Genomic DNA, 95,321 nt, shown 5'->3' with positions numbered 1-95,321 from the left:
ATTGTCTGATAAATTGTTAAAGAGCAGTGCCGCTTCGTTTTCGCTGCGGCGCGGGGTGTGCATATTACGCTTTCCCGCTTCAGAGTCAAGCCTTTATTTTGGTTTTCTCTGCTGACCCGGCGGCTTGCGTGCCGTTGTTCCGTGTCAGTGGAGGCGCATTATAGGGCGTTATTCTTAAGTGACAAGAGGAAATTCAAAAAAAGTTTCTGACCGTGTTTTTTTTCACCAACAGAGGTGATATCAAGCTACAAATTGTTCTATTTGATGTATCTGCAACCACAATCACATTCGAGGTGGCATAATTAACAGCATGAAACATTAAGGAATAAAAGCGATGCCATTAAGCGCACAACAGCTGGCCGCCCAAAAAAATCTGTCCTATGTGCTGGCAGAAAAGCTGGCGCAGCGGATTTTAGCGGGTAAATATGCCCCGGGGAGCATCCTGCCGGGTGAATTGGAGCTGGGTGAGCAGTTTGGAGTAAGCCGTACCGCGGTTCGCGAGGCGGTGAAAACCCTGACGGCAAAAGGCATGGTGCTTCCACGCCCTCGTATTGGCACGCGCGTGATGCCACAGAATAACTGGAATTTTCTCGATCAGGAGCTGCTCTCCTGGTGGATGACCGAAGACAACTTCCATCAGGTCGTCGATCACTTTCTTGTAATGCGCAGCAGCCTTGAACCTCAGGCATGCCTGCTTGCCGCCACGCTCGGGACAGCAGAGCAGAAAGCGCAGCTTAACGCACTCATGGAAGAGATGGTGTTCCTGAAAAAACACTTCAACCGGGAACGATGGATTGAGGTCGATATGGCCTGGCATGAACATATCTATATGATGAGCGCCAATCCGTTCCTCACTTCCTTTGCTTCGTTATTCCATTCGGTGTACCACACCTACTTTACCTCTATTACACAAGACGAAGTGGTAAAGCTGGATTTGCATCAGGCGATAGTAGATGCCATTCAGGAGAGCGACGGGCAGCGAGCCCTGACTGCATGTCAGGCATTGCTGACCGCACCAACCCACCAGCAGGTAAATAAATGACAGAGAAAAAAGCGCGCAGCATGGCCGGATTGCCGTGGATTGCAGCCATGGCGTTCTTTATGCAGGCACTGGATGCCACCATCCTCAATACGGCGCTTCCCGCCATTGCGCAAAGCCTTAACCGCTCCCCGCTGGCAATGCAGTCCGCCATCATCAGCTACACCCTCACGGTGGCGATGTTGATCCCGGTAAGTGGCTGGCTGGCCGATCGCTTCGGTACCCGAAGAGTTTTCATGCTGGCCGTAACGCTGTTTACGCTCGGTTCACTGGCCTGCGCGCTCTCCACTTCATTAACGGAGCTGGTTATCTTTCGCGTACTGCAGGGAATAGGTGGCGCGATGATGATGCCGGTGGCGCGCCTCGCTTTGCTGCGTGCCTACCCACGCAGCGAACTGCTCCCCGTACTCAACTTTGTCACCATGCCAGGGTTGGTCGGCCCAATACTTGGCCCGGTCCTCGGGGGTGTGCTGGTTACCTGGGCAAGCTGGCACTGGATTTTCCTGATTAATATTCCGATTGGCGTGGCAGGGCTAATCTATGCCCGCAAATATATGCCGAACTTCACCACGCCAAGGCGCAGCTTCGATATGGGCGGCTTTTTCCTGTTTGGACTGAGCCTGGTGCTGTTCTCCAGTGGCATGGAGCTCATTGGCGAGAAGCTCGTTGAAACGTGGCTGGCGCTCGCCGTCATCCTCAGTGGTATTCTGCTGTTCCTTCTTTATATACGCCATGCGCGTCGTCACCCGACACCGCTTATCTCTTTATCTCTCTTTAACACCCGAACCTTTTCCGTCGGGATCGCGGGCAATATTGCCTCACGTCTGGGCACGGGCTGCGTACCGTTCCTGATGCCATTGATGCTGCAGGTCGGTTTCGGCTATCCGGCCCTGATTGCCGGCTGCATGATGGCGCCCACGGCAATGGGTTCCATTCTGGCGAAATCGACGGTCACACAAGTACTGCGCTGGTTTGGCTATCGTAAAACGCTGGTTGGCGTGACGGTCTTTATCGGTCTGATGATTGCGCAGTTCTCGCTGCAATCCGCGGCGTTACCGGTCTGGATGTTGATCCTGCCGCTATTTGTGCTGGGAATGGCGATGTCAACGCAGTTCACGTCGATGAACACCATCACCCTTGCGGACCTGACCGACGAGAACGCGAGCAGCGGCAACAGCGTACTGGCGGTGACCCAACAGCTGTCGATCAGCCTCGGGGTAGCCGTGAGCGCGGCGGTGCTGCGGTTTTATGAAGGGTTTGACGGCACGAATACCGTCGAGCAGTTCCACTATACCTTTATCACCATGGGCGCGCTTACCGTGGTGTCGGCGCTGGTCTTTATGTTGTTAAAACCGAAAGATGGGCGGAACCTGATTAAAGAGCGTCACAAAGAGAAAGCTAAACCGAACCGCGTTCCATCAGAACAGGAGTAAGCTGCAAACGTTGCTGTTGCAGCGTGGGCTGAGCCATACGGTGGATCAACACGTCGATGGCCAGCTCACCCAGTTCATCCTTCGGCTGATGGATCGTGGTCAACGGCGGCGTCATATAGCGCGCCAGTTCGATATCATCGTAGCCCACGATCGCCATATCGTCCGGAACGCGTAACCCTGCCTGATACAGCGCCTGATAGGCACCAAACGCCATCGCATCGTTACCGATAAACACCGCCTGCGGGCGAGGCTCTTGCGCCAGCAGCGTCTGCATTGCCTCGAAACCGCCGTTAAACTCGAAATCGCCGGTGATGCGATAGCCATCAGGAATGGCAAGCCCTGCCCGCTCCATTGCCGAAAGATAGCCTTCCAGACGCAAGCGCGCCGGGGTTTTATCCAGCGGGCCGGTAATACAGGCAATGCGGGTATAACCTTTATCGATCAGATGCTGCGTCGCCATATCGCCGCCCAGCAGCGAGTTATCCTGAATCAGATCGCTGGTCCCGTCGAACGGCGCCCAGTCCATCATTACCGTGGGAATAGAAGGATAGCGCTGAATGATCTCTTTTGAAGGTTGATGCGTTTCGGTACAGAGCAGCAGCAGCCCGTCGACGCGTTTTTGCATCAGCGTTTCCAGGTTGCGGTTCATGCGCTGCTCGTCGCCTTCAGTATTGCACAGCACCAGACTGTAGCCACGCTCGAAGCAGCTGCGCTCTACGCCACGAACAAGTTCAGAATAGAAAGGATTGGTACTGGCCGTGATCAGCATGCCGATGGTGCGCGTCTGGTTAAGCTTCAGACTGCGCGCCAGCGCCGACGGCGCATAGTTGAGATCTTTTACTGCGGCTTCGACTTTCTCCCGAATCGCCTCGCTGACGAAGCGGTCGTTATTAATAACGTGAGAGACGGTCGAAGTAGAAACGCCCGCCATGCGGGCGACATCTTTCATCGTAGCCAAGCGTTACCCCTGCTGACTTAAGAATTCATCGATCTCTTTACGCCACGGAACGGAAGGCTGTGCGCCTTTGCGCGTCACCGCAATCGCGGCGGCGGCATGCGCAAAGCGGATCGCGTCATCCATCGCTTTTCCTTCCAGCAATGCCGTCGCCAGCGCACCGTTGAAGGTGTCTCCAGCGGCGATGGTATCAATGGCTTTGACCTTAAAGCCCGGCACGCGACGGCCTTCGCCATTGACGCTAGCCCATACCCCGCGGCTACCAAGAGTAATGATAACGGTCCCGATGCCTTTTGCATGCAGCACTTTCGCCGCACGCGCGGCATCATTGTCATTTTCAACGCGAATGCCCGTCAGCTTTTCCGCTTCGGTTTCGTTCGGGGTGATGATATCCACCAGCGCCAGCAGTTCGTCTGATAATACACGGGCAGGCGCAGGGTTAAGTACGACAGTGGTATGATTTTCATGCGCAATTTTCGCGGCGGTCAGCACGCTTTCAACCGGGGACTCCAGCTGCATCAGCAGGGCTTCCGCTCCGGCGATGATCCCACGCTGCGCTTCGACGCGTTCAGTCGTTAACGCGGCGTTAGCCCCCGCATGAATACCGATGACATTCTCACCTTCCGCATTGACGAAGATCAGCGCCACACCGGTAGATTCCCCTTCAACAACGCTGACGGGTGCAGTATCGATGTTGTCACTTGCCAGCTGCTTGCGTACGCGCTCGCCGGTATCGTCATCACCCGTACAGGCGATAAACGCGATATTCGCCCCGCTGCGCCCGGCGGCAACTGCCTGGTTTGCGCCCTTACCGCCGAACGCGACCTGATACTGATTGCCGGTGACGGTTTCGCCCGGAGTGGGGAACGTTTCAAGGTTAAGAATGTGATCGGCATTGATACTGCCAAGGACGACGAGGTTGCCTGCGGTTTTCATGTATTGAGGTGTCCATCTGAGAGCGCCACCGGTATTACCCGGTGGCGTATGCCACACTTTTCTTTTATTTGGTGTCCCTCAGGCAGCCAGCGACTGCCTGAATCGCCTTTACTGCTTAATGACCAGCTTCAGGTCAACAGGGTATTTGGCCTGAACTTTTTCGCCCTTCAGCACTTTGTCGGCAGTTTCAACGCCAGTCGCGCCAATCTGCTCAGGCAGCTGAGCGATGGTCGCAGCCAGTTTGCCATCATTTACTGCTTTTTCACCATCCGGCGTGCCGTCAAATCCGACAACCATCACATCTGATTTACCTGCGGTCTGGAGCGCACGCAGCGCACCGAGCGCCATCTCATCGTTCTGTGCAAATACCGCCTGCACATCTGGATGCGCGGTCAGCAGGTTCTGCATGACGTTCAGACCCTTAGTACGGTCGAAGTCTGCCGGCTGGCTGGCCAGCACGTTGAATTTGTGTGCAGCCACGGCCTGCTGGAAGCCTTCACCACGTTCACGGGCCGCGGAAGTCCCGGCAATGCCCTGCAGTTCGATAACTTTCGCGCCTTCACCGGCTTTCTTCGCGATGTAGTCACCAGCAATTTTACCGCCCAGCACGTTATCAGACGCAATGTGGCTCACAACTTCGCCTTTCGTTGCCTGACGGTCCAGAGTGATCACCGGAATTTTCGCCTGGTTTGCCATCTTCACGGCGTTGCCTACGGCATCAGAATCGGTTGGGTTGATCAGCAGAATTTTGGTGCCACGAACGGTTAAGTCCTGAACGTTAGCCAGCTCTTTCGCCGGGTTGTTCTGTGAATCCAGCACCACCAGGTTGTAGCCCAGTTTGTCCGCTTCTTTCTGCGCACCGTCCTTCAGGGAGACGAAGAACGGGTTGTTCAGGGTAGAGACAACCAGCGCGATGGTATCTTTCGCCATGGCGTTAGCACTTACGGTTGCGCTCAGCGCGACAGCAGAAACCAGGGTAGCCAGTTTTTTCATGTTCATATCTAAGATGTCCTGTAGTGTCGTCAGTTACTGTTTTTTGTTGTCTACCAGTACCGCCAGCAAAATCACCACTGCCTTAACGATCATCTGGTAATAGGAGGAAACACCTAACAAATTCAAACCATTATTCAGGAAACCGAGGATCAGTGCGCCGATCAATGTCCCAACAATGCGACCTTTACCGCCCGCAAGGCTCGTACCGCCCAGAACCACCGCCGCGATGGCATCCAGCTCGTACCCCGTCCCCGCCGTCGGCTGCGCGGAAGAGAGGCGCGCCACTTCGATGATGCCCGCCAGTGACGCCAGCAGGCCGCACAGGGAGTACACGATAATTTTGACTTTATTAACGCTGATACCGGACAGGCGCGTGGCCGCTTCGTTACCACCCAGCGCATAGATATAACGGCCCAGGCGGGTATGGTGCAGCATGTACCACGCCGCCAGGAAGACGATAGCCATGATCCAGACCGGGGTCGGGACACCCAGCGGGCGACCGATACCGAACCAGCCAAACAGATCCGCGTTATCCGTAAACCCGGTATTCACCGGGCTACCGTTGGTGTAAACCATGGTCACACCGCGCAGCAGCAGCATCATCACCAGCGTGGCGATAAACGCCTGAACGCGGCCTTTTGCCACAATCACACCGGTAACGGCACCAATCGCCGCGCCAGCCGCCAGTGCAGCCGCAACGGCCACCAGCGCGTTGACCTCAATTCCCACAATTGAAGCGGCGATCGCACCGGTGAGCGCCAGCAGGGAACCGACGGACAGATCGATACCCGAGGTCAAAATCACCAGCGTCATGCCGACCGCCATAATGGCGTTCACCGACGTCTGCTGCAGAATGTTGAACAGGTTATTCACGGTGAAGAAATTCGGGCTCATGGTCGAGACAATCGCGATAAGCACCAGCAGGGCAATCAGCGATTTTTGTTCCATCAGCCATGCCTTTGTGAAATAGCGGCGACCAGAAACAGCCTGGGTAGTCATCTTCTTACTCCTGATTCACGCGATTAAGCTTGCCCACAGCGGCAGCCATCAGAACTTCCTGGGTGGCCTGCTCGCGAGTGAATTCACCGCCGAGATGCCCTTCATGCATGACGATAATGCGATCGCTCATGCCTAATACCTCTGGCATCTCGGAAGAGACCAGAATGATGCTCAGACCGTCGGCCTTAAACTGGTTAATCAGCTGATAGATCTCTTTCTTCGCCCCCACGTCTACGCCGCGGGTTGGCTCATCGAGGATCAACACTTTCGGGCGCGTCATCAGCCCGCGCGCAATCGCCACTTTCTGCTGATTCCCGCCGGACAACAGGCCAATCGCCTGCTCCATCGACGGCGTTTTAACATTAAAGAGACGGATAAAATCGCTGACCGCCTGCTGTTCATCTTTGTGTTTCAGGCTGCCGCCGCTATGGCTGAAATAGCGCAGCGCGGTGAGGGACATATTCTCTTTCACCGACATGCCCAGCACTAAGCCGTCGCGCTTGCGGTCTTCGGAGATATAGACAATGCCGTTCGCCAGCCCGTCCTGCGGCGAGCGGGTCACCACTTCATGGCCGTCAAGAGTAACGTAACCGCTGGTGCGCGGCAGTGCGCCGTACAGCACTTTCATCAGCTCGGTACGGCCCGCGCCCATCAGGCCCGCCACGCCCAGGATCTCGCCCTGACGCAGGGTAAAGGTCACATCGTTTACGCCTGGGCCGCAAAGGTTATCTACCTTCAGACGGATCTCGCCCGGCGCTTTGTCCAGATGCGGATATTGGTCTTCGAGCTTACGTCCCACCATCATTTCGATCAGCGTATCTTCGGTCAGCGTTGCCACTTCGCGCTCGGCGATAAACTGGCCGTCGCGGAAGACGGTAACGTCGTCGCAAATTTCGAAGATCTCTTTCATGCGGTGAGAGATATAGACAATGCCGCGTCCCTGCGCTTTCAGCTCGCGGATCACGCGGAACAGGGATTCGGTTTCGGTATCGGTCAGGGCGTCGGTCGGTTCATCCATAATGATGACCTTCGACTCGAAGCTCAGCACCTTCGCGATTTCCACCATCTGCTGATCGCCGATGGAGAGGTCGCCCACCAGGCGGTCGCTCTTAAAGCGCAGGTTCAGCTTCGCCAGCAGCTTGTCCGCTTCGGCGTACATGGTTTTCCAGTCGATTTTGCCGAACCGGTTCACGAACTCGCGGCCCAGGAAGATGTTCTCCGCAATGGTCAGCTGCGGGATCAGGTTCAGCTCCTGGTGAATAATGCCGATGCCCGCTTCCTGAGAGGATTTCGGGCCGTTAAAGGTGGTTTCTTTACCCAGCCAAACGAGTGAACCGGCATCGCGCTGGTAGATCCCGGTCAGCACTTTCATCATGGTGGATTTGCCGGCACCGTTTTCGCCCACCAGCGCCATCACGCGTCCTGGGTAGACGTTAAGCGCCGCACTGGAGAGGGCTTTTACGCCCGGGAACGACTTATCGATCCCTTTGAGTTGCAGTAATGCGTCCATGATGGCCTCAGAAGGTGACGCCAGCACAGAGAATGATATTCGCATACGGGGAACACTCCCCGCTGCGAATCACCGCCTGACTGTCTGCGGTTTGTTGTTTGAACTGTTCGTGCGTTGTGTAACGAATTTCTATGGTGTTTCCCTGGTGTTGTTGCAGTTGCTCAATGTGGCTGAGCAACGTTTCGTGGAGTTGCGGATTATGTTGTTTGATTTCCGCCGCGAGAATGGCCGCCTCAACCTGCATCTCCGCCGTCACCACCTCCAGTACCTGCATAAACGAGGGCACGCCCTGCGTTAACGCCATATCGATACGGGTTGTGCTGCGCGGAACCGGTAAGCCTGCATCGCAAACCACCAGCGTATCGGTATGCCCAAGACGGGAAATAACCGATGAGATTTCTGAGTTGAGAACCGTGCCTTTCTTCATTTTCTTGCTCCACTAGCGAAACGTTTCGCTAAAAATAGTGTAGCCGCATAAATGTTCAGAAAACCATCATGACGTAACGGATTTGTGATCAACGTCGAAACGTTTCGCTAAGTGAAATGGAAGGGGAGGTAAATGCAAAACGGTAACCGTCAGGTTACCGTTTTAGATGTTTGCGCCCTCTCCCTGTGGGAGAGGGACGGGGTGAGGGCATCAGGCCGCACGGAGACTTAAATCTCGACCTGCGTCCCCAGCTCAATGACGCGGTTAGGCGGGATCTCAAACTGGTCAGGCGCGCGCAGGGCGTTACGCTGCAGGATCAGATACAGCTTGCCGCGCAGACGCAGGTACCATGGGCGCTTGCCGATGATCAGCGACTCGTGGGACATAAAGAACGACGTTTCCATCATCCGGCAGCTTAACCCTTCCAGACCGCAGCGGTGGAACACCTCTTCCACGTTCGGCGTTTCGCGCCAGCCGTAGCTCGCCACCACGCGCCAGAAGGTCGGGGACAGCTGCTCAATCTGTACGCGGCGCACGTTGTGAACGTACGGCGCATCTTCGGTGCGCAGCGTCAGCAGGATCACGCGCTCGTGCAGCACTTTGTTGTGCTTAAGGTTATGCATCAGCGCAAACGGGATTACATTCAGGGCACGAGACATGTAAACCGCGGTACCCGGCACGCGCACCGGCGGGGATTTCTCAAGCGACGCGATCATCGCCTCCAGAGAATTACCGTGCTCATGCATGCGGCGCAGCAGGCGGAAGCGCTCGCTTTTCCATGTGGTCATGACAATGAACATCAACAGGCCCAGCGTCAGCGGCAGCCAGCCACCGGAGACAATTTTGTCGAGGTTCGCAGAGAACAGCGGAACGTCAATACACAGGAAGCCCACCAGAATCATCCCCACGAGGAACTTATTCCAGTGCCAGTTGCGGTACGCCACCGTGGTGGAGAGAAGCGATGTCAGCACCATCGTACCGGTCACGGCAATACCGTAGGCCGCCGCCAGATTACTGGAGTGTTCGAAGCTAACAATCACGATCACAACAGCAAAATAGAGCAGCCAGTTAACGAACGGGATGTAGATCTGGCCCGACTCCATCTCTGAGGTATGGATGATGCGCATTGGCGAGAGATATCCCAGACGAACGGCCTGACGGGTCAGAGAGAACACCCCGGAAATCACCGCCTGAGAGGCAATCACGGTCGCCAGCGTTGCGAGGATCAGCATAGGCACCAGCGCCCAGTCAGGTGCCAGCAGGAAGAATGGGTTCTTAATCGCTTCCGGGTTCTTGAGCAACAGCGCGCCCTGACCGAAGTAGTTCAGCACCAGCGACGGGAGCACCACAATAAACCATGCCACGCGGATAGGCAGCTTCCCGAAATGCCCCATGTCAGCATAGAGCGCCTCCACACCGGTGATGGAGAGCACGACCGCACCCAGCGCCACGAAGGAAACCACTTTGTATTCAAGGAAGAAATGCACCGCCCAGTAAGGGTTCAGCGCATGCAGCACGTCCGGGTTCGCAATAATGCTGCGCAAACCGAGCGCCGCCAGGATCAGGAACCAGGCCAGCATAATCGGCGCAAACAGTTTGCCCACCAGCCCGGTACCGTGTTTCTGGATCATGAACAGCAGCGTCAACACGATGATTGCCAGCGGGACAACCCAGGCATCAAGCTGCGGGGCAATAATCTCCAGCCCTTCAATCGCCGAGAGCACCGAGATAGCCGGTGTTATCACCACTTCCCCGTAGAAGAAGCTGCCACCTATCAGGCCGATAATCACCAGCACAGACGTCATTCTGGCCGAGGTATTACGACCGGCAAGGGACATCAGGGTCAGGATCCCGCCTTCGCCCGCATTGTCTGCACGCATAACGAAGGAGAGATATTTAACGGAAACGACCAGGATCAGCAGCCAGAAGATGAGGGACAGGAAGCCAAACACGGCATCGCGCTCAACACCAAAGCCAAACTGGCCGGACAAACATTCACGAAGCGTATAAAGTGGGCTGGTGCCGATATCACCGTAGACAACCCCGATCGCCGCAAGCGTTATTGCGGGTAATGATTGCTTATTATCAGTGCTCATAGACTAGTCTTTTCGTTTAAATAACAAATGTGTTCCTGTCCCTTGGTCCACAAAAAGCGCACAGTATGCACGATTCATTGCAAAATCGTACCCCTAAATGCAACCGCATTAATGTAGCGCAAAGAAAATTGCGCCGCACTTCAGCCTATTACCAGCCCTGACTGAAACGTCTATACTCGCTTCAATTGGCCGCCACAACGGCGAAAGGATGCAAAACTATTATGGCTCACTCACATTTATTAGCAGAAAGAATTTCCCGCCTCAGCAGCGCGCTGGAGAAAGGCCTTTACGAGCGTAGCCACGCCATTCGCCTTTGCCTGCTGGCGGCATTGAGCGGTGAAAGCGTATTTCTGCTGGGACCGCCGGGCATTGCCAAAAGTTTGATTGCACGCCGCCTAAAGTTCGCTTTCCAGAACGCTCGCGCATTTGAATATTTGATGACGCGCTTCTCCACGCCAGAAGAAGTTTTCGGCCCGCTTTCTATTCAGGCCCTGAAAGATGAAGGGCGCTATGAGCGTCTGACGGCGGGCTATCTCCCGGAAGCGGAAATCGTCTTTCTTGATGAGATCTGGAAAGCCGGCCCGGCCATTCTGAATACCCTGCTGACGGCAATCAACGAACGCCGCTTCCGCAACGGCGCGAGCGAAGAGAAGATCCCCATGCGCCTGCTGGTGGCCGCGTCAAACGAACTGCCCGAAGCCGACAGCAGCCTGGAAGCGCTGTATGACCGCATGCTGATCCGCCTGTGGCTGGATAAAGTCCAGGATAAATCAAACTTCCGTTCAATGCTGGTGAGCCAGCAGGACGAAAACGAAAACCCGGTGGCACCTTCACTGCAGGTGACGGACGAGGAGTACCATCAGTGGCAGGATGAGATCGGTAAAATTAAGTTGCCCGACGCCGTCTTTGAGCTGATCTTCATGCTGCGCCAGCAGCTTGATTCCCTGCCTTCCGCCCCGTACGTCTCGGATCGTCGCTGGAAAAAAGCGATCCGTCTGCTCCAGGCCAGCGCGCTGTTCAGCGGTCGCGACGCGGTCGCCCCTATCGATCTGATCCTGCTAAAAGACTGCCTCTGGCACGACGCAGAAGGCATGAACCTGATGCAGCAGCAGCTGGACGTTTTGATGACCGGGCACGCCTGGGGGCAGCAGGCGATGCTCAACCAGCTGGGGGCGATTGCCCAACGGCGCATTCAGCTCCAGCAGCAGCAAAGCGATAAAACCGCGCTAAAAGTGAACCGACTGGGCGGCATGTTCGCCCGCAAACCGCATTACGAGCTACCTGCCGATCTGACCGGCACGACGCTGACACTGCTGCTCCAGCAGCCCCTCAAGCTGCATGATATGCAGGTGGTGCACATTACGATTGAGCGCGAGCCGCTGGCGCAGTGGCTGGATAAGGGCGGGGAGATCCGCGGAAAGCTCAACGGCATCGGTTTCGCGCAGCCGCTGAATATGGAAGTGGACAGCAGTCAGCACCTTGTGATCCGCGACGTGAGCCTTCAGGGATCGCGTCTTGCGCTTCCCGGCACCGCCTCGGACAGCGTGCCGGAAGAGATTAAACAGCAGCTGGAAGCGCTGGATACCGAATGGCATCAGCAGCACACCCGCTTCAGCGAGCAGCAAAAATGCCTCTTTATTCATAGCGACTGGCTAGGTCGCATTGAAGCCAGCCTGCAGGACGTCAGCGCGCAGATCAAACAGGCGCGTCAATGCTAACGCTGGACACGCTCAATATGATGCTGGCCGTCAGCGAGGAAGGGTTGATCGAGGAGGTGGTGATTACCCTTCTGGCATCGCCGCAGCTGGCGGCCTTCTTTGAAAAATTCCCGAAACTCAAAAAAGCGATGACGGACGATCTCCCGCGCTGGCGCGACAATCTGCGGCAGCGGTTTAAGGAGACTGAAGTCCCGCCCGAACTGACGGAGGAAGTCGCGGCCTATCAGCAGTGTCAGCGGCTATCGACGCCACAGTTTATCGTCCAGATCCCGCAAACCCTTACCCTGCTCGATAAAGTCCACTCTCCGTTTGCCAGCCAGGCCAGAACGCTGGTCACAGAAAACGCCACCTTTACCCCGGCGCTGCACACGCTCTTTTTACAGCGCTGGCGCCTGAGCCTGGTCGTCCAGGCTACCACGCTGAACCAACAGCTTCTGGATGAAGAGCGGGAACAGCTGCTCAGCGAAGTCCAGGAACGCATGACGCTGAGTGGTCAGCTCGAAGAGGTGCTGGTAGAAAATGAAAACGCCGCTGGTCGCCTCTGGGATATGAGCGCCGGGCAGCTGCGGCGCGGGGATTATCAACTGATCGTGAAGTACGGCGACTTTCTTACCCAGCAGCCGGAGTTGATGAAGCTCGCGGAACAGCTCGGCCGCTCGCGAGAGGCCAAATCGGTCCCAAAGAAGGATGCCCCGATGGAAACCTTCCGCACCCTTGTACGCGAACCGGCTACCGTGCCGGAGCAGGTCGACGGACTCCAGCAAAGCGATGACATCCTGCGCCTGCTGCCGACCGAGCTAAGCACGCTGGGGATGACCGAACTGGAGTATGAGTTTTACCGTCGGCTGGTGGAAAAACAGCTTCTCACCTATCGGCTGCACGGCGAAGCCTGGCGAGAGAAGCTCAGCCAGCGCCCGGTCGTGCATCAGGACTTTGATGAGCAGCCGCGCGGGCCGTTTATTGTCTGCGTGGATACGTCCGGCTCAATGGGCGGCTTTAACGAGCAGTGTGCGAAGGCGTTCTGTCTGGCGCTGATGCGCGTGGCGCTCGCTGACCGCCGTCGCTGCTTTATCATGCTCTTCTCCAGTGAAGTCGTGGGCTACGAGCTGACGAACCAGCAGGGCATTGAGCAGGCCATCCGCTTTTTAAGCCAACGTTTTCGCGGCGGCACCGATCTGGCCAGCTGTTTTCGCAGCATTGTAGAACGGATGCAGGGCGGCGACTGGTACGACGCTGACGCGGTGGTGATTTCCGATTTCATTGCCCAGCGGCTGCCGGAAGATGTGGTAAATAAAGTGAAGGAGCTGCAACGCGTGCACCAGCACCGTTTTCATGCCGTGGCGATGTCCGCACATGGAAAACCCGGCATCATGCGCATCTTCGATCATATCTGGCGCTTTGATACCGGGTTGCGTAGCCGCCTGCTCAGACGCTGGCGGCGTTAATTAAAGAAGAGAATCGACGCTTTCACGTACCTGCTGCGGCCAGACCCCACACTGCACCTGACCAATGTGAGACAGTTGCAGCAGCAGCATGGTCAGACGGGACTGCCCGATACCGCCGCCGATGGTCTGCGGCATTTCACCGCGCAGCAGCGCCTGATGCCACTCTAATTTAAGGCGATCTTCATCACCGGTCACCGCCAGCTGGCGCTTCAGCGCCTCTGCATCCACGCGGATCCCCATCGAAGAGAGCTCAAACGCATCTTCCAGAACCGGGTTCCAGACCAGAATATCGCCGTTCAGACCGGCATATTCGCTTTCGCCCGCGGTGCTCCAGTCATCATAATCCGGCGCACGAACGTCGTGACGTTTGCCATCAGACAGTTTGCCGCCGATGCCAATCAGAAATACCGCGCCCAGCTCTTTGGCGATCGCCCGCTCGCGGCCTTTGGCATCAAGATCCGGGAAGCGGCTCAGCAGTTCCTGGCTGTGGACAAAGTGGATCGTATCCGGCAGGAACGGTACCAGACCAAACTCTTTGCTCACGGCAGCTTCGGTCGCTTTGATCCCCGCGTAGATCGCCTCAACGGTGGATTTCAGCGTACCGACATGACGCTCGCCGTCACCCATTACGCGCTCCCAGTCCCACTGGTCAACGTAGACAGAGTGAATCGGGGAGAGGCGGTCTTCATCGGGGCGAAGGGCTTTCATGTGCGTGTAGAGCCCTTCGCCCGCGCTGAAGTCGTGTTGTCCCAGGGTTTGACGCTTCCACTTCGCCAGGGAATGCACCACTTCGAACTGGGCGTCTGGCAGTGTTTTCACTTTTACCTGTACCGCTTTTTCGCAACCAGACAGGTTATCCTGCGTCCCGTCACCCACGCGGCTCAGAATCGGCGCCTGAACTTCAATAAGACCAAGCTTCTCTTCAAGCTGGCGGGAAAAATGGGATTTTACGAAACTGATCTGGCGTTGTTTTGCGATGTAAGCGGTTTTCATTATTTATACTCCTGCGTCCTGTTGATAATGATTAAGCAACAGAACCGACACTTAATTCAATAACCCATCAACAAAAAGCCACCTTCACTTTTGATTCGTTAAAATAAGACGCTAGAATAGACGTATTCATTAATCTTCATAAGAAAAAGCTATGGAAAATTATCAGATCGACAATCTGGACCGCGGCATCCTTGAGGCCTTAATGGCCAATGCCCGTACAGCCTACGCCGAACTGGCGAAACAGTTTGGCGTCAGCCCGGGAACCATTCACGTTCGCGTAGAGAAGATGAAGCAGGCAGGGATCATTACCGGTGCGCGCATCGACGTCAGCCCGAAGCAGCTGGGTTACGACGTCTGCTGCTTCATCGGCATTATTCTTAAAAGCGCAAAAGACTACCCCTCCGCGCTGGCAAAGCTGAACGCGCTCGATGAAGTCACCGAGGCGTACTACACCACCGGGCACTACAGCATCTTTATTAAGGTGATGTGCCGATCCATCGATGCCCTCCAGCAGGTACTTATCAACAAGATCCAAACAATCGATGAAATTCAGTCCACCGAGACACTGATCTCCCTGCAAAACCCGATCATGCGTACCATCCGCCCGTGATCGGGCAAATTCATTCCCACATTTTCCACAGGTAGATCCCAGCTCGTTCACAGCGTACAATGATCCCCTCTTTATCTGAGCGAGCGATCAATGGCGGACATTACCCTTATCAGCGGCAGCACTCTTGGCGGTGCGGAATACGTAGCGGAACATCTGGCTGAGAAGCTGGAAGATGCAGGCTTTTCTACACAAACGCTGCACGGGCCGCTGCTTGAAGATCTCCCGGCTGACGGGGTCTGGCTGCTGATCACCTCCACGCACGGCGCGGGCGATCTGCCGGATAACCTGCAACCTTTATATGACGAACTGCTGGAACAGCAGCCCGACCTGTCAAACGTCCGTTTTGGCGCAGTGGGGATCGGCAGTCGTGAATATGACACCTTTTGCGGGGCAATAGAGAAGGTCGAAGCCGCTGTTACCGCTTGCGGAGCAAAACAGCTGGGTGAAACGCTCAAGATCAACATCCTCGATCATGACATTCCGGAAGATCCAGCCGAGATCTGGCTCGCGGAATGGAAAAATTTACTCAAAAACGATTAAAGATCGCGCGAACAGATGTGGATAACTCTGGTTAAAAGCTCGTATTAACCCGTAGTTATCCAAAGAACAACCCTAGCGTCGTTTTTGGCCTGTGTATAAAGTCGCGATCTGATCCCAGCTTATACGGTCCTGGATCACCGATCATTCACAGCAAACGATCCTTCCTAACTGCATGATCTTATTTGCAGGATCGGACTTATCCACACGTGTCCGCGATCCTAATAAGAGATCACAATAGAACAGATCTCTAAATAAAAAGATCTTCTTTTTAATAGCCCAGGATCCCAATGCTTTCTCGAAAGACTAAAGTTGAGTAGAATCCACGGCCCGGGCTTCAATCCATTTTCATACCGCTTTACGCGAGGCAGACCACCATGTTTTATCAGGATCCTTTTGACGTCATCATCATTGGCGGGGGTCATGCAGGCACTGAGGCCGCAATGGCCGCAGCGCGAATGGGTCAGCAGACCCTGCTTTTGACACACAATATCGACACGCTGGGACAAATGTCCTGTAATCCGGCGATTGGCGGCATTGGGAAAGGACACCTGGTAAAAGAAGTGGATGCACTTGGCGGCCTGATGGCGAAAGCGATCGATCATGCGGGCATTCAGTTTAGGATACTAAACGCGAGTAAAGGCCCTGCTGTTCGCGCCACTCGTGCGCAGGCAGACCGCGTGCTTTACCGCCAGGCCGTGCGCACCGCGCTGGAGAACCAGCCGAACCTGATGATCTTCCAGCAGGCGGTAGAAGATCTTATCGTTGAGAACGATCGCGTCGTGGGCGCCGTGACCCAGATGGGCCTCAAGTTCCGCGCCAAAGCCGTGGTGCTGACGGTCGGGACATTCCTGGACGGCAAAATCCATATTGGTCTGGACAACTACAGCGGTGGCCGTGCTGGCGATCCGCCGTCCATTCCGCTGTCTCGTCGTCTGCGTGAACTGCCGCTGCGCGTCAGCCGTCTGAAAACCGGCACGCCGCCGCGTATCGATGCGCGCACCATTGATTTCAGCGTACTGGCCCAACAGCACGGCGATAACCCGATGCCGGTTTTCTCGTTCATGGGCAACGCGGCGCAACACCCGCAGCAGGTACCGTGCTACATCACGCATACCAACGAAAAAACCCATGACGTGATCCGCAATAACCTCGATCGCAGCCCAATGTACGCTGGCGTGATCGAAGGGATCGGCCCACGTTACTGCCCGTCGATCGAAGACAAAGTGATGCGCTTTGCCGATCGTAACCAGCACCAGATCTTCCTGGAGCCGGAAGGGCTGACCTCGAACGAAATTTACCCGAACGGCATCTCCACCAGCCTGCCATTCGACGTGCAGATGCAAATTGTTCGCTCAATGCAGGGGATGGAGAATGCGAAAATCGTTCGTCCTGGCTACGCTATTGAGTACGATTTCTTCGACCCACGTGACCTGAAGCCGACGCTGGAGAGCAAATTCATCCACGGTCTGTTCTTCGCGGGGCAGATTAACGGCACCACCGGCTACGAAGAAGCGGCTGCACAGGGCCTGCTTGCCGGTCTGAACGCCGCCCGCTTCTCTGCCGAGAAAGAGGGCTGGGCGCCGGCGCGTTCTCAGGCCTATCTGGGCGTTTTGGTCGACGATCTCTGCACGCTGGGCACCAAAGAACCGTACCGTATGTTTACCTCTCGCGCGGAATATCGTCTGATGCTGCGCGAGGACAACGCCGACCTGCGTCTGACCGAGATAGGCCGCGAGCTGGGTCTGGTGGATGACGAACGCTGGGCGCGCTTCAACGAGAAGCTGGAACGTATTGAACAGGAACGTCAGCGCCTGAAAACCACGTGGGTAAACCCACAGGCGGATACCGCTGCCGAAGTGAACGCTCACTTAACAGCGCCGCTGTCGCGTGAAGCCAGCGGCGAAGATCTGCTGCGTCGCCCTGAAGTGACCTACGAGAATCTGGTCAAACTGACCGCGTTCGCGCCGGGCCTTGAAGACGCTGAAGCTGCCGAGCAGGTCGAAATTCAGGTGAAGTACGAAGGCTACATCGCGCGTCAGCAGGATGAGATCGAAAAACAGCAGCGCAACGAAAACACGCTGCTGCCGGAAATGCTGGACTACCGTCAGGTGACGGGCCTTTCCAACGAAGTGATCGCTAAGCTGAACGATCACAAACCGGTATCGATTGGCCAGGCCTCCCGTATCTCGGGCGTTACGCCGGCAGCGATTTCGATCCTGCTGGTGTGGCTGAAAAAGCAAGGCATGCTGCGCCGTAGCGCGTAATTGACATTGCTTTTGGCGGGTGGCGCTTCGCTGACCCGCCCTACTTATTCGTAGGCCCGGTAAGCGGCAGAGCCACCGGGCAAAAAAACTCTCAACAGGTATTCACCGTGCTCAACAAACTCTCTCGTCTGCTGGATCAGGCAGGTATTTCGCTCACCGATCACCAGAAAAACCAGCTGGTGGCGTATGTCGATATGCTGAACAAATGGAATAAAGCGTACAACCTGACGTCTGTGCGCGATCCCAACGAGATGCTGGTTCGCCATATTCTCGATAGTATCGTGGTGGCGCCGTACCTGAAAGGTGGACGTTTTATCGACGTGGGGACGGGGCCGGGTTTGCCGGGCGTTCCGCTGTCGATTGTCCGACCCGAGAGCCATTTCACGCTGCTGGACAGCCTGGGCAAGCGCGTGCGCTTTTTACGCCAGGTTCAGCATGAACTGAAGCTCGATAACATCACGCCCGTACAGAGCAGGGTAGAAGAGTTTCCGGCAGAGCCGCCGTTTGACGGCGTTATCAGCCGTGCGTTTGCTTCGCTCAATGACATGGTGAGCTGGTGTAAGCATCTGCCGGCAGAAGATGGCCGTTTTTTTGCGCTGAAAGGACAGCTGCCCGGTGATGAAATTGAACAGCTTCCGGACGGTTTTAGCGTTGAAACCATCGAGAAATTAAACGTTCCGCAGCTCGACGGTGAACGTCATCTGGTGATAATTAAGCCAAACAATTTTTAAAAAAATAATAAAAAATGTGGAATTTGTGCTGTTCTGAGTATGTTAAAAAACAGCACAACTACCCGGGATTTACCAGAGAGCGTTTAACCGCTTTTTTACCAGGGATTTTCTTGCGGTTAACCTCACGTCGATTATTCATCGCGAAGATAGTCAACTATGAAAATATCAGCCTGCTAAAAGTGGAAGGCTGTAACCAGAACGCAATGTTAATTATTTATTAAGAATGTCAATAAAAGGTTTTTATTGTGTACGGGGCTGTTTTGAAAATAGTTGCGATATTTTGTGTTTAATTTCAGAAAGATAATCCTGGGCGATTTACGGCTTTGATAAATACAACCTTATCGCAAATGTGTGTTTTGTGATCTCGTGCACGCTTTGTAGTCAACGTTTTCGCGCTGTTTGCAGTTTTGCTCGAAGGTCGGTGCTTTCTACGAAAGTTAAAAAATAGCGCTGGGGAAAAATATTTAAACATTTATTCACCTTTTCGCTACTTAATGTTTGAAATCACGGGTACGCACCGTATAATTTGTCCGCTTTTTGATGCTTGACTCTGAGCCTTAAAGGACGTTTTATACGACACGCGGCATACCTCGAAGGGAGCAGGAGTAAAAACGTGATGTCTGTGTCGCTCTTGAGTAGAAACGTTGCTCGTAAGCTTCTGTTCATTCAGTTTCTGGCTGTGATAGCAAGTGGACTGCTGTTTAGCCTCAAAGACCCCTTCTGGGGCATTTCCGCCGTGTGCGGGGGTTTGGCGGTCGTGCTGCCAAACGTGTTGTTTATGATTTTTGCCTGGCGTCATCAGGCGCATACACCCGCCAAAGGCCGCGTGGCCTGGTCCTTCGCTCTCGGCGAAGTGTGTAAGGTGTTGCTGACCTTTGCTCTACTGGTGATGGCGCTGGCGGTTTTGAAAGTGGTATTCATGCCGCTGATAGCAACGTGGGTTTTGGTGCTGGTGGTACAAGTTCTGGCTCCAGCTGTAATCAATAACAAAGGGTAAAAGGCATCATGGCTTCAGAAAATATGACGCCGCAGGATTACATAGGTCACCATCTGAATAACCTTCAGCTGGACCTGCGTACATTCTCGCTGGTGGATCCACATAACCCCCCGGCCACCTTCTGGACGATCAACATCGACTCCATGTTCTTCTCGGTGGTTTTGGGTCTTCTGTTCCTGGCCATGTTCCGCAGCGTTGCTAAAAAAGCGACCAGCGGTGTTCCAGGGAAATTCCAGACGTTCGTTGAGATGATCATCGGCTTCGTCCATGGCAGCGTGAAAGACATGTACCATGGTAAGAGCAAGCTGATTGCTCCGCTGGCCCTGACCGTGTTCGTTTGGGTCTTCCTGATGAACCTGATGGACCTGCTGCCAATTGACCTGCTGCCGTTCATCGGCGAGCACATCTTCGGCCTGCCTGCGCTGCGTGTTGTACCGTCTGCGGACGTGAACATCACCCTGTCGATGGCGCTGGGCGTGTTTATCCTGATTCTTTTCTACAGCATCAAAATGAAAGGCGTAAGCGGCTTTGTGAAAGAGCTTACCTTGCAGCCGTTCAACCACTGGGCGTTTATTCCGGTCAACCTGATCCTGGAAGGCGTTAGCCTGCTGTCCAAACCTGTTTCACTGGGTCTGCGACTGTTCGGCAACATGTATGCGGGTGAGCTGATTTTCATTCTGATCGCGGGTCTTCTGCCGTGGTGGTCACAGTGGGTTCTGAATGTGCCATGGGCCATTTTCCACATCCTGATCATTACGCTGCAAGCCTTTATCTTCATGGTTCTGACGATCGTCTATCTGTCGATGGCGTCTGAAGAGCACTGATTTTTTACCAACACTACTACGTTTTAATTGAAACAAACTGGAGACTGTCATGGAAAACCTGAATATGGATCTGCTGTACATGGCTGCCGCTGTGATGATGGGTCTGGCGGCTATCGGTGCTGCGATCGGTATCGGCATCCTCGGAGGTAAATTCCTGGAAGGCGCAGCGCGTCAACCTGATCTGATTCCTCTGCTGCGTACTCAGTTCTTTATCGTTATGGGTCTGGTGGATGCTATCCCAATGATCGCTGTAGGTCTGGGTCTGTACGTGATGTTTGCTGTCGCGTAGTAGTTGTTTTAAAACCCCAAGCCACAGAAATTTAAGAGGTATTGTGCTGTGAACATGAACGCAACAATCCTCGGCCAGGCCATCGCGTTTATTCTCTTTGTCTGGTTCTGCATGAAGTATGTATGGCCGCCTTTAATGGCTGCCATCGAAAAACGTCAGAAAGAAATTGCTGACGGTCTGGCTTCCGCAGAACGCGCTAAGAAAGATTTGGACCTTGCACAGGCCAACGCGACAGACCAGCTGAAAAAAGCGAAAGCTGAAGCTCAGGTAATCATTGAACAGGCTAACAAGCGCCGTTCTCAGATCCTGGACGAAGCCAAAGCTGAAGCAGAACAGGAACGTACTAAGATCGTGACACAGGCTCAGGCTGAAATTGAAGCTGAGCGTAAACGTGCTCGTGAAGAACTGCGTAAGCAGGTTGCGATTCTGGCTGTTGCTGGCGCCGAGAAGATCATCGAACGTTCCGTGGATGAAGCTGCTAACAGCGACATCGTGGACAAACTTGTCGCTGAACTGTAAGGAGGGAGGGGCTGATGTCTGAATTTGTTACGGTAGCTCGCCCCTACGCCAAAGCAGCTTTTGACTTTGCTGTCGAACACCAAAATGTCGATCGCTGGCAGAATATGCTGGCGTTTGCCGCTGAGGTGACGAAAAACGAACAAATGGCCGAGTTGCTTTCCGGTGCGTTAGCGCCTGAAACCCTCGCCGCGTCGTTTATCGCCGTGTGCGGAGAGCAACTGGATGCCAACGGCCAGAACCTGATTAAGGTCATGGCAGAAAATGGTCGTCTCCGTGTGCTCCCGGATGTTCTCGAGCAGTTTGAGCACTTACGTGCCCTTAGTGAAGCAACTGCAGAAGTCGAAGTGACTTCCGCGACTGAACTGAGTGACGAACAGCTTGCGAAAATCACCGCCGCGATGGAAAAACGTCTGTCACGCAAAGTTAAGCTGAATTGCAAAATCGATAAGTCTGTAATGGCAGGCGTAATCATCCGCTCGGGTGATATGGTCATTGATGGCAGCGTACGCGGCCGTCTTGAGCGCCTTGCAGACGTCTTGCAGTCTTAAGGGGACTGGAGCATGCAACTGAATTCCACCGAAATCAGCGAACTGATCAAGCAGCGCATTGCTCAGTTCAATGTTGTGAGTGAAGCTCACAACGAAGGTACTATTGTTTCTGTAAGTGACGGTGTTATCCGCATCCACGGCCTGGCCGATTGTATGCAGGGTGAGATGATTTCCCTGCCGGGTAACCGTTACGCTATCGCACTGAACCTGGAGCGCGACTCCGTAGGTGCAGTTGTGATGGGTCCATACGCTGACCTCGCCGAAGGCATGAAGGTTAAGTGTACTGGCCGTATTCTGGAAGTGCCGGTTGGCCGTGGCCTGCTGGGTCGCGTTGTTAACACCCTGGGTGCGCCAATCGACGGTAAAGGTCCGGTTGAGCACGATGGCTTCTCCCCAATCGAAGTTATCGCACCAGGCGTTATCGACCGTCAGTCCGTTGATCAGCCAGTGCAGACTGGTTATAAGTCCGTTGACGCCATGATCCCAATCGGTCGTGGTCAGCGTGAACTGATCATCGGTGACCGTCAGACCGGTAAAACCGCGATGGCAATCGACGCCATCATCAACCAGCGTGACTCCGGCATCAAATGTGTGTACGTGGCTATCGGCCAGAAAGCGTCCACCATTTCTAACGTGGTTCGTAAACTGGAAGAGCACGGCGCACTGTCTAACACCATCGTTGTGGTAGCAACCGCGTCTGAATCTGCTGCACTGCAATACCTGGCGCCATACGCCGGTTGCGCAATGGGCGAATACTTCCGTGACCGCGGTGAAGATGCGCTGATCGTATACGATGACCTGTCTAAACAGGCTGTTGCTTATCGTCAGGTTTCCCTGCTGCTCCGTCGTCCACCAGGACGTGAAGCATTCCCGGGCGACGTATTCTACCTCCACTCTCGTCTGCTGGAGCGTGCTTCCCGCGTTAACGCGGAATACGTCGAGAACTTCACCAAAGGTGAAGTGAAGGGCAAAACAGGTTCTCTGACCGCGCTGCCGATCATTGAAACCCAGGCGGGTGACGTTTCTGCGTTCGTTCCGACCAACGTAATCTCCATTACCGATGGTCAGATCTTCCTGGAAACCAACCTGTTTAACTCCGGTATTCGTCCGGCGGTTAACCCGGGTATCTCTGTATCCCGTGTGGGTGGTGCTGCTCAGACCAAGATCATAAAGAAACTGTCCGGTGGTATCCGTACCGCGCTGGCACAGTATCGTGAACTGGCTGCGTTCTCTCAGTTCGCATCCGATCTGGACGAAGCAACCCGTAAACAGCTGAGCCACGGTCAGAAAGTGACCGAGCTGCTGAAGCAGAAACAGTACGCTCCAATGTCTGTTGCTCAGCAGGGCCTGGTACTGTTCGCGGCTGAACGCGGTTACCTCGAAGATGTGGAACTGGCGAAAATCGGTAGCTTTGAAGCCGCTCTGCTGGCTTACGTCGACCGTGATCACGCTCCGCTGATGCAAGAGATCAACCAGACCGGTGGCTATAACGACGAAATCGAAGGCAAGCTGAAAGCTATCCTCGATTCCTTCAAAGCAACCCAATCCTGGTAATCGTCCGGCGGCTTGTCTCAGGGCAAGCCGCCTGGCATTGAGGAGAAGCTCATGGCCGGCGCAAAAGAGATACGTAGTAAGATCGCAAGCGTCCAGAACACGCAAAAGATCACTAAAGCGATGGAGATGGTCGCCGCTTCCAAAATGCGTAAATCGCAGGATCGCATGGCGGCCAGCCGTCCTTATGCAGAGACCATGCGCAAAGTGATTGGTCACCTTGCAAACGGTAATCTGGAATATAAGCACCCTTACCTGGAAGAACGCGACGTTAAGCGTGTGGGCTACCTGGTGGTGTCGACTGACCGTGGTCTGTGTGGCGGCTTGAACATTAACCTGTTCAAAAAACTGCTGGCGGATATGAAAGGCTGGTCTGATAAAGGCGTTCAGTGCGATCTGGCACTGATTGGCTCTAAAGGCGTCTCTTTCTTTAACTCCGTTGGTGGCAACATTGTCGCTCAGGTGACCGGTATGGGTGATAACCCGTCCCTGTCCGAACTGATCGGCCCGGTTAAAGTGATGTTGCAGGCCTACGATGAAGGCCGTCTGGACAGACTGTACGTTGTCAGCAACAAATTCATTAACACCATGTCTCAGGTTCCAACGCTCACTCAGATGCTGCCGTTACCGGCATCAGAAGATGACGAGCTGAAGCAGAAAGCCTGGGATTACCTGTATGAACCCGATCCGAAACCGCTGCTGGATACCCTGCTGCGTCGTTACGTTGAATCTCAGGTTTATCAGGGCGTTGTAGAAAACCTGGCCAGCGAGCAGGCCGCACGAATGGTGGCGATGAAAGCCGCGACCGATAATGGCGGCAGCCTGATTAAAGAGCTGCAGTTGGTTTACAACAAAGCTCGTCAGGCCAGCATTACTCAGGAACTCACCGAGATCGTCTCGGGGGCCGCCGCGGTTTAACCAGGTTTACGAATTACGTAGAGGATTCAAGATGGCTACTGGAAAGATTGTCCAGGTAATCGGCGCCGTGGTGGACGTCGAGTTCCCTCAGGACGCCGTACCACGCGTGTACGACGCGCTTGAGGTACAGAATGGTAACGAGAGCCTGGTGCTGGAAGTTCAGCAGCAGCTCGGCGGCGGTATCGTGCGTACCATCGCCATGGGTTCTTCCGACGGTCTGCGTCGTGGTCTGGAAGTCAAAGACCTTGAGCACCCGATCGAAGTCCCGGTAGGTAAAGCAACGCTGGGTCGTATCATGAACGTATTGGGTCAGCCAATCGACATGAAAGGCGACATCGGTGAAGAAGAGCGTTGGGCTATCCACCGCGCGGCACCTTCCTACGAAGAGCTGTCCAGCTCTCAGGAACTGCTGGAAACCGGCATCAAAGTTATCGACCTGATGTGTCCGTTTGCGAAGGGCGGTAAAGTTGGTCTGTTCGGTGGTGCGGGTGTAGGTAAAACCGTAAACATGATGGAGCTGATCCGTAACATCGCGATCGAGCACTCCGGTTACTCCGTGTTTGCGGGCGTAGGTGAACGTACTCGTGAGGGTAACGACTTCTACCACGAAATGACCGACTCCAACGTTCTGGACAAAGTATCCCTGGTTTACGGCCAGATGAACGAGCCACCAGGAAACCGTCTGCGCGTTGCGCTGACCGGCTTGACAATGGCTGAGAAATTCCGTGACGAAGGTCGTGACGTTCTGCTGTTCGTTGATAACATCTACCGTTACACCCTGGCCGGTACTGAAGTATCTGCACTGCTGGGTCGTATGCCTTCAGCGGTAGGTTATCAGCCTACGCTTGCGGAAGAGATGGGTGTTCTTCAGGAACGTATCACCTCTACCAAAACCGGTTCTATCACCTCCGTTCAGGCGGTATACGTACCTGCGGATGACTTGACTGACCCATCTCCAGCAACCACCTTTGCGCACTTAGACGCAACCGTGGTACTGAGCCGTCAGATCGCGTCTCTGGGTATCTACCCGGCTGTTGACCCGCTGGACTCCACCAGCCGTCAGCTGGATCCACTGGTTGTTGGTCAGGAACACTACGACACCGCGCGTGGCGTACAGTCCCTGCTGCAGCGTTACCAGGAACTGAAAGACATCATCGCCATCCTGGGTATGGATGAACTGTCTGAAGAAGACAAACTGGTGGTAGCACGTGCGCGTAAGATCCAGCGCTTCCTGTCCCAGCCGTTCTTCGTTGCGGAAGTATTCACCGGTTCTCCGGGTAAATACGTTTCCCTGAAAGACACCATCCGTGGCTTTAAAGGCATCATGGAAGGCGAATACGATCACCTGCCAGAGCAGGCGTTCTACATGGTTGGTTCCATCGAAGAAGCCGTGGAAAAAGCCAAAAAACTTTAACGCCTTAATCGGAGGGTGATATGGCAATGACTTACCACCTGGACGTCGTCAGCGCAGAGCAACAAATGTTCTCTGGTCTGGTCGAGAAAATCCAGGTAACGGGCAGTGAAGGTGAACTGGGTATTTTCCCGGGTCACGCACCGCTGCTCACCGCCATTAAGCCTGGTATGATCCGCATCGTTAAACAGTTCGGTCACGAAGAGTTTATCTATCTGTCCGGCGGCATTCTTGAAGTGCAGCCTGGCAGTGTGACCGTTCTGGCCGATACCGCTATTCGTGGCCAGGATCTCGACGAAGCGCGAGCCCTGGAATCGAAGCGTAAGGCTGAAGAGCACATTAGCAGCTCTCATGGTGACGTGGATTACGCTCAGGCGTCTGCGGAGCTGGCCAAAGCGATCGCGAAACTGCGCGTTATCGAGTTGACCAAAAAAGCGATGTAACACCGGCTTGAAAAGCACAAAAGCCAGTCTGGATACCAGGCTGGCTTTTTTTTTCATCCTTAATTCATGATGAAAAAGATGTAGAATTTTAGGCATCAAACGTTTTTACTTCTCACTCAAACTACCGTCAGGATGCGTATGTCAAACAGTGCGATGAGCGTGGTGATCCTTGCCGCTGGCAAAGGTACCCGCATGTATTCCGATCTGCCTAAAGTGCTCCACACGCTGGCAGGAAAGCCAATGGTGCAGCATGTCATTGATGCAGCGAATGAACTGGGTGCCCGTCAGGTTCACCTGGTCTACGGCCACGGCGGCGATCTGCTTAAAAAGACGCTGAGCGATGATGCGCTCAACTGGGTGCTTCAGGCTGAACAGCTGGGTACCGGTCATGCGATGCAACAGGCTGCGCCGTTCTTTGCCGATGACGAAGATATTCTGATGCTTTACGGCGACGTTCCACTGATCTCCGTTGAAACGCTGACTCGCCTGCGTGCAGCCAAGCCGCAGGGCGGCATCGGTTTATTGACCGTTGTTCTGGACGATCCAACGGGCTATGGCCGTATCACGCGTGAAAACGGTAACGTGACGGGGATTGTTGAGCATAAAGATGCCAGTGATGAACAGCGCAAGATTCAGGAGATCAACACCGGCATCCTGATTGCCAATGGCGCGGACATGAAGCGCTGGCTCTCTCAGCTCGACAACAATAACGCGCAAGGTGAGTACTACATCACCGACATCATTGCGATGGCGTATTACGAAGGGCGTGAGATCGCCGCCGTTCATCCGGCGTGCATCAGCGAAACGGACGGCGTGAATAACCGCCTGCAGCTTTCCCGTCTTGAGCGTATTTATCAGTCCGAGCAGGCAGAGAAGCTGCTGCTTGCTGGCGTCATGCTGCGCGATCCGGCGCGTTTCGATTTGCGCGGCACCGTGTCTCACGGGCGCGATGTTGAGATCGATACTAACGTTATTCTTGAAGGCAACGTCACGCTGGGCAACCGCGTCAAAATTGGCGCCGGCTGCGTGATTAAAAACAGCGTCATCGGTGACGACTGCGAAATCAGCCCGTACAGCGTGGTGGAAGATGCTCATCTTGAAGCCGCGTGTACCATCGGCCCGTTTGCGCGTCTGCGCCCGGGTGCTGAGCTGCTGGAAGGCGCGCACGTGGGCAACTTCGTGGAAATGAAAAAAGCGCGTCTGGGTAAAGGCTCCAAAGCGGGTCATTTAACCTATCTGGGCGACGCGGAGATTGGCGATAACGTGAACATTGGTGCAGGAACCATTACCTGTAACTATGACGGCGCCAATAAGTTTAAAACCATCATCGGCGATGACGTGTTCGTGGGCTCGGACACGCAGCTGGTGGCACCGGTTACCGTGGGTAACGGCGTGACCATTGCCGCCGGCACGACCGTCACGCGCGACGTAGCGGATAACGAGCTGGTGTTAAGCCGCGTGCCGCAGGTACACAAGCAGGGCTGGAAACGCCCGGTGAAGAAAAAGTAACAACAAGGCGGGTGGCGCTACGCTTACCCGCCCTACGATGGAGTAGGCCTGATAAGGCGTAGCCGTCATCAGGCAAACCCGGGAGAGGAGATAAATATATATCTCCCCCCACAAGCAGTACCCATAAAAATAACCCCACTCTCTACAAGGCTCGGGGCGCCCGGAAAGGGTAAATACAGGTCAGCGACAACGCAGGCATAATGCCTAAATTCGGAATCTAAAATATGTGTGGAATTGTTGGCGCAGTTGCGCAGCGTGATATTGCTGAAATCCTTCTCGAAGGTTTACGTCGTCTGGAATACCGTGGTTACGACTCTGCCGGTCTGGCTGTCGTGGATGCAGAAGGGCATATGACCCGTCTGCGTCGTCTCGGTAAAGTGCAGATGCTGGCCCAGGCTGCGGAAGAACATCCGCTGCACGGTGGTACCGGTATCGCGCACACCCGCTGGGCGACGCACGGCGAACCGTCTGAAGGTAACGCGCACCCGCATGTGTCTGAACACATCGTGGTGGTGCATAACGGCATTATCGAAAACCACGAACCGCTGCGCGAAGAACTGAAAGCGCGCGGCTATACCTTCGTCTCTGAAACCGACACCGAAGTGATTGCTCACCTGGTGCACTGGGAGCTGGCAAAGGGCGGTACGCTGCGTGATGCGGTGCTGCGCGCTATCCCTCAGCTGCGCGGTGCGTATGGTACGGTGATCATGGACTCCCGCGATCCATCTACCCTGCTGGCCGCGCGTTCCGGTAGCCCGATGGTTATCGGTCTGGGCATGGGTGAAAACTTTATCGCCTCCGATCAGCTGGCGCTCCTGCCGGTCACCCGTCGCTTTATCTTCCTGGAAGAGGGCGATATCGCGGAAGTGACGCGCCGCAGCGTGACCGTCTTCGACACCAAAGGCGAGCAGGTGAAGCGTCAGGAGATCGAATCTAACCTGCAGTACGACGCGGGCGACAAAGGCGCTTACCGTCACTACATGCAGAAAGAGATCTACGAGCAGCCGAACGCTATCAAAAACACTCTGACCGGGCGCATCAGCCACGGCGAGGTGGATCTGAGCGAGCTGGGGGCAAACGCCAACGAACTGCTCGGCAAGGTTGAACATATTCAGATCGTAGCCTGCGGTACCTCATATAACTCCGGTATGGTCTCTCGCTACTGGTTTGAATCCCTGGCGGGTGTGCCGTGCGACGTAGAAATCGCATCTGAGTTCCGCTATCGCAAGTCTGCGGTGCGTCGTAACAGCCTGATGATCACTCTTTCCCAGTCCGGCGAAACGGCGGATACGCTGGCAGCGCTGCGTCTGTCTAAGGAATTGGGTTATCTGGGCTCGCTGGCCATCTGTAACGTCCCGGGCTCATCCCTGGTGCGTGAGTCCGATCTGGCGCTGATGACCAAAGCGGGCACCGAAATCGGCGTGGCCTCCACCAAAGCGTTTACCACTCAGCTGACCGTTCTGCTGATGCTGGTGGCGAAGCTGGCGCGTCTGAAAGGCGAAGATGCTTCCGTTGAGCACGACATCGTTCACGGCCTGCAGGCGCTGCCGAGCCGTATTGAGCAGATGCTGTCTCAGGACAAACGCATTGAAGCGCTGGCGGAAGATTTCTCTGACAAACATCACGCCCTGTTCCTGGGTCGTGGCGATCAGTACCCTATTGCGCTGGAAGGCGCACTGAAGCTGAAAGAGATCTCCTACATCCACGCGGAAGCCTACGCGGCAGGCGAGCTGAAACACGGCCCACTGGCGCTGATTGATGCGGATATGCCGGTCATCGTTGTGGCACCTAACAACGAACTGCTGGAAAAACTGAAATCCAACATCGAAGAGGTGCGCGCCCGCGGCGGTGTCCTGTACGTCTTCGCCGACAAGGATGCCGGTTTTGTCAGCAACGACAACATGCACATCATTGAGATGCCACATGTGGAAGAGGTGATTGCACCGATCTTCTACACCGTTCCGCTGCAACTGCTGGCCTATCACGTGGCGCTGATCAAAGGCACCGACGTTGACCAGCCGCGTAACCTGGCGAAATCGGTTACGGTGGAATAATAGTCCGTTTATTTTCGATAAAGCCTTAGCGCCATGCTAAGGCTTTTTTATTTCTATATAAATATAATCTGAAAAACAAACCCCGTTTTTTCTTCTCATACACGCTTATTGTAAACTTAAATTTATACGAAATAATATTGATTCGGGCCTGGTGTTTTATTCGTTTATTATATTATTCCTCCTTACATAATAACTCCTTTAAAAATATAATTTTATTTCTTGCTGAGTTTAATTTTATTTGTATTATATCGGCCGAACGCAGGTTCCATGATTTATTTAAATCATGAATGTAATAGATGGATTTATTAATTTAATGGCGGAGTACTATGAAACGTAATATTTTTACAGGGATTTTGGCGTTATCTTCACTGTTTTTAGCGAATCAGGTTATCGCATCTGACGGTATTGTACACTTCCGTGGCGAAGTGGTGGATACCACATGTGAAGTCACTTCAGATACGGCTGGGCAGACGGTGAATATCGGTAAGGTGGGTAAAACTGCTTTCACGGGTATTGACTCTACGGCATCGGTAAAAGATTTTCATATCCGACTGGATAAATGCCCAACCACGTACACTCAGGCTGCCGTTCGCTTTGATGGTACGGAAGATAAGGACACTATCGGCAAGGGCTATCTTGCCATCGGTACGCCTGTCGTGGGTGACACGGGCACTGACGGTACCTTCACCGGCGGGGATACCGCTGTCGCAGCAACGGGTGTGGCGATTAAATTGTACAACCTGAAAGACGATACCGCCGTCCCGCTGTACGGCAATTCTGCTTATAGCCCCATCACCGCAGGCAAAGCCGATTTAGGGTTTAAAGCGAAATATGTGCAGACCCTGGCTACGGTCACGCCGGGTACGGCTAACGCTGATTCTCAATTTACTATTGAATATTTGAAATAATATCACCCCGCACACTCTGTTGAGCCTGGTGGTTGCCACTTATCTATCAGGCTCTTTATATAAAGGATTATTTTGTGATAAGAGTGTTTTTCGGCGTGCTCGTGACGCTGTGGCTGGCCCTTTTTTCATGTTTTTCAACCGCGGGCATCATTATTGGTGGAACGCGTATTATATATTCCAGTGATAAATCCGATGCGACCATTTCGGTTCGTAACAATGATAATACGCTGCCCTATTTGATTCAGACATGGGTTGATCCCTTCGAAAGTCGCGATCGCTCTTCACCGCCTTTCACCGTTATTCCTCCGGTTTCCCGGCTGGAGCCGCAGCAGGAAAAAATTCTGCGAATTATGAAAGTCAAAGGGGCACTGCCTGACGATCGCGAATCCGTCTTTTGGCTGAACGTAAAAAATTTTCCGCCTTCGGGCAACAGCCCAAACCGGCTGGAAATCGCCATCAAAACGCGCATCAAACTCTTCTGGCGTCCGGCTGCGCTCAAGGTCACCCCGGAAGCCGCCGCGCCGAAAGTCACCTGGCATACCGAAGGCGGTTTTTTGGTTGTGCATAATCCCAGCGCCATTCACGTCAACGTGATGAATGTGACAGTCGACGGGAAGGATGTGCCTTTGAATATTATCCGCCCGTTTGAAACCCTGCGTCTTCCGCTGCCTGCGGGAACGTCCGGTCATAACATGGTCTGGCGCTACGTCAATGACTACGGCGGCATCAGTAACACTATTGCGCTTACCCTCTGATCATCGGGATATCCTGGCAAATGGCCTCCTCACCGCTCGTAAAACTCCTGATGATCTCAGGGATATTCTTTTCTGCTGCGAAAATGTCTGCGGCAAACGATCTGTTTAATCCCGCCTTGCTGGAGATCGATCACCCCGTTGATGTGGACATCAGCCAGTTCAACCGGGCAAACAGCCTGCCTGCCGGGGATTACAAGGTCGATATTTTTGTTAACGGTAAGCGTATTGAACAACGCGTCGTGACGTTTGTTCAGGATAATGCAGAGGCGGAAATCACCCCCTGTTTTGTGGATGCGAAAAGCGTCCTGGCCTCCTTTGGCGTAAAAGTTGAAGCGGTAAAGGCGCTGGCAGAGATCGACGAGAAGCAGTGTATCCGTCCTGCGGCGATGATAGAGGGGGCGACCTCGACGTTTAATACGGATGAGCTGGCCCTCAATCTGACCATCCCGCAGATTTATATTGATGCCGCTGCCCATGATGCGATAAGCCCTTCCCGCTGGGATGAAGGCATTAACGCATTGATGGTGAATTATGATTTTTCAGGCTCTGAAACGCTTCGCGACGATGACGGTGATGACGAGGCGTTTTACTACCTCAACCTGCGCAACGGGATAAACGTGGGGGCATGGCGCCTTCGCAACTACAGCATCCTCAATATCAGCAACGGGCAGTCAGCCTATGACACTATAAGCACCTACGCCGAGCGGAATATTGCCGCACTTCGTAGCCAGGTGATGATTGGAGATACGTTTACCGCCAGCGATGTGTTTGACAGCACGCAGCTTCGCGGCGTGCGGCTCTACACCGATAACGACATGCTTCCCGCCAGCCAGAACGGGTTTGCTCCGGTGGTTCGCGGCGTGGCGAAAAGTAACGCCACCGTCATCGTCAGGCAGAATGGATACGTTATTTATCAATCTGCCGTTCCGCCGGGCGCCTTTTCGCTGACCGATCTTAATACTACCCACTCAGGCGGCGATCTGGATGTCACCATCAAAGAAGAGGACGGCAGCGAACAACGCTTCACGCAGCCCTATGCGTCGTTAGCCATACTGAAGCGCGAGGGACAGACCGATGTGGATATCAGCGCAGGTGAGTTGCGTGACCAACATGCCTTCACGCCGGACGTGTTTCAGGCTCAGCTGCTGCGCGGTCTGCCGTGGGGATTAACGCTGTATGGCGGCATGCAGCTGGCGCAGGATTATCGCGCCGCTGCGCTCGGGGTCGGCAAGGATATGGGGTCGCTGGGCGCACTCTCCTTTGACGTCACCCACGCAGCCGCCTGGTTCGACGAGAACGACAATGAACAGGGACAGTCCTATCGTTTCCTCTATTCAAAACGCTTTGATGATACCGACACGACGCTCCGGCTGGTGGGTTACCGGTACTCGACGGAAGGGTACTACACGCTGAATGAGTGGGCTTCACGCCAGAATAACCAAAGCGATTTCTGGGTAACCGGTAACCGGCGCAGCAGGCTGGAAGGTACGTGGACCCAAACTTTCGGCGAAGGTATGGGCAACCTCTATCTGACGTTGAGCCGCCAGCAGTACTGGAAGACGGACGCTGTCGAACGACTGGTGCAATTCGGCTACAGCAACAGCTGGCGATCTATCTCCTGGAACCTCTCCTGGAACTATTCGGATTCTGCCACCACTTCCAGCGGCCGCCAGGATGCCGATAGCACCTCCTCTGAAAGCGAGCAGATCTTCATGTTTTCCGTATCGGTTCCGCTATCCGGCTCGCTCAGCAACAGCTACGTCTCGTATAGCGCGACGCAAAATAACCACGGTAAAGGGATGCATCAGGTTGGCGTAAACGGTACGGCGCTCGAAGGACATAACCTCTCTTATAACATTCAGCAATCCTGGGATGCTGATGAACGAGAGAGCAACGGCAGTGCAGGACTTGGGTATGACGGAACATACGGCTCGGTGAATGCCAGCTATGACTATAGCCGGGAATCAGAGCGCCTTAACTATGGTGTGAAAGGTGGCATTCTGGCGCACAGCGAAGGGATCACTTTTTCTCAGGAGCTGGGTGAGACCGTCGCGCTGATTAAAGCCCCCGGAGCCGCCGGTCTTGAGCTGGAAAACGCTGGTGGCATCGCCACTGACTGGCGGGGCTTTACCGTCCAGACGCAGCTCAACCCCTACGATGAAAACCGTGTCGCTTTCGACAGCGATTACTTCGCCAAAGCCAACGTCGAGCTTGATAACAGCGTCCTTACCCTGGTGCCCACACGTGGCGCCGTGGTGAAGGCTGTATTTGTTACGCACGTTGGCTACCGCATCTTGTTTAACGTTCGTCAGGCGAATGGACAACCCGTCCCCTTTGGCGCGATGGCGTCCGCGGAGCTTGAGTCCGGCAGCGTGACCGGCATTGTCGGGGATAACGGCGATGTCTACCTTTCCGGTATGCCGGAAGACGGTACGTTTTCACTGAACTGGGGAAAGGGGAATGCCAGTCGCTGCACGGTGCATTACCACATTAACAAGCCGACAGGTGTCGAGCTGGTTCAGACAACGGCAGTTTGCCAACAGGAATAGCGCGATGAAATTGGGTTTGAAAAGGCTGTTTGTTGTAATGACGCTTTTATTCAGTACATGGAGCAAGGCTGCGCTTGCGGGGGATGGGATCTGCCATGCAGTAGGTGGAACCTATCTCTACAATCTGAATGTGAATAATCAGCAAATACCGGCTGATAAAAATAAAGCGGGTATGGAGATAAGAGATCTGGAGACCCTAACGTCCCCCACGACCTATAAAGTTGAATGTAATTGCCTGACGCGCTATACCACCGTCTTTCGAGAGATTTACTATACGGCCACTTCGCCTCTGAACGTCGATACGACGAGAAACGGTTATACCTACTACAGACTGAATGACAACTTGAGTATTGCCTCCTCGATTCATGTATTGGGACGTAACTTTATTCCCGTACCCTTTTCTGCGGAACCAAATCGCGTAACCTCCGGTATGTACTGCTATGCGGATGGCGAAGAAGGCAACCAGGCGATACTGGATACGGGATCGGAGATCAAGCTGTCATTTCTGGTTAACAAACCTTTTATCGGCAAGGTCACGGTACCCGGCACGATCGTCGCGGATCTGTACGGCGGAATAAACACACAATCCTCTTTGGCGAGTACCGAAAAGCTGGCAGAAATCCGTATTTCGGGTGATATCGTCGCACCGCAAAGCTGTGAGATTGCGTCGGGGCAGTCGCTGGAAATCGATTTTGGTAAAATTCCTTCTACGGCGTTTTCTGCGGTGCAGGGCACGCCCGTTTCCAGCCACAAGGTGACCAAAACCATCCTCGTCCAGTGCACCGGAATTAGGGATGAAAATATCGTCTACTCTTCCCTTCATGCCGATCCGGTTGACTCCAGCGCGACAATGATGAAAGTCAACGGTAATGATGATGTCGGGATTGTCATTTATGACAAGGCCGACCGCGCGGTGAATGTGAACGGCGGCAGCATGAGTATGGACAGGGGGCCGAACAATCAGGGGGCAGAAACCAACTCGCTGACGTTTTCCGCGGCGCCAGCCAGTGCGACAGGCGCTCAGCCCAGGCCGGGGACCTTTGACGCCTACGCCACCATCACGCTGGAGATCGCCAACTGAATAAACACAGGGGCGAAATGTTTCCGCCCCTGTTACATATTACAGTCATTGTCATTTTTTCCATTCTGAACCACACTTCCTTTCATCATGATGCTTTAGTGAAAAATAAAATCATGTGTTTATTCATGAGGTTAACGTGCAGGCATGCATTGTCATAAAACTGTCATATTTCGTACATTTATCTGTCACCTGTTTGTCCTATTTTGCTCATCGTAGCCACTTAAACAATGATTTACGAAATCCTTGCAGGAGACATTATGAAAGTTATGCGTACCACTGTCGCAACTGTTGTCGCCGCGACCTTATCCATGAGCGCTTTCTCTGTATTCGCAGCAGCAAGCCTGACAGGTGCCGGTGCAACCTTCCCTGCGCCGGTGTATGCCAAATGGGCGGATACCTACCAGAAGGAAACCGGCAACAAGGTTAACTATCAGGGTATCGGCTCCTCCGGTGGCGTTAAACAAATTACCGCGAATACCGTTGATTTCGGCGCATCTGACGCTCCGCTGTCTGATGAAAAACTGAATCAGGAAGGCCTGTTCCAGTTCCCGACCGTGATCGGCGGCGTTGTGCTGGCCGTTAACATCCCTGGCCTGAAATCAGGCGAGCTGGTGCTGGACGGCAAAACCCTGGGTGACATCTACCTGGGCAAAATCAAAAAATGGGATGACGAAGCCATCACCAAACTGAACCCGGGCGTTAAGCTGCCTTCGCAGAACATTGCTGTGGTTCGTCGTGCTGATGGTTCCGGTACCTCCTTCGTGTTCACCAGCTACCTGGCAAAAGTGAACGAAGAGTGGAAATCGAAAGTCGGCTCCGGCTCTACCGTTAACTGGCCAACCGGTCTGGGCGGTAAAGGTAACGACGGCATCGCTGCCTTCGTACAGCGTCTGCCTGGCTCTATCGGTTACGTAGAATACGCTTACGCTAAGCAGAACAACCTGGCTTACACCAAACTGGTTTCTGCTGACGGCAAACCGGTTAGCCCAACTGAAGAGAACTTCGCTAACGCAGCGAAAGGCGCTGACTGGAGCAAATCCTTCGCACAGGATCTGACTAACCAGAAAGGCGACAACGCGTGGCCAATCACTTCTACAACGTTCATTCTGATTCACAAAGATCAGAAGAAACCAGAGCAAGGTACTGAAGTGCTGAAGTTCTTTGACTGGGCATACAAAAACGGCGGCAAACAGGCTAACGACCTGGATTACGCCAGCCTGCCAGACAGCGTGGTTGAGCAGATTCGTGCTGCATGGAAAACCAACGTGAAAGACAGCAGCGGTAAAGCATTGTATTAATTTAGCATTCTGACGAAAATGGCGGGTGGCGCTTGCGCTTACCCGCCGATTTCGTAAACGCGTTTAACAGAAGAGTGATTTATGGCTGCAACCAAGCCTGCATTTAACCCTCCGGGTAAAAAAGGTGACATGATTTTCGGCGCGCTGGTCAAACTGGCTGCGCTGATTGTGCTATTGCTGCTGGGCGGCATTATCGTGTCTCTGATTTTCTCCTCCTGGCCGAGCATTCAGAAATTCGGTTTCTCTTTCCTGTGGACCAAAGAGTGGGACGCGCCGAACGATATCTACGGTGCGCTGGTGCCGATTTACGGTACGCTGGTGACCTCGTTCATCGCCCTGCTGATTGCGGTTCCGGTAAGCTTCGGTATTGCGCTGTTCCTGACGGAGCTGGCGCCGGGCTGGCTGCGTCGCCCGCTGGGTATTGCCATCGAACTGCTGGCGGCCATCCCAAGTATCGTATACGGCATGTGGGGCCTGTTTATCTTTGCGCCGCTGTTTGCCACGTACTTCCAGGAGCCGGTAGGTAATGTTCTCTCCGCTGTTCCGTTTGTGGGAGCCCTGTTCTCTGGCCCGGCATTCGGTATCGGTATTCTGGCGGCAGGTGTGATCCTCGCCATCATGATTATTCCGTACATTGCGGCGGTAATGCGCGATGTCTTCGAACAAACCCCGGTGATGATGAAAGAGTCGGCCTACGGCATCGGCTGTACCACCTGGGAAGTTATCTGGCGCATTGTCCTTCCGTTCACCAAAAATGGGGTGATCGGCGGCGTAATGCTGGGCTTAGGTCGCGCGCTGGGTGAAACGATGGCGGTCACCTTTATCATCGGTAACACCTACCAGCTCGACAGCGCTTCACTCTATATGCCGGGTAACAGTATTACCTCCGCGCTGGCAAACGAATTTGCCGAAGCGGAATCAGGGCTTCACGTCGCAGCGCTGATGGAGCTGGGTCTGATTCTGTTCGTTATCACCTTCATTGTTCTGGCGATTTCCAAGCTGATGATCCTGCGTCTCGCGAAAAATGAGGGGGCACGCTGATGGCAACTCTCGAAATGCAAAGCACCGCTCAGCTTGCCGAATCCCGCCGCAAAATGCAGGCGAAGCGTCGTTTTAAAAACCGCATTGCGCTGACGCTTTCCATGGCAACGATGGCATTCGGCCTGTTCTGGCTGATCTGGATCCTGATGTCCACCATCACCCGTGGTATTGATGGAATGTCTCTGGCGCTGTTCACCGAGATGACGCCGCCGCCAAATACGGCGGGTGGTGGTCTGGCGAACGCCCTGGCGGGCAGCGGCCTGCTGATCCTGTGGGCGACCGTTTTCGGTACGCCGCTGGGCATCATGGCCGGCATCTACCTGGCAGAGTACGGGCGTAAATCCTGGCTGGCAGAGGTGATTCGCTTCATTAACGACATCCTGCTTTCCGCTCCGTCGATTGTCGTGGGCCTGTTTGTTTACACCATCGTAGTCGCGCAAATGGAACACTTCTCCGGCTGGGCGGGCGTAATTGCGCTGGCGCTGCTGCAGGTGCCTATCGTCATTCGTACCACCGAAAACATGCTGAAACTGGTGCCGGATAGCCTGCGTGAAGCAGCTTACGCACTGGGTACGCCGAAATGGAAAATGATTTCTGCGATCACCCTCAAAGCGTCGGTCTCCGGGATCATGACCGGTATCCTGCTGGCTATCGCCCGTATTGCCGGTGAAACGGCACCGCTGCTGTTTACTGCCCTCTCCAACCAGTTCTGGAGCACGGACATGATGCAGCCGATCGCCAACCTGCCGGTGACGATCTTTAAATTTGCGATGAGCCCATTCGCGGAATGGCAGCAGCTGGCCTGGGCCGGGGTGCTGATCATCACCCTTTGCGTACTGTTGCTGAACATTCTGGCGCGCGTCATTTTCGCGAAGAAGAAACACGGTTAATTTTTTACGGCGCGGCAGCTCGCGGCGTCGAATGAGGAAATGAGTCAATGAGTATGGTTGATACTGCCCCGGGTAAGATTCAGGTTCGTGATTTGAACTTCTACTACGGCAAATTCCATGCCCTGAAGAACATCAACCTGGATATCGCGAAGAACCAGGTCACGGCATTCATCGGTCCGTCTGGCTGTGGCAAGTCCACGCTGCTGCGTACCTTTAACAAAATGTATTCGCTCTATCCGGAGCAGCGCGCTGAAGGTGAAATTATCCTGGATGGCGAAAACATTCTGACCCAGGCCCAGGATATCGCCCTGCTGCGTGCCAAAGTGGGGATGGTGTTCCAGAAACCGACGCCGTTCCCGATGTCCATCTATGACAACATCGCGTTTGGCGTTCGCCTGTTTGAGAAGCTCTCCCGTGCGGACATGGACGAGCGCGTGCAGTGGGCATTGACCAAGGCCGCATTATGGAACGAAACCAAAGATAAACTTCATCAGAGCGGGTACTCTCTCTCCGGTGGTCAACAGCAGCGTCTGTGCATTGCGCGCGGTATCGCCATTCGCCCGGAAGTGTTGCTGCTGGATGAACCATGTTCAGCGCTGGACCCGATCTCAACCGGCCGTATTGAAGAGCTGATCACCGAGCTGAAGCAGGATTACACCGTGGTTATCGTGACCCACAACATGCAGCAGGCTGCGCGTTGCTCAGATCACACGGCGTTTATGTACCTGGGCGAGTTGATTGAGTTCAGCGATACGGACGCGCTGTTCACCCGGCCCGCGAAGAAACAAACCGAAGATTATATTACTGGCCGCTACGGTTGATTTGCCTTAGTGCATGTGGAGAAACCATGGACAACCTCAATCTTAATAAACACATTTCAGGCCAGTTCAACGCAGAGCTGGAAAGTATTCGCACGCAGGTGATGACCATGGGTGGCATGGTTGAGCAGCAGCTTTCTGATGCGATTACGGCAATGCATAACCAGGACAGCGAGCTGGCGAAGCGCGTCATCGAAGGCGACCATAACGTCAACATGATGGAAGTGGCGATCGACGAAGCCTGCGTGCGTATTATCGCCAAGCGTCAGCCGACCGCGAGCGACCTGCGTCTGGTAATGGCGATCATTAAAACCATCGCCGAGCTGGAACGTATTGGTGACGTGGCGGATAAAATCTGCCGCACCGCGCTGGAGAAGTTTTCCCAGCAGCATCAGCCGCTGCTGGTAAGCCTGGAGTCGCTGGGCCGCCACACCGTGCAGATGCTGCACGACGTGCTGGATGCCTTTGCGCGTATGGATCTGGATGAAGCGGTGCGTATCTACCGTGAAGACAAGAAAGTCGACCAGGAGTATGAAGGCATTGTGCGTCAGCTGATGACCTACATGATGGAAGATTCCCGTACCATCCCAAGCGTGCTGACGGCCCTGTTCTGCGCGCGCTCTATCGAGCGTATCGGCGACCGCTGCCAGAACATTTGCGAATATATTTTCTACTTCGTGAAGGGACAGGACTTCCGTCACGTGGGCGGCGACGAGCTGGACAAGCTGCTGGCGGGTAAAGATCCGAAAGAGTGATGGTTGTGGCGGGTGGCGCTGGCGCTTACCCGCCCTACGTTAGCTTAACGCGTAATATCCCACCCGCGTGCCTTCCACAACTCTGGCAATTGCGCCAGATCGTTAAAGGTCGTCACTTTTGGATGATCGATCGGCTTGTTGTGCGGATCGGCACAGAAGTAAAACACCTCCATCCCCGCATCAATCCCCGACTGGGCGCCCGCAGGCGAGTCATCCACCAGAATGCAGTTCTCCACGTTGACGTTCATCGCCTTCGCCGCGTGGAACATCAGGGCCGGATCGGGCTTCCAGCGCTGGATATCGTAGCCGCTGAACAGTTTTTCCGGAAAGTGGTGCAGCATTTCAAGCTTGCCCAGTGAATGCTGCATTTTGCTGACCGGACCGTTGGAAACTACGCAGATTGGCACCGTCATCGCATCCAGCAGCGCGTTAGCCCCGGCAATAACTTCCAGTTCTGAGTCAAAGAGGCGTGCGACCTCGGCGCGGTACACCGGTTCCAGCTCCGCTTTCGCCAGATCCACCCCGTGCTCTTCGTTAATGATGTCGATGATCTCGTACAGCTTCACGCCCTTAAAGCGTTTGAACACCTCTTCGAGATCGAGCGTAATGCCAAATTCCTGGAACATGGCGACATACGCGCGGGAACAAATGACCTCACTGTCGACCAGCGTACCGTCACAGTCGAAAAATACCGCTTCAATTCCGGACATGCCCTTCCCTTTTAACAAGTTTAACGTTTACGTACGACACATTTACGAGACGCAATCGTTGCCGTATAAGCATAATCAATGAAAAAAGTATCCCGTAACCGCCACTATTGTCGCATTTTGGTATAGGATAGCGACGAATTTTCCCTCCTTGTTCGGAAATTGATGATGAGTCAACAACACACAACCCAGACATCTGGTCAGGGTCTGCTTGAGCGCGTATTCAAACTGCGCGAGCACGGCACAACGGCACGCACCGAAGTGATCGCCGGTTTCACCACCTTCCTGACGATGGTCTATATCGTTTTTGTGAACCCGCAAATTCTGGGCGTCGCTGGCATGGACACCAGCGCCGTCTTTGTTACCACCTGTCTGATCGCGGCCCTTGGCAGCATCCTGATGGGCGTTTTCGCTAACCTGCCTGTGGCGCTGGCACCCGCTATGGGCCTGAATGCGTTCTTCGCGTTCGTGGTGGTTCAGGCGATGGGCCTGCCGTGGCAGGTTGGTATGGGCGCTATCTTCTGGGGTGCGGTCGGCCTGCTGCTGCTGACCATCTTCCGCGTCCGCTACTGGATGATTGCCAATATCCCGGTGAGCCTGCGCGTGGGTATCACCAGCGGTATCGGTCTGTTCATCGGCATGATGGGTCTGAAAAACGCCGGTGTGATCGTGGCGAACCCGGAAACGCTGGTGAGCATCGGTAACCTGACCTCGCACAGCGTGCTGCTGGGCGTGCTGGGCTTCTTCATCATCGCGATCCTGGCGTCGCGCAACATCCACGCTGCGGTGCTGGTCTCTATCATCGTGACCACGCTGCTGGGCTGGATGCTGGGTGACGTGCATTACAGCGGTATTGTCTCTGCGCCGCCGAGCGTCTCTACCGTGATTGGTCACGTTGACCTGGCGGGTTCCCTGAACCTGGGCCTGGCGGGCGTGATCTTCTCCTTCATGCTGGTCAACCTGTTTGACTCCTCCGGTACGCTGATTGGCGTGACGGACAAAGCGGGTCTGGCTGACGAGAAAGGCAAATTCCCGCGCATGAAGCAGGCGCTGTATGTGGACAGCATCTCTTCCGTGGCGGGTTCTTTCATTGGCACCTCATCTGTTACCGCTTACATTGAATCCTCTTCCGGCGTGTCCGTGGGTGGCCGTACCGGCCTGACGGCGGTGGTGGTGGGTATCCTGTTCCTACTGGTGATCTTCCTCTCTCCGCTGGCGGGTATGGTTCCACCGTATGCGGCTGCCGGCGCGCTGATTTACGTGGGCGTGCTGATGACCTCGAGCCTGGCGCGCGTGAAGTGGGAAGATTTAACCGAAGCGGTGCCGGCCTTTATTACCGCCGTGATGATGCCGTTCAGCTTCTCGATCACCGAAGGTATCGCGCTGGGCTTTATCTCTTACTGCGTAATGAAGATCGGTACCGGCCGCTTCCGCGAACTCAGCCCGTGCGTGATTATCGTTGCGCTGCTGTTTGTGTTGAAGATTGTGTTTATTGACGCCAAATAAACAGTAAGCCCTTTTCTTCGAAAAGGGCTTTAGTGTTTGTTCCCTCTCCCCGTGGGAGAGGGTCAGGGTGAGGGCATCAGGCCGCAATTATCTTACGCCTTCACCCGCTTAATATAATCCCCGAACGCGGTCAGCTGGCCAGAGAGATGGTCACGCGTGCTCTGATCCACCACTTCACCCGTCTGCGGGTCGACCTTGTTTTGAATCACACCGCCCATAAATTCCGGCTTGTTCATCACCATCGCATCCAGGAACACCAGGATCTGGCGCAGGTGATACTGGCAGCGTGCGCCACCAATCGCGCCCATTGAGCTGGTCTGGATCAGCACCGGTTTGCCAGACAGCGGCTGTTCCGGTAAACGAGATAACCAGTCAATCGCGTTCTTCAGGCCACCCGGAACCGAGTAGTTATACTCCGGCGTGACAATGACCACACCGTCGGCCTGGCGGATCTGCTCGGCTATCGCCTCCACGCTCTGCGGGAACCCCTCTTCCTGCTGGACATCTGCATCATACAGCGGGATATCGCCAATAGATGGCAGGGCGCTAATTTCCATACCTGCCGGGGCCAGCTGCGGCAGCGTGCGGGCAACCATTCCGTTAAATGAACCTTTGCGCAGGCTTCCCAGTAACGTAACTACTTTCAACGTATCAGACATGATTACTCCTGTTTCATCATGATGACCCTGATTGGATCAGCTATGGGTAAATGCTTTTTCTGCCGGTAAACTGGTTAAACGCATCAGGCGTGCGGCGGGCTCGTTGGCGCGCTCGGGCACATCCGGAAGGCTACTCCATCCCTCTTTACTGTCAAATTCCCAAATCTTTAGCCGTTCGATGGCTGGGCTAACTGCAACAGACCATATCAACACATCTTCTGCATCGCTGAGCGCCTCTACAAGCGTAGCTTTAGCGGCACGCAGGCGTCCGGAGCCGGGCAACAATTGCAACAGGCTGGCATCGTCTGAAGCGCATCCGCAGAGCTTTCGAATACTCTGGCGCAGGGTGATGAGCTGGGCTCTGGCCTCGACGGAGTCGTTCTGGTTGCGTACCCACAGCTTCTCATTACTGGAGAGCGGGTAGTCATCGTGCGGGCTTGCGCCGTGGAAGCTCCGCGTTGCACGCTGAAGCTCCATATCCAGCCCGCAATCCCCTTCGGTGGTCAGCGCCACGCCAATGATATTGCCCGTATAGGCAATGGAAAAACGGGGGAGTTCCGGGTCAGCAAAGACCGGGCGGCCTTCTGGTTGCGTGACGATTTCCGGCAGTTCGCTGGTGCCGTACAGCATAAACAGCAGTTCTGCGAGAAGTGCTCTCGAGGCTAAAAACCGCGTCCTGCGGTGTTCGGGGAGTTTGAGCGCCTCACTGTGACAGGCTGAAGAGAGTCTGGCCGATACGAGACGTCCTTCTGTAAGTATCCCTCTTGCAAAGTGCGTTGCCATTTTTCGCTCCTTGATAATGGTCGTAATCGGTTAAACGGTTACATGATTATCGCTTAACTTGGCTCCTGTTTTAATCAGTAAATCGGAGTAAGAGAAGCCTGAAGGCCGAACTTTACATTTTCTTAGGCAAAAATTGGATCGCTGCCACCGTACAACGCCTTGATGGTCTCCCGCAGCCAGAGGATTTTCGGATTATGGCTGTTCCGTTTATGCCAGATCAGCGTGAAGGGAACGGTCAGCTTTTCAGCCTGCGCTTCGTCAATGGGAATAGGAAGCGCGATCAGCTTCCGCTGGTGGAGTTCATTGTAGTGGCGACAGTAGTGGGGAGCCGTGGCGATATAGTTATGACCGGGCTGCGCCGCCATAAACATCGACTGCTCAAAGCCCGGCAAACACATGGCAATGTTTCTCTCCCGCCCCATCTCTTTTAGCACCTCATCCAGCGCCCAGGTGTCGCTCCGTTCCCAGAAGATACTGATATGGGGATAGCGCAGGAAGGTCTCCAGATTCCACTCCTCCTGCAGAGCGGGGTGGTCCTCACGCAAATAGACGTATGGACGGTCGCTAAACAGGATTTCGTAGTCGATAAACCACGGCATCAGCTTCAGCAGTTCACGCGAGCGCGGGTGGGTTTCGCGACCGGTGAAGCCAACGTCCACTTCCCCGCGCGTAATGGCGTCCAGCGAGTCGTAATCCCAGTGACGCATCTTCACCGTGGCCTGCGGATAACGCTGGTTCACCTGCTCAAGCAGGGCGTTAAAGCGGATGAGCATCAGCGGCGTTTCGGCGGCCAGCACAAACGTCAGCCCGCCAGGCGAATCATGGTGAGATTTATCGAGGATCTGGTTGCCGATCTGCATCCAGTCGGCCAAATCCTGCTCCAGGCTGACCGTCAGCGGCGTAGGCAGCAGCCCTAACGGCGTTTTGACAAACAGAGGGTCGTCAAACCAGTCGCGCAGCCTGGCCAGCGATTTACTCACCGCCGACGGCGTCACGTTCATCCGCTTCGCGGCTTTGGTGACGCTGCGCTCCTGCAGCAAAAGCTGCAGGCAAAGCAACAGGTTAAGATCGAGACTGCTGATGGGCTTCTTCATACTGTGCCGCGGGCTGGATGACCATAAGTAAGGTGATGCAGACTATGCTACAGCCAATCAGAATCCCGATCAGCATATTGAGCGCGTTAAGTCCGATGACCGCCGCCAGCCATATCCACAGAGACGAACCGCAGACCTGCGCGATCCCCAGGACCGAGCTTGCCACGCCTGCCCGCAGCGAGAAGGGACCAAGCGCCTGACTCATCGCCACGCCAAAGCCAACCGAGAACCCGGCACAGATGAGCGTAATGCCCACCAGCATCAGCGCATGCGAGCTGGTGGTCGCCAGGATCGCGCCTGCGGCAAGGAATAAAACCTGTGAGGTCAGCATCAGCGTGCGCTGGCGGAAGAGATTCAGCGCAAACGGGGTGGAGAACGATACAGCCATACTGATCATAGCGGTTAATGCCATCACCGTGGAATACTCACCGCGATCGAAACCCATGGTCTCCATCAGCAACACCGGGGAAACGTTTACATACGTCAGGATCACCGCCACGCTTAACGTGGTTACGGCCAGACGGCTGAGGAAAAAGCGATTGAGAAGTTTCTCTGCCGGATGAATGGTCGCGGTATGGCTGGGATTCTGCGATCCCGGGTGGGTCTCTTTCAGTACGGCGATCGACAACACAAAGACCAGGGCGCCCATTGCAGCCATGGTCCAGAACAGGCTCTGCCACGGGAATTTCAGCATGATCAGATAGCCTACAACCGGTGCCAGCACCGGAATGATGCAGGTTATCCCGTTCAGCATGGAGAGCACTTTAGCACGGCGCTGGGCGCTTAAGGTGTCGCGCAAAATGGCAAACGCCACCACGTAACAGCCGCCGGCACCAATGCCCTGGATGAACCGTCCTGCCAGGAACAAGGTACTGTTCTGTGCCTGTGAGCAGAGAAGAGAGGCCAGGGCAAAGATGATGGCTCCGGTAATTGCGACGGGCTGACGGCCAGCCTTATCCGCGATCTTCCCGGCAAAGACCATCGACGACGCCATTCCTGCGAGGTAGGCCGAAAACGCGATATGCAGCTGCGCTTCGCTGGCACCCAGATCGCGGGCGATGTGCGGCAATCCCACCAGATACATATCAATACCAGACGGATAAAGCAGAACTAATGCGAAACTACAAAACAGAAAACGCGCCATAAACCCCCCATAGATGCAGGCATGCAGAATAGGGGGTGAAAAGGGTTAAGGCGAGTTGCCATTTGGACAATGGTGATTTCCCAGGAGGAAATCACCATGGATTAGCGGGAATTACTTACCAATACAGAAGCTCGAGAAAATCCTGCCCAACAGATCGTCCGACGTGAACTCCCCGGTGATCTCGCTCAGATTCTGCTGCGCCAGACGCAGCTCTTCCGCCAGCAGTTCACCTGCCCACGCGCCGATAAGCTGCGCTTTACCCTGGTCAAGATGGCGTGCCGCCTCTTCCAGCGCCTGCAGGTGACGGCGACGCGCCAGGAAGCCGCCTTCCATGCTGGTATCAAAGCCCATGCTCTGCTTGAGATGGTTACGCAGGGCTTCCACGCCTTCCCCTGTACGTGCCGAAAGGCGAATAAGTGAGTGACCATTCACATCGCTGATGCCCAGCGTTTCGCCGGTCACGTCCGCTTTGTTACGCACCACGGTGATAGGCAGTTTGGCCGGCAGACGGGCGATAAAGTCCGGCCAGATCTCCGCCGGGTCAACGGCGTCGGTCGTGGTGCCATCTACCATAAACAGCACGCGGTCGGCCTGCTCGATTTCCTGCCAGGCGCGCTCGATACCGATGCGCTCAACCTCGTCGCTGGCATCGCGCAGACCCGCGGTATCGATAATGTGCAGCGGCATGCCGTCGATGTGGATGTGCTCGCGCAGCACGTCGCGGGTGGTACCGGCTATGTCGGTTACGATTGCCGCTTCACGGCCCGCCAGGGCGTTCAGCAGGCTCGATTTCCCGGCGTTAGGGCGACCAGCAATGACGACCTTCATCCCTTCACGCAGCAGGCTGCCCTGACGCGCTTCGGCGCGGACGGCATCCAGATCGCTCATCACCTGGTTCAGCTGGGCTTCGATTTTACCGTCAGAGAGGAAGTCGATTTCCTCGTCCGGGAAGTCGATAGCCGCTTCGACATAGATTCGCAGGTGAGTAAGTGCTTCCACAAGGTGATTCACACGTGCGGAAAACGCGCCCTGCAGCGAGTTCAGGGCGGAGCGGGCCGCCTGTTCAGAGCTGGCGTCGATCAGGTCTGCAATCGCCTCGGCCTGTGCCAGGTCGAGTTTGTCGTTCAGGAAGGCACGCTCGGAGAATTCGCCCGGCTTCGCAATGCGCAGGCCCGGCAGGGTCAGAATACGTTTTAACAGCAGGTCGAGGATAACCGGGCCGCCGTGGCCCTGAAGTTCCAGCACGTCTTCGCCGGTAAAGGAGTTCGGGCCGGGGAACCACAGCGCAATGCCCTGGTCCAGCGCCGTGCCGTCGGCATCTTTAAACGGCAGGTAATCAGCGTAGCGCGGCTTTGGCAGTTTACCCAGCACCGCTTCGGCCACCTCGCGTGCCTTCAGGCCGGAGATACGCAGAATGCCTACACCACCGCGTCCCGGTGGGGTTGCCTGGGCGACGATAGTGTCGTTATGGCTCATGGTTGCTCTCGTTCAATACAAATAAAAAAGGCGGTCAATCGACCGCCCTTATTTTAGCGTTATCTTACCGAATCAGGACTTTTTCTTTTCGCGGCTATGCAGGCCACGTTTTTCCAGACCACGGTAAATCAGCTGCTGCTGGATGATGGTCACCAGGTTGCTGACGATATAGTACAGCACCAGACCTGACGGGAACCACAGGAAGAACACGGTGAAGATGACCGGCATAAAGGTCATGATCTTCTGCTGCATCGGGTCGGTCACGGTGGTTGGCGACATCTTCTGGATGAAGAACATCGTCACGCCCATCAGGATCGGCAGGATGTAGTACGGGTCCTGTGCGGACAGGTCATGGATCCACAGAGCGAACGGCGCGTGGCGCAGCTCAACGGAACCCATCAGCATGTAGTACAGCGCAAGGAAGATTGGCATCTGAATCAGCAGCGGGAAGCAACCACCCAGTGGGTTCACTTTCTCTGCCTTATACAGGGCCATCATCTCCTGGCTCTGACGCTGTTTATCATCGCCCAGACGCTCACGCATCGCCTGAATCTTCGGCTGCAGCATGCGCATCTTCGCCATGGAGGTGTACTGCGCTTTGGTCAGCGGGTACATGATGCCACGCACGATGAAGGTGATAACGATGATGGAGAAGCCCCAGTTACCCAGGAAACTGTGGATGAACTTCAGCAGCTTAAACAGCGGCTGAGAGATGAACCACAACCAACCGTAATCCACGGTCAGATCCAGGTGCGGCGCAACAGCGGCCATTTTGTCCTGAATTTCCGGGCCGACCCACAGGGTGCTTGCCAGCTTACCGGTTTGACCCGGCTGAACCAGAACAGGCTGTGATTTGTAGCCGATGGCTGCAATACCGTTGCCCAGGTTCGCGGTGTAGAAGTTGTTGGTACCGTCGTTATTCGGGATCCACGCGGTCGCGAAATACTGCTGCAGCATTGCGACCCAACCGCCTTTGGAGCTGACGTTCAGGTTTTCGTTATCGGCAATGGTGTCGAATTTGTATTTCTCGTACTTCGCATCAGGCGTGGAGTACGCCGCGCCACGGAAGGTATGCAGCGCAAAGTTGCTGCTTCCGGTGTCACGGTGTGACGGCAGATTGATGGACTGCTTCAGCTGACCGAAGGTAGACAGTTCCAGCGGTTTCGCACCGGCGTTCTGTACGCTGTAGCCCACGTTCACCGCATACTCACCGCGTTTCAGGGTGAAGGTTTTGGTGAAGGTGTTGCCTGCCGCGTCGGTGTAGGTCATCGGGATAACGAGTTCGTTCTGGCCATCGGCCAGTACAAAGGTGTCGTTCTCGACGTTATACAGTGGACGCGCACCGTTAGCCGGATTGTCCGGGCCATCACGACCGGTCAGGCCGCTCTGCGCCTGATACAGGAACTCCGGTGTGGTTTCCAGTAACTGGAACGGTTCGTTAGACTTCAGCTCTTTCGGGTAGGTCAACAGCAGCGCCTGCTCAACATCACCACCACGGGTGTTGATAGTCAGCTCAAGCACATCGGTCTTAACCGTAATCTGTTTCCCCTGGCCACTGGCCGGTACGCCCTGGTCGGCGGCGCTACCCGCTGCGGTGGTCGTGGTCTGCGTGGTCTGTTGCTGGGGTTGAGGATTTTTATCCTGCTCCCATGCCTGCCAGATCATGAAAGACACGAACAACAAAGCGATGATAAGAAGATTGCGTTGCGAATCCATCGTTAGTGTTCTCTGGTATCAAAAGGTCCTGGGGGGACGGGGTCGTCTCCACCGGGGTGTAAAGGGTGGCATTTTAATACGCGTTTCACCGTCAACCAACTGCCTTTTATCACTCCAAACCTGCGCAATGCCTCAATTCCGTAGCTTGAGCATGTTGGTGTGAAACGGCAGTGCGGCCCGAGTAGCGGACTAATCAGGCGTTGATAGACCCGAATGAGGGCTATCAGGACCCGTGAGCCAGGCGACAGTGGCGGCGCCATAATTTTTCCAACGCTTCCGAGAGAGCACGGTTATCGAGGTCGGCAACCCCCTTTTTAGCCACCACCACGAAATCCATAGAAGGCAGTTCGTGCTGACGTAAACGGAAGCTTTCACGCGTCAGACGTTTAATCCGGTTGCGTTCATGCGCACGCTTAACGTTTTTCTTAGCGACTGTGAGACCGATGCGGGGATGCCCCAGCGAATTTTGGCGGCCGAGGATGGTGATTTGCGGCGTGCCAGCCCGTTGTGGCTGCTGGAAGACGAAAGTGAAATGAGTGGGAGTTAACAAACGTAACTCCCTGGGAAATGCTAGCTTAACCACTCAGGGGTTAGCTTTATTACTTGGAAACGGTCAGACGAGCGCGGCCTTTAGCACGACGACGTGCCAGAACCTGACGACCATTTTTAGTAGCCATACGAGCACGGAAGCCGTGAGAACGGTTGCGCTTCAGTACAGACGGTTGAAAAGTGCGTTTCATGGCGATTTCTACCTAAACTTGAAAAAATTCATGACTTTTGCGGATGCCCGACCGAGTTTCGAATGACGGACGCCGAAGCCGTGGGTGATTAAAGAGGCCGGATTGTAATAATTGTACACTCCGGAGTCAATTCTCTTTCCTTATTTCCCGCGTATTTCCGCACGATTTCGCGTGGAAAATGAGCAACGGACGACGCAGGAAGATGAGCATCACGCGCCGGGTCGAGGATTATACGGCCTCGCCAACAAAGCGCAAGGATCGTCCCGGATCTTCGTTAGATCATTTAAGCAATAAATTGTCGCTGCTCATTAAATTTTCCAATATGCGGGCTAAATCGCGGGGCACTCGCGCCAGGATCGTTTACACTTACCCCGTTTCGGATCTTCCTGTGGATAAATCGGGAAGAATCTGTGAGAAACAGAAGATCTCTGGCTCAGTTTACGCTATGATCCGCGGTCCCGATCGGGATCCCAGGATCCTGGTCAGGATAAATTGCAGATAGCAATTCGCACGTCCCCCTTTACACAGGGTCATGTCGATGTGCGCCAACAATCATGAATATTCAATAGTTTTCTTTTATTGTTCGAGTGGAGTCCGCCGTGTCACTTTCGCTTTGGCAGCAGTGTCTTGCCCGATTGCAGGATGAGTTACCAGCCACAGAATTCAGTATGTGGATCCGCCCGTTGCAGGCGGAGCTGAGCGATAACACGCTGGCTTTGTATGCGCCAAACCGTTTTGTGCTCGATTGGGTAAGAGACAAGTACCTTAATAACATCAATGGCCTGCTGAACGATTTTTGCGGGTCAGATGTCCCACAGCTGCGTTTTGAAGTGGGCACAAAGCCGGTCACCCAAACCGTTCGTGAAACCGTAAATGTAGCCGCGCCCGCTCAGGCTGTTCCGGCTCCGGCGCCTCGCGTTGCACCCGCTCGTCAGGGCTGGGATAACGTCCCTGCCCCCGCAGAGCCAACCTACCGCTCTAACGTAAACGTCAAACACACGTTCGATAACTTCGTTGAAGGTAAGTCGAACCAGCTGGCGCGCGCGGCGGCCCGTCAGGTTGCCGATAACCCCGGCGGTGCTTACAACCCGCTGTTCCTGTATGGCGGCACGGGTCTCGGTAAAACGCACCTGCTGCACGCGGTGGGCAACGGCATTATGGCGCGCAAGCCCAACGCGAAAGTGGTGTATATGCACTCCGAGCGCTTCGTTCAGGACATGGTAAAAGCCCTGCAAAACAATGCGATCGAAGAGTTTAAACGCTACTACCGTTCCGTTGACGCGCTGCTGATCGATGACATCCAGTTCTTTGCCAATAAAGAACGATCGCAGGAAGAATTTTTCCACACCTTCAACGCCCTGCTGGAAGGTAATCAGCAGATCATTTTGACCTCGGATCGTTATCCTAAAGAGATCAACGGCGTTGAAGATCGTCTGAAATCCCGCTTCGGCTGGGGCCTGACCGTGGCGATCGAGCCACCGGAGCTGGAAACCCGCGTCGCGATCCTGATGAAGAAAGCCGATGAGAACGACATCCGCCTGCCGGGTGAAGTGGCGTTCTTCATCGCCAAGCGCCTGCGCTCCAACGTGCGTGAGCTGGAAGGGGCGCTGAACCGCGTTATCGCCAATGCCAACTTCACAGGTCGTGCGATCACCATCGATTTTGTGCGTGAAGCACTGCGCGATTTATTGGCATTGCAGGAAAAACTGGTCACCATCGACAATATTCAAAAGACGGTGGCTGAGTACTACAAGATCAAAGTGGCAGATTTACTGTCTAAACGTCGTTCCCGCTCGGTGGCGCGTCCGCGTCAGATGGCGATGGCGCTGGCAAAGGAGTTAACCAACCACAGTCTGCCGGAAATCGGCGATGCGTTTGGTGGCCGTGACCATACGACCGTGCTGCACGCCTGTCGCAAGATTGAGCAGTTACGCGAAGAAAGCCACGACATAAAAGAAGATTTTTCCAATCTAATCAGAACATTATCATCGTGACGCTATGAAATTTACCGTTGAACGTGAACATTTATTAAAACCGCTGCAACAGGTGAGTGGCCCATTAGGCGGCCGCCCAACGCTGCCTATTCTCGGAAACCTGCTGCTTCAGGTCGCGGACGGTACGCTGTCGCTGACCGGTACAGATCTGGAAATGGAAATGATCGCGCGCGTTACGCTGACGCAGCCGCACGACGCGGGCGCGACCACGGTTCCGGCACGTAAATTCTTTGATATTTGCCGCGGGTTGCCGGAAGGCGCTGAAATCGCCGTGCAGCTGGAGGGCGACCGCATGCTGGTGCGCTCTGGCCGCAGCCGTTTCTCCCTTTCCACGCTACCCGCTGCGGACTTCCCGAACCTGGACGACTGGCAGAGTGAAGTTGAATTCACTCTTCCGCAGGCGACGATGAAGCGTCTGATTGAAGCCACGCAGTTCTCCATGGCGCATCAGGATGTTCGTTACTACTTAAACGGCATGCTGTTCGAAACCGAAGGTGAAGAGCTGCGTACCGTCGCCACCGACGGCCACCGTCTGGCGGTCTGTTCCATGCCGATTGGCGACTCGCTGCCGAACCATTCGGTGATCGTGCCGCGTAAAGGCGTGATTGAACTGATGCGTATGCTCGACGGCGGTGACACGCCGCTGCGGGTGCAGATTGGCAGCAATAATATCCGTGCCCACGTGGGCGATTTTGTCTTCACTTCGAAGCTGGTTGATGGCCGTTTCCCGGATTATCGCCGCGTATTGCCGAAGAACCCGGACAAAACGCTGGAAGCGGGCTGCGATAGCCTCAAGCAGGCGTTTGCCCGCGCGGCCATTCTCTCGAACGAGAAATTCCGCGGCGTACGCCTGTACGTGAGTGAAAACCAGATCAAAATCACCGCCAACAACCCGGAGCAGGAAGAGGCAGAAGAGATTCTGGACGTCACCTACGCCGGGGCTGAGATGGAAATCGGCTTCAACGTCAGCTACGTGCTGGATGTGCTCAATGCACTGAAATGCGAGAATGTGCGTATTCTGCTGACCGACTCCGTTTCGAGCGTACAGATTGAAGATGCGGCCAGCCAAAGCGCGGCTTATGTTGTCATGCCAATGAGACTGTAATGTCGCTCACCCGTCTGTTGATCCGCGACTTTCGCAATATCGAAAGCGCGGATCTCGCTTTATCCCCCGGCTTTAACTTCCTGGTTGGCGCGAACGGCAGCGGCAAAACCAGCGTGCTGGAAGCCATCTATACGCTCGGCCATGGCCGGGCGTTTCGCAGTTTGCAGATTGGTCGCGTCATTCGCCACGAGCAGGAATCCTTTGTTCTGCACGGGCGTTTGCAGGGCGCAGAGCGGGAAACCGCCATCGGCCTGACCAAAGACAAGCAGGGCGATAGCAAGGTGCGCATCGACGGCACCGACGGCCACAAGGTGGCGGAGCTGGCGTTGCTGATGCCAATGCAGCTGATTACGCCCGAGGGGTTTACTTTACTCAACGGCGGCCCCAAATACAGAAGAGCGTTCCTCGACTGGGGATGCTTTCACAATGAAGCCGGTTTCTTTAACGCCTGGAGCAACCTGAAGCGTTTGCTTAAACAGCGTAACGCCGCGTTGCGCCAGGTCACGCGCTACGCCCAGCTGCGTCCGTGGGACATGGAACTCATCCCTCTTGCGGAACAGATCAGCCGCTGGCGTGCCGAATACAGCGCGGGTATCGCCGAAGATATGGCCGACACCTGCAAACAGTTTTTACCCGAGTTCTCTCTCACCTTCTCCTTCCAGCGTGGCTGGGAGAAAGAGACGGATTATGCCGAGGTGTTAGAGAGAAGCTTCGAGCGCGATCGGATGTTGACCTACACCGCGCACGGCCCGCACAAGGCGGATTTCCGCATTCGTGCCGACGGTGCGCCGGTGGAAGACACGCTGTCGCGCGGGCAGCTCAAGCTCCTGATGTGCGCGCTACGCCTGGCGCAGGGGGAGTTCCTCACTCGCGAGAGCGGACGACGCTGCCTGTACCTGATAGATGATTTTGCCTCGGAACTTGACGACGCGCGGCGCGGGCTGCTTGCCAGCCGCTTAAAAGCCACGCAGTCGCAGGTTTTCGTCAGCGCCATTAGCGCTGAACACGTTATGGACATGTCGGACGAAAATTCGAAGATGTTTACCGTGGAAAAGGGTAAAATAACGGATTAACCCAAGTTGAAATGAGCGAGAAACGTTGATGTCGAATTCTTATGACTCCTCCAGTATCAAAGTCCTGAAAGGGCTGGATGCGGTGCGTAAGCGCCCGGGTATGTATATCGGCGACACGGATGACGGCACCGGTCTGCACCACATGGTATTCGAGGTGGTAGATAACGCTATCGACGAAGCGCTCGCGGGTCACTGTAAAGACATCGTGGTCACCATCCATGCGGACAACTCCGTCTCCGTTACCGATGACGGCCGTGGCATCCCAACCGGTATTCACCCGGAAGAGGGCGTATCGGCTGCGGAAGTGATCATGACCGTACTGCACGCAGGCGGTAAGTTCGATGATAACTCCTATAAGGTTTCCGGCGGCCTGCACGGCGTAGGCGTTTCCGTAGTAAACGCCCTGTCGCAAAAGCTGGAGCTGGTTATTCAGCGCGAAGGCAAAATTCACCGTCAGATCTATCAGCACGGCGTGCCTGAAGCCCCGCTGGCCGTTACCGGTGATACCGATAAAACCGGTACCATGGTGCGTTTCTGGCCGAGCCTTGAAACCTTCACCAACGTCACTGAATTCGAGTACGACATCCTGGCGAAGCGCCTGCGTGAACTGTCGTTCCTGAACTCCGGCGTCTCTATTCGCCTGCGCGACAAACGCGACAACAAAGAAGACCACTTCCACTACGAAGGCGGTATCAAGGCGTTTGTTGAGTATCTGAACAAGAACAAAACGCCAATTCACCCGAATATCTTCTATTTCTCCACCGAAAAAGACGGTATCGGCGTGGAAGTGGCGCTGCAGTGGAACGACGGTTTCCAGGAAAACATCTACTGCTTTACCAACAACATTCCACAGCGCGACGGCGGTACTCACCTTGCGGGCTTCCGTGCGGCGATGACCCGTACCCTGAACGCCTACATGGACAAAGAAGGCTACAGCAAAAAAGCGAAAGTCAGCGCCACCGGTGACGACGCCCGTGAAGGCCTGATTGCCGTGGTCTCCGTGAAGGTGCCGGATCCGAAGTTCTCCTCACAGACCAAAGACAAGCTGGTTTCTTCTGAGGTGAAATCGGCAGTTGAGCAGCAGATGAACGAACTGCTGAGCGAATACCTGCTGGAAAACCCGAACGATGCGAAAATCGTGGTGGGCAAAATTATCGATGCGGCACGTGCCCGTGAAGCGGCGCGTAAAGCCCGTGAAATGACCCGTCGTAAAGGCGCGCTGGACCTGGCAGGCCTGCCGGGCAAGCTGGCTGACTGTCAGGAACGCGACCCGGCACTGTCTGAACTGTACCTTGTGGAAGGGGACTCCGCGGGCGGTTCTGCGAAGCAGGGCCGTAACCGTAAGAACCAGGCGATCCTGCCGCTGAAGGGTAAAATCCTCAACGTTGAGAAAGCGCGCTTCGACAAGATGCTCTCTTCTCAGGAAGTGGCGACGCTCATCACCGCGCTCGGCTGCGGCATTGGCCGCGACGAGTACAACCCGGACAAGCTGCGCTATCACAGCATCATCATCATGACCGATGCGGACGTCGACGGCTCGCACATCCGTACGCTGCTGTTGACCTTCTTCTATCGTCAGATGCCTGAAATCGTTGAGCGTGGCCACGTCTACATTGCGCAGCCGCCGCTGTACAAAGTGAAGAAAGGTAAGCAGGAACAGTACATTAAAGATGACGACGCGATGGATCAGTACCAAATCGCGATCGCCCTTGATGGCGCGACCCTGCACGCGAACTCCAGCGCGCCGGCACTGGCAGGCGAGCCGCTGGAGCGTCTGGTCTCCGAGTTCAACGCCACGCAGAAAATGATTGGCCGTATGGAACGCCGCTATCCAAAAGCGCTGCTGAAGGAGTTGGTCTATCAGCCAACCCTGACCGAAGCCGATCTGAGCAACGAGCAGGCCGTGACCCGCTGGGTGAATACCCTGGTGAGCGAGCTGAACGAGAAAGAGCAGCACGGCAGCCAGTGGAAGTTCGACGTTCAGCAGAATGCGGCACAGCAGTTTGAGCCGATTGTTCGCGTGCGTACTCACGGCGTCGACACCGACTACCCGCTGGAGCACGAATTCGTGACCGGCCCGGAATACCGCCGCATCTGCACCCTCGGCGAGAAGCTGCGCGGCCTGATCGAAGACGATGCCTTCATCGAACGTGGCGAGCGTCGTCAGCCGGTAGCAAGCTTCGAGCAGGCGCTGGACTGGCTGGTGAAAGAATCCCGTCGTGGTCTGTCTATCCAGCGTTATAAAGGTCTGGGCGAAATGAACCCGGATCAGCTGTGGGAAACCACCATGGATCCGGAAAGCCGTCGCATGCTGCGCGTCACCGTTAAAGACGCGATTGCAGCGGATCAGCTGTTCACCACCCTGATGGGCGATGCGGTAGAACCACGTCGTGCGTTCATTGAAGAGAACGCGCTGAAAGCGGCGAATATCGATATTTAACAGTCGCTATCCCGCATGAAAACTGGCCGCGCTTTTAGCGCGGCTTTTTTATGGGCGCAGGAATGTCCAGCGACATCGCCGCCGGTAAACGGCTCGCCAGCGCATCTATGGCCATTCTTACCCTCAGGGGCAGGTACGGCGTCTGTTGCCAGACGGCATGGACGTCAAAATGGACATCCGGCGCCTGCTTAAAGAGCGGGACAAGCTTTCCCTGATGAATTTCTTTGATGGCCATCCAGCAGGGGAGCCAGGCAATGCCGTGCCCGGTCACCGCCGCGTCGCAGATGGCCTGCAAATCATCCATATTGAGTGATGACCGCGGCGTAAACGTGCGCGGCGTTCCGTCGCTGTCCATAAGCTGCCAGGATAGCACGCGGCCTGCGCGCAGATAGTTAATGGCCGCGTGCCGGGATAAATCATCCACAGCGTCTGGATGACCTCTTTTTTGCAGATAGTCGGGCGAGGCGCACAGGACCATGCGGTGTTCTCCCAGCTTTCTGGCCACCAGCACGCTGCTGTCCTGCAGCGTGCCGTTACGTACCGCCATATCGAAGCCTTCCTCGACCAGATCCACCACGCGGTCGCTGAACGACATTTCAAGCTCAAGCCCAGGGTGTTCCTGCGCCAGTTCAATCAGCAGCGGCGCGACGCACTGGCGTCCAAACAGCACCGGCATGGCAACACGAAGCCGACCGTTGATCTGATGTTTCCCCGTTTCCAGCAGGGATTCCGCGCTCCTGATCTCCTCCAGCGCGCGCAGGCAGCGCTCGTAGAACAGGGCGCCGTTATCGGTGAGCCTCTGGCTGCGGGTGGTGCGCTGAAACAGCCGCACTCCCAGACGTTCCTCAAGTCGAGCAATGCTTTTACCCACCGCAGAGCGCGACAGGTGCAGGCGAACTGCGGCCTGCGCAAAGCTTCCTGCCTCCACGGCAGCGACAAAAACAGGAATATCTTTCAGCGTATCGGTCACGGTTTGTATCCATTCAGGCGTCAATGAATAGAAAACTTATCGTCACTGGTGACGAGGAGTCAACGGTAGACTGTCATTACTGAAGCTTATCTGATGGCAGGAGGAAAAAATGACAGAGACAATGCAGCGCTGGTCAATGAACGCCCTCGGGCGCGAGAATCTCAAACTCATTCATGAATCGGTTTCACAGCCAGGCCCCGGTGAGGTTTGCGTGCGGGTAAATGCCGTTGCGCTCAACTATCGCGATAAAATGGTCATCGAAGGCACGATGCCGATTCCGCTTTCCTTCCCGTTCACCCCGGCGTCTGACATGGCGGGCGTGGTGGACAGCGTAGGTGAAGGTGTCACGCGTTTCAAACCCGGCGCTCGCGTCATTTCAACCTTCTTCCCGGAGTGGATCGACGGCAAGCCGCAGGCAGACGCGCGTGATTTGCCCTACAAAACGTCCGGCGGCTATTTCCAGGGCATGCTGGCCGAATATGTGGTTGTAAATGAAAACGCGCTGGTAGCCTCTCCGGAAACTCTGAATGACGCAGAGGCCAGCACGTTACCCTGCGCAGGGCTTACCGCCTGGTTCGCGCTGGTGGAGCGGGGTCAGCTCCGCGCCGGGCAATCGGTGCTGGTACAGGGGACGGGCGGCGTGGCGATTTTCGCCCTGCAAATTGCAAAAGCGCACGGCGCAGAGGTTATTGTCACGTCCGGGAGCGATGAAAAGCTGGCGCTCGCCAAAAAACTGGGCGCCAGTCAGGGCGTCAACCGCCTGAAAAGTGACTGGGCTGAAGAAGCATTGGCGCTGACTCAGGATCGCGGCATCGACCATATTATCGAAACCGTAGGTGGGGAAAACCTGAAGCATTCCCTGCGTGCCGTTGCCGTTCATGGGCGTATCTCCGTCATTGGCGTGCTGGCCGGGACTGATATTTCGCTGCCTGCTGGTGAGCTGCTGCTGAAATCCCCCGTCATTCAGGGGATTGGCGTGGGACACCGCCGGGCGCTGGAGGATTTCGTCCGCGCTGTTGACGTCACGGGACTGAAGCCGGTGATTGAGCATCGCTACCGTTTTAACGAGCTTGAACAGGCCCTTGAACATCTGGATCGCGGCGCATTCGGTAAAATCGTTCTCACCCGCGAGTAAGTCGTCGTTCCCCGGTTAAGCGTAAAAGGGGTGTTTCTGTTGCGCAATGTAGCTCTATTTTTGTGTGCTTAATCGCGTTAGCATGAGGTAGCACTCATTTATCCCGGGGAACTCATGGCTATCAAACTCATTGCAATCGATATGGACGGCACGCTGCTGCTGCCAGACCACACTATCTCTCCTGCCGTTAAAAACGCGATCGCCGCCGCACGAGCGAAGGGCGTGAATGTGGTTCTGACCACGGGGCGTCCATATGCGGGCGTACACAGCTACCTGAAAGAGCTGCACATGAATCAGCCGGGCGATTACTGCATCACCTATAACGGCGCGCTGGTGCAGAAAGCCGCAGACGGCAGCACGGTTGCGCAAACTGCGCTGAGCTATGATGACTACCTGTTCCTCGAAAAACTGTCCCGTGAAGTGGGCTCCCACTTCCACGCGCTCGATCGCAATACGCTCTACACCGCCAACCGCGATATCAGCTACTACACGGTGCATGAATCCTACGTTGCGACCATTCCGCTGGTGTTCTGTGAAGCCGAGAAAATGGATCCGGCGACGCAGTTCCTGAAGGTGATGATGATTGACGAGCCGGAGATCCTGGATAAAGCCATCGCGCGCATTCCGGCGGAGGTAAAAGAGAAGTACACCGTGCTGAAAAGTGCGCCATACTTCCTCGAAATCCTCGATAAACGCGTCAATAAGGGCACCGGCGTGAAATCACTTGCTGATGCGTTAGGGATTAAGCAGGAAGAAATCATGGCGCTCGGCGACCAGGAGAACGACATCGCGATGATTGAATTCGCGGGCGTTGGCGTGGCAATGGATAACGCCATTCCTTCGGTGAAAGAGGTGGCTGATTTCGTCACCAAATCCAACCTGGAAGACGGCGTTGCCTACGCGATCGAGAAGTTTGTGCTGCAGTAACGCTTATTTTCAATCATCAGCCCCGGTTATCAACCGGGGCTTTTTTTGCCCTGAATTTATCGAATTGTTCTTTTTGTGATCTTGATTGTAGTACAACATTAACTGATTGTACTACATTGTCACCACGGCAAAGACGAATGGCCTCACGTTTGTACTGCAAAAGTGAGGCGAAATTCAGCGGTCGCGGTAAAGTAGTGATGGACATACAGAGCACAAGGACTCTCCATGACTCTCAATAAAACCGATCGCATCGTTATTACGCTGGGCACCCAGATTGTGGGCGGTAAATACGTTCCCGGTTCGCCGCTCCCCGCAGAGGCTGAACTGTGCGAGGAGTTTGAAACCTCGCGCAACATCATCCGGGAAGTGTTCCGCTCGCTGATGGCGAAGCGGCTGATTGAAATGAAGCGCTATCGCGGCGCGTTTGTTGCTCCGCGCAACCAGTGGAACTACCTCGATACCGACGTGCTGCAGTGGGTGCTGGAAAACGACTACGACCCGCGGCTTATCGGCGCGATGAGTGAAGTTCGAAACCTGGTGGAGCCGGCAATTGCGCGCTGGGCGGCGGAACGCGCGACCTCCGGTGATTTGGCCCAGATTGAATCGGCTTTAAACGACATGATCGCCAATAACCAGAACCGGGAGGCGTTCAACGAGGCGGACATTCGCTACCACGAAGCGGTGCTGCAGTCGGTGCATAACCCGGTATTACAGCAGCTTAGCGTGGCGATCAGCTCGCTACAGCGAGCGGTATTTGAACGTACCTGGATGGGTGATGAGGCCAACATGCCAAAAACGCTCCAGGAACATAAAGCGCTGTTCGATGCGATACGGCATCAGGACGGCGATGCGGCAGAGCAGGCGGCACTTACCATGATTGCCAGCTCGACACGAAGGCTGAAGGAAATCACATGACATCTCGCTACATCGCAATTGACTGGGGATCGACCAATCTGCGCGCCTGGCTTTATCAGGGCGAGCAGTGCCTGGAGAGCAGGCAATCAGAAGCAGGCGTGACGCGCCTGAACGGTAAATCCCCCGAGGCGGTGTTAGCAGAGGTCACACAAAACTGGCGCGACAGCGCCACGCCGGTGGTAATGGCGGGAATGGTGGGCAGTAACGTAGGCTGGAAAATTGCACCTTATCTGCCGGTTCCCGTCCATTTCTCCGCTATTGGCGAGCAGTTAACGTCCGTTGGCGACAATATTTGGATTATTCCCGGTTTGAGCGTCTCTCGCGACGATAACCACAACGTGATGCGCGGGGAAGAGACGCAGCTGCTTGGCGCGCGCGCTCTCTCTCCTTCTTCTGTCTACGTCATGCCCGGCACGCACTGTAAGTGGGTCCAGGCTGACGCTGAGCAAATCCACGATTTTCGCACCGTAATGACCGGCGAGCTGCACCATTTGCTGCTCAACCATTCGCTGGTCGGGGCCGGTTTACCTGAGCAGGAATCCTCGTCAGAGGCGTTTTCCGCCGGGCTTGAACGTGGGATCGCCTCCCCTGATGTGTTGCCGCAGCTTTTTGAGGTTCGCGCCTCGCACGTGCTGGGACTTCTCCCGCGCGAGCAGGTCAGCGAGTTTCTCTCCGGCCTGCTGATTGGCGCAGAGGTCGCCAGCATGCGTGAGTTCATCGCGCACGAGCAGGCCATTACGATTGTCGCAGGCGCATCGCTAATGTCGCGCTACGAACAGGCATTTCGCGCCGTTGGGCGTGATGTTTCGACGGTATCCGGCGACACGGCATTTCAGGCAGGAATAAGGAGCATCGCTCATGCAGTGGCAAACTGATCTTCCCCTTATCGCGATTTTGCGCGGCATCACGCCCGATGAGGCGTTAGACCACGTCGGCGCGGTTATCGACGCCGGATTCGACGCGGTAGAAATCCCGCTCAACTCGCCCGACTGGGAAAAAAGCATTCCGGCCGTGGTCGAGGTTTTCGGCGATAAGGCGCTGATTGGCGCAGGCACCGTGTTACAGCCTGAGCAGGTCGATCGGCTGGCAAAGATGGGCTGCAGGCTTATCGTCACGCCCAATATTCAGCCTGAGGTGATCCGCCGCGCGGTGGGTTACGGCATGACGGTCTGCCCGGGCTGCGCCACCGCCACGGAAGCCTTTACTGCCCTTGATGCGGGCGCGCAGTCGCTCAAAATTTTCCCGTCATCGGCTTTTGGACCGGACTACATCAAGGCGTTGAAAGCGGTATTGCCCGCCAGCGTGCCGGTCTTTGCCGTGGGCGGCGTAACGCCAGAAAACCTGGGCCAGTGGATGAGCGCTGGCTGTGTGGGCGCAGGGTTGGGTAGCGATCTTTATCGTGCTGGACAGTCCGTGGAACGTACCGCACAGCAGGCGGCAGCATTTGTGAAAGCGTATCGAGAGGCAGTGAAATGAAAATAACCAAACTCACCACGTACCGTTTACCCCCGCGCTGGATGTTCCTGAAAATCGAAACCGATGAAGGGGTTGTAGGCTGGGGCGAACCGGTGATTGAAGGGCGCGCGCGCACCGTTGAAGCGGCAGTACACGAGCTGGGCGAATACCTGATTGGTCAGGATCCGGCGCGCATTAACGACCTGTGGCAGGTGATGTACCGCGCGGGCTTCTACCGCGGTGGTCCGATCCTGATGAGCGCCATCGCCGGTATCGACCAGGCGCTGTGGGATATCAAAGGTAAAGTGCTTAACGCGCCGGTCTGGCAGCTTATGGGCGGCCTGGTGCGCGACAAAATCAAAGCCTACAGCTGGGTAGGCGGCGACCGTCCTGCGGAAGTGATCGACGGCATCACGCAGTTGCGCAATATCGGCTTTGACACCTTCAAGCTCAACGGCTGCGAAGAGATGGGCGTTATCGACAATTCGCGTGCGGTAGACCGGGCGGTCAATACCGTGGCGCAAATTCGTGAAGCCTTCGGTAACGAGATTGAGTTTGGCCTGGATTTTCACGGCCGCGTCAGCGCGCCGATGGCCAAAGTGCTGATTAAAGAGCTTGAGCCGTATCGCCCGCTGTTTATCGAAGAGCCGGTGCTGGCCGAGCAGGCGGAGTACTATCCGAAGTTAGCTGAACAGACCCACATTCCTATCGCGGCGGGCGAACGGATGTTCTCACGCTTCGAGTTCAAACGCGTGCTCGAAGCGGGCGGCATTGCCATCCTGCAGCCGGACCTCTCGCACGCGGGCGGCATCACCGAATGCTACAAAATTGCCGGGATGGCAGAAGCTTACGATGTGGCGCTGGCGCCGCACTGCCCGCTCGGCCCAATCGCGCTGGCGGCCTGCCTGCACGTCGACTTCGTCTCCCGCAATGCGGTGTTCCAGGAACAGAGCATGGGGATTCACTATAACAAGGGCGCGGAACTGCTCGATTTTGTGAAAAATAAAGAAGACTTCTGCATGGAAGGCGGTTTCTTTAAACCGCTTACGAAGCCGGGCCTTGGCGTGGAAATTGACGAAGCTAAAGTCATTGAGCTGAGTAAGAATGCGCCGGACTGGCGAAACCCGCTGTGGCGTCATGAGGACGGCAGCGTAGCGGAATGGTAATCGCCATCCCGTAGACCCGGTAAGCCTCCGGGCAAAAATCATACATACAAAAATATAACCCTCTGTAAATTACAGGGCATGGTGAGCGGCTTCGCTATGCCCAAAATCTGGAGACAGATTGCGATGGATATTCCAGTTACCGCTACAAAAATCGGGCGTCGCCGCTACCTGACGCTGATGATGATCTTTATTACCGTGGTCATTTGCTATGTTGACCGCGCCAACCTTGCCGTGGCATCGGCCCATATTCAGGAAGAGTTTGGCATCACCAAAGCGGAAATGGGCTATGTCTTCTCGGCGTTTGCCTGGTTGTATACCTTATGCCAGATCCCCGGCGGCTGGTTTCTTGACCGCGTGGGTTCACGTCTGACCTACTTTATCGCCATATTAGGCTGGTCCGTGGCGACCCTATTCCAGGGCTTCGCCACCGGGCTGATGTCGCTGATTGGCCTGCGTGCCATCACCGGGGTTTTCGAAGCGCCCGCGTTTCCGACCAACAACCGTATGGTGACCAGCTGGTTCCCGGAACATGAGCGCGCGTCCGCCGTTGGTTTTTACACCTCTGGCCAGTTTGTCGGCCTGGCGTTCCTGACGCCGCTGCTGATCTGGATCCAGGAGCTGCTGAGCTGGCACTGGGTGTTCATCGTCACCGGCGGGATTGGCATTATCTGGTCGCTAATCTGGTTCAAGGTTTACCAGCCGCCGCGTCTGACCAAAAGTATCACCAGGGCCGAGCTGGACTACATCCGCGACGGTGGCGGTCTGGTGGATGGTGATGCACCGGTGAAAAAAGAGGCGCGCCAGCCGCTGACCAAAGCGGACTGGAAGCTGGTCTTCCACCGTAAGCTGGTGGGCGTGTATCTGGGTCAGTTCGCGGTTACTTCTACGCTATGGTTCTTCCTCACCTGGTTCCCGAACTACCTGACCCAGGAAAAGGGGATCGCGGCGCTGAAGGCGGGCTTTATGACCACCGTGCCGTTCCTCGCCGCATTTTTCGGCGTGTTGCTCTCCGGCTGGCTGGCCGATAAGCTGGTGAAAAAAGGGTACTCGCTGGGCGTGGCGCGTAAAACGCCGATTATCTGCGGCTTGCTGATCTCAACCAGCATCATGGGTGCCAACTACACCAACGATCCGGTGTGGATTATGGCCCTGATGGCGGTGGCGTTCTTTGGTAACGGTTTCGCCTCTATCACCTGGTCGCTGGTGTCGTCCCTTGCGCCGATGCGGCTGATTGGCCTGACCGGCGGTGTGTTCAACTTTGTCGGCGGACTGGGCGGGATCACCGTACCGCTGGTCATCGGCTACCTGGCGCAGGACTACGGCTTCGGCCCGGCGCTGGTCTACATCTCTGCCGTGGCGCTGATCGGGGCACTCTCCTACATTCTGCTGGTGGGCGATGTGAAACGAGTAGGCTAATACCTGCGGATGTTTTACCCTGATGCACTCACCGTGCATCAGGGTATCCTCATGAAACAAATCACCTTCGCTTCCCGCAACCACCAGCTGACCAATATCAATACCTGGACGCCGGACAGCCAGTGGCTGGTCTACGACGTGCGCCCGTCAGGCGCGTCATTTACCGGCGAAACCATTGAGCAGGTCAACGTCGTTACGGGTGAGGTGGAGGTGGTCTATCGCGCCACTGACGGCGCGCATGTCGGCGTGGTGACCGTTCATCCGGCACAGGACAAATACGTCTTTATCCACGGTCCGAAAAACCCGGATGCTGGCTGGCACTACGATTTTCATCATCGTCAGGGTGTGATTGTGCATCACGGTCAGGTGAGCAACCTGGACGCGATGGATATCACCGCGCCTTATACCGCAGGCGCGCTGCGCGGCGGCAGCCACGTGCACGTCTTCAGCCCGAACGGGCAGTTCGTCAGCTTCACCTATAACGACCATGTTTTACATGAGCGCGATCCGAAGCTCGATTTACGCAACGTCGGCGTGGCGGCACCGTTTGGCCCGGTGAACCCGCAGGGGAATCATCCACGTGAATATTCAGGCACGTTCTGGAGCGTGCTGGTCAGCCGCACAACGCCCAACCCGCAGCCGGGCAGCGATGAAATCAACCGCGCCTACGAAGAGGGCTGGGTGGGCAACAACAGGCTGGCGTTTATCGGCGACACCCTCTCCGTGCAGGGCGAAAAAGTGCCTGAACTGTTTATTGTTAACCTGCCAGAAGGCGAGCAGGGCTGGAAACAAGCGGGCGATGCGCCGCTGCAGGGCACCCCAGACACCCTGCCAGCGCCGCCTGCCGGGGTGAAGCAGCGTCGTCTGACCTTTACCCACCAGAGGGCCTACCCGGGTCTGGTGAACGTGCCGCGTCACTGGGTGCGCAGTAACCCCCAGGGGACGCAGATCGCGTTTCTGATGCGGGATGATAACGGCATTGTGCAGCTGTGGCTGATCTCTCCTGAGGGCGGCGAACCGCGCCAGTTGACGCGCACCGGGAGCGGTATTCAGTCTGCGTTTAACTGGCACCCTTCCGGGAACATGCTGGGATTTGTGCTTGAAAACCGAATCGCCTGCTGTGACGCGAAGACTGGAGAAGTGACGTTTTTGACGTCCGATCACGGCAATCCGCCGTCTGCTGATGCGGTCGTGTTTTCCCCGGACGGGCGCTTTATTGCGTGGATGCAAGAGACGGGCGGTTTCCGTCAGCTTTGGGTAACGGAAACCGCGCAGGACTAGCGCGGCGGCATCTCAGCGGGCGGGATAACGGCGTTTGTCGCCAGATTTTCCTGCTCGCTTTTCTCTACCCGTGAGCGCACGGAATCGTCCTTACGGAATACATCCCACGGCAGCAGAAGCGTATCCGCCACTGCTGTAAAGGGCATATCCAGAATAACCAGGGATTTGGTGCCCCAGTTCGTATCGTCATCGGAGATCATCGCCGCGCTGGCGCGCGTCCCCGGATATGTTCCTTCTTTACCGCCGGTGTGAGACATCACGCTCGAACACCCGCAAAGTAAAACCGCCCCGCTGAACGTCGTCAGCTTTATCAGAACATTTTTCATCATCACTCAGTCATCGTTAATGGCACTGCATAGACCTGCAACTCAGGGTTATAGCGAGCCTTATCCGAAATGAATAGCCCGATAACCCCGCACTGTGGCAGCCATCGCAATTAAACTCTTTGTGCTGTTGTCCCAGAGTCTATGCGACAACCAGCAAAGTGCAAAAAAATCTCGCCTAAATAGTCTTGAAAAGCCCGGTTCCAGACCCATTTTAAGAATGTGACCCGATAACGAACACGCCTGATGGGTGCTCGGGGGCGCAAAGGCCTGTCCATGGTGGAAGGCTACAATTTCTCGCTGATTTCAGGAGCATTATCTATGCGTAACTTCGATCTTTCTCCGCTATACCGTTCTGCAATTGGTTTTGACCGCCTGTTTAACCATTTAGAAAATAACCAAAGCCAGAGCAACGGCTACCCTCCATACAATGTTGAGCTGGTTGACGAAAACCACTACCGCATCGCCATTGCCGTCGCCGGTTTTGCAGAAAACGAGCTGGAAATCACCGCGCAGGACAACCTGCTGGTGGTGAAAGGTTCCCATACGGCCGAGCAGAAAGAACGTACCTACCTTTACCAGGGCATCGCCGAGCGCAACTTTGAACGCAAGTTCCAGTTAGCCGAGAACATTCACGTTAAAGGCGCGAACCTGGTTAACGGCCTGCTGTTTATCGAACTGGAACGCGTGATTCCGGAAGAGAAAAAACCGCGCCGTATCGAAATTAACTAATTACGCGGGTCGCGCGAGCGACCCACCCGGACTTGCTTGCCGTAACGGGAGCATATGCGAATCCATCAGGATTTGCAGGAACAACTGTGCACAAAATTAAACTGTGCCGAACTCGCTTCTCAGAAGGAGATTTAGTATGCGTAACTACGATTTATCCCCCCTGCTGCGTCAGTGGATTGGTTTTGACAAACTGGCTAATGCCCTGCAAAGCACCACCGAGCAACAGACATTTCCGCCGTACAACATTGAAAAAAGCGACGATAACCACTATCGCATCACCCTTGCGCTGGCCGGGTTCCGCCAGGAAGATCTGGATATCCAGCTTGAAGGCGCGCGCCTGACCGTGAAGGGTACGCCGGAAAAACAAGAGACCGAAACCCGGTGGCTGCACCAGGGTCTGGTTAATCAGCCGTTTAGCCTGAGCTTTACCCTGGCAGACCATATGGAAGTGTCCGGTGCGACGTTTACCAACGGGCTGCTGCATATCGATCTTATCCGTAACGTGCCGGAAGCCATCGCGCCGCAGCGTATCGCCATTAGCGAGCGGCCGGCGTTGAACAGCTAATCCGCTTTACTCACAGACTGCACAAAGCCCTGCTCCGGCAGGGCTTTTTTGTGCGCCATCGCCCATACAACCGCATCCGGCTCTGAGAAAATCCTTGTTATAACTAAGGTTATGCCAAGGATGTGGATCATGAGTGATATCGCGTTAACCGTAAGCGTTTTGGCCCTGGCCGCGGTTGTAGGGCTATGGATTGGCAATATCAAAATCCGTGGCGTCGGGTTTGGAATTGGCGGGGTGCTGTTTGGCGGCATTTTTGTCGGGCATTTTGCTGACAAGCTCGGGCTGGTTCTCAGCGCCGATATGCTCCACTTTATTCAGGAGTTCGGCCTGATCCTCTTCGTCTACACCATCGGGATTCAGGTAGGGCCGGGCTTTTTCGCTTCCCTGCGCGTCTCCGGGCTACGGCTCAATCTGTTTGCCCTCGGCATTGTGGTGATGGGCGGGCTGGTCACCGCGATCCTGCACAAAATCTTTGCTATCCCGCTGCCCGTGGTGCTGGGCATTTTTTCCGGGGCGGTTACCAACACGCCAGCGCTCGGAGCCGGGCAGCAAATCCTTCGCGATTTGGGCATTGAACCCGGCATTGTCGACCAAATGGGGATGAGCTACGCCATGGCCTATCCGTTTGGGATTTGCGGCATTCTGCTCTCCATGTGGCTGGTCCGCGTCCTGTTTCGCGTTAACGTCGACAAAGAGGCGAAGGATCACGAAACCACGCTCACCAATGGCCACATGCCGATCAAAACCATCAACATTCGCGTCGATAACCCCAACCTGAACAATATGGCGATTCAGGACGTACCGATCCTGAACAGCGCCAATATTATCTGTTCCCGCCTTAAGCGCGACGACGTGCTGATGGTGCCTGCGCCCGGCACGATGATCCAGCAGGGTGACCTGCTGCACCTGGTCGGCCAGCCGGGGGATTTAAACAACGCGCGGCTGGTGATTGGTCAGGAAGTGGATACCTCGCTTTCGACTCGCGGCACCGATATGCGCGTGGAGCGTGTTGTGGTGACCAACGAGCACGTTCTGGGCAAGAAAATACGCGATCTGCAGGTAAAAGAGCGCTACGACGTCGTAATCTCCCGCCTCAACCGTGCGGGCGTTGAACTGGTTGCCAGCCCGGAGGCCAGCCTGCAGTTCGGGGATATCCTCAACCTGGTCGGACGCCCGTCGTCCATCGACGCCGTGGCGGATATGGTAGGCAACGCCCAGCAAAAACTGCAGCAGGTGCAGATGCTGCCGGTGTTTATCGGCATCGGGCTTGGCGTGCTGCTCGGCTCTATTCCGCTGTACGTGCCGGGCTTCCCGGTGGCGCTTAAGCTCGGCCTGGCGGGCGGGCCGCTGATTATGGCGCTGATCCTCGGGCGTATCGGCTGTATCGGGAAGCTCTACTGGTTTATGCCGCCGAGCGCTAACCTGGCGCTGCGCGAGCTGGGCATCGTGCTGTTCCTGGCGGTTGTCGGGCTGAAGTCCGGCGGGGATTTTGTCGATACCCTGGTCAAGGGCGAAGGGATGAGCTGGGTCGGCTACGGCATCTTTATCACGGCGATCCCGCTGCTGACGGTGGCAATCCTGGCGCGGATGTTCGCCAAAATGAACTACCTGACGCTGTGCGGCATGCTGGCGGGCTCCATGACCGACCCGCCAGCGCTCGCTTTTGCCAACAACCTGCACGCCACCAGCGGCGCGGCCGCGCTCTCCTATGCCACCGTCTACCCGCTGGTGATGTTCCTGCGCATCATCACCCCGCAGCTACTGGCGGTGCTGTTCTGGGGGATGGGCTAACAGCTCTTCCGGGTGGATGCGCCGCAGATGGTAGTCCACCTGGTAATCGCTGGTATTTCGGAACATCACGGAATAATTGAGGAACTCGCCGCTGTCGCTGTAGGAGAGAGAGGTAATTCGCAGCAGCGGCGTCTGTTCCGGCAGATTCATATAACCGGCCAGCTGTTTATCTGCCAGCACCGGCGTCAGGCTCTCGTAGTTGCCGCTGATGGTGATCCCGCACTCCTTCTCAATGTAATCAAACTTAGACCCCTCAAGATGCGCCAGCGACAGGTTGCGGAACAGCTTCACCGGCATAAAGCTATCTTCCAGCATCAGCGGCTTTCCGTCCACGTAGCGCACCCGCCGTGAAAAGTAGATCCGCTCATCCACCTGGATCCGCAGCTGGCTGGCGATGGCGGGCGGGGCGGGCATCACTTCGAACTGCAGCACCTTGCTCTGCACCTCTTTTCCCTGCTGACGTAGTACCTCCACCAGCCCGGTCAGGTTAGTGGTTTCGTGGTGAACGTCTTTGCGCGAGACAAACGTTCCGCTGCCGTGCCGGCGCTCAACCAGCCCCCAGCTCACCAGCAGATCCAGCGCCTTGCGGATGGTCATGCGCGCCACGCCAAACTCCTGCGCCAGCGCTTTTTCACCAGGCAGCGGGCTGCCGATGTTGTAGTCCGATGAATTCAGCCGCAGCCGCAACCTGTCAGCAATTGATTTGTAGATCACCAGTAGACCTCTTTGCCCTTATCAGGGCGTGGAATGCGTCCTGACATGTCCATATTTAACTCAAAAAGTAGACCTGATTGGTCAAAATAAAACCATGAATGCGATCACGAATCGCAGCGGCACGCCATGTCCGTGCATCAGTAACTTCTTATGCTCACCTCAGGCCAGCACAAAACCATAAAGGCCTCTACCCCTACAGGTTGTTACGTGAGGATTTAAAAATGCTCAGTCAAATACAACGTTTTGGCGGTGCCATGTTTACCCCGGTGTTGCTGTTTCCGTTTGCCGGGATCGTGGTGGGAATCGCCATCATGCTTCGCAACCCGCTGTTTGTCGGCGAAGCCTTAACCGCCCCCGATCATCTTTTCGCGCAGATCGTTCACATCATTGAAGAGGGCGGCTGGGCGGTGTTTCGCAATATGCCGCTGATTTTTGCCGTCGGCCTGCCGATTGGGCTGGCGAAGCAGGCCCAGGGCCGCGCCTGCCTGTCGGTGCTGATTAGCTTCCTGACCTGGAACTACTTCATTAACGCGATGGGCATGACCTGGGGGCCTTTCTTTGGCGTCGACTTCTCCGCCGAACCGACGGCGGGAAGCGGGCTGGCGATGATTGCCGGGATCAAAACACTCGATACCAGCATCATCGGCGCCATCGTGATCTCAGGCATCGTCACCGCCATCCACAACCGCTATTTCGACAAGCCGCTGCCGGTCTTTCTGGGGATTTTCCAGGGCAGCTCGTTTGTCGTTATCCTCGCGTTCTTCGTGATGATCCCCTGTGCCTGGCTGACGCTGCTGGGCTGGCCGAAAGTGCAGATGGGCATCGAATCCCTGCAGGCGTTCCTACGCTCTGCCGGTGCGCTGGGCGTGTGGGTGTATACCTTCCTGGAACGCATTCTGATCCCAACTGGCCTGCATCACTTCGTCTACGGTCCGTTCATCTTCGGCCCGGCGGCGGTGGAGGGCGGTATTCAGGTCTACTGGGCGCAGCATCTGCAGGAATTCAGCCAGAGCACCCTGCCGCTGAAGACCCTCTTCCCGGAAGGTGGCTTTGCACTGCACGGCAACTCAAAAGTGTTTGGCTCGGTCGGGATTGCCTTCGCTATCTGGTACACCGCGTCGCCAGAAAATCGCGTCAAGGTGGCGGGCCTGCTGGTTCCGGCCACGCTCACCGCCGTGCTGGTGGGCATTACCGAACCGCTTGAGTTCACCTTCCTGTTTATCTCGCCGCTGCTGTTCGCCGTGCACGCCGTGCTGGCGGCCACCATGGCGACGGTGATGTACGCCTTCGGCGTCGTGGGGAACATGGGCGGCGGCCTGCTGGACCAGTTCCTGCCGCAAAACTGGATCCCGATGTTCCATAACCACGCCTCGACGGTGTTCACCCAGATCGGCATTGGCGTCTGCTTCACCGGCATCTACTTCGTGATCTTCAAGACGCTGATTGAGCGTCTGAACCTGAAAACGCCGGGCCGGGAAGAGAGCGAAATCAAACTCTACAGCAAGGCCGACTATAAGGCGGCGCGCGGGCAAACCACCGCCCCGGCGGCGGCCAGCCAGCAGGTTGGGCAAGCCGCCGGATTCCTGCAGGCGCTCGGCGGTGCAACAAATATCGAAAGCATCAATAACTGCGCCACCCGCCTGCGTATCGCGCTGGTGGATATGGCGAAAACCCAAAGCGACGACGTCTTCAAAGCCCTGGGCGCACACGGCGTAGTGCGACGCGGCAACGGCATTCAGGTGATTGTCGGCCTGCACGTTCCTCAGGTGCGCGACCAGCTGGAATCGCTGATGAAAACTCCTTTAACAAATGAACAAACCACCCTGACAGAGGCTATATCATGAAAAAATTCTCAGTTGTCATTGCAGGCGGCGGCAGCACCTTTACGCCTGGTATCGTCCTGATGCTGTTAGCCAACCGTGACCGTTTCCCGCTGCGCGCCCTGAAGTTCTATGACAACGATGGCGCGCGTCAGGAGACCATCGCCGAAGCGTGCAGAATCATCCTTAAGGAGCAGGCCCCGGAGATTGAATTCAGCTACACCACCGATCCTAAAGCGGCGTTTACCGATGTGGATTTCGTGATGGCGCACATCCGCGTGGGCAAATACCCGATGCGCGAAAAAGATGAAAAAATCCCGCTGCGCCACGGCGTGCTGGGCCAGGAAACCTGCGGACCGGGCGGTATCTCTTACGGCATGCGCTCTATCGGCGGCGTGCTGGAGCTGGTGGATTATATGGAACAGTACTCCCCGAACGCGTGGATGCTGAACTACTCCAACCCGGCGGCGATTGTCGCAGAAGCCACGCGCCGCTTGCGTCCGAACGCTAAAATCCTCAACATCTGCGATATGCCGATCGGCATTGAAGGGCGCATGGCGCAGATTGTCGGCCTGAAAGACCGCAAAGAGATGCGCGTGCGCTACTACGGCCTGAACCACTTCGGCTGGTGGACGTCGATTGAAGACCTGAACGGCACCGATCTGATGCCGAAGCTGCGCGAATACGTGGCGAAAAACGGCTATGTTCCGCCTTCGGAAGATGCGCATACCGAAGCGAGCTGGAACGATACCTTTGCCAAAGCTAAAGACGTGCAGGCGCTGGATCCGGACACCATGCCGAACACCTACCTGAAGTATTACCTGTTCCCGGACTACGTGGTCGCGCATTCCAACCCGGAACGGACCCGCGCCAATGAAGTTATGGATCACCGTGAGAAGCATGTGTTTAGCGCCTGTCGGGCGATTATCGAAGCCGGCAACTCCGCCGCCGGTGAGCTGGAAATCGACGAACATGCGTCGTACATCGTCGATCTGGCGACTGCGATTGCCTTTAACACCCAGGAGCGGATGCTGCTGATAGTGCCAAACAACGGTGCCATCCATAACTTTGACGCCGACGCGATGGTGGAGATCCCGTGCCTGGTGGGCCATAACGGACCGGAGCCGCTTACGGTGGGCGATATTCCGCACTTCCAGAAAGGGCTGATGAGCCAGCAGGTGGCGGTGGAAAAACTGGTGGTGGATGCCTGGGAGCAGCGCTCGTACCAGAAGCTCTGGCAGGCCATTACCCTGTCGAAAACCGTGCCGAGCGCCTCCGTCGCGAAAGCGATTCTGGATGACCTGATCGAGGCCAACAAAGAGTACTGGCCAGAGCTGCATTAATCGTCCTGACCGGCATCGCCCGATGCCGGTCTCCTTGTCCTTGTCGATTTACGCTATGCTGAAGCCTGCCCGTAGCACGACAAGGAACCTCCATGAAAATTTCCCGCCTCGGCGAAGCGCCGGACTACCGCTTCTCTCTGGCTAATGAACGCACGTTTTTAGCGTGGATCCGCACCGCACTGGGCTTTCTGGCCGCAGGTGTTGGCCTTGACCAGCTCGCCCCCGATTTTGCCACGCCGCTGATTCGTGAAGTGCTGGCGCTGCTGCTGTGCCTGTTCGCGGGCGTGCTGGCTATTTACGGCTACCTGCGATGGCTGCGCAATGAGAAGGCGATGCGCCTGAAGCAGGATCTGCCCTATACGCGCGGGTTGCTCATCATCAGCGTGATTCTGCTTGCGGTGGCGGGCGTGGTGATGGGGCTGGTGTTCTATGGCGGATAGCCGCAAAGCGCGGCGCGAAGCGGACCCCGGCCTGCAGCCGGAGCGGACGTCGCTGGCCTGGCTGCGCACGCTGCTGGGGTATGGCGCGCTGATTGCCCTGGCGATCAAGCACAACTGGCACCGAACCGGGGTGCCATTCTGGATCTCTATTATTGTGCTGGCGCTGGTGGCCATCATTTTATGGCGCTATACCCGCAGCCGTAATCTGATGGACGTGGCGCAGAACGACTTTGTCCAGCCGAAGGCGGTGAGGGATAAGTTCCTGATCGCCCTGGCTGTGCTGTCTCTGTCTTTACTCTTCGCAGTGACTCACATTCAGCAAATTGTGAGCTTTTAAAGCCCGGTGGCGGCTACGCCTTACCGGGCCTACGATTAATGGCCTTTTGCTAAATACTTCGCCATCTCGTCTTCCGGCACCATGCCGCCGCCGGTCGCCCACACCAGGTGGGTAACGCTGGCATCTGAAGGCACGCGCAGCGGCCCGGCCATCCCCGCCAGCGCGGACGGTTCCAGCCGAATGCCTTCCTCCTGCGCCAGCCAGCCGAGCATGTCGTACATGCTCTGATCGGAAAGCGTATAGAACCCGTCAAGCAGGCGCTCCATCGCGCGGCCCACGAAGCCGGACGCACGTCCTACCGCCAGCCCGTCCGCTGCCGTCACGTTATCAATGCCAAGGTCCTGTACGGCAATCTCGTCGTGCAGGCCGGTGTAGACGCCCAGAAGCATGCACGGGGAGTGCGTGGGCTCCGCGAAGAAGCAATGGACGTTGTCACCAAAGGCCAGCTTCAGGCCAAACGCCACCCCACCGGGGCCGCCGCCGACGCCGCACGGCAGGTAGACGTACAGGGGGTGCTCGGCATCCACCACGCGGCCCTGTTCGGCAAACTGCGCCTTCAGCCGCTCGCCTGCCACCGCGTAGCCCAGGAACAGGGTGCGGGAGTTTTCATCGTCAATGAAGAAACAGTTCGGATCGCTTTCTGCCGCTTTGCGTCCCTGCTCCACCGCCACGCCGTAATCCTGCTCATATTCCACGACGATGACGCCGTGGCTGCGCAGTTTGGCTTTCTTCCACTCGCGGGCGTCGGCGGACATATGCACCGTCACCTTAAAGCCGATGCGGGCGCTTATGATACCGATGGACATCCCCAGGTTGCCGGTTGAGCCCACCGCAATGCTGTACTGGCTGAAGAAGTCCTTAAAGCGCGGCTCCAGCAGAACGCTGTAGTCGTCTTCAACGCTCAGCAACCCGGCGTCCAGCGCCAGTTTTTCCGCGTGGGTCAGCACCTCGTAGATGCCGCCGCGCGCTTTAATCGAGCCGGAGATCGGCAGATGGCTGTCTTTTTTCAGCAGCAGACTGCCGGGAATGGGTTTGCCGGACTCTTTCGCCAGCCGCGCCTGCATTGCCGGAATGGCGACCAGTTCGGATTCAATAATCCCGCCCGTTGCCGCCGTTTCCGAGAAGGCTTTCGCCAGATACGGCGCAAAGCGTTTCAGGCGAGCGTGCGCGTCGTCCACGTCGGCTTTGGTCAGCCCGACATGCGGCAATCCTTCCGCCAGCGTTGTGGTACGCGGGTTAATCCATGTGGTTTCTTTCAGGGCAATCAGATCCTCAACCAGAGGAAACTGTGCGGTTAAAGTGGTGATAGTTGCGTTTTCCATAATACGTCTCTTCGCGCTCAGATAATGAAAGAAAGCAGGAATGTGCCGCCAAGTGCAAGCACCGAGGCGATAAACGTCGCCGTCGTATAGTATTTGAAGGTCTCATTCAGGGTCGCGCCGCAGTATTGCTTCACCAGCCAGAAGAGAGAATCGGTCACGATCGTGCAGCCAATGGCGCCGGAACCGATGGCAATGGTGATGATCTCCGGGCTGACGTTCGGGTAGAGCGGCAGCATCGGCGCGACGATGGCCGTGGCGCCCATCATCGCGACCGTGGCGGAGCCTACGGCGGCATGCAGCACCAGCGCCACCAGCCAGGCGAGCAGGATAGGGTGCATGTGCAGGTTCGAGAGAATTTGCGCCAGCGAGTCCGCCAGTCCGCTGGTTTTCAGGATGGCGTTGAACGCGCCGCCCGCGCCGATAATCAGCAAAATGTTGGCGATAGAGCCAAAGCCGTGCTCCGTATGGGTCAGCATTGCGCCCATGCCCATGTGCTGGCGGATGCCCAGCAGGTAGTAGGCGACAAACACGGCGATGAACATGGCGGTGATCGGGTTGCCGATAAACTCCAGCAGCGTATACAGCGTGCCCTCTTTTGCCATATTCAGCTCGGCAATGGTTTTCACCAGCATCAGGGCAATTGGCAGCAGCACCGTGAACAGGGTAGCGCCCAGCGACGGCAGGGTGTGCTCTTCCCGCACCTTCAGGTCTGAAAATTCCGCCGGAACCGGCTTAAACGGCAGACGGTTGCCCAGCAGTTTCAGGAACAGCGGGCCGCCGACCAGCGAGGCCATCAGGCCCACCAGCAGACCGTAGACAATCACCGTCCCGACGTCCGCCCCTAATTTATTGGTCACAAACAGCGCGGCCGGATGCGGAGGCACCACGCAGTGCACCGCCATCAGCGCGGTACAGAGCGGAATGGCCAGCTTGAGCAGCGACGTGTGGGTCTTTTTGGCGATGGAAAACGCCAGCGGGATCAGCAGTACCACGCCCACTTCCACGAACAACGTAATGCCGCAGATCAGGCCCACCAGCACCATAATCACGTCTGCTGACAGCCAGCGGCAGCGCTGCAGCGTAATGCCAATGCGTTCCGCCGCGCCGGAGACTTCCATCATTTTGCCGAGAATGGTGCCCAGACCAATCACCGCCGCCAGGAAGCCCAGCGTACCGCCAATCCCGCTCTCAATGGCGTTCACCATATCCAGCGGGCTCATCCCCATCATCGCGCCAACGAAAAAGCTCGCCAGCAGCAGCGCGAGGAACGGGTGAAACTTCAGTTTTACGATGGTTAAAACAATCAACACAATGCTGACCAGCAGCGTTGCCACAACCCAGACCTGAGATCCCATATCTCACCTCACCCTTATGTCATCTGTGGGTATTGGACGAAAAAACGGCGGGGGCTGACAAACGATATAAATTGGCGTTCAGGTGAGCCAGATTGGATCAACTGAGTGACTACGCTCTAAAAAGTGCACTTAATTCGTATTAGGTTCACATAAATTCACCCTTGAGCGGTATGCTGAGCGCAGAAACCCCGCGTGAGAATTGTGATGACCGATGCAAATGAAGCCAGAAACCGGCTGCTAAACGGCTGGCAGCTGTCGAAAATGTATACCTTTGAAGTGGCTGCCCGGCATGAGTCCTTCGCGCTGGCGGCGGAGGAGCTGTCGCTCAGCCCCAGCGCGGTGAGCCACCGCATGAACCTGCTCGAAGAAGAGCTCGGTATTCAGCTGTTTGTCCGTTCGCACCGTAAAGTCGAGCTGACGCAGGAGGGAAAGCGCGTTTACTGGACGCTAAAATCGTCCCTCGACACCCTGAATCAGGAGATCCTGGACATCAAAAACCAGGCGCTGTCCGGCACGCTGACGGTCTACTCCCGCCCGTCGATTGCCCAGTGCTGGCTGGTACCCATGCTGGGCGACTTTACCCGCCGCTACCCGTCGATTTCACTCACCATCCTGACCGGCAATGATTACGTCAATATGCAGCGAACGGGTGTCGATCTGGCGCTCTATTTCGACGATACGCCGCCAAACCATCTGTCTCATCACTTCCTGATGGACGAAGAGATTTTGCCCGTCTGCTCGCCGCAGTATGCCCGCGAGCATGAGCTGCTGAAAAACCCCGATAATCTCAATCACTGCGCATTACTCCACGATCGTCAGGCCTGGAGTAATGATTCTGGTACGGATGAGTGGCTGAGCTGGGCGCAGCATTTTGGGGTAAATATGCCGTCATCGTCGGGCATTGGCTTTGATCGGTCGGATTTGGCGATTATTGCGGCCATCAACCACGTCGGCATCGCGATGGGGAGAAAGCGGCTGGTGCAAAAACGGCTTGAACGGGGCGAACTGATCGCCCCGTTTGGTGACAAGACCCTGAAATGCCATCAGCACTACTATGTCTCGACGCTTTCTGGCCGTCAGTGGCCGAAAATAGACGCCTTTATCGGCTGGCTGAGAGAACTGGCAGGTTGAAGAATTATTACGCTTTCGCGCTACACCAAATGTGAAAAAGCGTGCTAAATACAGGTAATGCTTTCGATTTATCCAGGGTAAACCGTGCTAAAGCCTCTCATTGCTACCGCGTTACTGATCTCTTCCGGCTGGGCCATTGCCGCTGAGCCGCCGCTGACGGCTGCCCACTATGCGCAGCAGCTGGGCGTCGGGATGGATGTGGACTGGGCGCGCACCGAGCGCGGCATACGCGAGTTCGACCCGCTGGTGGTGCGCGATTTTCGCGCAAAAGGCATTACTCACGTGCGCATTCGCGTGGCCGATGAGCCGACGGAAGCGCGGCTGATCCACCTGCGCAAGCTGGTGGAAGCCTGTGAGCAGTATGGCGTGATCCCGATTATCGCTTATCAGGCCGATGAATATAAAAACGACCCCAAAGCCGATAACGAGAAAGAGACGATCAACTGGTGGATTGCCGTGGCGCACTATTTCGGCCAGAGCTATCCGCTGCTGGGTTTTGACCTCATTTATGAGCCAGCCGACAAGCTTAACCACAACCTCGCGTCGTTAAACCGCGTGTATGAAAAAACCATTAAAGCGATCCACGACATCGACCCGCAGCGCATGATTTTCATTGCGCCGCGCCTGCGTGCCGCGCCGGAGGATTTATCCGGCCTGAAGCTGCCTGCGCACAGTCAAAACTACCTGCTGGCGGAGTGGCATATTTTCCCGTGGGGGCCGCTGAAAAATAGCGGTAAATACCCGTGGACGTCCGGCACGGCGGCGGAGAAGGCGGCTATCCGTAACCGCATCAGCACCGCGCTGCGCTGGCAGCAAAAAACCGGGCACGTCAGTTGGGTCGGGGGCTGGGGCGTGGGGGAGTCAAACCACCTCACGCCAACCGCTTCGCAAATGGCCTTCGCCACCTTTATGGCCTGCGAGCTGCAAAAGGCGAAAATCCCGTATGCGCTTAACGCGGATTTCCAGTTTTACGACGGGGAAGAGGGGGCCTGGCGGCCTGCGCCGGAGCCGTTATTGCAGGCGATGATTACGCCCGTCTGTGAAAAGCCCGGCGAGAAGCCGGGCCATCATGCGGTTAAACCGGCTGCTCGTGATGCGGAACGCGCGACGACAGCGGCAGCCAGCACAGTAAAATCAGCAGCCCCATTAGCGTCATCAGCAGGCCCAAACTAGCCTGCCCGGTCTGCGGCATCATGGCGGAGAGCCAGGCCAGCGCGCCGGAACCGATGTTCTGCAAACCGCCCACCAGCGCGCCCGCCGTGCCGGCGAGGAACGGGAACGGCTCCATCGCGCCGCTGGTGGCGAGCGGGAACAGCATTCCCGCGCCGAAGAAGAACAGCGCCGCCGGAATCAGCAGCGTCCAGACGGTCATCACGCCAAACAGCCCCGGGATCCACATCATCAGACCCGCCAGCAGGCAGCTGATCACGGCCTGCCACATCAGGGTTGAAAAGCGTTTGTTCTGACGCCCGGCAAACCAGGCGCCAAAGAACGCCGCCGGGATCGGCAGAATAAACAGAATGCTCACCACCATGCTGCTCAGGCCCAGACCCGCGCCCAGCAGCACGCCGGAGCAGGCTTCGAACACTGCAATACCCGCCAGGCCGCCGATCAGCATCAGCAGGTAGCAGGTAAACGCGCCGTTGCCGAACAGCGTCTTATAGCTTGTGAGAAGCTTCGTGCGCGGCGCGTCTTTTGGACGGGTTTCCGGCATCCAGCGCGCCATGCTGAAGGTGACAATTACGCAGAGCACCAGCAGAAAGGCGTAACAGGCGCGCCAGGACCACATTGTGTCCAGCAGGCCGCCAATCAGCGGAGCGAGAAGCGGGCTGACCAGAATGCCCATATTTAACAGGCTGTTGGCGTGGCGGAGCTGGGTGCCCTGATACATATCGCGCGGTAAGGTTCGCGCCATCACCCCGCCGACACCCGTCCCAACGCCCTGCAGTGCGCTGGCGGCAATCAGTACGGTCAGGCTGTGGGTGGTAATGGCAATCACCGTCGCTACCATGAAAATGCTCATGCCCACCAGGATCACCGGGCGACGCCCGACGCGGTCGGAGAGCGGGCCGTAGAAGAGCTGTGAAACGCCATAGGTCAGCAGGTAGGCTGCCATCACGCTCTGCACCGCGCCTTCGCGGACGTTCAGTTCCTTTGCCATGTCGGCAATCGCCGGAATGTAGATGGTTTGCGCCATCTGACCGACGGCCACCAGTAACACCAGCATCAACAATAAGTTAACGTTCCTTTGCTTTTTCATGTCGCTGAATACTTTTGCCAAAAGAGAGAAATGAAGAATAAGTGACTACGCATTCCCATAAATGCGCGAGGAATCTACCACAGACAGATGACAATTTAAGCATTGTTGCGGTGAATGAAAAAAACCGGGAAAGGCAGGATTTGTAAACAAGAACGGCAACTAATGTTGCCAGCGATTTACGCCAGACGCAGCAGAATTGCGCCGACAGCAATACCCAGCGCTGCCGCGATGCGCAGGCCCGCAACCTTCTCTTTTAAAAGGACAAAGGCGATCAGCGCCCCGAAAAGAATCGAGGTTTCACGCAGCGCGGCGACCACCGCCAGCGGCGCCTGCGTCATCGCCCAGAGGGCCAGACCGTAAGAGCCCATGGTCCCCACGCCGCCGAGCAGCCCTTTTTTCCAGTGCAGGCGCAGGTAGCTGGACGCCTCGCGCCGACGCGTCACCATCGCCCAGCCCAGCAGGCAGAAGCCGTTCATAAAGAAGGTCCAGAGCGTGTAGCCCAGCGCGGTGTCCGACAGCCGCACGCCGGTGCCGTCCACCAGCGTATACCCGGCGATAAAACAGGCGTTCAGCAGCGCCAGCCAGATCCCCCTGCGTGACTGCATGCGGCCATTCATCGCCATCGCCAGAATCGACAGGCAAATGACTCCGATACCGGACCAGGCGAGCCAGGAGAGATGGTCGCCGAGCGCCAGCACGCTGATCAGCGCCACCAGCAGCGGGGCGGTGCCGCGCATCAGCGGATAGGTCTGGCTCATGTCCGAGACCTGATAGGTTTTCGCCACCAGCACGGTGTAGACCACCTGTAAGGCGCAGGAGACGATCAAAAACGGCCAGCTTGCCGCAGAAGGCTGTGGTGAGAAGGGCAGTAAAATCAGGGCAATAATCGCGGCTGAGCCGCTAACGCCGATCGCAGAGTAGAGTTTATCCGTTCCGGCTTTAACGATAGCGTTCCAGCTGGCATGAAGCAGTGCGGCGAAAAGCAAAATGCAGAAAACGGTGATGGTCATGGCGTATTGGGTGATGAATTGTCACCCAACTGTAACATTCACATCCTGATGCCGCCAGCCGGTTACACCGCACAAAAAAGGCGGTGCGTCACCCGTGGTTCGTCTGAGACCAGCGTAAAACCGGCTCGATTGTAAAATCCGTACGCGCTGTCCGGCGCGTGAGTATTCAGAAAATCAAACCAGATGCTGGCGTCCGCCATCACTACGGTTAAAAGCTGTTTTCCAATGCCCAGCCCGCGGCATTTCTCGCTGACGTAGAGATGGCGAATGCGTCCGGCACGCGGCTGCTGGCTGAACGGATCGCGGTTGAGGCCACACACGCCCACCAGCTTGCCGTTAAGAAACGCACCCAGCAGCTTTTCACCCGGCGCGTTAAAGCGGTTCTCACCCCGCAGCCAGTTCTCTTCCAGCCTGCGCAGCATGTTGAAATTCAGCGCGATACTTTCCGCCTTCAGGGCGATATACCCCGGCTCATCCGGTGTGACAGGCTCAATTAACAGACGCGACATAGCATTCCCTCGTTATTAAAGAGGGGCGGTTGCCCGCCCCTCTCAGGTGCGACTTGAACCTGAATTACCGAACGTATTTCAGGACAGCATCAAGCAGTTGCAGTACTGCAACAATGAGTTTGAGGATAAGTATCACCATATCCACTACGCTCATACGCGTCTCCTTTTGGTTAAAAGGAGCACGATGCTGGCGTACCTTTCCGCCGCCTGTTGCCAGCACCTGGATTGACGTAACACAGTGTGCTCACTTCAGGGGTTAAGGCACTGACGGCACCACCCGTTTCAGCCAGGACTTCGTTGCGCCGGTAAACTGCGGCCCCCTCGCTCACTGCGAACACCCTCAGTATAGATAAATACTGTATGCATGAACAGTATTTTTTGGACAAAATTTGGAAGGTGATCCATACTCAAAAACGTCAAAATCCGTGCCGGAATTGCGCGTTCGAGTTCTATCGCGTATACTTTTCGCGTTGACGTAACACAGTGTGTTCTGCGGCGACCAACCGCAAAACCCTGATAAAAACCTCGCTCCGGCGGGGTTTTTTGTTTTCAAATGTTAGTCAGAAAAACGATACGTGTTGACACATTGGCAATGCATGATATTGTTGCCATAATGGCAACGGACGCAGCAGGCATGCAGTATGCATTTAATTTCTATGAAGGCAATTATTGATGCGGTAAAACAGTTCCCGCAGCATAAGGAAGAGCTCCTTTTTTTAGGTCGCACTATCGAAAAGAGCCATTGCCCGACACCTGCTGTGCTGAAACAAATTTTTCCGACGCTGGATAACTTTAAATATCTGGATAAGCATTATGTGATTGATATTGCAAATAACAATCTCAGAGTAGTGGCTCTCATATTCTTTGAAAGCCAAAAGTTCTATGTGCGCCATGTTTTTACTCATAAGGAATATGACCGTTTTACGGAGAAACATCGCACTAAGGGGAAGAAATGATGATCGTCGCTGATGCAATGAAAGCAACGCATGCCCTTGTCGAGGCTGTCCCTTTACTGGGTGAACATCCGAATGAGAAAGATTATCAGGATGCACTTGAGCTGGTTGAGTATCTGCTCATGAATGAACCTGGTAGTCCTTTGCTGGATATCGTATGTGCAAGAATAAGTCGTTATGAAGCGAATCGACCCGAGATTGTCGCCTTGCGTCAGGAGATGGAATCTGTTCCAGTGGGAATTGCGGTTTTAAGAACCCTTATGGATCAGTACAAACTGACCATTTCAGATTTTCAGGATGAAATTGGCAGTAAATCAATGGTTTCAAGGGTATTGAATGGACAGCGTCAGCTGACGTTAAACCATATAAAAAAACTGGCGGTGCGCTTTGGGGTATCGCCTGCACTGTTTATTGAATGAAATAAAACGGTCGACAGCCCTTTATCACTCAACAAACGAAACGTGATCTCTGACGCATTTTTGCGCAGATGAAAATATTTCCATTGTCACGCCCGAAAACCTGTGTTTGTATAAATTCAATCAATGATTCCAAACACAGGTCCCCAATGACTTCATCCATCTTCACTTCGACCCTACTAAAAACTGCGCAACCAGCCGCAGTGGTCGTCGTGCGTGTGGTGGTGGTCGTCGGCAATGCGCCGTAGGGACTGGATCAACACACGAATCCAAAACCCCGCCGGCGCAAACCGGGCGGGGTTTTTCGTTTAGGACCCTCCCCGGAAAGTCGGCCCAGAAGAAAAGGACTGGAGCATGGCAAGTTCGGGCACAACATCCACAAAGACGCGTTTTACAGGCGCGCAGCTGATTGTTCATTTACTGGAACGACAGGGCATCACCACGGTTGCGGGTATCCCGGGTGGAACCGTGCTGCCGCTGTACGATGCGTTGAGCCAAAGCACGCAGATCCGCCACGTGCTGGCGCGTCACGAGCAGGGGGCAGGTTTTATTGCTCAGGGCATGGCGCGTACCCAGGGTAAACCGGCGGTCTGTATGGCCTGTAGCGGGCCGGGCGCCACTAACCTGGTGACCGCCATCGCCGACGCGCGTCTCGACTCCATTCCGCTGATCTGCATTACCGGCCAGGTGCCGTCCTCGATGATCGGCACCGATGCGTTCCAGGAAGTGGACACCTACGGCATCTCTATCCCCATCACCAAACATAACTATTTAGTTCGCGATATCAGCGAGCTGCCTCAGGTTATCAGCGATGCGTTCCGCATTGCGCAGTCTGGCCGCCCGGGCCCGGTGTGGATAGACATTCCTAAGGATGTCCAGACCGCAGAGATCGAGATCGACGTGTTGCCGGAGCCGGGCGAGCGCACCCCCGCGCCGGAATTCAGCGCTGAAAGCGTGCGCGACGCCGCCGCCATGATTAATGCAGCGAAACGCCCGGTGCTCTATCTGGGCGGCGGGGCGATTAACGCTGCGGATGAAATCCGCCAGTTTGCGGAAAAGGCCAACCTGCCGACCACCATGACCCTGATGGCGCTGGGTATGCTGCCTAAAGCGCATCCGTTGTCATTAGGTATGCTGGGCATGCACGGTGCGCGCAGCACCAACTACATCCTGCAAGAGGCGGATTTGCTGATTGTTATGGGGGCGCGTTTTGATGACCGGGCGATTGGCAAAACCGAGGAGTTCTGCCCGAACGCCAAAATCATTCACGTGGATATCGACCGCGCCGAGCTGGGTAAAATCAAACAGCCGCACGTGGCGATTCAGGGCGACGTGGCCGAAGTGCTGGCGCAGCTGATCCCGCAGACGGACGCAACTGACCGGGCCGACTGGCGTCAGCTGGTGGCGGATCTGCAACGCGAGTTCCCGGGCGCCATCCCAACTGAGGGCGACCCGCTGAGCCACTACGGGCTGATCAACGCCGTGGCCGCCTGCGTGGACGACAGCGCGATTATCACCACCGACGTGGGCCAGCACCAGATGTGGACCGCGCAGGCGTATCCGCTGAACCGTCCGCGCCAGTGGCTGACCTCCGGCGGCCTCGGCACCATGGGCTTCGGCCTGCCGGCGGCAGTAGGCGCGGCGCTCGCCAACCCGGACCGCAAGGTTATCTGCTTCTCCGGCGACGGCAGCCTGATGATGAACATTCAGGAGATGGCCACCGCGGCCGAAAACCAGTTAGACGTGAAAATCATCCTGATGAACAACGAGGCGCTGGGTCTGGTGCACCAGCAGCAGAGCCTGTTCTACAAGCAGGGCGTGTTTGCGGCGACCTATCCGGGAATGATTAACTTTATGCAGATTGCCGCCGGCTTTGGCCTGCACACCTGCGATCTGAACGCGGAAGAAGACGCCCACGCGGCGCTGCAGGCGGCGATCTCGCCTCCTGGCCCGGCGCTGATCCATGTGCGTATCGACCCTGAACAAAAAGTGTATCCGATGGTGCCGCCGGGTGCGGCCAATACTGAGATGGTGGGGGAATAAACCATGCAGAAACAACATGATAACGTCATTCTGGAACTCACCGTCCGCAACCACCCTGGCGTTATGACCCACGTCTGTGGGCTGTTTGCCCGCCGGGCATTTAACGTGGAAGGTATTCTCTGCCTGCCGATTCAGGGCAGCGAGCACAGCCGCATCTGGCTACTGGTTAATGACGACCAGCGTCTGGAGCAGATGATAGCGCAGATCGACAAGCTGGAAGACGTCACCAAAGTGGCGCGCAACCAGTCCGATCCCACCATGTTTAACAAAATTGCGGTGTTTTTCGAGTAAATCGCTTAAGGTAAGCGTCTTTCGCTCTTGTAGGCCGGATAAGCGCAGCGTCATCCGGCTTTTTCAGATCGCAGGAACACACATGACCACCATCGCTCTCATCGACGACCACCTTATCGTCCGCTCCGGCTTTGCCCAGCTTCTTAACCTCGAACCGGATTTTCAGGTCGTGGCCGAGTTTGGCTCCGGTCACGAGGCGCTGGCGGGCCTGCCGGGGCGCGGGGTGCAGGTCTGTATCTGTGACATCTCGATGCCGGATCTCTCCGGGCTGGAGCTGTTGAGCCAGCTGCCGAAAGGGATGGCGACGATCATGCTCTCGGTTCACGACAGCCCGGCGCTGGTCGAGCAGGCGCTCAACGCGGGGGCGCGCGGCTTCCTCTCCAAACGCTGTAGCCCGGACGAGCTGATCGCTGCCGTGCGCACCGTCTCCACCGGCGGCTGCTACCTGACGCCGGATATCGCCATCAAGCTGGCGGCCGGACGTCAGGATCCGCTCACCAGACGCGAGCGCCAGGTGGCGGAGAAGCTTGCCCAGGGCATGTCGGTGAAAGAGATTGCCGCCGAGCTGGATCTGTCGCCGAAAACCGTGCACGTCCACCGCGCCAACCTGATGGAAAAACTCAACGTCAGCAACGACGTCGAGCTGGCGCGCCGCATGTTCGACAGCTGGCAATGAGTCCCATGTTTTCGCGGCTGATCGCCGTCGTCGCCAGCTTTTTTATCTTCTCCGCCGCGTGGTTTTGCCTGTGGAGCATCAGCCTGCACCTGGTGGAGCGCCCGGAGCTGGCGGTGCTGCTGTTTCCCTTCGGCCTGCGTCTGGGGCTAATGCTCCAGTGCCCGCGCGGCTACTGGCCCGTTTTGCTCGGCGCGGAGTGGCTGATGCTGATCTGGCTGGCGCAGGAGGTGGCCCTCGCGCATCTTCCCTTATTGATGACCGGAAGCCTGCTCACGCTTCTCCCTGTTGCCCTGATTTCCCGCTACCGCCACCAGCGCGACTGGCGCACGCTGCTGCGTCAGGGGGCGGCGCTGATTGCCGCCGCGCTGTTACAATCCCTGCCGTGGATCGGCGAGAAGGAGATGCTTAACGCCCTGCTTCTGACCCTGACCGGTGGTCTGACCCTCGCGCCGACCTGTCTGGTTTTCTGGCACTACCTCACCAGCACCGTCTGGCAACCGCTCGGCCCCGCGCTGGTCTCCCAGCCGGTGAACTGGCGCGCCCGGCACCTCATCTGGTATCTGCTGCTGTTTATGGTGAGCCTGTGGCTACAGCTTGGTCTGCCCGCCGAGCTTTCGCGCTTCACGCCGTTTTGCCTGGCGCTGCCGATCATCGCTCTGGCCTGGCACTACGGCTGGCAGGGGGCGCTGATCGCCACGCTGATGAACGCCATCGCGCTGATCGCCAGCCAGACCTGGCACGATCATCCGGTGGATCTGCTGCTCTCGCTGCTGGCCCAGAGCCTGACCGGATTGCTGCTCGGCGCGGGCATTCAGCGCCTGCGCGAGCTGAACCAGTCCCTGCAAGCCGAGCTGGCGCGCAACCGTCGTCTGGCGGAGCGTCTGCTGGAGACCGAGGAGAGCGTGCGTCAGGAGGTGGCTCGCGAGCTGCACGACGATATCGGCCAGACCATTACCGCCATCCGCACGCAGGCGGGCATTGTTCAGCGCCTGGCGGCGGATAACGCGGGCGTGAAGCAGGGCGGGGCGCATATCGAACAGCTTTCGCTGGGTGTCTATGACGCCGTTCGCCGCCTGCTGGGACGGCTGCGTCCGCGCCAGCTTGATGACCTGTCGCTGGAGCAGGCGATACGCTCCCTGATGCGCGAGATGGAGCTGGAAAGCCGCGGCATTGTCAGCCATCTCGACTGGCGAATTAACGAATCTGTCCTGAGCGAAGGCCAGCGCGTGACGCTGTTCCGCGTCTGTCAGGAGGGGCTGAACAACATCGTTAAACATGCCAATGCCAGCGCGGTGACGATCCAGGGCTGGCAGCAGGACGAGCGCCTGATGCTGGTGATTGAAGACGACGGCTGCGGCCTGCCGCCGGGCTCCGGCCAGCAGGGCTTTGGCCTGGCGGGCATGCGCGAGCGCGTCAAGGCGCTGGGCGGCACGCTGACCCTCTCCTGCACCCACGGGACGCGCGTCAGCGTCAGTTTGCCGTTAAGGACGTACCATGTTTAAAACCCCAACCAGCGCGGCTCCGTTGCGCGACAAGGCGGAAATCGACGCCCGCTACCGCTACTGGCGTCGCCATATCCTGATCACCATCTGGCTCGGCTACGCGCTGTTCTACTTCACCCGTAAAAGCTTCAACGCCGCCGCGCCGGAAATCCTCGCCAGCGGCGTGATGACGCGCACCGATATCGGCCTGCTGGCGACGCTGTTTTACATCACATACGGGCTGTCGAAGTTCTTCTCCGGCATCGTCAGCGACCGCTCCAACGCGCGCTATTTCATGGGCGTTGGGCTGATCGCCACCGGCGTGGTGAACATCCTGTTTGGCTTTTCCACCTCGCTGTGGGCCTTTGCCCTGCTGTGGGCGCTGAACGCCTTTTTCCAGGGCTGGGGTGCGCCGGTCTGCGCCCGCCTGCTCACCGCCTGGTACTCGCGCAACGAGCGCGGCGGATGGTGGGCAATCTGGAACACCGCGCATAACGTCGGCGGGGCACTGATCCCGATGGTGGTGGGGGCTGCCGCGCTGCACTACGGCTGGCGCACGGGGATGATGATTGCCGGTGCCCTCGCGATTGTCGCCGGGCTGTTCCTCTGCTGGCGCTTGCGCGACAGGCCGCAAACCGTCGGCCTACCGGCGGTGGGCGACTGGCGGCACGACGAGATGGAGATCGCCCAGCAGCAGGAGGGCGCCGGGCTGTCCCGCCAGGAAATCCTCACCAAATACGTGCTGAAAAATCCGTATATCTGGCTGCTGTCCCTCTGCTACGTGCTGGTCTACGTGGTGCGCGCGGCGATCAACGACTGGGGTAACCTGTACATGTCCGAGACGCTCGGCGTGGACCTGGTGACCGCTAACTCTGCGGTGACGATGTTTGAGCTGGGCGGGTTTATCGGCGCGCTGGTGGCGGGCTGGGGCTCGGACAAGCTGTTCAACGGCAACCGCGGCCCGATGAATCTGATTTTTGCCGCCGGGATTTTACTCTCCGTCGGCTCGCTGTGGCTGATGCCGTTCGCCAGCTACGTGATGCAGGCGGCGTGCTTCTTCACCATCGGCTTTTTTGTCTTTGGCCCGCAGATGCTGATCGGCATGGCGGCGGCGGAGTGCTCGCACAAGGAGGCGGCAGGCGCGGCAACGGGCTTTGTCGGGCTGTTTGCCTACCTCGGCGCGTCGCTCTCCGGCTGGCCGCTGGCGCGGGTCATCGACGTCTGGCACTGGAGCGGTTTCTTCGCGGCGATCGCCATCGCGGCGGGGATTTCCGCCCTGCTTTTGCTGCCGTTTTTGCACGCCCAGGCGCCGCGCGAAGCGTGACGTGCCTCACCTTTTGTTGCCGAATGGCGCAAAACTAAGAAATTTTCCCGGTTTCACCTGGACGCTGTCTCAGGCATCTCTCCCGGCTGATTTTTACAATGCTGCAAAAATCAGCTCAGGAGTAACTCAGTCATGCTGGCCTTCTTAAATCAGGTGCGCAAGCCGACCCTGGATCTGCCGCTCGACGTGCGGCGCAAGATGTGGTTCAAACCGTTCATGCAGTCCTATCTGGTGGTCTTCATCGGCTACCTGACCATGTACCTGATCCGCAAAAACTTTAACATCGCGCAGAACGACATGATCTCAACCTACGGGCTGAGCATGACGCAGCTGGGGATGATTGGCCTGGGCTTCTCCATCACCTACGGGGTGGGGAAAACGGTTGTGTCCTACTACGCGGACGGCAAAAACACCAAGCAGTTCCTGCCGTTTATGCTGATCCTCTCCGCCATCTGTATGCTCGGCTTCAGCGCCAGCATGGGCGCGGGCTCCGTCAGCCTGTTCCTGATGATCGCCTTCTACGCCCTGAGCGGTTTCTTCCAGAGCACCGGCGGGTCGTGCAGCTACTCCACCATCACCAAATGGACGCCGCGCCGCAAGCGGGGTTCGTACCTCGGCATGTGGAACATTTCCCACAACCTCGGCGGGGCGGGTGCGGCAGGCGTGGCGCTGTTTGGCGCGAACTATCTGTTCGACGGCCACGTGATCGGCATGTTTATCTTCCCGTCGATTATCGCCCTGATCGTCGGCTTTATCGGCCTGCGTTTCGGCAGCGACTCCCCGGAATCCTACGGCCTCGGCAAAGCGGAAGAGCTGTTCGGGGAGGAGATCAGCGAAGAGGACAAAGAGACCGAAGGGAACGAGATGTCCAAATGGCAGATCTTTGTTGAGTATGTGCTGAAAAACAAAGTGATCTGGCTGCTCTGCTTCTCAAACATCTTCCTGTACGTGGTGCGCATTGGCATCGACCAGTGGTCAACGGTGTACGCCTTCCAGGAGTTGAAGCTGTCGAAAGAGGTGGCGATTCAGGGCTTCACCCTGTTCGAAGTGGGCGCGCTGGTCGGCACGCTGCTGTGGGGCTGGCTCTCGGATCTCGCCAACGGCCGTCGCGCGCTGGTGGCCTGCGTCGCGCTGGCGCTGATTATCGCCACGCTCGGCATCTACCAGCACGCCAGCAACCAGTACGTTTACCTGGCGTCCCTGTTCGCGCTCGGCTTCCTGGTGTTTGGCCCTCAGCTGCTGATTGGCGTGGCGGCCGTAGGGTTCGTGCCGAAAAAAGCGATCGGCGCCGCCGATGGGATTAAAGGCACCTTCGCCTACCTGATCGGCGACAGCTTTGCCAAGCTTGGCCTGGGGATGATCGCCGACGGTACGCCGATTTTCGGCCTCACCGGTTGGGCGGGCACCTTCGCGGCGCTGGATGCGGCAGCGATTGGCTGTATCGTCCTGATGGCGATGGTCGCGGTGCTGGAAGAGCGTAAAATTCGCCGCGAGAATCGCGCGCAGAAATTAAAAGCGGCCTGAGTGTGCAGGTAACTTCTTTGCCCGGTGTGTGATGCCGGGCTTTTTTTATTTGCTCGTCCTACCTTTACCCCGCTTTACACATCCGCTCCTCTCCATGCTCTACAGTGTTTTTTGCTGCCGCCTTTCGTGCAGCCTTAGCCCCTTTTGCTAACGGAGAGCTTGCATGTTAACCCGACGATTGTCCTGCCTGGCGCTGCTGATGGCGCTGGCCTCCCCCGCAATGGCCGCGGATGCCCCCACCTACGGCGAGAAGCTGGAAGGTTTCGACTACGGCTGGCAGGTAAAACACTTTACCTTTACCTCGCAAAACCAGTCTCTGGATATGGCTTACCTGGACGTGAAGCCGGAAAAACCCAACGGACGTACCGTGGTGCTGATGCACGGCAAAAACTTTTGCGCCGGCACCTGGGACGGCACAATCCGTGCGCTGTCGGCCAGCGGGTATCGCGTGATCGCACCCGACCAGATCGGCTTCTGTAAATCCACCAAGCCGGACCATTATCAGTACACCTTCCAGCAGCTGGCGGACAATACCCACGCGCTGCTCACATCGCTTGGCGTCGATCGCGCGACGGTTATCGGCCACTCGACCGGCGGCATGCTGGCAACCCGCTACGCGCTAATGTGGCCGCAGCAGGTAGAGCAGCTGGTGATGGTGAACCCGATAGGCCTGGAAGACTGGAAAGCCCGCGGCGTGCCGCATATCACGGTTGACCAGTGGTACCAGCGCGAGCTGAAGGTCAGCGCCGACGGCATTCGCCAGTACGAGAAAAACACCTACTACGCCGGGGAGTGGAAGCCGGAATACGAGCGCTGGGTGACCATGCTTGCCGGGCTGAACAACGGGCCGGGCAAAGCGCGCGTGGCGTGGAACTCGGCGCTGCTCTACGACATGATCTACACCCAGCCGGTCATCTATGAATTTAGCGACCTGAAGATGCCGGTATTATTGATGATCGGCACGAAGGACAACACCGCCATCGGGAAAGACCTCGCCCCGCCGGAGGTCCGCAAGACGCTCGGCAACTATGCGGTGCTGGGCAAAGAGACGGCGAAGCGCATCCCGCACGCGACGCTGGTGGAGTTTAACGACATGGGCCACGCGCCGCAGATGCAGGATCCCGCACGCTTTCACGAGGCGCTGTTGAAGGGGCTTCAGGCGCGCTGACGGGTCTCCAGCAACAGCCCGCGCAGCCACGCCTGCGCGGGATTGCTTTCATCGCATTTATCCAGCTTTTTTCGGTTCACTATTCTGGCCGTACCCGCTGTCGACACGCTGCGTTTCCCGCTATGATGAGCGGCTAGTCTAAGGAGAACGCATGGTCTGGATAATGCTGGCAACGCTTGCCGTGGTGTTTGTGGTGGGATTTCGTGTCCTGACCTCAGACTCCCGCCGCGCCATCAAACGTTTAAGCGAACGGCTGGGGATTACCCCGATGCCGATCGAGTCGATGATTGACCAGTTCGGTAAAACACCGGGCAATGAATTTATCCGCTACCTTGAGCGGCCTGACGAGGCGCATCTGCAAAACGCCGCGCAGGTGCTGCTCATCTGGCAGGTCTGTATTGTCGACGGTAGCGAAGAGAATCTGCATACCTGGCACCGTATGCTGCGTAAAGCCCGCCTTGCTGCACCCATTACCGATGCGCAAATTCGTCTGGCACTTGGCTTTATGCGCGAAATGGAGCCCGATCCGCAGGAGCTGAACGTCTTCCAGCTGCGCTATAACCAGCTATTTCTGCCGGAAGAAGGCGTGTTTTATCTGCATTAAGCCTTTTTGCCGCACAAGATATTCTGAGCGTTCAGGATCTCCTCTCTGTTTTCATTGAGGCGAGTTGCGGCATAGATATCAATATTTAATCTCTTTGCCTCATCGTCCGTTAGTTCGCGATAGCATAGCCCCTCCTGATTGAAGGTGCATTTTGACTGAGGCAGTAGCGCAAACCCTTTCCCTCTTGCGATACGGCTTAGCATCACGAGGGAATCATCCGGCTCTTTAATACGCTTCAGCGGCGTTTTCAGCGTGTCAAAGTAGCTTTCGCATTTATCATAGAATGACGGATTAGCGCTTCTCGAAAACCAAAAAAGTGGAAGATCGCTAATGTCTTCCAGCGAGACTTTCTCTTTCAGACTGGCAGGATGTAAAGAAGGCATTGCGATGAGCAACGGTTCCTGGCAGACCCAGCGGTATTGAACAATGTCTTCATGACCCGTTCCTTTTTCCCCGGTCAGCACCAGATCCAGCATATTTTTAGACAAGCTTTGCAGCAGCTGTGCTGACGTCAGGTCGGGCGTTTCAACGTCATCTCCGGCGTTCATTTTTTGAAGCTGGGTATTTACAGGTTCAATATATTCAAAATTAAGCGTGCGCGTGAGACCGATGCGCAGATTCGTTTCTGAAGAGTGAGGGTCTTCTTTTAAGCTGCTGATGTCTTTGAGTATTTTTTCTGCCTGAACGACCAGCGCTCGGCCTGCTTCAGTGAGACTAACGTCATGCGTACTGCGACTGAACAACTGACGTTTCAACACCGCTTCAAGGCATTTTATCTGACGCGTCAGAGGCGGTTGAGTCATGCGTAGACGTTCGGCAGCCTTACGAAAGTTCAGTTCATGTGCAACAGCGAGAAAGCATTGTAATTGTTTGATACTGGGCAGGTTATTGCTGATTAAATGTTCTGCTGTAGCCATACGTGGGTCCTAAATGCGAAAAGGTATTTCGTCTTTTTTCCATTTCGATATTACACGCTAAATGCTGGCAGCAAAACCCGTTTTAACAGTAATACAAAAAATATATTACAAATTTAACAATTCCAATAGTTTCCTGTATTGATAAATTTCTATCCGAATCCTCACTTAATCAATACTCGGAGTAATTATGTCGTCTAAATACGTACTGGTATCACGCTTCCCATTAAAAAACACTTTTTATGAAAAAGAATTTACTTCCTTAAAAAGCAATGAAAACGTTCGCTACTATACCTGTGAAGAAAACGGCGTTAATGAATTGCTGGAATTACGCGCATTCAACGATATTAAAGAAATTGCATGGGTTGAAAGTGAAATGGAATCCATGTTCCATCGTTTCTCTGAAGTTCTTTCTGCCGATATCCGTCGCGAACTGCTTAAGTTTGTTGAATCCCCAATTGATAATAAAAATAGCTTGCCACAATCAAATTATATTCAACTCCGACACGTCGAAGTGCCTGCGCATAACTATCAGCAGTACCGTCAGTGGCGCGATGAAACCATTTTTAATGTTGTAAGAGATAACAAAGATAAGATTGAAAGTTTCGAAGCATTTCATTCACTGATCAGTGGCGTTCCGGGTGTAATGTTTATCTCCTCATTCAACGGTGATAAAGCAGAATATAAAGAAGCATTTACCAATGCGCGTTATCAGGAAATTATTCAACAGGCCGGCGATAACTTTATTACTGGCGGTAATGACGGCCTTTATACTCGTATCTATCGTGCTTGCTGTTGTTGAGGGACAATGAATGAACTGTAAAAAGTTGGTAGTTGTTGGCGATAAATTTAATGAATTTGCCAATGGTAAAGATGTACTGACTATATCTCAACTAGAATTATTGACTCAAATCCCTGCGAATATCATTGATAAAGAACATGAAATTATTGTTGGGCAGGGCGTGCGCAAGGATTTTGCCGGAAAGGTAATTTCAAACCAGGCAAGAAATGCGATTCATGGTAATAAATTAAAAATGTGCTCTCTGGAAAAACTGGTTAGCGACAAAAAAAATGCTTATTGCCATAAAAGACTGGAACAGAATGTACTTATAGGACCTGCGGAACAAGCTGAGCATAACCACGATCTTTATGCGATGCCGCTGTTAATCGATGAGCGTTGCGAATTGATGGCGGATCATCAGACGGGGCAGCATATTCAGGGAATGCTCCTGGTTGAAGCCAGCCGACAGGCCTTTATCGGTGTCACCGAAGAATTTATTTACCAGCAGGAAAGTGGACGCTATTACGTCATTAATAGCATGGCAATCAATTTCGCCAGTTTCCTGTTCCCTTTACCGGCACTGGTCCACTTTGAATTTCTTGAAAAAGATATTAACGACCGCCGGGGGCGTTTCAAGGCTCAGGTTCGCGTCACTCAGCACCAAACGCTTTGCGCGACAATGGATGTCTCGTTCACCGTTTATCCTTCCGCCCTGATTACAGAGAAAGAGAAATCTCTGGCTGAGGTTGCCATGCAGGCGACCATTGTTGAGCAGCAAGGGGTGACTCAGGGGGTAACGCATGCCTGAATTACGTAGCCAGAAATACCGTCTGGCTGCGACCACGCAGGGGCCGCTTTACCCCCCTGCGGAGGTCATGGACGGGAAGGGTAATTTTGTCGTGGTGGGCATGGTGCCAGGGGATAACGGACTGCAGTGGCGAAGCGTCATTGTCTCTCCGGACAGCCCGCTTCCGGCATTTGGGGAAGTCGCACCCTATAACATTCTGTGCGATCTGGACAAGATGCCTCAGGACGCGTTGAAGGACATCATTCTTCATACTCTTCCTTTACCCATTCCGATGAACAACTATCGGATGGTTTTCGCACCAGAACAGCGGCCGCAGGCCAATAATGAAATAAGGCCTGGCCTGCCACTTCATGAAGGCTATATCGCGGATTATCGCAGCAGCGATGGAAAGCGAGAGATCGAGCCAGTGACCCTCGCTGCCTGGCTCGAGGCAGAGGGCACCTTTGAGGTCACATTGTCCGAAGATAAGAAACGAGCCCGGTTCACGTTTTCGTTCCGGAGCCTTGTTCCGGATAGCGTTTACACCGTGATGAGTCTCAGGGAAAACGATCTAGCCTCGGAGGATCCGAGCAGGCCAGGTCCGCTGGGAATACCCAACGTATTTATAACCGATAGCGAAGGTAATGCCGAATATTGGGCAGAGTTAACCGATCCTTTCCCGGCTCCGGCGAGGAAAGGAAACAGAATTATTAACGTAGTCGTACTTTATATGAGCTCGCGTCAGAGCTATGGCGGTGCAATTGGCTTTTATGGTCTTGGAGGCGATATCCATGCCCATTTAAAACTCAAAGGCCGTTCCTTCGATGAATTTACAACTATAGAGTGAGAAAAATATGCCATTTGTTCATGTTATGACCTGGCCTGCGAAAGATGAAAATCAAATCATCAGACTCCAGGAAGATATTACATTTGCCGTTCACAAAAACACGGGTGCGCCGCTGGATAAAATTTCCGTGGTGGTTTCTGAAATTGCGCCTTCCCGCTGGGCGGATGCAGGCGTGTCTGGTACGGATAGAGATTTTCCGGTTAAGAGTCGAAGAAAAAACTACGAGGAATAAAATTTGCGTAAACATGCCGCTTTTTTTGATGTTGATGAAACGCTTATAAATATTAAAAGCATGTTTGATTTCTATGATT

General features: G+C 55.8%; 94 protein-coding genes and 1 other annotated feature (1 of these 95 only partly in view). Of the genes, 66 read left to right on the top strand and 28 right to left on the bottom strand.

Features of this window, described 5'->3' with window-relative positions; translation table 11 throughout:
• Positions 1-334 precede the first annotated feature (334 nt).
• Together AC2FAJ_RS15840 and mdtD are read left to right on the top strand one after the other, a co-directional pair.
• Positions 335-1,042, top strand: coding sequence for a FadR/GntR family transcriptional regulator (locus tag AC2FAJ_RS15840; protein WP_028014903.1), 708 nt, complete (start codon positions 335-337; stop codon positions 1,040-1,042).
• A complete protein-coding gene (gene mdtD, locus AC2FAJ_RS15835; protein WP_028014904.1) occupies positions 1,039-2,472 on the top strand; it encodes a multidrug transporter subunit MdtD in 1,434 nt (477 codons plus the stop codon). Before AC2FAJ_RS15840 ends, mdtD begins: the two co-directional genes overlap by 4 nt.
• Here mdtD and rbsR read toward each other — a convergent pair.
• The 7 genes from rbsR to kup form a co-directional block, all read right to left on the bottom strand.
• The gene (rbsR, locus tag AC2FAJ_RS15830; RefSeq protein WP_072252026.1) at positions 2,438-3,430 is read right to left on the bottom strand and encodes a ribose operon transcriptional repressor RbsR; all 993 of its coding nucleotides are present in this window, start codon (positions 3,428-3,430) and stop codon (positions 2,438-2,440) included. The genes mdtD and rbsR overlap by 35 nt on opposite strands.
• A gap of 3 nt (positions 3,431-3,433) precedes the next feature.
• Positions 3,434-4,363, bottom strand: coding sequence for a ribokinase (rbsK, locus tag AC2FAJ_RS15825; protein ID WP_041911755.1), 930 nt, complete (start codon positions 4,361-4,363; stop codon positions 3,434-3,436).
• Between the two features lie 108 nt (positions 4,364-4,471).
• Complete coding sequence (rbsB, locus tag AC2FAJ_RS15820; protein WP_010426610.1) at positions 4,472-5,362, bottom strand: ribose ABC transporter substrate-binding protein RbsB; 891 nt, start codon at positions 5,360-5,362, stop codon at positions 4,472-4,474.
• 27 nt (positions 5,363-5,389) lie between these two features.
• The gene (rbsC, locus tag AC2FAJ_RS15815; protein ID WP_006808742.1) at positions 5,390-6,355 is read right to left on the bottom strand and encodes a ribose ABC transporter permease; all 966 of its coding nucleotides are present in this window, start codon (positions 6,353-6,355) and stop codon (positions 5,390-5,392) included.
• Between the two features lie 4 nt (positions 6,356-6,359).
• Positions 6,360-7,865, bottom strand: a complete 1,506-nt coding sequence (rbsA, locus tag AC2FAJ_RS15810) for a ribose ABC transporter ATP-binding protein RbsA (protein ID WP_485454308.1) — start codon at positions 7,863-7,865, stop codon at positions 6,360-6,362.
• A gap of 7 nt (positions 7,866-7,872) precedes the next feature.
• The gene (gene rbsD / locus AC2FAJ_RS15805; protein WP_003862392.1) at positions 7,873-8,292 is read right to left on the bottom strand and encodes a D-ribose pyranase; all 420 of its coding nucleotides are present in this window, start codon (positions 8,290-8,292) and stop codon (positions 7,873-7,875) included.
• A gap of 227 nt (positions 8,293-8,519) precedes the next feature.
• Entirely contained in the window at positions 8,520-10,388 is a 1,869-nt protein-coding gene (gene kup / locus AC2FAJ_RS15800; protein ID WP_041911753.1) for a low affinity potassium transporter Kup, read from the bottom strand.
• A gap of 221 nt (positions 10,389-10,609) precedes the next feature.
• Between kup and ravA the strand changes: the two genes are divergently transcribed.
• Together ravA and viaA are read left to right on the top strand one after the other, a co-directional pair.
• Positions 10,610-12,106, top strand: coding sequence for an ATPase RavA (gene ravA / locus AC2FAJ_RS15795; RefSeq protein ID WP_045631286.1), 1,497 nt, complete (start codon positions 10,610-10,612; stop codon positions 12,104-12,106).
• On the top strand, positions 12,100-13,551 hold the full coding sequence (viaA, locus tag AC2FAJ_RS15790; RefSeq protein WP_041911751.1) for an ATPase RavA stimulator ViaA: 1,452 nt from the start codon (positions 12,100-12,102) through the stop codon (positions 13,549-13,551). Before ravA ends, viaA begins: the two co-directional genes overlap by 7 nt.
• Here the strand turns inward: viaA and asnA are convergent, their stop codons facing one another.
• A complete protein-coding gene (gene asnA, locus AC2FAJ_RS15785; protein WP_041911750.1) occupies positions 13,552-14,544 on the bottom strand; it encodes an aspartate--ammonia ligase in 993 nt (330 codons plus the stop codon).
• Between the two features lie 151 nt (positions 14,545-14,695).
• On the opposite strand from asnA, the gene asnC reads away from it, so the two are divergent.
• The 24 genes from asnC (at position 14,696) to phoU (ending at position 39,847) form a co-directional block, all read left to right on the top strand.
• Positions 14,696-15,154, top strand: coding sequence for a transcriptional regulator AsnC (gene asnC, locus AC2FAJ_RS15780; protein WP_008500198.1), 459 nt, complete (start codon positions 14,696-14,698; stop codon positions 15,152-15,154).
• Between the two features lie 90 nt (positions 15,155-15,244).
• Positions 15,245-15,694: an FMN-binding protein MioC gene (mioC, locus tag AC2FAJ_RS15775; protein ID WP_041911749.1), complete on the top strand. Its 450-nt coding sequence runs from the start codon at positions 15,245-15,247 to the stop codon at positions 15,692-15,694.
• Positions 15,695-16,068: 374 nt separating this feature from the next.
• A complete protein-coding gene (mnmG, locus tag AC2FAJ_RS15770; protein WP_193359073.1) occupies positions 16,069-17,958 on the top strand; it encodes a tRNA uridine-5-carboxymethylaminomethyl(34) synthesis enzyme MnmG in 1,890 nt (629 codons plus the stop codon).
• 107 nt (positions 17,959-18,065) lie between these two features.
• Positions 18,066-18,689, top strand: coding sequence for a 16S rRNA (guanine(527)-N(7))-methyltransferase RsmG (gene rsmG / locus AC2FAJ_RS15765; RefSeq protein ID WP_045631288.1), 624 nt, complete (start codon positions 18,066-18,068; stop codon positions 18,687-18,689).
• Positions 18,690-19,305: 616 nt separating this feature from the next.
• Complete coding sequence (gene atpI / locus AC2FAJ_RS15760) at positions 19,306-19,686, top strand: F0F1 ATP synthase subunit I (protein WP_008500194.1); 381 nt, start codon at positions 19,306-19,308, stop codon at positions 19,684-19,686.
• 8 nt (positions 19,687-19,694) lie between these two features.
• Positions 19,695-20,510 (top strand): F0F1 ATP synthase subunit A, encoded by an 816-nt coding sequence (gene atpB, locus AC2FAJ_RS15755; RefSeq protein ID WP_028014916.1) that lies wholly within the window; start codon positions 19,695-19,697, stop codon positions 20,508-20,510.
• Between the two features lie 49 nt (positions 20,511-20,559).
• Entirely contained in the window at positions 20,560-20,799 is a 240-nt protein-coding gene (gene atpE / locus AC2FAJ_RS15750) for a F0F1 ATP synthase subunit C (protein WP_000429386.1), read from the top strand.
• A gap of 48 nt (positions 20,800-20,847) precedes the next feature.
• A complete protein-coding gene (gene atpF, locus AC2FAJ_RS15745; RefSeq protein WP_003862370.1) occupies positions 20,848-21,318 on the top strand; it encodes a F0F1 ATP synthase subunit B in 471 nt (156 codons plus the stop codon).
• A 14-nt stretch (positions 21,319-21,332) separates the two neighbouring features.
• On the top strand, positions 21,333-21,866 hold the full coding sequence (gene atpH, locus AC2FAJ_RS15740) for a F0F1 ATP synthase subunit delta (RefSeq protein ID WP_003862369.1): 534 nt from the start codon (positions 21,333-21,335) through the stop codon (positions 21,864-21,866).
• Between the two features lie 12 nt (positions 21,867-21,878).
• On the top strand, positions 21,879-23,420 hold the full coding sequence (atpA, locus tag AC2FAJ_RS15735) for a F0F1 ATP synthase subunit alpha (protein ID WP_003862367.1): 1,542 nt from the start codon (positions 21,879-21,881) through the stop codon (positions 23,418-23,420).
• 51 nt (positions 23,421-23,471) lie between these two features.
• Complete coding sequence (gene atpG, locus AC2FAJ_RS15730) at positions 23,472-24,335, top strand: F0F1 ATP synthase subunit gamma (RefSeq protein WP_003862364.1); 864 nt, start codon at positions 23,472-23,474, stop codon at positions 24,333-24,335.
• 31 nt (positions 24,336-24,366) lie between these two features.
• Positions 24,367-25,749, top strand: coding sequence for a F0F1 ATP synthase subunit beta (gene atpD, locus AC2FAJ_RS15725; RefSeq protein WP_003862362.1), 1,383 nt, complete (start codon positions 24,367-24,369; stop codon positions 25,747-25,749).
• Between the two features lie 20 nt (positions 25,750-25,769).
• On the top strand, positions 25,770-26,189 hold the full coding sequence (locus AC2FAJ_RS15720) for a F0F1 ATP synthase subunit epsilon (protein ID WP_006177560.1): 420 nt from the start codon (positions 25,770-25,772) through the stop codon (positions 26,187-26,189).
• A 138-nt stretch (positions 26,190-26,327) separates the two neighbouring features.
• Complete coding sequence (gene glmU / locus AC2FAJ_RS15715; protein ID WP_041911746.1) at positions 26,328-27,698, top strand: bifunctional UDP-N-acetylglucosamine diphosphorylase/glucosamine-1-phosphate N-acetyltransferase GlmU; 1,371 nt, start codon at positions 26,328-26,330, stop codon at positions 27,696-27,698.
• 224 nt (positions 27,699-27,922) lie between these two features.
• On the top strand, positions 27,923-29,752 hold the full coding sequence (gene glmS, locus AC2FAJ_RS15710) for a glutamine--fructose-6-phosphate transaminase (isomerizing) (RefSeq protein WP_041911745.1): 1,830 nt from the start codon (positions 27,923-27,925) through the stop codon (positions 29,750-29,752).
• Positions 29,753-30,078: 326 nt separating this feature from the next.
• Positions 30,079-30,660: a chaperone-usher fimbrial major subunit gene (locus AC2FAJ_RS15705; RefSeq protein WP_153657025.1), complete on the top strand. Its 582-nt coding sequence runs from the start codon at positions 30,079-30,081 to the stop codon at positions 30,658-30,660.
• A gap of 74 nt (positions 30,661-30,734) precedes the next feature.
• Positions 30,735-31,415, top strand: a complete 681-nt coding sequence (locus AC2FAJ_RS15700; RefSeq protein ID WP_485454305.1) for a fimbrial chaperone — start codon at positions 30,735-30,737, stop codon at positions 31,413-31,415.
• Positions 31,416-31,435: 20 nt separating this feature from the next.
• Positions 31,436-33,964 (top strand): fimbria/pilus outer membrane usher protein, encoded by a 2,529-nt coding sequence (locus AC2FAJ_RS15695; protein WP_485454304.1) that lies wholly within the window; start codon positions 31,436-31,438, stop codon positions 33,962-33,964.
• A gap of 4 nt (positions 33,965-33,968) precedes the next feature.
• On the top strand, positions 33,969-35,045 hold the full coding sequence (gene stgD / locus AC2FAJ_RS15690; protein ID WP_485454303.1) for a fimbrial protein StgD: 1,077 nt from the start codon (positions 33,969-33,971) through the stop codon (positions 35,043-35,045).
• Positions 35,046-35,302: 257 nt separating this feature from the next.
• The gene (gene pstS / locus AC2FAJ_RS15685; RefSeq protein ID WP_041911742.1) at positions 35,303-36,343 is read left to right on the top strand and encodes a phosphate ABC transporter substrate-binding protein PstS; all 1,041 of its coding nucleotides are present in this window, start codon (positions 35,303-35,305) and stop codon (positions 36,341-36,343) included.
• Positions 36,344-36,424: 81 nt separating this feature from the next.
• On the top strand, positions 36,425-37,384 hold the full coding sequence (gene pstC / locus AC2FAJ_RS15680; RefSeq protein WP_028014924.1) for a phosphate ABC transporter permease PstC: 960 nt from the start codon (positions 36,425-36,427) through the stop codon (positions 37,382-37,384).
• Entirely contained in the window at positions 37,384-38,274 is an 891-nt protein-coding gene (pstA, locus tag AC2FAJ_RS15675) for a phosphate ABC transporter permease PstA (protein WP_014881893.1), read from the top strand. The genes pstC and pstA overlap by 1 nt, the downstream gene beginning before the upstream one ends.
• Positions 38,275-38,321: 47 nt before the next feature.
• Positions 38,322-39,095 carry a phosphate ABC transporter ATP-binding protein PstB gene (pstB, locus tag AC2FAJ_RS15670; RefSeq protein ID WP_010426574.1) on the top strand — a complete coding sequence of 258 codons (774 nt, stop codon included), beginning with the start codon at positions 38,322-38,324 and terminating at the stop codon, positions 39,093-39,095.
• Between the two features lie 26 nt (positions 39,096-39,121).
• Positions 39,122-39,847, top strand: coding sequence for a phosphate signaling complex protein PhoU (phoU, locus tag AC2FAJ_RS15665; RefSeq protein ID WP_003861153.1), 726 nt, complete (start codon positions 39,122-39,124; stop codon positions 39,845-39,847).
• Between the two features lie 44 nt (positions 39,848-39,891).
• Here the strand turns inward: phoU and yieH are convergent, their stop codons facing one another.
• Positions 39,892-40,557 carry a 6-phosphogluconate phosphatase gene (yieH, locus tag AC2FAJ_RS15660; protein WP_280029227.1) on the bottom strand — a complete coding sequence of 222 codons (666 nt, stop codon included), beginning with the start codon at positions 40,555-40,557 and terminating at the stop codon, positions 39,892-39,894.
• Positions 40,558-40,722: 165 nt separating this feature from the next.
• On the opposite strand from yieH, the gene adeP reads away from it, so the two are divergent.
• Complete coding sequence (gene adeP, locus AC2FAJ_RS15655; protein WP_145965165.1) at positions 40,723-42,060, top strand: adenine permease AdeP; 1,338 nt, start codon at positions 40,723-40,725, stop codon at positions 42,058-42,060.
• A 92-nt stretch (positions 42,061-42,152) separates the two neighbouring features.
• On the opposite strand, the gene AC2FAJ_RS15650 is transcribed toward adeP, so the two are convergent.
• The 9 genes from AC2FAJ_RS15650 to rpmH all read right to left on the bottom strand — a co-directional run bounded on the left by AC2FAJ_RS15650 (position 42,153) and on the right by rpmH (position 49,672).
• Complete coding sequence (locus AC2FAJ_RS15650; protein ID WP_003861147.1) at positions 42,153-42,719, bottom strand: NADPH-dependent FMN reductase; 567 nt, start codon at positions 42,717-42,719, stop codon at positions 42,153-42,155.
• 36 nt (positions 42,720-42,755) lie between these two features.
• On the bottom strand, positions 42,756-43,502 hold the full coding sequence (locus AC2FAJ_RS15645; protein ID WP_047366738.1) for a 4'-phosphopantetheinyl transferase family protein: 747 nt from the start codon (positions 43,500-43,502) through the stop codon (positions 42,756-42,758).
• Between the two features lie 122 nt (positions 43,503-43,624).
• Positions 43,625-44,596 (bottom strand): HTH-type transcriptional regulator YidZ, encoded by a 972-nt coding sequence (gene yidZ, locus AC2FAJ_RS15640; protein ID WP_028014928.1) that lies wholly within the window; start codon positions 44,594-44,596, stop codon positions 43,625-43,627.
• Positions 44,565-45,740 (bottom strand): MFS transporter, encoded by a 1,176-nt coding sequence (locus tag AC2FAJ_RS15635; protein ID WP_045630885.1) that lies wholly within the window; start codon positions 45,738-45,740, stop codon positions 44,565-44,567. The genes yidZ and AC2FAJ_RS15635 overlap by 32 nt, the downstream gene beginning before the upstream one ends.
• A gap of 111 nt (positions 45,741-45,851) precedes the next feature.
• Positions 45,852-47,216, bottom strand: a complete 1,365-nt coding sequence (gene mnmE / locus AC2FAJ_RS15630; protein ID WP_047363221.1) for a tRNA uridine-5-carboxymethylaminomethyl(34) synthesis GTPase MnmE — start codon at positions 47,214-47,216, stop codon at positions 45,852-45,854.
• Positions 47,217-47,288: 72 nt separating this feature from the next.
• Positions 47,289-48,932 carry a membrane protein insertase YidC gene (gene yidC, locus AC2FAJ_RS15625; RefSeq protein WP_028014931.1) on the bottom strand — a complete coding sequence of 548 codons (1,644 nt, stop codon included), beginning with the start codon at positions 48,930-48,932 and terminating at the stop codon, positions 47,289-47,291.
• Between the two features lie 2 nt (positions 48,933-48,934).
• Positions 48,935-49,192 (bottom strand): membrane protein insertion efficiency factor YidD, encoded by a 258-nt coding sequence (yidD, locus tag AC2FAJ_RS15620; RefSeq protein ID WP_001307474.1) that lies wholly within the window; start codon positions 49,190-49,192, stop codon positions 48,935-48,937.
• The gene (gene rnpA / locus AC2FAJ_RS15615; RefSeq protein WP_014072458.1) at positions 49,156-49,515 is read right to left on the bottom strand and encodes a ribonuclease P protein component; all 360 of its coding nucleotides are present in this window, start codon (positions 49,513-49,515) and stop codon (positions 49,156-49,158) included. The genes yidD and rnpA overlap by 37 nt, the downstream gene beginning before the upstream one ends.
• A 16-nt stretch (positions 49,516-49,531) precedes the next feature.
• Positions 49,532-49,672: a 50S ribosomal protein L34 gene (gene rpmH / locus AC2FAJ_RS15610; protein ID WP_000831330.1), complete on the bottom strand. Its 141-nt coding sequence runs from the start codon at positions 49,670-49,672 to the stop codon at positions 49,532-49,534.
• A gap of 599 nt (positions 49,673-50,271) precedes the next feature.
• Between rpmH and dnaA the strand changes: the two genes are divergently transcribed.
• From dnaA to gyrB, 4 genes are read left to right on the top strand one after another with little or no spacing between them, the layout of a single operon-like run.
• On the top strand, positions 50,272-51,666 hold the full coding sequence (dnaA, locus tag AC2FAJ_RS15605; protein WP_032644944.1) for a chromosomal replication initiator protein DnaA: 1,395 nt from the start codon (positions 50,272-50,274) through the stop codon (positions 51,664-51,666).
• Positions 51,667-51,670: 4 nt separating this feature from the next.
• Entirely contained in the window at positions 51,671-52,771 is a 1,101-nt protein-coding gene (gene dnaN, locus AC2FAJ_RS15600; protein ID WP_008500170.1) for a DNA polymerase III subunit beta, read from the top strand.
• Positions 52,771-53,844 (top strand): DNA replication/repair protein RecF, encoded by a 1,074-nt coding sequence (gene recF, locus AC2FAJ_RS15595; protein WP_045260850.1) that lies wholly within the window; start codon positions 52,771-52,773, stop codon positions 53,842-53,844. The genes dnaN and recF overlap by 1 nt, the downstream gene beginning before the upstream one ends.
• 28 nt (positions 53,845-53,872) lie before the next feature.
• The gene (gene gyrB, locus AC2FAJ_RS15590; protein WP_028014934.1) at positions 53,873-56,284 is read left to right on the top strand and encodes a DNA topoisomerase (ATP-hydrolyzing) subunit B; all 2,412 of its coding nucleotides are present in this window, start codon (positions 53,873-53,875) and stop codon (positions 56,282-56,284) included.
• A gap of 34 nt (positions 56,285-56,318) precedes the next feature.
• Here gyrB and AC2FAJ_RS15585 read toward each other — a convergent pair whose 3' ends face one another.
• Positions 56,319-57,254: a LysR family transcriptional regulator gene (locus AC2FAJ_RS15585; RefSeq protein WP_045630889.1), complete on the bottom strand. Its 936-nt coding sequence runs from the start codon at positions 57,252-57,254 to the stop codon at positions 56,319-56,321.
• A gap of 109 nt (positions 57,255-57,363) precedes the next feature.
• Here AC2FAJ_RS15585 and AC2FAJ_RS15580 point away from each other — a divergent pair, with 109 nt between their 5' ends.
• From AC2FAJ_RS15580 to AC2FAJ_RS15545, 8 genes are all read left to right on the top strand, one after another.
• Entirely contained in the window at positions 57,364-58,389 is a 1,026-nt protein-coding gene (locus AC2FAJ_RS15580; protein ID WP_041911732.1) for a zinc-dependent alcohol dehydrogenase family protein, read from the top strand.
• A 114-nt stretch (positions 58,390-58,503) separates the two neighbouring features.
• On the top strand, positions 58,504-59,316 hold the full coding sequence (yidA, locus tag AC2FAJ_RS15575) for a sugar-phosphatase (protein ID WP_047363227.1): 813 nt from the start codon (positions 58,504-58,506) through the stop codon (positions 59,314-59,316).
• A 225-nt stretch (positions 59,317-59,541) separates the two neighbouring features.
• Positions 59,542-60,231, top strand: coding sequence for a D-galactonate utilization transcriptional regulator DgoR (gene dgoR / locus AC2FAJ_RS15570; RefSeq protein ID WP_003861109.1), 690 nt, complete (start codon positions 59,542-59,544; stop codon positions 60,229-60,231).
• A complete protein-coding gene (locus AC2FAJ_RS15565; protein ID WP_041911730.1) occupies positions 60,228-61,106 on the top strand; it encodes a 2-dehydro-3-deoxygalactonokinase in 879 nt (292 codons plus the stop codon). The genes dgoR and AC2FAJ_RS15565 overlap by 4 nt, the downstream gene beginning before the upstream one ends.
• Complete coding sequence (locus tag AC2FAJ_RS15560) at positions 61,090-61,707, top strand: 2-dehydro-3-deoxy-6-phosphogalactonate aldolase (RefSeq protein WP_041911729.1); 618 nt, start codon at positions 61,090-61,092, stop codon at positions 61,705-61,707. Before AC2FAJ_RS15565 ends, AC2FAJ_RS15560 begins: the two co-directional genes overlap by 17 nt.
• A complete protein-coding gene (gene dgoD, locus AC2FAJ_RS15555) occupies positions 61,704-62,852 on the top strand; it encodes a galactonate dehydratase (RefSeq protein WP_028014940.1) in 1,149 nt (382 codons plus the stop codon). Before AC2FAJ_RS15560 ends, dgoD begins: the two co-directional genes overlap by 4 nt.
• 78 nt (positions 62,853-62,930) lie before the next feature.
• Positions 62,931-64,268, top strand: a complete 1,338-nt coding sequence (locus AC2FAJ_RS15550; protein ID WP_485454302.1) for an MFS transporter — start codon at positions 62,931-62,933, stop codon at positions 64,266-64,268.
• Between the two features lie 51 nt (positions 64,269-64,319).
• A complete protein-coding gene (locus tag AC2FAJ_RS15545) occupies positions 64,320-65,549 on the top strand; it encodes a YidR family protein (RefSeq protein WP_485454301.1) in 1,230 nt (409 codons plus the stop codon).
• Here the strand turns inward: AC2FAJ_RS15545 and AC2FAJ_RS15540 are convergent.
• Positions 65,546-65,878, bottom strand: a complete 333-nt coding sequence (locus AC2FAJ_RS15540; protein ID WP_485454300.1) for a YceK/YidQ family lipoprotein — start codon at positions 65,876-65,878, stop codon at positions 65,546-65,548. The genes AC2FAJ_RS15545 and AC2FAJ_RS15540 overlap by 4 nt on opposite strands.
• A 250-nt stretch (positions 65,879-66,128) precedes the next feature.
• Positions 66,129-66,200: a sequence feature (ROSE (Repression Of Heat Shock gene Expression) occurs in the 5'-region of heat shock genes and acts as an RNA thermometer to modulate expression.), on the top strand.
• Between AC2FAJ_RS15540 and ibpA the strand changes: the two genes are divergently transcribed.
• The 3 genes from ibpA (at position 66,194) to AC2FAJ_RS15525 (ending at position 68,960) form a co-directional block, all read left to right on the top strand.
• Complete coding sequence (gene ibpA / locus AC2FAJ_RS15535) at positions 66,194-66,604, top strand: small heat shock chaperone IbpA (protein ID WP_008500162.1); 411 nt, start codon at positions 66,194-66,196, stop codon at positions 66,602-66,604. It overlaps the preceding feature by 7 nt.
• A gap of 136 nt (positions 66,605-66,740) precedes the next feature.
• Complete coding sequence (gene ibpB / locus AC2FAJ_RS15530; protein ID WP_028014943.1) at positions 66,741-67,169, top strand: small heat shock chaperone IbpB; 429 nt, start codon at positions 66,741-66,743, stop codon at positions 67,167-67,169.
• 129 nt (positions 67,170-67,298) lie between these two features.
• Positions 67,299-68,960 (top strand): putative transporter, encoded by a 1,662-nt coding sequence (locus AC2FAJ_RS15525; protein WP_028014944.1) that lies wholly within the window; start codon positions 67,299-67,301, stop codon positions 68,958-68,960.
• Here the strand turns inward: AC2FAJ_RS15525 and AC2FAJ_RS15520 are convergent.
• Positions 68,928-69,674, bottom strand: coding sequence for a GntR family transcriptional regulator (locus tag AC2FAJ_RS15520; protein ID WP_028014945.1), 747 nt, complete (start codon positions 69,672-69,674; stop codon positions 68,928-68,930). The two genes, AC2FAJ_RS15525 and AC2FAJ_RS15520, sit on opposite strands and share 33 nt — an antisense overlap.
• 221 nt (positions 69,675-69,895) lie before the next feature.
• Here AC2FAJ_RS15520 and AC2FAJ_RS15515 point away from each other — a divergent pair, with 221 nt between their 5' ends.
• The 4 genes from AC2FAJ_RS15515 to AC2FAJ_RS15500 all read left to right on the top strand — a co-directional run bounded on the left by AC2FAJ_RS15515 (position 69,896) and on the right by AC2FAJ_RS15500 (position 73,614).
• Positions 69,896-71,518, top strand: coding sequence for an alpha-glucoside-specific PTS transporter subunit IIBC (locus AC2FAJ_RS15515; protein ID WP_485454299.1), 1,623 nt, complete (start codon positions 69,896-69,898; stop codon positions 71,516-71,518).
• Positions 71,515-72,837: a 6-phospho-alpha-glucosidase gene (locus tag AC2FAJ_RS15510; RefSeq protein ID WP_041911724.1), complete on the top strand. Its 1,323-nt coding sequence runs from the start codon at positions 71,515-71,517 to the stop codon at positions 72,835-72,837. The genes AC2FAJ_RS15515 and AC2FAJ_RS15510 overlap by 4 nt, the downstream gene beginning before the upstream one ends.
• 92 nt (positions 72,838-72,929) lie before the next feature.
• On the top strand, positions 72,930-73,277 hold the full coding sequence (locus tag AC2FAJ_RS15505) for a YidH family protein (RefSeq protein WP_028014948.1): 348 nt from the start codon (positions 72,930-72,932) through the stop codon (positions 73,275-73,277).
• The gene (locus tag AC2FAJ_RS15500) at positions 73,267-73,614 is read left to right on the top strand and encodes a DUF202 domain-containing protein (protein ID WP_045630897.1); all 348 of its coding nucleotides are present in this window, start codon (positions 73,267-73,269) and stop codon (positions 73,612-73,614) included. The genes AC2FAJ_RS15505 and AC2FAJ_RS15500 overlap by 11 nt, the downstream gene beginning before the upstream one ends.
• Before the next feature lie 35 nt (positions 73,615-73,649).
• On the opposite strand, the gene dsdA is transcribed toward AC2FAJ_RS15500, so the two are convergent.
• Both dsdA and dsdX read right to left on the bottom strand, forming a co-directional pair.
• Positions 73,650-74,936: a D-serine ammonia-lyase gene (gene dsdA, locus AC2FAJ_RS15495; RefSeq protein ID WP_045630898.1), complete on the bottom strand. Its 1,287-nt coding sequence runs from the start codon at positions 74,934-74,936 to the stop codon at positions 73,650-73,652.
• A 17-nt stretch (positions 74,937-74,953) separates the two neighbouring features.
• Positions 74,954-76,291 (bottom strand): D-serine transporter DsdX, encoded by a 1,338-nt coding sequence (gene dsdX / locus AC2FAJ_RS15490; protein WP_045630899.1) that lies wholly within the window; start codon positions 76,289-76,291, stop codon positions 74,954-74,956.
• A 204-nt stretch (positions 76,292-76,495) separates the two neighbouring features.
• On the opposite strand from dsdX, the gene dsdC reads away from it, so the two are divergent.
• Together dsdC and AC2FAJ_RS15480 are read left to right on the top strand one after the other, a co-directional pair.
• On the top strand, positions 76,496-77,422 hold the full coding sequence (gene dsdC, locus AC2FAJ_RS15485; RefSeq protein WP_060571967.1) for a DNA-binding transcriptional regulator DsdC: 927 nt from the start codon (positions 76,496-76,498) through the stop codon (positions 77,420-77,422).
• 84 nt (positions 77,423-77,506) lie between these two features.
• Positions 77,507-78,595: a glycoside hydrolase family 5 protein gene (locus AC2FAJ_RS15480; protein WP_485454298.1), complete on the top strand. Its 1,089-nt coding sequence runs from the start codon at positions 77,507-77,509 to the stop codon at positions 78,593-78,595.
• On the opposite strand, the gene emrD is transcribed toward AC2FAJ_RS15480, so the two are convergent.
• The 4 genes from emrD to tisB form a co-directional block, all read right to left on the bottom strand.
• Positions 78,498-79,682, bottom strand: coding sequence for a multidrug efflux MFS transporter EmrD (gene emrD / locus AC2FAJ_RS15475; protein WP_039024559.1), 1,185 nt, complete (start codon positions 79,680-79,682; stop codon positions 78,498-78,500). The genes AC2FAJ_RS15480 and emrD overlap by 98 nt on opposite strands.
• A gap of 176 nt (positions 79,683-79,858) precedes the next feature.
• Positions 79,859-80,692 (bottom strand): EamA family transporter, encoded by an 834-nt coding sequence (locus AC2FAJ_RS15470; protein ID WP_045630902.1) that lies wholly within the window; start codon positions 80,690-80,692, stop codon positions 79,859-79,861.
• A 62-nt stretch (positions 80,693-80,754) separates the two neighbouring features.
• On the bottom strand, positions 80,755-81,201 hold the full coding sequence (locus AC2FAJ_RS15465) for a GNAT family N-acetyltransferase (protein ID WP_028014956.1): 447 nt from the start codon (positions 81,199-81,201) through the stop codon (positions 80,755-80,757).
• Between the two features lie 64 nt (positions 81,202-81,265).
• The gene (tisB, locus tag AC2FAJ_RS15460; RefSeq protein WP_045260836.1) at positions 81,266-81,355 is read right to left on the bottom strand and encodes a type I toxin-antitoxin system toxin TisB; all 90 of its coding nucleotides are present in this window, start codon (positions 81,353-81,355) and stop codon (positions 81,266-81,268) included.
• Positions 81,356-81,842: 487 nt separating this feature from the next.
• Here tisB and AC2FAJ_RS15455 point away from each other — a divergent pair, with 487 nt between their 5' ends.
• The 11 genes from AC2FAJ_RS15455 to AC2FAJ_RS15405 all read left to right on the top strand — a co-directional run bounded on the left by AC2FAJ_RS15455 (position 81,843) and on the right by AC2FAJ_RS15405 (position 91,681).
• Positions 81,843-82,157 carry a type II toxin-antitoxin system HigB family toxin gene (locus AC2FAJ_RS15455; protein WP_041911716.1) on the top strand — a complete coding sequence of 105 codons (315 nt, stop codon included), beginning with the start codon at positions 81,843-81,845 and terminating at the stop codon, positions 82,155-82,157.
• The gene (locus tag AC2FAJ_RS15450; RefSeq protein WP_127334638.1) at positions 82,154-82,573 is read left to right on the top strand and encodes a helix-turn-helix domain-containing protein; all 420 of its coding nucleotides are present in this window, start codon (positions 82,154-82,156) and stop codon (positions 82,571-82,573) included. Before AC2FAJ_RS15455 ends, AC2FAJ_RS15450 begins: the two co-directional genes overlap by 4 nt.
• A 146-nt stretch (positions 82,574-82,719) precedes the next feature.
• On the top strand, positions 82,720-82,818 hold the full coding sequence (ivbL, locus tag AC2FAJ_RS15445; protein ID WP_057979964.1) for an ilvB operon leader peptide IvbL: 99 nt from the start codon (positions 82,720-82,722) through the stop codon (positions 82,816-82,818).
• Positions 82,819-82,924: 106 nt separating this feature from the next.
• Positions 82,925-84,613 (top strand): acetolactate synthase large subunit, encoded by a 1,689-nt coding sequence (gene ilvB, locus AC2FAJ_RS15440; RefSeq protein WP_485454297.1) that lies wholly within the window; start codon positions 82,925-82,927, stop codon positions 84,611-84,613.
• Between the two features lie 3 nt (positions 84,614-84,616).
• A complete protein-coding gene (gene ilvN / locus AC2FAJ_RS15435) occupies positions 84,617-84,904 on the top strand; it encodes an acetolactate synthase small subunit (protein WP_028014960.1) in 288 nt (95 codons plus the stop codon).
• Positions 84,905-84,986: 82 nt separating this feature from the next.
• Positions 84,987-85,580, top strand: a complete 594-nt coding sequence (gene uhpA, locus AC2FAJ_RS15430; protein WP_041911714.1) for a response regulator transcription factor UhpA — start codon at positions 84,987-84,989, stop codon at positions 85,578-85,580.
• Positions 85,577-87,082: a signal transduction histidine-protein kinase/phosphatase UhpB gene (gene uhpB / locus AC2FAJ_RS15425; RefSeq protein WP_485454296.1), complete on the top strand. Its 1,506-nt coding sequence runs from the start codon at positions 85,577-85,579 to the stop codon at positions 87,080-87,082. The genes uhpA and uhpB overlap by 4 nt, the downstream gene beginning before the upstream one ends.
• Positions 87,075-88,385 (top strand): MFS transporter, encoded by a 1,311-nt coding sequence (gene uhpC / locus AC2FAJ_RS15420; protein WP_028014962.1) that lies wholly within the window; start codon positions 87,075-87,077, stop codon positions 88,383-88,385. Before uhpB ends, uhpC begins: the two co-directional genes overlap by 8 nt.
• Before the next feature lie 132 nt (positions 88,386-88,517).
• The gene (uhpT, locus tag AC2FAJ_RS15415; protein ID WP_041911711.1) at positions 88,518-89,909 is read left to right on the top strand and encodes a hexose-6-phosphate:phosphate antiporter; all 1,392 of its coding nucleotides are present in this window, start codon (positions 88,518-88,520) and stop codon (positions 89,907-89,909) included.
• A gap of 163 nt (positions 89,910-90,072) precedes the next feature.
• Positions 90,073-91,077 (top strand): alpha/beta fold hydrolase, encoded by a 1,005-nt coding sequence (locus tag AC2FAJ_RS15410; RefSeq protein ID WP_045630908.1) that lies wholly within the window; start codon positions 90,073-90,075, stop codon positions 91,075-91,077.
• Positions 91,078-91,228: 151 nt separating this feature from the next.
• Entirely contained in the window at positions 91,229-91,681 is a 453-nt protein-coding gene (locus tag AC2FAJ_RS15405; protein ID WP_045260830.1) for a DUF1198 domain-containing protein, read from the top strand.
• Here AC2FAJ_RS15405 and AC2FAJ_RS15400 read toward each other — a convergent pair.
• Positions 91,678-92,598, bottom strand: coding sequence for a LysR family transcriptional regulator (locus tag AC2FAJ_RS15400; RefSeq protein WP_028014966.1), 921 nt, complete (start codon positions 92,596-92,598; stop codon positions 91,678-91,680). The genes AC2FAJ_RS15405 and AC2FAJ_RS15400 overlap by 4 nt on opposite strands.
• A gap of 187 nt (positions 92,599-92,785) precedes the next feature.
• On the opposite strand from AC2FAJ_RS15400, the gene AC2FAJ_RS15395 reads away from it, so the two are divergent.
• The 5 genes in view from AC2FAJ_RS15395 to AC2FAJ_RS15375 are tightly spaced (at most 10 nt apart) and all read left to right on the top strand, a layout consistent with a single transcriptional unit that may run on beyond the window.
• Positions 92,786-93,397 (top strand): hypothetical protein, encoded by a 612-nt coding sequence (locus tag AC2FAJ_RS15395; protein ID WP_485454295.1) that lies wholly within the window; start codon positions 92,786-92,788, stop codon positions 93,395-93,397.
• Between the two features lie 10 nt (positions 93,398-93,407).
• Positions 93,408-94,184: an AfsA-related hotdog domain-containing protein gene (locus AC2FAJ_RS15390; RefSeq protein WP_028014968.1), complete on the top strand. Its 777-nt coding sequence runs from the start codon at positions 93,408-93,410 to the stop codon at positions 94,182-94,184.
• The gene (locus tag AC2FAJ_RS15385) at positions 94,177-95,010 is read left to right on the top strand and encodes a hypothetical protein (protein WP_028014969.1); all 834 of its coding nucleotides are present in this window, start codon (positions 94,177-94,179) and stop codon (positions 95,008-95,010) included. Before AC2FAJ_RS15390 ends, AC2FAJ_RS15385 begins: the two co-directional genes overlap by 8 nt.
• A gap of 7 nt (positions 95,011-95,017) precedes the next feature.
• Positions 95,018-95,242, top strand: a complete 225-nt coding sequence (locus AC2FAJ_RS15380; protein WP_041911708.1) for a 2-hydroxymuconate tautomerase — start codon at positions 95,018-95,020, stop codon at positions 95,240-95,242.
• Positions 95,243-95,245: 3 nt separating this feature from the next.
• Positions 95,246-95,321 carry the start of an HAD family hydrolase gene (locus AC2FAJ_RS15375; protein WP_045260826.1) on the top strand. It continues 575 nt past the right edge of the window, so only the first 76 of its 651 coding nucleotides appear in the window; it begins with the start codon at positions 95,246-95,248; its stop codon lies beyond the right edge, outside the window.

The sequence above is a fragment of the Enterobacter cloacae complex sp. 385G4 genome (genome assembly GCF_057320665.1).
Note: the sequence above shows the minus strand (reverse complement) of the source record. Positions and strands in the feature narration are given on the sequence as shown.

Bases quoted from the DNA above. Each gene is read 5' to 3' on its own strand.
- AC2FAJ_RS15455 (WP_041911716.1), top strand. From the start codon at position 81,843: ATGCATTTAATTTCTATGAAGGCAATTATTGATGCGGTAAAACAGTTC.
- AC2FAJ_RS15545 (WP_485454301.1), top strand. From the start codon at position 64,320: ATGAAACAAATCACCTTCGCTTCCCGCAACCACCAGCTGACCAATATC.
- ilvB (WP_485454297.1), top strand. From the start codon at position 82,925: ATGGCAAGTTCGGGCACAACATCCACAAAGACGCGTTTTACAGGCGCG.
- yidC (WP_028014931.1), bottom strand. From the start codon at position 48,932: ATGGATTCGCAACGCAATCTTCTTATCATCGCTTTGTTGTTCGTGTCT.
- AC2FAJ_RS15385 (WP_028014969.1), top strand. From the start codon at position 94,177: ATGCCTGAATTACGTAGCCAGAAATACCGTCTGGCTGCGACCACGCAG.
- pstS (WP_041911742.1), top strand. From the start codon at position 35,303: ATGAAAGTTATGCGTACCACTGTCGCAACTGTTGTCGCCGCGACCTTA.
- uhpA (WP_041911714.1), top strand. From the start codon at position 84,987: ATGACCACCATCGCTCTCATCGACGACCACCTTATCGTCCGCTCCGGC.
- AC2FAJ_RS15565 (WP_041911730.1), top strand. From the start codon at position 60,228: ATGACATCTCGCTACATCGCAATTGACTGGGGATCGACCAATCTGCGC.
- dnaN (WP_008500170.1), top strand. From the start codon at position 51,671: ATGAAATTTACCGTTGAACGTGAACATTTATTAAAACCGCTGCAACAG.
- yidZ (WP_028014928.1), bottom strand. From the start codon at position 44,596: ATGAAGAAGCCCATCAGCAGTCTCGATCTTAACCTGTTGCTTTGCCTG.
- rbsD (WP_003862392.1), bottom strand. From the start codon at position 8,292: ATGAAGAAAGGCACGGTTCTCAACTCAGAAATCTCATCGGTTATTTCC.
- AC2FAJ_RS15450 (WP_127334638.1), top strand. From the start codon at position 82,154: ATGATGATCGTCGCTGATGCAATGAAAGCAACGCATGCCCTTGTCGAG.
- asnC (WP_008500198.1), top strand. From the start codon at position 14,696: ATGGAAAATTATCAGATCGACAATCTGGACCGCGGCATCCTTGAGGCC.
- AC2FAJ_RS15645 (WP_047366738.1), bottom strand. From the start codon at position 43,502: ATGGCAACGCACTTTGCAAGAGGGATACTTACAGAAGGACGTCTCGTA.
- atpD (WP_003862362.1), top strand. From the start codon at position 24,367: ATGGCTACTGGAAAGATTGTCCAGGTAATCGGCGCCGTGGTGGACGTC.
- atpH (WP_003862369.1), top strand. From the start codon at position 21,333: ATGTCTGAATTTGTTACGGTAGCTCGCCCCTACGCCAAAGCAGCTTTT.
- AC2FAJ_RS15410 (WP_045630908.1), top strand. From the start codon at position 90,073: ATGTTAACCCGACGATTGTCCTGCCTGGCGCTGCTGATGGCGCTGGCC.
- uhpB (WP_485454296.1), top strand. From the start codon at position 85,577: ATGAGTCCCATGTTTTCGCGGCTGATCGCCGTCGTCGCCAGCTTTTTT.
- mdtD (WP_028014904.1), top strand. From the start codon at position 1,039: ATGACAGAGAAAAAAGCGCGCAGCATGGCCGGATTGCCGTGGATTGCA.
- kup (WP_041911753.1), bottom strand. From the start codon at position 10,388: ATGAGCACTGATAATAAGCAATCATTACCCGCAATAACGCTTGCGGCG.
- recF (WP_045260850.1), top strand. From the start codon at position 52,771: ATGTCGCTCACCCGTCTGTTGATCCGCGACTTTCGCAATATCGAAAGC.
- AC2FAJ_RS15635 (WP_045630885.1), bottom strand. From the start codon at position 45,740: ATGGCGCGTTTTCTGTTTTGTAGTTTCGCATTAGTTCTGCTTTATCCG.
- AC2FAJ_RS15705 (WP_153657025.1), top strand. From the start codon at position 30,079: ATGAAACGTAATATTTTTACAGGGATTTTGGCGTTATCTTCACTGTTT.
- ilvN (WP_028014960.1), top strand. From the start codon at position 84,617: ATGCAGAAACAACATGATAACGTCATTCTGGAACTCACCGTCCGCAAC.
- uhpT (WP_041911711.1), top strand. From the start codon at position 88,518: ATGCTGGCCTTCTTAAATCAGGTGCGCAAGCCGACCCTGGATCTGCCG.
- pstC (WP_028014924.1), top strand. From the start codon at position 36,425: ATGGCTGCAACCAAGCCTGCATTTAACCCTCCGGGTAAAAAAGGTGAC.
- mioC (WP_041911749.1), top strand. From the start codon at position 15,245: ATGGCGGACATTACCCTTATCAGCGGCAGCACTCTTGGCGGTGCGGAA.
- gyrB (WP_028014934.1), top strand. From the start codon at position 53,873: ATGTCGAATTCTTATGACTCCTCCAGTATCAAAGTCCTGAAAGGGCTG.
- ravA (WP_045631286.1), top strand. From the start codon at position 10,610: ATGGCTCACTCACATTTATTAGCAGAAAGAATTTCCCGCCTCAGCAGC.
- stgD (WP_485454303.1), top strand. From the start codon at position 33,969: ATGAAATTGGGTTTGAAAAGGCTGTTTGTTGTAATGACGCTTTTATTC.
- AC2FAJ_RS15540 (WP_485454300.1), bottom strand. From the start codon at position 65,878: ATGATGAAAAATGTTCTGATAAAGCTGACGACGTTCAGCGGGGCGGTT.
- AC2FAJ_RS15580 (WP_041911732.1), top strand. From the start codon at position 57,364: ATGACAGAGACAATGCAGCGCTGGTCAATGAACGCCCTCGGGCGCGAG.
- pstA (WP_014881893.1), top strand. From the start codon at position 37,384: ATGGCAACTCTCGAAATGCAAAGCACCGCTCAGCTTGCCGAATCCCGC.
- AC2FAJ_RS15515 (WP_485454299.1), top strand. From the start codon at position 69,896: ATGCTCAGTCAAATACAACGTTTTGGCGGTGCCATGTTTACCCCGGTG.
- rbsC (WP_006808742.1), bottom strand. From the start codon at position 6,355: ATGACTACCCAGGCTGTTTCTGGTCGCCGCTATTTCACAAAGGCATGG.
- AC2FAJ_RS15465 (WP_028014956.1), bottom strand. From the start codon at position 81,201: ATGTCGCGTCTGTTAATTGAGCCTGTCACACCGGATGAGCCGGGGTAT.
- atpG (WP_003862364.1), top strand. From the start codon at position 23,472: ATGGCCGGCGCAAAAGAGATACGTAGTAAGATCGCAAGCGTCCAGAAC.
- atpB (WP_028014916.1), top strand. From the start codon at position 19,695: ATGGCTTCAGAAAATATGACGCCGCAGGATTACATAGGTCACCATCTG.
- rbsA (WP_485454308.1), bottom strand. From the start codon at position 7,865: ATGGACGCATTACTGCAACTCAAAGGGATCGATAAGTCGTTCCCGGGC.
- AC2FAJ_RS15550 (WP_485454302.1), top strand. From the start codon at position 62,931: ATGGTGAGCGGCTTCGCTATGCCCAAAATCTGGAGACAGATTGCGATG.
- yieH (WP_280029227.1), bottom strand. From the start codon at position 40,557: ATGTCCGGAATTGAAGCGGTATTTTTCGACTGTGACGGTACGCTGGTC.
- dgoD (WP_028014940.1), top strand. From the start codon at position 61,704: ATGAAAATAACCAAACTCACCACGTACCGTTTACCCCCGCGCTGGATG.
- ibpA (WP_008500162.1), top strand. From the start codon at position 66,194: ATGCGTAACTTCGATCTTTCTCCGCTATACCGTTCTGCAATTGGTTTT.
- phoU (WP_003861153.1), top strand. From the start codon at position 39,122: ATGGACAACCTCAATCTTAATAAACACATTTCAGGCCAGTTCAACGCA.
- uhpC (WP_028014962.1), top strand. From the start codon at position 87,075: ATGTTTAAAACCCCAACCAGCGCGGCTCCGTTGCGCGACAAGGCGGAA.
- emrD (WP_039024559.1), bottom strand. From the start codon at position 79,682: ATGAAAAAGCAAAGGAACGTTAACTTATTGTTGATGCTGGTGTTACTG.
- glmU (WP_041911746.1), top strand. From the start codon at position 26,328: ATGTCAAACAGTGCGATGAGCGTGGTGATCCTTGCCGCTGGCAAAGGT.
- AC2FAJ_RS15510 (WP_041911724.1), top strand. From the start codon at position 71,515: ATGAAAAAATTCTCAGTTGTCATTGCAGGCGGCGGCAGCACCTTTACG.
- AC2FAJ_RS15390 (WP_028014968.1), top strand. From the start codon at position 93,408: ATGAACTGTAAAAAGTTGGTAGTTGTTGGCGATAAATTTAATGAATTT.
- rpmH (WP_000831330.1), bottom strand. From the start codon at position 49,672: ATGAAACGCACTTTTCAACCGTCTGTACTGAAGCGCAACCGTTCTCAC.
- tisB (WP_045260836.1), bottom strand. From the start codon at position 81,355: ATGAGCGTAGTGGATATGGTGATACTTATCCTCAAACTCATTGTTGCA.
- pstB (WP_010426574.1), top strand. From the start codon at position 38,322: ATGAGTATGGTTGATACTGCCCCGGGTAAGATTCAGGTTCGTGATTTG.
- AC2FAJ_RS15505 (WP_028014948.1), top strand. From the start codon at position 72,930: ATGAAAATTTCCCGCCTCGGCGAAGCGCCGGACTACCGCTTCTCTCTG.
- mnmG (WP_193359073.1), top strand. From the start codon at position 16,069: ATGTTTTATCAGGATCCTTTTGACGTCATCATCATTGGCGGGGGTCAT.
- dgoR (WP_003861109.1), top strand. From the start codon at position 59,542: ATGACTCTCAATAAAACCGATCGCATCGTTATTACGCTGGGCACCCAG.
- adeP (WP_145965165.1), top strand. From the start codon at position 40,723: ATGAGTCAACAACACACAACCCAGACATCTGGTCAGGGTCTGCTTGAG.
- AC2FAJ_RS15650 (WP_003861147.1), bottom strand. From the start codon at position 42,719: ATGTCTGATACGTTGAAAGTAGTTACGTTACTGGGAAGCCTGCGCAAA.
- AC2FAJ_RS15525 (WP_028014944.1), top strand. From the start codon at position 67,299: ATGAGTGATATCGCGTTAACCGTAAGCGTTTTGGCCCTGGCCGCGGTT.
- viaA (WP_041911751.1), top strand. From the start codon at position 12,100: ATGCTAACGCTGGACACGCTCAATATGATGCTGGCCGTCAGCGAGGAA.
- ivbL (WP_057979964.1), top strand. From the start codon at position 82,720: ATGACTTCATCCATCTTCACTTCGACCCTACTAAAAACTGCGCAACCA.
- atpE (WP_000429386.1), top strand. From the start codon at position 20,560: ATGGAAAACCTGAATATGGATCTGCTGTACATGGCTGCCGCTGTGATG.
- glmS (WP_041911745.1), top strand. From the start codon at position 27,923: ATGTGTGGAATTGTTGGCGCAGTTGCGCAGCGTGATATTGCTGAAATC.
- AC2FAJ_RS15720 (WP_006177560.1), top strand. From the start codon at position 25,770: ATGGCAATGACTTACCACCTGGACGTCGTCAGCGCAGAGCAACAAATG.
- asnA (WP_041911750.1), bottom strand. From the start codon at position 14,544: ATGAAAACCGCTTACATCGCAAAACAACGCCAGATCAGTTTCGTAAAA.
- yidD (WP_001307474.1), bottom strand. From the start codon at position 49,192: ATGGCGCCGCCACTGTCGCCTGGCTCACGGGTCCTGATAGCCCTCATT.
- AC2FAJ_RS15380 (WP_041911708.1), top strand. From the start codon at position 95,018: ATGCCATTTGTTCATGTTATGACCTGGCCTGCGAAAGATGAAAATCAA.
- yidA (WP_047363227.1), top strand. From the start codon at position 58,504: ATGGCTATCAAACTCATTGCAATCGATATGGACGGCACGCTGCTGCTG.
- dsdA (WP_045630898.1), bottom strand. From the start codon at position 74,936: ATGGAAAACGCAACTATCACCACTTTAACCGCACAGTTTCCTCTGGTT.
- dsdX (WP_045630899.1), bottom strand. From the start codon at position 76,291: ATGGGATCTCAGGTCTGGGTTGTGGCAACGCTGCTGGTCAGCATTGTG.
- AC2FAJ_RS15470 (WP_045630902.1), bottom strand. From the start codon at position 80,692: ATGACCATCACCGTTTTCTGCATTTTGCTTTTCGCCGCACTGCTTCAT.
- AC2FAJ_RS15840 (WP_028014903.1), top strand. From the start codon at position 335: ATGCCATTAAGCGCACAACAGCTGGCCGCCCAAAAAAATCTGTCCTAT.
- AC2FAJ_RS15400 (WP_028014966.1), bottom strand. From the start codon at position 92,598: ATGGCTACAGCAGAACATTTAATCAGCAATAACCTGCCCAGTATCAAA.
- AC2FAJ_RS15695 (WP_485454304.1), top strand. From the start codon at position 31,436: ATGGCCTCCTCACCGCTCGTAAAACTCCTGATGATCTCAGGGATATTC.
- AC2FAJ_RS15395 (WP_485454295.1), top strand. From the start codon at position 92,786: ATGTCGTCTAAATACGTACTGGTATCACGCTTCCCATTAAAAAACACT.
- rbsB (WP_010426610.1), bottom strand. From the start codon at position 5,362: ATGAACATGAAAAAACTGGCTACCCTGGTTTCTGCTGTCGCGCTGAGC.
- dsdC (WP_060571967.1), top strand. From the start codon at position 76,496: ATGACCGATGCAAATGAAGCCAGAAACCGGCTGCTAAACGGCTGGCAG.
- mnmE (WP_047363221.1), bottom strand. From the start codon at position 47,216: ATGAGCCATAACGACACTATCGTCGCCCAGGCAACCCCACCGGGACGC.
- rbsK (WP_041911755.1), bottom strand. From the start codon at position 4,363: ATGAAAACCGCAGGCAACCTCGTCGTCCTTGGCAGTATCAATGCCGAT.
- atpA (WP_003862367.1), top strand. From the start codon at position 21,879: ATGCAACTGAATTCCACCGAAATCAGCGAACTGATCAAGCAGCGCATT.
- AC2FAJ_RS15500 (WP_045630897.1), top strand. From the start codon at position 73,267: ATGGCGGATAGCCGCAAAGCGCGGCGCGAAGCGGACCCCGGCCTGCAG.
- AC2FAJ_RS15405 (WP_045260830.1), top strand. From the start codon at position 91,229: ATGGTCTGGATAATGCTGGCAACGCTTGCCGTGGTGTTTGTGGTGGGA.
- AC2FAJ_RS15560 (WP_041911729.1), top strand. From the start codon at position 61,090: ATGCAGTGGCAAACTGATCTTCCCCTTATCGCGATTTTGCGCGGCATC.
- atpI (WP_008500194.1), top strand. From the start codon at position 19,306: ATGTCTGTGTCGCTCTTGAGTAGAAACGTTGCTCGTAAGCTTCTGTTC.
- ibpB (WP_028014943.1), top strand. From the start codon at position 66,741: ATGCGTAACTACGATTTATCCCCCCTGCTGCGTCAGTGGATTGGTTTT.